The sequence below is a fragment of the Actinomadura syzygii genome (assembly GCF_008085905.1).
GTDB classification, from domain to species: domain Bacteria; phylum Actinomycetota; class Actinomycetes; order Streptosporangiales; family Streptosporangiaceae; genus Spirillospora; species Spirillospora syzygii.
Window position 1 is genome coordinate 505,145 of the sequence record NZ_VSFF01000005.1, and the last position, 89,706, is coordinate 594,850.

Genomic DNA, 89,706 nt, shown 5'->3' on the forward strand with positions numbered 1-89,706 from the left:
CGGCGGGCTCGGGAGTCCGGGCCGGGGGCTGCGAGGGGCCGTGGCGGACGGGGCGCCCGCCGTGCCGAGGAACGTCCAGGAGATCGGGGCGCACCCGATCGAGTACCTCCTGGCGTGGGGGCGCGACGCTTTCGACGCCAAGGACCGCGCCGTCCGCCACCTGCGCAGGCTGGTCGCGGCGGCGGGCCTCCCCGAGCTGGGAATCCTGGACGTCCGGCACGCGCCGATCGTGAACGGCCTCGCCGCCGGGGTCGCGAACCCGCACCCCGTCCTGGACGGGCGGCTCCTGCCCCCCGCCCACGAGCGGACGAACGGCGGCGACGACACGATCGACGCCGACGCCGTGACGCACGAGCACGCCGAGCGCGCGCGGGCCGGTGACACCGCCGCGCGGGCCGCGCACGGCGCCGCGACCGGAGCGCGGTCCGGCGCGCGGCCGGACCGCCGCGCGGGCGGCTGCGCGCGCCACCACGACTGCGGCGGCGGCGGGCACGCGCCCGTCCCGGCGCCCGGCCCCGAGGACCCGGGCAACGCCCCGTCCGGCGGCCACCCGCTCATCCCGGTCGCCGACCTGCGCAGCGCCCGATACCCGGCCGCGCCGCCCGCCGTCGACCCGAGCACGTTCCACCGCACGGCGCTGACCGACGTGTCCGCGCCGGGCGGTCCCTCCGTCGTCCCTGACTAGCACCCCTTCTCGCGGACGTTCCGCGCCCGTTCGGCCGCCCATGCCCGGCCGCGCCGCGCCCGCGCGTCCCCGGCCCTCCGTCCCAGTCCCTCCGTCCCGATCCAACGATCTTTCCTCGACGCGACGGCCGTGTCCGGCCGGCGCGGCTGCGCCCACCCGACGGGGTCCACCCGAACGGTCGCCGCGCAGCGATCACCACAGATTCACCGAAATCGCGCGACAAGACAGGAGCAACAATGCGCATGAGGACAAGCAACATCGGCCGCGCCGCACTCGTGGCCGCGGGCGCCGTCGCGGTCGGAGCCGCGTTCGGCTCCGGGCTGCCCGCGACGGCGGACACGACGTCCGGCGACTTCAGCGTCGCGGGCGGCAACCAGGTGCACGCCCCGATCTCCGTCCCCGTCGACGCCAGCGGGAACGCCGTCGGCGCGGTCGGCGCGGCCCAGGGCCAGTCGAAGGGCGGCGCCCACGTCTCCAACGCCCGGCACGGCGGCGGGGGCGGCGGCGGCCTGAAGACGTCCGGCAACTTCAGCGTGCTGGGCGGCAACCAGGTCGTGATCCCGATCAGCATCCCGATCGACGTCTGCGGCAACGCGGTCGCGATCATCGGGCTGGCGAAGGCGCACTGCAAGGGCGGGGCGAGCGTCACGTCCGGCAAGAAGAAGCACCACCGCGGCTGGCGGGAGGCGTCCGGCTACCGGACGGCCACCGGCGCCGACGACGCCGCCCGCTGGGGCGGCGGCAAGGGCGGCGGCAAGGGCCTGCAGACGTCCGGCAATTTCAGCGTGCTGGGCGGCAACCAGGTGTACGCGCCGATCAGCGTCCCGGTAAACGTGTGCGGCAACGCCGTCGCGGTCATCGCGCTGGCGCAGGCGAAGTGCAAGGGCGGCGCGTCCGTCCAGCGCCGGGCCGGCGACCCGAAGATGAAGACGTCGGGCAACTTCAGCGTGCTGGGCGGCAACCAGGTGTACGCGCCGATCAGCATTCCGGTGAACGTGTGCGGCAACGCCGTCGCGGTCATCGGCCTGGCGCTGGCGCAGTGCAAGGGCGGCGCGAGCGTCGGCGAGAAGCCCGGCAAGAAGCCGAAGCACCACCACAAGCCGCACAAGCCGAAGCCGTGGAAGCCGTCCAAGCACCGTCCCGCGGCCAAGCACAAGAAGCTGCCCTCGAACCTGCGCGGCGGGGCCGAGATGGAGAAGGGCAGGGCCGAGATGGAGCGGGGCAAGTCGATGCTCCAGCGCAGCAAGGCGAGCCTCGGGTCCGGCGACGACCGCGCGGCGACCATCGTGCCGTCGGCGAGCAACGCCCGGCCCGCGACCAACGCGCGGATGGCCACCACGCGGACCGCGACCCGTCCGCGGTCGGCCGACCAGCTCAGCGGGGTGCAGCGGTTCGTGAACTCGCTGAAGCGGGCCGTCCGGCTCCCGGGCGTGGACGTCAAGCCCGGCGAACTCGGCCCGAAGCTGCCCTCGAAGAACGCCGTGCCGGTGGAGCTCGGCACCCCGGTGACGCGCTGACCGGGAGACAGACCGGCGGCGGATGACGATCCGCCGCCGGTGCGACAGCGGAGAGGGGGCGGCAGACGTGCCGCCCCCTTCGCTTCGCGCCCTTCCCTTCGCGGGCGGACCCTGCCGACCCCCTGATCGATGGAGATGAAGCATGCTTGACCGGAAGTCCCTGCTCGCGGCGGGTGCCGCCGTGTGCTGCAGCGTGTCCCTGATGGCCGTCCCGCAGGCGCGGGCCGTATCCGCAACCGCGGCGAGGCCGGTCGCGGCGGGGCGTGCCGCGCAGCCGAAGCGGGGAGCGCTGATCGGGAAGATCTGGATCCCGCGGATGGGCCTCAAGACGGGCGTCTGGGAGGGCGTCAGCCAGCGGGTGCTGCAGCTCGGTCCCGGGCACTACCCCTGGACGGGCCTGCCCGGACGTGACGGCAACACCGTCCTGCTCGGCCACCGGACGACCTGGCGCCACCCGTTCAACCGGCTCGACCTGATGCGCGGCGGCGACCGGATCGTCCTGCGGTACGGCCGCACGACCTACACCTACCGGGCGCGGCTGAAGCGCGTCATCGACCCGATGGACCGGCGGGCGCTGGAGCCGGTGCCGTTCAAGGCGCGCAGCGCCCCGCGCGGCCAATGGATCACGCTGATCACCTGCACCCCGAAGGGGTCGGACCGGCACCGCCTCGTCGTCGTCGGCAAGCTCTACCGCACCTCGCCCAAGCGCTGACCCGCCATGTCGGGAAATGGACGCTGAGCGGCGGCGACGAGGGCGGCGGCGCTCAGCGTTCGCCGTACAGGGAGAGCAGCCCCTCGTAGTCGCCCCGTCCGAGCGTGGACATGGAGTCGTCGCAGGAACCGGTCGAGGGCGTCATCGTCAGCCTGGAGTGGTCCGGGCCGTCGACGTGGGCGAGGCCGAAAACGTGGCCCGACTCGTGCGTCACGACCGACTCGACCGAGTAGCTTCCGGGGGCGCAGAGCCCGCCCGTCCACCAGCGCTTGCCCTGTTCCTGGAGCGCCATGTCCGTCTCGACGGTGGACGGCCCGCTGTACCAGATGCACGTCGCCGCGAGGACGTCGCTTTCAGCGCCCCTCATGGACCGCCAGCCGAACGTGTTCACCCCGTCCCGGACGCCGCAGGTGGCGTCGGCGGTGATGTTCGGCCCGCTGGACGACTCCCCGGCATACCGCTGGCGGACGTCCGGCGGCGGCGCGAACCGGCGTCCGGCTGTGCAGTCGGTGTTCGCGCCCGCCATGTTGGCGACGCCCCGCGCGACGGCGTCCCGGCGCCGGCCGTTCGTCCCCGGGCGGTAGCGCCATTCGACGGTCGTCCCCTTCGGCCACCGGGCGGGCTCGGTGCGGTAGGTGGTGTCCTGGCACGGGTCGAGCGGGGCGCGGGACGCGCGGGGCCTGCCCTCCGGCACCCGTCCGCCCCGGCTGATGATCGTGATCTCGCGGGCCCGGTCGTCGACGGCGACGCGCAGCTCGGTGCCGCCGCCGGTGCGCAGCGAGTGCGCGATGAGCGAGGTCCCGTCGGCGGGGACGACGGCGGTGAGCCCGTTCGCGCCGCGGACCGTCCGGCCGCGCAGGTCGCAGTCGGCGATGCGGACCCGCTGCGGCATCGCGCGGGCGTTGAGCGTCCCGCCGGGCCTGCACCAGGCGGGCGCGCGGCCCGCCCCGGCGGCGGGCGCGGCGGCGGTCACCGAACCGGCGAGGGCGGCGGCGGCCGGCAGGGCCACCGCCAGGGCCGCGCGTGAGAGTGCGTGCATAGCAGTTCTCCGATGTGTGGGAACGTCCCTTCGGACTCTTCCGTCGCGCCGGGGAAAGGGAAACCGCCGCCGACTAAAATGATCACCATCTTGGGAATGGCGGGATTCGCATAAATGCGGCACCGGGAATGTGTCGCGGCGAATCGCCGCGCGGTCGCCCGGTGGACGCGCTGTAAGTCCTTGGCAAATCGTTCTCCATAATCTGGTAAACACGTTTATCTCCGGCAGGTCAGGAAAAGCAGGGAGTAATCCGGCAACTCGGGATCAACACGGCTACCGACCAGCGGGCGCCGCCTCCCCACCCCCCGCAGTCCGGCAGCGTTACGGAAGCAGAGGTGTTCAACGTGCAGACGCAGACACAGGTGCGGGAACTGATGGGCATGGGCGTGACCGACACCAACGGGACGAAGGTCGGCACGATCAAGCAGGTGTACCTGAACGACGACTCCGGTTCGCCGGAGTGGGTCACCGTGCACACCGGATGGTTCGGGATGCGGGAGAGCTTCGTACCGTTGTCCGGGTCGCGCAAGGCGAAGGACATGCTGCAGGTCCCCTACGACAAGGAGACCATCAAGGGCGCCCCGAACGTCGACGCGGACGAGCACCTTTCGCACGCCCAGATCGTCGACCTCTACCGGCACTACGGCGTCCGCCCGCCGGGCGGCGCGCGGTCCGGCGAGGCGGAGGGCGGCGGCACGGGGGAGCGGACCGGGGAGCGCCGGACGGCCGAGTCCGAGGGCCGGACGTCCCAGGGCCTCGCGCCCGAGGGCAAGGTGTCCGAGGGCCGCAAGTCCGAGGGCGCGGGCGGTACGGGGACGGGCACCGAGCGGACGTCCGGGACGGACGAGTTCGCCGGGACGCGCGGCTCCCCGCGGCCGGGCGCCGCCGGGATGGCCGTCCACCCCGAGCGGGACCGGGGCGGCCGGGGGATGCCCGCGCAGTCGCCGCGCACGGGCGCGGAGACCGACACCCCGATGACCGAGATCACCCGCTCGGAGGAGCGGCTGCGCGTCGGCACCGAGCGCCACGAGTCGGGGCACGTGCACGTCCGCAAGTGGATCGAGACCGAGACGGTCGAGCGGACCGTCCCCGTCTCGCACGACGAGCTGAAGGTCGACCGGGAGCCGATCAGGGACGGCAGGCCCGCCCCCGAGGTGTCCATCACCTCGGACGACCTGGACTTCATCCTCTACGAGGAGCGTCCGGTGATCGCGAAGGAGACGGTGCCGGTCGAGCGCGTCCGGCTGCACACCGAGCAGGTGCAGGACGAGCAGACGGTCCGCGGCGAGCTGCGCCGCGAGCGCATCGAGGTCACCCGCGACGACGCCTTCCCCGACCGGGAGCCCGGCCGGGACCGAGGCCCGGAGGGCGGGCGCGGCGGTCCGAACCGCTGATCCCGTCCGATCCAGGGCACCAGCGCCATCCTGGATGACGGAGCGCCCGGCCGGTCGTACTCACCCGCCGGCCCGCCGGGCGCCCGTCCTATTCGTCCCGCATGCGCGCGGCCCGGGCGGGGGAGGTTCCAAGTCGAGCGTGCTCGGAACCGCCGCCCAGGAGGGACGACTTGCGAGACCCCCGCACACGTGCCGTCGCCACCCGGACCCGGATCGGGCGATCGCTGGTCGCGCTGGCGGCCGTCGCCGTGCTCCCGCCGGTGGCCGCGGCGCGTCCCGCGTCGGCCGACCCGGCTCCGTACCTGGACGCGCGCCTGCCGGTGCCGAAGCGGGTTCAGGACCTCCTCGGCCGCATGACCCTGGAGGAGAAGGGCGGCCAGATGGCGCAGGCCGAGCGCTCCGCCGTCGACGGCGACCGCGACCGGATCACGACGCTCGGCCTCGGCTCGCTGCTGTCCGGCGGCGGGTCCGTGCCCGCCGAGAACACGGCGAAGGGCTGGGCGGACATGGTGGACGCCTACCAGTCCAAGGCCCTCGCGACCCGCCTCAAGATCCCGCTGCTCTACGGGGTGGACTCGGTGCACGGCCACAACAACCTGGTCGGCGCGACCGTCTTCCCGCACAATCTCGCGATGGGCGCCACCCGGAACCCCGACCTCGTCCGCCGGGAGGAGCGGATCACGGCGATCGAGACGAGGGCGACCGGGCCGCAGTGGGTGTTCGCGCCGTGCGTGTGCGTCGTCCGCGACCTGCGCTGGGGACGCGCCTACGAGAGCTTCGGCGAGGACCCGCGGCTCGTCGTCGACATGGAGACCAGAATCGAGGGCTTCCAAGGACGCAACAGGCGCGACATGGCGGGGCCGGAGCGCGTCCTCGCCACGGCGAAGCACTTCGCGGGTGACGGGGACACGAAGTTCGGGTCGTCCAGGACCGGGACGTACACGGTCGACCAAGGCGTCACGGTCACCGACCGCCGCACGTTCGACCGGATCGACCTGGCCCCGTACGTGACGGCGGTACGGAAATACCGGGTCGGCAGCATCATGCCGTCGTTCTCCAGCGTCGACTGGACGGAGGACGGCGTCGGCAACCCGGTGAAGATGAGCGCGCACAGGGAGCTGCTGACCGACGTCCTCAAGGGAAGGATCGGGTTCGACGGTTTCCTCATCAGCGACTGGGAGGCCGTCCACCAGCTCCCCGGCGACTACGCCACCCAGGTCCGGACGGCCGTCAACGCCGGCATGGACATGTTCATGGAGCCGTTCAGCGCCCCCCGGTTCGTGGAGGCGCTGCTGGGCGAGGTCAAGGCCGGACGGGTCGCCACGTCCCGCATCGACGACGCGGTCGCGCGCATTCTCACGGCGAAGTTCGAGCTGGGCCTGTTCGAGCACCCCTACACCGACCGCCGCCTCGCCGGGACGATCGGCTCGCCCGAGCACCGCGCGGTCGCCCGCCGGGCCGTCGCCGAGTCGCAGGTGCTGCTGAAGAACTCCGCGAACGCGCTGCCGCTGAAACGCAACGTGCGAATCTACGTCGCGGGCGTCAACGCCGACGACGTCGGCAACCAGGCGGGCGGCTGGACGGTCAGCTGGCAGGGGTCGTCCGGCCCGATCATTCCCGGCACGACGATCCTGGACGGCATCAGGCAGCACTCGTCCGACGTCACCTACAGCGCGGACGCGTCGGCGCCCACGTCCGGCAGTGACGCAGGCGTCGTCGTGGTCGGCGAGAAGCCGTACGCGGAGGGCGTCGGCGACGTCGGCAACGGCCACACCCTGAACCTGTCGGACGCGGACAAGGCGAACATCGACACGGTCTGCGGCGCGATCGGGACGTGCGTCGTGCTGGACGTGGCGGGACGTCCGCAGATCGTCACCGACCGGCTCGCGAAGGCCGACGCGTTCGTCATGTCCTGGCTGCCGGGCAGCGAGGGCGCGGGCGTCGCGGACGTCCTGTTCGGCGATCGCCCGTTCACCGGCCGCCTGCCGGTGTCGTGGCCGCGCACCGAGGCCCAAGAGCCGATCAACGTCGGCGACCGGGACTACCGCCCCCTCTTCCGCTACGGCTACGGCCTGACGACCGACCCCCGCCGCTGACCCCGCCGAAGCCAGCCGAGGACCGGTCGTCACCGACCCGGGGCCGCCGACCGGGCCGAAGCCCGTCGGCGGTCGCTGGTCACCGGACAGAACCACCGACCGAGCCGAAGTCGTCCGGGTTCGGTTGTCACCGGCCGGTGCCATCATGGGACGCATGGGCGACGAGGGGTCGGTGCGGGTCGATCTGTGGATCTGGTCCGTCCGCCTGCTGAAGACCCGCTCGATGGCGACGACCGCGTGCCGCGCGGGCCATGTGCGGGTGAACGACGAGCGCGCGAAGCCGTCCACGACGGTGAAGCCGGGCGACGAGGTCAGGCTCCGGCACGGCGGGCGCGAGCGGATCGTCGTCGTGCAGAAGATCGTCCGGAAGCGGGTCGGCGCGCCCGTCGCGCAGGAATGCCTGATCGACAAGAGCCCGCCCCCGCCGCCGCCGGAGGCGCTCGTCCCGGTCGGCCGCCGGGACCGCGGCGCGGGCCGTCCCACCAAGCGCGACCGGCGCGAGCTGGAACGCATCCTCGACCGGTACCGCACCCTGAACGAGCCCGCCCCGCCGGGCGACGACGACCTTTAGGAGGCCGGCCGCGCACTCGCCGGGTAGCGGCGTTCGGACTCCAGCGCGGACGCCACGTCGCGCGGGTAGTCGCGCCGCGCCCGCGTCAGCAGCAGGCCGTTCGCGAGCAGCGGCAGCAGGGCCAGCAGGAACACGCGGTTCAGGCCGACCGCCGTCCCGCCGCCGGTGTCGAGCAGGCCGGACGCCCAGCCGAACAGGACCGGCGCGATCGCCTCGGCGGTCATCCTGGCGATCGTCCGGATGCTCTCCGCGCGCCCCCACAGCCGGAAGTGGACGACGTCCAGCCGCACCGCGTCGAGCGGCGGGTTCGCGGCGGCGAGCGCGGCCGCGGCCAGCGTGAACAGCGGCAGCGCGACCAGCGCGTCGCGGGTGAACAGGGCGGGCAGGAACAGCGCCGCCGACGCCGTGAACGCGACGCCGGGGACGGTCACCCGCGCGGTGACCCGGCCGCGCCGCACGAGCCGGTCCGCGAGCCGCCCGCCGACGAGCACGCCGCCCATCGCCGCCGCGCCGATCACCGGGAGGAACGCCGACAGCTCGCCCCGCCCGATCCCGTACCGCTCCTGGACGAACACCAGCGCGAACGTCCGGAGCCCGGCGAAGAAGAAGTACCCGAACGCGGACGCGACGATGATGATCACGTTCGTCCGGATCCGGAGGACGTGCACGGCGGCCTGGGCGAGCGTCATCCGCGCCGGGTCGACGCGCAGGACGTTCTCCGGCCGCGGCCGGACACGCCGCCGCGCCACCTGCCTCTGCGCGGGCTCCGCCGCTGGCCCGCGCCCGCCCCCGCCGCCCTGCGCGCCGCGCGCCGGCTCCGTCAGCCCCCACCACAGCGCCGCCGCCAGGGCGAGCCCGAGCAGCGCGACGAACCAGAACGAGACCCGCCAGCTCACCAGGGCGGCGATGTTGCCGCCGACGAGCAGCCCGAACCCGACCCCGACCAGCTCGCCCGCGAGGACGCGCCCGTACATCCCGGCCCGCTCCGCGGTCGGGAAGAAGTCGCCGATCAGCGACGCCACCGTCGGACCGGCGGTGGCGGTGACCGCGCCGAGCGCGATCCTGGAGCACAGCAGCCACTCGAACGAGGTGGCCACCCCGCCGACGATCATCGCGAGGCTCCACAGCAGCACGCTCCCGGCGAGCAGCGGCACCCGCGGCACCCGGTCCGTCAGGTACCCGACCGGGAGCGTCGCGACCGCGCCGACCGCCGCCGGAGCCGCGGTGAGCACCCCCACCTTCGTGTTGCCGATGTGCAGCGAGTGCCGCAGTTCGTGGACGATCGCGCCGATCACCCCGGTGTCGGCCGCGTTGAGCGCGAGCACGCAGGCGAGGAGCACGACGACGCGGGACCGGCCGTCCCCGCCGGACCGGCCGGTCAGCGCACGCCGCCAGGGCCTCGGGGCTCGCGCCGACGTCACCGATCACTTCTGCCCACCCCCTGACCAGGTATGTCACCGCCCGGGGGCACCCGTCAGCCCGGTCGGCGGCGATGCGACCAATCCCGGCGATCCGCCCACGAGCCGCCATCTCCCCGCAACTCGCGCCGGCGACGGGCCACAACGCCAGATGCGGCGGGACGCCCTTCCATGGTCGTCCCGACAGCGGAGACACCGAATCCCGTCACCCTCCGGAATCGGGCGCGGCATCGAGCAACAACGCGAGCGACGACCCGTAGACCGGGACGTCGGCCGCCGCGTCGCCAAGACGGAGACCGTCGTCCGAATGCACGACACGAAAGCGAATCCACACGATGGCTTCCTCGACGGCGTCGACGGCCATTCCGATGCTCGCGCCGTGGGAAAGGCAGGAGTGGACGCCCGAATATGTGCCCGATCCGAGCCCCCGTGTAAAGCCTGAAAGTGCGCTGCGGAATCGTCCGGCGGGTCCTTAGGTCGCTTCGTATTCGGCTGACCCTCCGGGATGTCTTTTTCGGTTGGGGTGGGAGTGTCGGGCGGGGGTAATTGTGGGCATCCTGGTATACTCCAGGAGCTAAGCGATCATGGGGGAGTTCCGCTCCGGCTCACGAAGTCGGCCGACCCCCTTGATACTTTCCAGTGAGCGGAGTGTACGCGGATGTCGGAAGCTGAATCGGCGCGCCGGTCGAGGCGGCGGCAGATGTCAAAGGACGAGCGGCGGGCGGAGATCATCCAGACCGCCGCCGACCTGTTCGAGAAATTGGGGTACTCCGGCGCCTCCATGGACGACATCGCCGCCGCGGTCGGAATCGGCAAGCCGACTCTGTACCACTACTTCCGCAGCAAGTCGGAACTGCTGTGGTACATGCACGAAGAGCTGATCGACGGTCTGATCGATTCGCATCGCGCCCGGCTCGCGCAGGGTGTGGCGCCGGAAGAGCTGCTGCGCGGCGTGATCCACGACTTTCTGCTCAACATCGCCACCCGGCGCGGGCAGTGCCGGGTCTTCTTCGAGAACCATCGCGAGCTGCCCGACGCCGATCTCGCCGTCGCGACCGAGAAGCGCGTCCGGTACGAGGCGATGATCCAGGAGGTCATCCGCGACGGCATCGCCACCGGCGTGTTCCGGCAGGTCGACACCAAGCTGTTCAGCCTCGCGATATTCGGCATGAGCAACTGGGCCTACCAGTGGTACCACTCGGACGGGCGATTCACCCACGACGAGATCGCCGACGCCTTCTGGGATTACGCCTACCGCGGCCTGATGCCCTGACGCGGGCGGAAGGGCACCAGGCCGCGGCCCGGTTCAGGCGGTGGGCACCGCGTCGCCCGTTCCGGGCGGCGGCGGTGTGTCCTTCTGGGCCGGCTCCAGCGCCGGTGACTCGGTGTCGTTCCGGTAGGTCTCCGGCAGGAGCAGCACCGACACGACGGTGATCAGGCACACCCCGGCCATGTAGGCGGCGATGGCCAGCCACGTTCCCGTCCAGGCGTACAGGGACGTCGCGATGAGCGGCGCGAGCGCCCCGCCGACCACCGACGCCACCTGGATGCTGAGCGACATCGCCGAGTAGCGCGTCGCGGTCGGGAACGTCTCGGCGAAGAACGCGCCCTGCGGCGCGTACATCGTGGTGTGCACCAGCCCCAGCCCGACGACGAACGCGAACGCGATGACGACGGGCGACTCGGTGTTCAGCAGCGGCCAGAACGCGAACGCCCACACGCCCAGCAGCAGCGAACCGGTGATCATCATCGTCCGGCGGCCGATGCGGTCCGACAGCGCGCCCGCGACGGGCAGCATCACGAGCTGGACGGCGGCCCCGACCAGCACGCCCAGCAGGATCCGGCTCTTCGGCATGTCGAGGATGTCGTCGTTCGTCCCGTAGGCGACGGCGAACGTCATGAAGAGGTAGTAGGTGACGTTGATGCCGACGTAGGCGCCGCCGATGAGGACGATCTTCCGCGGGTACCGGCTCAGCGCCTCCAGCACGGGCGAACGCTCCGGCTTCGGAGCGGCCTTCGCCGGCTGGTCCGCGGGCGCGGCGTCCGCCTGGAGGCGCTTGAACGCCTTCGTCTCCTCGATCCGCAACTGGATGTAGACGGTCAGCCCGAGGAGGGCGATGCTCGCGAGGAACGGCAGCCGCCAGCCCCACGAGTCGAACCCGTCCGACGTGGTGACGAGGTCGGTGAGCAGGAAGGCGAGGTTGCCGACGAGGATCCCGGCGGGCCCGCCCGCGAGCGCGAAGCTGGACATGAACCCGCGCCGGTGCGGCGGCGCGTTCTCCATCGCGAGCAGGATCACCCCGCCGGTCTGGCCGCCGAGCGCGATCCCCTGGACGAGCCGCAGCAGCACCAGCAGGAGCGGCGCGGCCGGGCCGATGTCGTCGTAGGTGGGCAGGACGCCGATGAGCGTCGTGCCGAGGCCCATCGTCAGCAGCACCATGACGAGGGAGCGCTTGCGCCCGTGGACGTCCCCGAGATGCCCGAAGATCACCGCGCCGAGCGGCCGCGCGACGAACCCGACCGCGAACGTCGAGAAGGACAGCAGCGCCCCGGCGAGCGGGCTCTGCCCGGGGAAGAACAGGTCGGGGAAGACCAGCGCGGCGGCCGTCCCGTAGATGAAGAAGTCGTAGTTCTCGATGCTGGACGCCGCCAGCGCTGCGGCGGCGATCTTCGCGGTGCCCTTGCTGAGCCCGCCCTTCGCGGCTGCCTTTTCGGAGACCATCCGCGTTTCCTTTCCCACGACGTGGCGGACCGTCGTTTCGACGGTCGTTCGACCACTTGCCGCATGGCGTGGAAAACGTCGTCTTCCGGGACTTGGAAAGGCCCGGCCGAATGATTTCCCGCCTCGGCTCAGGTCCGCGCTGACGCCCCCGGGCAGCGCTTTGAGGTTCGTCCGCGACGGCATCGGCGGCGGCGACCTCGACTTCGGCTCGCGTCCTTCGCGGGGACCGGTCCACCGGTGCCGTGAGCGCGGCCGCCGTTCCGGACGCGCGGTCGGCACCCGCCTTGTGAGCGGGGCGGACGTCCCCTCTTCTCTCTCACGACCGACCGGTCGGTCGTGAGAGTACGATCCCAGCTCAGCGGGGAGGTGTCAACCCTTCATCGCCCGATTCCCGGCCCTTTCCAATGTTGCCGCGCGAGGTTCGTCCGCCTAGGCTCACAGGAGCCGATCGGACGAAATCGGTGATCTCGCGCCGGAGCGAATCCGGTTCGGTTCCGGGGAATTCGGAGATGACGACGAGAAGGCCGGTGACCGCATGAAGTTCGGCATCTACACGCTATTGACCGCGACCAGCATCCGACCTGACGTATTGGCCCGAGCGGCCGAGGAACGCGGTTTCGACTCCCTCTTCATCGCCGAGCACTCGCATATTCCGGTGAAGCGCGAGACCCTCTGGCAGGGCCGCGCCGAACTGCCGGACGCCTATTACCGCACCCTCGCCCCGTTCCCCGCGCTCGCCGCGGCGGCCGTGGCGAGCTCCACCCTGCTGCTCGGCACGGCGGTCGCGCTGATCCCGCAGCGCGACGTGATCCACACCGCCAAGGAGGTCGCGACCCTCGACGTGATCTCCGGCGGGCGCGCCCTCCTCGGCGTCGGCGTCGGCTGGAACCGGGAGGAGATGCGCAACCACGGCATCGACCCACGAACGCGCGGCGCCCGCCTCAACGAGCAGCTCGCCGCGATCAAGGCCATCTGGACCGGGGACGAGCCGGAGTTCCACGGCGACCACGTCGACTTCGACCCGATCCACCTGTGGCCGAAGCCGGTGCGCGAGCCGCATCCGCCGATCTACATCGGCGGCGAGAGCCCCGCCGCGCTGGACCGTCTCGTCCGGTACGGGGACGGCTGGCTGCCGCGCGCCGCGACGCCGCCGGAGGAGATCCGCCGCGTGTCCGCGCTGCTCGCCGACCGGGGGCGCCCGGACGTCCCGATCACGCTCTGCGGCCTGGAGGCCGACGCCGGGGCGGTCGCGGCGCTGGCCGGCGCGGGCGTGGAGCGCATCGGGCTGGCGCTGCCGACCGTCCCGGAGCCGGACGCGCTCCGCGCCCTCGACGACCTCGCCGTCTTCATCGAGCCCCTGCGCTAGCGCCTCCGGTCACTGCGCCGCGGCGGTCGGCTTCGGCAGGACGGAGACCCGCGCCCCAGACGCACGGGTCCGCTCGACCGCGTGGGCCATGGACAGGACGAGCGGCTCGGAATGGCGCGGCCCCACGATCTGGAGGCCGATCGGCAGGCCGTCCGAGGTGAAGCCGACCGGGACGCTGATCGCCGGCTGGTGCGTCATGTTGAACGGGTACGTGAACGGCGTCCACTCGGCCCAGTCGGACAGGCCGCTGCCCGGCGGCACGTCGTGCCCCGCCTCGAACGCCGGGATCGGGACGGTCGGCGTGATCAGCACGTCGTGCCGGGTGTGGAACTCGCCCATCCGGACGCTCAGCGCGAGCCGTTCCGCCTCCGCCGCCAGGTAGTCGCCCGCCGAGAAGCCGAGGCCCCGCTCGATCACGGCGCGCAGGCCGGGATCGACGCCGTCGAGCGTGCCGAGCGCGTCCCGCCACTTCGCCGCGCCGGTGCACCACAGCACGTTGAACGCGGGCAGCGGGTCGGGGAAGCCGGGGTCGGCGGCCTCGACGCGCACGCCCTCGCCTTCCAAGGCGGCCACGGCGGATGCGACGGCGGCGGCGATCTCGGGGTGGACGTCCACGTACCCGAAGTCGGCGGAGAAGGCGGCGGTCACACCGCGAACGTCCAGGTCGAGCGCCTGCGCGTAGGGGCCGCCGTGCGGGGCGAGCGCGTACGGGTCGCGGTGGTCGGGCGGCGCGAGGGCGTCCAGCAGGAGCGCCACGTCCTGGACGGTCCGCGCCATCGGCCCCGCGTGCGCCAGCACCGCGAGCGCGCTGAGCGGGTACTGCGAGACGCGGCCGTGCGTCGGCTTGAACCCGACGACGCCGCAGAACGCGGCCGGGATGCGGATCGATCCGCCGCCGTCCGTGCCGACCGACAGCGGGCCCATGCCCGCCGCGACGGCGACCGCGCTGCCGCCGCTCGACCCGCCGGACGTGCGGGACGTGTCCCACGGGTTGCGCGTCACCCCGGTCAGCGGGTTGTCGCACACGCCCTTCCACCCCATCTCGGGCGTGCTCGTCTTCCCGACCGGCACGAGGCCGCCCTCGCGGAGCCGGGCGGCGACGGGGCTGTCGACGTCCCAGGGCTGCGCGGGGTCGACGCGGCCGGAGCCGCGCAGCGTCGGCCAGCCGCGGGTGAGGAACAGGTCCTTGATCGACATCGGCACGCCGTCGAGCGGGCCGGCGGGCGTCCCCGCGCGCCAGCGGCTCTCGGCCGCCCGCGCGTCGGCGAGGGCGCGCTCCGGATCGACCAGGACGAAGGCGTTGTAGTCCGCGTCGCGGTCCTGGATCGCGGCGAGTGCCGTGGCCGTCGCCTCCACCGGGGAAAGGGTCCCGGCGGCGTACGCGGTGCCGAGTTCGCCCGCCGTCGGCGCATTGTTGAGATCGCCGGACATCCGTCCTCCTGAGAATCAGCGGTGGGATATCTATTCCGTCATGGACGGCAGCGAGAAATGGTTCAACCAGGTTTCTCGCCGGACTCGGAGGGGCGTGTTTCGCGATCACGGACCGGATGAATGAGCTGCTCAGAGCTGGTGCGATCGACTCCCGACCGACCGGTCGGGAGCCTCAAAGTAACACCGCACCGCAGGACCGTCAACCCCGTCCCGGCGGGGATTGACAACCCTTCGCGCGCCGTTGTTCCATGCAAAAGAGCGAGCGGTCGAACTCATTTCAATACCGCCTTGGCATAACGCGCGGGGAGCGCTCCGCGCGCATTGATCGCGTAGGGGCCGCCCCTTGACGCTCGACCGGGAGCGTGCGAAAGTCGAAGCCGACCGACTGGTCGGTCGAATGAAGGGTGTGACGGCGAATGGACTTCAGCATCCCGGCCGAGCTGGAGATGTTCATCGACTCGGTACGCCGGTTCCGCGAGCGCGAGCTCATGCCGCTTGAGCAGCGGTTCCTCGCCGAGGGGAGGCTCTCCCCGCGGGAACGCCGCGATCTCCAGGAGAAGGCGAGGGACCAGGGGCTCTGGGCCCTGGACGTCCCCGAGGAGTACGGCGGGCAGGGCATGGGCACGCTCGCCGCCTGCCTGGTCGCCGAGGAGCTGTACAAGCATCCGGCGATGTTCGACTTCGGCGGCAGCCCTGAGCCCGTCCTCTACCGGGGGGACGACGAGCAGAAGAAGCGCTACCTGTACCCGGTGATCGCCGGCGAGCGGCGGAGCTGCTACGCCTTCACCGAGCCCGGCACCGGCTCCGACTTCGCGCGGATCACCACGACGGCGGTGCGCAGCGGCGCCGACTGGGTGATCAACGGCACGAAGATCTTCATCTCCGAGGTGGACCGGGCCGACTTCTGCATCCTGTTCGCCAGCACCGACCCCGGCGCGGGCGGACGCGGCATCACCTGCTTCCTCGTCGACATGGGCACGCCGGGGTTCGAGGCGTCCCGGCCGATCCCGACCATGGGGGACGACTGGGAGCCGTACGAGCTGTCGTTCACCGACTGCGTCGTCCCGGACTCCGCGCGGCTCGGCCCGGTCGGCGGCGGCTGGGAGCTGGCGTCCGACCAGCTCACGCACGGCCGGCTGCGGATCGCCGCCTACCAGCTCGGCATCGCCCAGCGCTGCCTGGACATGGCCGTCGAGTGGGCGAAGCAGCGCGTGACCTGGGGCAAGCCGATCGCGACGCGGCAGGCGGTGCAGTGGATGCTCGCGGACTCGGCGGTCGAGCTGGACGCGGCGCGCTTCCTCGTCTACCGGGCCGCGTGGATGGCGGACGAGGGGCGGCCGATCCGCAACGAGGCGTTCATGGCCAAGCTGTACGCGACGGAGATGGCGCAGCGCGTCACCGACCGCTGCCTCCAGATCTTCGGCGGCCTCGGGTACAGCAAGGAGCTGCCGATCCAGAGCTTCTTCCGGCAGGTGCGGGTGTGGCGGATCGGGCACGGGTCGTCCGAGATCCACCGCTGGATGATCGCCCGGAACATGCTCGGCCTGTCCTCGCGGGACTGAGCGCGGGGGAGCCGTCGTGGACCTGATCGGGAACCGCACCCTCGCCGACCTGCTGGTCGAGCGGAGCGAGAGGCATCCGGACCGGCCGTGCCTCGTCGTCGAGGACCGGACGGGCGCCGTCACCGAGTACAGCTACCGGGAGACGCTCGACGCCGTCCGCCGCACGGCCGGTGGCTTCGCCGCCCTCGGGATCGGCCGGGGCGACGCCGTCGTGTTCCAGCTCCGCAACTGCGCCGAATTCGTGTTCGCGTGGTTCGGGCTGGCCTGGCTCGGGGCGGTGATGGTGCCGTCCAACGTCGCGAATTCGGCGGCCGAGGTTCGTTACCTCATCGAGCATTCAGAGGCGGTGGGGGTTCTCACCGAGCCCGAGCATCTTCCATTGTTCGCGGACGTGTTGAAGGACGCCGGGAAGGTCGTCCACCGGATTCTGGCGCGGGGTGGCGACGAGGTCCTGGAAGGGTTCGTTTCTTTTGAAGACGTGGCGGGCGGGGCGTCGGCGGGGCCCGTCGACGTCCATTCCGAGGACGTCGTCGAAATGCTGTTCACCTCGGGCACCACGGCCCGCCCGAAGGCCGTGATGATCACGCATGCGAACTGCCTGTGGGGCGGTGAGCGGGTGTCGCGCGGCGCCGCGCTCGACGGCGGCGACCGGCTGCTGACCGCGCTGCCGCTGTTCCACATCAACGCTCAGGAGATCACCGTCCTCGCGGCGCTGACCGTGGGCGGCGCGGCCGTCCTGCTGGAGGAGTACCACGCGAGCGGGTTCTGGGCGCGGCTGCGGCACCACCGGGCGACCTCCGTCAGCCTGGTCGCCATGCAGGTCAGGACCCTGCTCGCGCAGCCGCCCTCGCCGGACGACACCGCCCACAACCTGCGCCGGGTCATCTACGCGATCAACGTCACCGACCGGGAGAAGGACGAGTTCGAGCGCCGGTTCGGCGTCGAGCTGATCAACGGCTACGGGCTGTCGGAGGGCGGGACGGTCGTCACGATGTCCCCGGTGTTCGGCGACCGCCGCTGGCCGTCGATCGGGCTGCCCAACTACGACCGCCGGATCCGGATCGTGGACGAGGACGGGCGCGACGTCCCGCAGGGCGAGGTCGGCGAGATCCTCGTGTCGGGCGTCCCCGGCCGGACGCTGATGAAGGGCTATTTCAAAGACCCGGATGCCACCGCCGCCGTCATGCGGGACGGCTGGCTCCACACCGGCGACAACGGCTACCTCGACGAAAAGGGCTACGTCTATTTCTTCGACCGGAAGAAGGACGTCATCAAGCGCGCGGGCGAGAACGTCTCCGCGAGCGAGGTGGAGTTCGCCCTGCTCGGGCATCCGGGAATCGCGGAGGCGGCGGTCGTCGCCGGACGCGATCCGGTGCGGGACGAGGAGGTCGTGGCGTTCGTCGTCCCGGTTCCGGGTTCGCCGCCGTCGCCCGACGACATCGCCGGGCATTGCCGGGCGCGGCTCGCGGGCTTCAAGGTTCCGACGCGCATCCACGTCGTCCCGGAACTGCCCAAGACGTCGATCGGGAAGGTGGAGAAGAAACTGCTCAGGCGGCGACTCTCTCAGGAGGACGCGGGATGAGCGCACTCGACGACGTGTGCGAGCGCGTCCGCGAAAGGGTCGGGACGGTCTCCCGCGAAAGCCTCGGCCGGATCTCGGCGACGGAGTTCCAGCGTTTCGCGGTCGCGGCCGGAGAGACCGACCCGGTGTACTTCGACGACGACGCGGCGCGGGCAGCCGGATATCCCGGGGCCATCGCGCCGCCATTGTTCCTGAGCAGCGTCCTCGGCTGGGGCGCCGGGGACTCCGACGCCGACCTGCGCCCGGACGGCGCCGCGACCGGCGACGCGGCCGGGCTCCCGCTGGGCGGGCTCCGGCTCATGGGCGCAGGTCAGGACATCGAGGTGCACGCTCCCGTCCACGACGGCGTCCGGCTCGTGCGCGAGACGTCGGTCGAGGACGTGACCCTCAAGGAGGGCCGTTCGGGGCCATTCCTCATCGTCACCATCCTGCGCGAATTCCGGGACGAGTCGGGAACGCCCCTCCTGACCAGCCGGGAGAACTTCATCGCACGGCCGGAGGCGGGCACATGAGGTTCTTCGAGGACGTGTCCCCGGGCACGAAACTGGAGCCGCTGACCGTCCGGCCCACGCCGACGCAGTTGTTCCGTTTCAGCGCGGCGACCTGGAACGCGCACCGCATCCATTACGACGTCCGCTATGCCGAGCACGAGGGATATCCAGACGTCCTCGTCCAGTCCCATTTGCACGGCTGCTTCCTGTTGCGGGCGGCGCTCGACTGGGCGGGGCCAGGGGCGCGGCTCCGCCGCTTCGGCTGGCGCAACCGCGGCATCGCCGTCCCCGGCGACACGCTGACCTGCACCGGCGTGGTGACCGACTGCCGCGTGGACGGCTCCGGCGCAGGAATCGTCGAATGCGCCCTGGAGGAACACAACGCGGACGGTGTGCTGTGCGCCCCGGGCACCGCCGTGCTGGAGCTCCCGAGACGGTCGCCCGAGAGCGACGGAGAGGACGGCCGACGATGACCGTGACCACACGGGCGCCGGACACGGCGCAGCGGCTCTACCGCACGATGGCGCGAATCCGGCAGTTCGAGATCGCCGCGTCCAAACTCATGGCGACCGGGAAACTGCCCGGCACACTCCACGTTTCCATTGGCCAGGAGGCGGTGGCGGCGGGCGTTTGCGACGTCCTCCGCCGTGCCGACCACATCACCACCACCCATCGCGGCCATGGCCATTGCCTCGCCAAAGGCGGCGAGCCGAAGGCGATGATGGCGGAACTGCTCGGCCGCGCGTCCGGATACTGCGGCGGACGGTCGGGCTCGATGCACATCGCCGACCCGTCCGCCGGAATCCTGGGCGCGAACGCGATCGTCGGGGCGGGCATTCCGATCGCGCTCGGCGGCGCGTTCGCCGCCGCCCGGCAGGGACGGAACGGCGTCGCCGTCGCGTTCTTCGGCGAGGGCGCGGTCGCCCAGGGCGTCTTCCACGAGTCGCTGAACCTGGCGGCTCTGTGGCAGCTGCCGATGGTCTTCGTCTGCGAGAACAACCGCTATGTCGAGTTGACTCCGGTGTCGATGCACCTTGCCGCGAAACACGTGGCCGACCATGCCGCCCCCTACGGAATTCCGAGCGCGCGGGTGGACGGCAATGATGTGTTCGCCGTCCGCGACGCCGCAGGTGAGGCCGTCGAGCGGGCACGTCAGGGCGGTGGGCCGACCCTGCTGGAATGCGAGACCTACCGCTGGCACGGCCATTTCGAGGGCGACCCGCAGCGCTACCGTGACGCCGCCGAGGTCGCCGAATGGAAGGCGGCCGACCCGCTGAAACGGCTCGCGGAATCCGTGGAGACGGCCACGGCCATTGACGGCGAGGCCCGTAAGGAGATGGCGGACGCCGTCGCCGCCGCCGAGGCGGAACCCCTCGCGGCGGCCGATTCGGTCACCGCGCACGTCTATCGGCGTCCGGTCCGCCCGGTGCGCGGAGGTGTCCCGGAATGAGCACGGTGAAGTACTGGCAGGCGGTCAATTCGGCGCTGCACGAGGAACTGGAGCGGGACGAGAACGTCCACCTCTTCGGCGAGGACGTCGGCGCCCCCGGCGGCCCGTTCGCCGCGACGCGCGGGTTGCGCGAACGGTTCGGGGAATGGCGCGTCCGCGACACCCCGATCAGCGAGTCGACGTTCACCGGAATGGCGGTCGGCGCCGCGATGGCCGGGCTGCGTCCCGTCGCGGAGGTCATGTACTTCGACTTCATCACCCTCGCCATGGACCAGCTCGTCAACCAGGCCGCCAAGATGTCCTACATGTCGGACGGCGCCTTCGCGGTGCCGCTCACGATCCGGACGCTCTGCGGCGGCCACCGCGGCTCGGGCCCGCAGCACTCGCAGAGCCTGGAGGGCTGGCTCGCCGCCGTCCCCGGCCTGAAGGTCGTGTGGGGCGGCACGCCGTCCGACGCGAAGGGCCTTCTCAAGGCCGCGATCAGGGACGACGACCCGGTCGTCGTGATCGAGAGCCTGAGCCTGTGGACGCGGCGCGGCGACGTCCCCGACGACGCCGACCACACGGTGCCGATCGGCGCCGGGCTGATCCGCCGTCCCGGCACGGACGTGACCCTCGTGTGCTGGGGCGACACCGTCCCCGCCGCCCTCGACGCCGCCGAGGCGCTCGCCGAACGGGGCGTCGACGCCGAGGTGCTCGACCTGCGAACGCTGAGCCCGCTCGACGAGGCGCTGATCCTGCGCTCGCTGCACAAGACGGGGCGGATCGTCGTCGTCCAGGACGCGCAGGGCCCGTGCAGCGTCGGCTCGGAGGTCGTCCGGATCGCGGCCACCGACGGCTTCGCCGACCTGCGCGCCCCGGCCGCGCAGGTCCGCCCGCCGTTCGCGCCCGTGCCGTTCGCGCCCGACCTGGAGCGCGCCTACTATCCGCAGGCCGCGGACGCGGTGGCGGCGGCGCTCGACACGATCGAAAGGACCCGTGCATGACGGACGTCGTGGTGCCGAAATGGGGCGCGACAATGGACGAGGCGACGATCGTCCAATGGCTGAAAGGCGTCGGCGACCGCGTCGCCGAGGACGAGCCGATAGCCGAGATGGAGACCGACAAGGCGACCGCCGAGATCGTCTCCCCGGTCGGCGGGACGGTCGTCGAGGTCCTCGTCCCGCAGGACGCCGACGTCGCCGTCGGCCAGGTCATCGCCCGGATCGATCCGGACGGCGGTGGCGCGTCGTGACGACCGCCGGAGTCGGCACGCTCACCGAGCGGGTCGCCGGGTTCACCGCCGGGCTCGACCTCGCCGCCGTCCCGCCCGACGTCGTGGAGAAGGCCAAGGTCACGCTGCTGCACGACCTCGGCGTCGGGCTCGCCGGGCACCGCCTCGCCGCGACCGGCTACGCCTTCGCGAAGGAGCACGGCGGCTGCGACCCGGCGCGCGGCGCCCGCCTCCTGATCGACGGGACGCCGGTGACGGTCGAGTCGTTCGCACTGGCCACGGGCGCGCTCGTCCACGCGCGGACGCAGGACGACACGCAGATCGCCGTGTCCACCCACCTGGGCGCGACGACGCTGCCCGCGCTGCTCGCCCTCGCCGACCGGGCGGACGCGTCCGGCCGCGACGTCCTCACCGCGATGATCGCCGGGTACGAGGCGGCGTCCGCGATCGCCGAGCGCCACGCGGCGCGCTCCACGGCGCGCGGATTCCGCGCGTCCAGCATTTATGGGCCGTTCGCCGCGGCCGCCGCCTCCGCCCGGCTACTCGGGCTGACGGCCGGGCAGACCGTGTCCGCGCTGGGCCTCGCCGCCGCGTTCGGCGGCGGCACCAATCAGACCTGGGTCGCGGGCACCCAGGAATGGCGTTACCAGGTGGGCGCGGCGAGCCGGAACGGAATGGTCGCCGCGCTGCTCGCGGCGCGCGGCGCGACCGGGGCGCCGAACGCGCTCGACGGCGCCGCCGGCCATTTCCGCGCCTTCGCCGGGGCCGAACCCGGCGGGGAACTCCCGGAAATGGACGGTGAATGGCGGATCCGCCGCGTCACCTACAAGCCGTATCCGGTCTGCGCGATCAACCAGATTCCGGTCACTGTCCTGACCGGAATGAAGGGCATCAGCGCGGACGATGTGGAGAGCATCACCGTGGAACTGCCGCCGGACGACGCCGCCTACCCTGGCATCGACGCCCACGGCCCGTTCCACGACGTCGGCGGGACGCTGATGAGCCTGCCGTACTGCCTCGCGGTCGCACTCCGGAAAGGCGGGATCGACCTGGACGACCTGTACGCCTTCGACGACCCCGCCCTGGCGGACCTCACCCGGCGCATCACGGTCGCCCCCGACGCGCGCCTGCCCGGCGCCTGCCGCATCACCGTCCGCACCCGCTCGAACGGGACGCTGACCAGCGAGTTCGCCCCCGACGCGCGCACCTTCAACTGGGACCGCGAGGAGGCCGCGGGCCGGCTGCGCGCCATGTCCGCCGAACTGCCGCTCCCGGCCGGACGGCTGGAGCGGTTCATCGCGGTCGTGCTCGACCTCGACCGCCGTCCGGTACGCGAACTGATCGACGCCACGATCGTCGGTCCGAAGGAGTGATCACCACATGCGAGCCACCCTCATCTACGGCCGGGGCGACGTCCGCGTGGAGGACGTCCCCGATCCCGCCATCGTGGAGCCGACGGACGCGGTCGTCCGGGTGACCCGCGCCTGCGTCTGCGGCAGCGACCTGCACCGATACCGCGGCATGGACCCGGTCGAGGAGGGCCTGCGCATCGGCCACGAGTTCATGGGCGTCGTCGAGGACACCGGCGCCGACGTCCGGGGGGTGAAGCGCGGCGACGTCGTGCTCGTCCCGTTCCTCTGGGCGGACAACACCTGCGAGTTCTGCCGGGACGGCCTGCACGGCTCCTGCCGCAACGGCGGCCGCTGGGCGGTGGGCGGCCTGGACGGCGGCCAGGGCGAGGCGGCCCGCGTCCCGCAGGCCGACGGCACCCTGATCAAGCTGCCGGTCGGCGCCGACGACGCGCTCGTCCCCTCCATCATGTCCCTGTCGGACGTGCTGCCGACCGGCCACCACGCCGCGTTCACCGCCGGGGTCGGCAAGGGCTCCACCGTGGCCGTGATCGGGGACGGCGCGGTCGGGCTGTGCGCGGTGCTGTCGGCGGCGCGGCTCGGCGCGGAGCGGATCGTGCTGCTCGGCCGCCACCGGGCCCGCACCGACCTCGGCCGCCGCTTCGGCGCGACCGACGTCGTGCCCGCCCGAGGCGCGGAGGCGGTCGCCGCCGTCCGCGAACTGACCGGCGGCGACGGAGCGCCCCACGTGCTGGAATGCGTCGGTAACAGTGAGGCGTTCGAGACGGCGCTCGGCGGCGTCCGCGACGGCGGGACGATCAGCCGCGTCGGCGTCCCGCAGTACGCGCAGGCGCGCCTCGACTTCGACGTCTTCATGCGCAACATCACCATTACCGGCGGCGTGGCACCGGCCCGCCAGTACATTCCGGAACTGCTGTCCGAAGTGCTGGACGGGACGATCACACCGGGCGACGTATTCGACCTGACCGTCCCCCTGGACGACATCTCGGAAGGTTTCCGCGCAATGAACGACCGCACCGCCCTCAAAGTCCTGGTACGCCCCTAACCAGCCAATACGCCTATTCGACCGGGCCTCCCTCTGAGGGGCGGCTCGTCCCGCGGATCTGCATTCCGGGGCGGCGGCGGTGGACGGTCAGATAGGACAGGCCCTTCGGCCCGGCGGTGATGCTTCGGGTCGAGCCGTACGGCAGCCAGAGAAGCGTCCCTTGGGTCAGGGGTTCGGGTTCGTCCGCGACTCCGAGACCGGCCGTGCCGTTTCCGGCGACGACCAGCAGCATGACGTCGAGATTGGCTTCGGCGTGCGGGTTGATGCGCTCGTCCGGCGGCAGTTGCACCAGATTCGCGTCGAGCTGGCGTCCGGCCTCCGCCAATTTCCACGACACCCGCGCGGGTTCGGGCGCCGACTCGATCAGCTCCCGGACGTCGCACAGGATGCGCGGGAGCACCGCCTCAGCCATCGGCGCGGTCCGGCCGTCCGATGCGGACCTGCCACTGCTCGGGCCCCGACTCCACGTAATCCCAGGTGAAGGCGTCGGGGTGGGTGGCCTGGAACTCGCGGCGCAGCGGCTTCGGGTCGTGGTTGTTGACCAGGACGAACGCCTCGCCGGGGGCGAGCCGGGAGAAGCGGGTGAAGATCCGCGGGTGCCGCCGGCCGTGCGGGATCTCGCGGACGTCGATGACGTCGGGCGCGTCCACCCGGCCGCCGCCGAGCAGCGTCTCGAAGTCGGCGACGAGGGTGGGCAGGTCGGCGCCGGGCAGCCCGCCGAGCGCGGGCAGCAGGACGGTCTGCTCCACCCCGACATGGGCGGCGAACAGCGCCTCGACGGCCGCCGTCGACGTGTCGTCGGCCGTGGTCAGCGCGTCGATGCGCGCGGTGATCGCGCTGGCGGTCTGCCGCAGCGCGCGGACGAGCAGCCGGGTCTCGGCCGCGCCCGACGCCGCCGCGTACAGGGTCTGGTAGGAGGCGGCCAGATAGCCGCGCACCTCCCCGGTGCAGAAGTCGATCAGCTCACCCCGCGCGTCGGGGCGGGGCGCGGCCAGTTCGGCCAGCCGGTCGAGCAGTCGCTGCTGGGTGCCCGCGAGCGCCGCCTGCGCCTGGACCGCCGGATCGGTGCCGGTCGAGGCGATGAAGATCTCCGAAGCCGCCATGGTGCTCTCCTCTCAGTGAAGCACGATTATTACATGTAGGATTGTGAGAAATTCGCCAGGGTGCCCTCCCACGCCGACCGGCCGCGGACGCTGGGACCCGCGACCGGCCGGTGGGCGTTCACGCGGCCGGGGCGGCGGGCGCGGGCGCGCCGGTCGCGCGGGCCCGGAGCAGGTCGGCCACGTCAGTGAGGCCCGTCTCGATGCGCCCGTAGACGCGGGGGTTGAGCAGCACGGAGCCGTCGAAGTCTCCGGCGGACGCGAACACCGCGACGGGCACGGTCAGCGCCTGGAAGAAACCGAAGAGCGGCCGCAGCGCGTGCTCCAGGACGAGCGCGTGATGGTCGCCCCCGCCCGTCGCGGCGAGCAGGACGGGCTTGTTCGCGAGCGCGTACTGGTCGATCAGGTCGAAGAAATGCTTGAACATTCCGGGATAGGAGCCGCGAAACACGGGAACCGCGGGGATCAGCAAATCGGCCTGCTCGGCTAGTCGCAGGGCGGCTTCGACTTCGGGCGGGACGCCGTCGCGTTCGATCGCCCCGGTGAATCCCGGCCCGAGCCGGTACACGTCTATCCGTGACGTTTCAATGGGCAGCATTTCTTTCAACGTGTCGAGCACGACGTCCACGAGCCCCATCGTCTTGGACGGCTGACTCGGGCTCCCATTGACGACCACGACCCGGAGAGCGGACGGAACGCTGGTCATGCCGCCCTCCCCTCAAGCGCGGTGACCTCGCGGCGCACGACCGGAGCCACCTCCGTGCCGAGCCGCTCGATCGCCTCAAGGTGCTCCTTCTGCGGCATCCCGCCGAATCCCATCTGGATGATGGCGCGGTTCAACCCGTACAACTCGTGGTAGGCGAGCAGCTTGTCGATGATCTCCTGCGAACTTCCCACCAGAAGTCCCGAACGCGGCGAAGACTGCGCGTTGAAAGCCGCCCGTGGCAGGAGAAGACCCTTTCCGCGCTGGTGGTTGTTCTCAGCCATGCCTTTCGCGAAATACGGATACATGACGTCTCTCGCCTCCTGGCTGGTGCGTCCGACGTACCCGTGCGTGTTGATGCTGATCGGCAGTGCGCCGACGTCGTGTCCGGCCGCCGCGGCGGACTGCCGGTAGAGCTCGACGGTCTGCTCGTGCGACGTCAACGGCCCGAGCAGCAGGGCGAGCGCCATGGGCAGCCCGAGCCGTCCGGTGCTGATGGCGGACGCGGGCGACCCGCCGACCCCGACCCAGATCGGAAGCGTTCCGCCATTCGGGCGGGGCGCGACATCGGCGTCGATCAGGGGCGCGCGGAAACGTCCCTGCCAGGTGACCGGGTTCCGCTCGCGGATTCTGAGCAGCAGGTCGAGCTTCTCGCGGAAAAGGTCGCCGTAGTCGCGCAGGTCGTAGCCGAAAAGCGGGAACGACTCGGTGTAGGAGCCGCGTCCCGCGATGATCTCGGCCCGGCCGCCCGACAGCAGGTCGATCGTCGCGAACTGCTCCCAGACGCGCACCGGGTCCTCCGAGCTGAGGACGGTGACGGAACTCGTCAGCCGAATGCGCTCGGTGTGCTCGGCCGCCGCCGCCAGCAGAATGGACGGCGCCGATCCGACGAAATCGCTGCGATGGTGCTCGCCGACGCCGAACACGTCGAGCCCCACTTCGTCCGCGGCCTTCGCCTGTTCGATGGTTTCGCGGACGCGCCGCCGCGGCGACGGCGTCGCTCCGCCGAGGGGATCCTCGGTGATCTCGCCGAACGTCATGACGCCGATCTCGAATGCCATTTCCGGTCCTCTCGGCCGTCGGTGGCGCCCGGTGTCCCCGGCCCGGCCGGTCGGGGGCGGCTGCCACCGTCACGGTCCGAACAACTTGCCTGCGCAGGCAGATATTCCGGGTTGTTCGGCGAGGTCGCGTCCGGATACCGTGCCGCCATGGCGAGCGACAGGCTGCGGGACCTCGAGCAGGACGCATGGGGCGGATTCCTGCTGGCGCACGATCGGCTGTGGCGCACGCTGGAGGCGGGGCTCGCGCCGCTGAACGTGAGCATGGCCGAGTACAGCGTGCTGTCCCTGCTCTACGAGGCGGGCCCGGACGGCATGCGCATGTCCGACCTCGCGCAGCGCCGCCTCATGTCGACCGGCGGGTTCACCCGCCTCGCCGACCGCCTCCAGAACCGCGGGCTGATCGAGCGGCGGCGGTCGGCCGTCGACGGCCGCGGCTTCGACGCGACCCTGACCGCCGACGGCCGGACGCTGATCCGCCGGGCCCGCCGCCGACACCACAACGATTTGCGGGAACTCTTCTTCGACCGGCTCGACGACGACCATCTCCGCTGCCTGGCCGAGATCTGGGCCCTCCTCGCCCCGTCCGACGAAAACGCCCCCGCTGACAAGAAGGCCCCCGCTGCCGAGAACAGCCCCGCCTCCGAGAAGGGCCACGGGGCGGGCGGGCCGGGTGCGGGCGGGAAGGGCGAAGGCCGGTAGGCGCGTTAACGCGCCGAACGACGTCAGCCGGTTCGGGACAGGGAGTCGATCGCGGCGACGTCCTCCTTCGCGAGGCTGAACCCTCCGAGGTCGAAATTGCTGGCGATGTGCTCCCGGCGCGACGACCGGGGCAGGATCACGATGTCGTGTTCGAGATGCCAACGAAGGACGACCTGCGCGGGAGAGACCCCGTACCGTTGGGCGACTCCGGCGATGGCCGGATCGCGCAGATCGGTGTTCTTCAGGCCGCTGTAGCCCTCAACGGCGATTCCCCGGCGGCGGTGCTCGTCCAGCAGCGCCGGATCGTGCTGCGCCGGGCTCCACGGGATCTGGTTGACCGCCGGTTGCCGTCCGGTCTCCTCGGTCAGCCGGTCGATGAGCGCGGGGCTGTAGTTGCTCACTCCCACGTTGCGGACCAGGCCCGCGTCCTTCGCCGCCAGCAGTTCCCGCCAGGTCGGGACGAGTTCGTCCTGCGCGGTCGGCCAGTGGATCAGCCAGAGGTCGACGTATTCGGTGTCGAGCAGGCGCAGGCTCGACTCCAGGGTGCGGCGGGCGTGCCGCGCGTCCTGCGGGCGCAGTTTCGTGGTGACGAAGACCTGCTCCCGGTCGAGGCCGCTGTCCTTCACGGCTTTGCCGACGTCCGCCTCGTTCTTGTAGAGCGTCGCCGTGTCGATATGCCGGTAGCCGATTTCCAGCGCCGCGCGCACCGATTCGTACGCCGCCTTGGAGCTCAGTTGCCACGTCCCGAAACCGATCGACGGCAGCGCGGTGCCGCCGGGCAGGTTCACAGTCAGATCCATGCGTGCCAGTCTGCCCGGCGACACCCCGCCCTCACCTCGATCGGGGCTTGTACGACTTCGGCAGCCGCATCCCGCGCTCGGCCATGATCTGGCGGACGCGGTCCGGGTAGTCGGTGATGATGCCGTCCACGCCGAGGTCCATGAGGGCCTTGACGGTGGCGGGGTCGTCGCACGTCCAGGGAATGACCTTCAAGCCCCTCCGGTGCGCCTCGGACACCATGGTCCGGTCGGGGTAGAAGCGGAATCCCGGGTCGCCGATCTTCCCGTTCTGCGGGAAGCCGTAATTGGGAGAGAGCGCCGTGACACCCGGAATCTCGGCGGCCGTCCGCACGAAGTCGCCGCCGAAGTCGTCGGCGTCGAGACCGCCGAGCCACGGCGAGGCGCCGGGCTTTCCGACCTGGAGGAAGTCGTAGTTCGTCAGCGCCACCAGCGGCCATCGCGGCGCGAGCCGGTGCATGTACTTCAACGCGCCCCAGTCGAACGACTGGATGGTGACCTGGCGTTCGATGCCGGACGCGCGGATCTCCTCGAACACCCGGCGGACGAACAGTTCGCGCGGCGCGGTCTGCTCGGGCGCGCCCGCCTCCACCTTGGTCTCGATATTGAGCTTGACCTGCTTCGCGTTGTAGCGCTTGACGAGGTTCAGGACGTCCTTGAGCTCGATCATCCGGAAACCGCGGACGACCTCCTGCTCGGGGAAACCGGGCAGTTGCTGGTAACCGCAGTCCATGGTCTTGATCTGCGCCAGCGTCAGATCCTTGATGTACTTCCCGACATACGGATACATCGGGTCACCAGGCGTGACCGGCCCGGTGTCGCGGCATTTCTGCGCGCTTATCTGGCGGTCGTGGTTGACGACCACCTTCCTGTCCTTGGTGACGTGCGTGTCCAACTCCAGGGTGGTGACGCCCAGGCGCATCGCCTTCCCGAAACCCTCCAGCGATTCCTCGGTGGTCAGCCCGAGCCCGCCACGGTGGGCTTGCAGGTCGAAATGGGTCTTCTGAGGCGGCACCCCGGAACCCCCGGGCCCCGCCGCCGCATAGGCGGCGACCGGCGCGGCCACCGTCGCCGCGAGGGCCAGAGCGGACACACAGGTCAGTCTCGTCAGCGCATGGCGCACGGACATCGGAACCTCCATATCTCCTGATCAGCCCCACGACGCTAGAACGATCACCGCGGCCCATAGTTGACGCTGCGTGATCCCACCGTGAATGTTCACAAAACCCGCGGACACCAGCGAAAACACCGCACCCACTGCTTTGATGCACATTGAGCGTCGCGGACCACGGGAAGGGCATCGATGGCGGGGATCTGGCAGGAGACGGACGACGGCCTGGTGGCCCTGCGGCCCGAGCCGTTCAAGCGGGAGCAGATCCTGCACGACAGCATCGAACGAGGCGCGGCGATGCTCCCGCTTCCCGGCCAGCCGACCCTCGTCATGCTGGGACGGGAAGTGCAATTGGGCACCGGCTACGCCGACCTCATCGCAGTGGAGGCCGAGACCGCGCGTCCCGTGGTCATCGAGGTGAAACTCGCGTCCAACACCGACCGTAGGCAGGTGTTCACGCAGACGCTCGGATATGCGTCCTATCTGTTCGGCCTGTCCGCCGCGGATTTCGACCAGCTCCTGCGCTCGCATCTAGCCGGACGCGGTTACGCCTCGGTGGCCGAGGCCGTCGCCGCCGAGGTCGGTGACGGGTCGATCGACACCGAGTCGTTCAATGCCCGTATGGGCCAGGCGTTGGACGACGGGCGGTTCCGTTGCGTGGTCGTCCTGGACGCCGCGCCCGCCGACCTCATCGAACTCACCGGCTATTTGCAGGCCGTCACCAATGACCGTCTCGACATCGACGTGGTGACCGTCGCCGCGTACACGATCCAGGGCGCTCGGGTATTGGTGCCGCAATTGGTCGAGCCGCAGCGTGTGACGGCGCTGCCGGAGGTGACGTCCGCCCGCAAGGAGGCCAAACCGGAACCGGGCGCGCAGGCGTTCGCCGAAAGCGTCGCCGAAGCCGATCCCGCGCACCGGGAACTGCTGCGGCGGCTGCTCGACTGGGCGAAACACCTTGAGAGCGAGGGCCTGGCCGTCCTTTACACCACGGTCGGCAAGGGACGCTGGGTGCTCAATCCGCGGCTTCCGGGCCAGAATCGCGGACTGGTCACCATCTGGAACGACGGTGGTGCCTATGTCAGCCCGCAGCGTTCGGTCATCGAGGCCGAAGCGCCGTTGACGCTGGCCCGCCTGGATCAACGCCTTCCCGGTGAGATCCGGCAGAACAACTACATCACCAGCGCGTTGACCCAGGACGTTCTTGCCCTGCTCACCGACGCTTACGTGGAAGCCCGCAAGCCCTAGACTCCGCCTAAAAGGGAGGGTCCATGGGAAAGCCGACGACCGCCGACCTGTCGAAGGACCTGGGCGGATTCGCTCTGTGGCCGGATAACGTTTTCTGGTCTTTCCAATTTCTGAGGCTGGTCGGCCAGGCGTACGCCGGTGGCGCGGATTTCACCGAGTGCTATCTCGCCGTCCGGGACGTCCAGGCCGGTGACGTGGACACCTGGCACGACCGCTTCACCACCCTGGCCGGCGATCTCGAGCGGCGGGCGGAGCGGGAGGCGGCCGGAGGCCACACGGTGTCGGCCAGGGACAGTTGGCTGCGGGCGAGCAACTACTACCGCGCGGGCGCGTTCTTCTACCCCGTCCCCGACCCGCGCCACGCGGCGGCGATCGAGGCCCGGCGGCGCTGTTTCCTTGCCTACGCCGAACACGCCGACCACGAGATCGAGCGGGTCGAGGTGCCCTACGGCGACGAGACCCTGCCGGGATACCGGTTCTCGCCGTCCGCCGACGTGCAGCGTCCGACCCCCGCGCTGGTCATCTTCGGCGGCGCGGACGCGGTGGCCGAGGAGATGTACATCTTCCTCGGCAGGGCGCTGACCGAGCGGGGGTTCACCGTCCTCGCGATCGACGGCCCCGGGCAGGGCGAGGCACTGCGGCGCGGCATGCTCGCCCGGCACGACACCGAGGTCCCGGTGGGCGCGGCCGTGGACTGGTTGCGGGCCCGTCCCGACGTGGATCCGGAGCGGATCGGCGTGGTCGGGCAGAGCCTCGGCGGCTACTACGCGCCGCGCGCCGCCGCCTTCGACCCCCGGCTGAAGGCGTGCGTGGTCTGGGGCGCCTGCTACGCCGTCCCGATGCCGGACGCGGTCCCGCCGGACGACCCGACCTTCACCCACCGCCTCGAACACGAAAAGGCCATCTTCGGCGGCGAGACCTTGGAAGAGGTCAAGGAACGGGTCGCGCCGTTCACGCTGGAGGGGGTGGCCGAACGCATCGCCTGCCCGATCCTCATCCTGCACGGCGAGTCCGACACGCTAATCCCGCTGGAAGACGCCCGCCGCCTACACCGCGAGGTCTCCCACGACTACAAGCAGCTAATCATCTACCCCGCAGGTCAACCCGGCTGCACGCATTGCCAGGTAGACGCGCTGTCAGTCGTCCACCACGACATAGGCGACTGGCTAGAGCGCGTCCTCTGACGGACGTAATGATCGCGTCGAATCGCTCGATCAGTCCGGACGGAGTTCACGGCGGCAGTGGGCGGCGAAGGCGTCGATGGCGCGATTCAGCGGCTCCTGTTCCGCCGCCGGGGCGGGGCTCATGGGGACACCCGCGAGGAACGTGTCCCGCAGTTGGTCGCTGATGCTCCGGCACAACTCGGAAACCTTGTTCGCGGCCAGAATGGCCTCCTCCGAGCCGACGATCTCAACCCGCGCGTGCGCCTGGTTGAACGCCGTGACCAGCTCGTCGGCCTCGTTGATCATCCTGGTCGCCTCGTCTCCCGCCGGAATGCCGCGCGAGAATCGGATGGCCGATAATGCTAGGAAGCGGGCGTCGGTATAGGCGATATCCAGGAAATGGGAGTAGGCGTCCGTGCGCTCTCGCATCCGGCTCAGATGACGCTCGTGAACGTGCCTCCGTCCATCCGCCCGGCTGGCCGTGAGCGCGGTGAGCGACGCACCCCCGAACGCGCCGAGAAGCGTCGACCCGGCCGTGATGAAGTTCGTCCAGGGGAACGACATGAACAGCACAATGCCATGCGCGGAACGGTACTTGGGGGTTCGCCTGGGGGTTGGCCCTAGGGACATGGCCAAGGGATCGCGCTGACGATGGGAGTCCTTCGAGCGAAAGGAATCCCATGAATACCGTGATGGGCAGGCGTTCCGACTTCTTCGTCGATCCGGGGATGAACTCGATGGCGCGGGCGATGCTCGGCCGCGTCTACACCGGTGCGGCCGACGCCGGTGAGGCGCTGGCGACGTTCGACCGCGTCATCGACGGCGACGCCGCCTCGTGGGCACGTGAATGGGAGGCGACGGCCGACCGCGTCGCCGCGATCGGCGCCGACTGCCTGCGCCGGGGCCACCCGGTCAGCGGGCGCGACGCCCTGCTCCGCGCCGCGACGTACTACACGGCGTGCGTGGTGATGGCCGACGGGTGCGCGGAGCCCGAGACCGTCAGGGCGCGGACGTTCGCCGCCTACCGCAGGTGCTGGGAGCGGTACCTCGACCTGCTGGACGACCCGCCCGAGCGCCTCGACGTCCCGTACGAGGGCACGACGATGCCCGGCTGGTTCCTCGCCGCGCCAGGCGACGGGCCGAAGCCGACGCTGGTGGCGGTCAACGGCGCGGACGGCGCGCTCAGCTTCCTGTGGCCCGGCCACGCCTCCCAGGCGGCGGCGCGCGGTTACAACGTGGTGCTGTTCGACGGTCCGGGACAGCAGCGCATGCTGTTCGAGCGGGGCATTCCGTTCCGGCCCGACTGGGAGCACGTCGTCCGGCCGGTCGTAGATGAGGTGCTAGGCCGGGATGACGTCGACCCAAACCGGCTCGTCCTCTACGCCGTCAGCCAGGGCGGCTACTGGGGCCCGCGCGCGCTGGCGTTCGAGCACCGGTTCGCGGCGGCGGTCATCGACGGCGGGGTGGTCGACGTGTCCGAGGCGTGGGGCGCCCTCCTGTCGCCCGAGCTGAAGGCGATGCTCGACGCCGGGGAGCGCGAAAAGTTCAACGCGGCGATCGACACCATCCCGGCCGACCTCAAGCGGGTCATCACCTGGCGCGCCAAGCCGTACGGCTGCCCGACCGTCTACGACACCTACCGCGAGGTCGAGCGCTACCGGATCACGCCGGAGCTCGCCGCGCGGATCACCACGCCGGTGCTGATCGCCGACCCCGACGACGAGCGGTACTTCACCGGTCAGCCCGAGCGCCTGTACGAGATGCTCCGCGGTGAGAAGACGCTCGTCCGCTTCACCGAGGCCGAGGGGGCGGCCGGGCACTGCGAGCCGATGGCGCGGGCCCTCGCCGCGCAGCGCTTCTTCGACTTCCTCGACGGGCAGGTCGGACTCACCGGCTCCTGACCTCCCGCCGGGCGGTGCCCCTCGTAGGATCGGCGGCAGCGCACGCGGTCGGGGGAGCGAGTCGGGGTGGACGCCGGGTTGGTCGGTCGGCGGCGCCAACTGGGCGCCGTCGCTGCGGCGTTCGCGGACGCGGCCGACGGCCGTCCACGGGTCGTGTCGATCGAGGGCGACGGCGGCGCGGGCAAGACGGCCCTGGCCAGGCGGTCGATCGCCGATCTCGCCGTGGAACACCGCGCCGTCGTCGTGACCGGGGACGAGCTGACCGCTTCGGTTCCGTTCGCCGCGCTCGGGCCGCTGGTCGACGTCCCGTCCGGGACGACGGTGGTCGAGGCGGCCCGGCTGGTGATCGGCCGCCTGGCGGAACTGGCCGACGCCGCCGGGCTCTTGGTCGTGCTCGTCGACGACCTTCACTGGGTTGACCTGGCGTCTCGCCAGTCGCTGGCCATCGCCGCCGGACGTCTCGAACACGAGCCGGTGGCGATCGTCGTCACGGCGCGTCCGGAACACGGCGGCGCCGACGACGGCTGGGCCAGGCTGCGCAACGACGCGGGCCGCTGCGTCCGGGTCCGCGTCGGCGGGCTCGGCGCGGACGACGTCGCCGCGCTCGCCGCCCAGCGCGGCATGCCGCTGACCTCGGCGGCGGCGCGGCGGCTCACCGACCACACCGGCGGAAACGCCCTGTACGTCACGACGCTGCTGGACGACGTCCCACCGGAGGTGCTCAACCGCACGGGCGAGGCGCTGCCGGTCCCGGCGGACCTGTCGGCGCTGGTCGCCGCGAGGTTCGCGGGGCTGGACGCCGGTCCGGCGGCGCTGCTGGGCGCGCTCGCCGTGCTCGCCCGTCCGGCACCGTTGCCGCAGGTCGCGGAGGTGGCCGACAGCGCGGACCCGGCAGCGGACTGCGACGGCCTGCTCTCGACGCGCTGGGTGGAGCGGCGCCCCGGCGGGGCGGGCCTAGCCCGGCTCGCCTTCGTCCACCCGCTGATGCGGCAGGCCGTCTACGACACGCTGCCGCTGGACGACCGCCGCCGCCTGCACCTCGCCGCGGCGCGCGTCGGCGACCGGCGCGGCGCACTCGCCCACCGCGTCGCCGCGGCCGACCGGGTCGACGAGGCGCTGGCCGCCGAACTCGAAGCGGAGGCCCGGTCGGCGTCCGCGCCCGACGACGCCGGAACCGCCGCGCGGATGCTGCGCTGGGCCGCCGACCTCACACCGGAGCGCGCGGCCCGCGAGCGGCGGCTCCTCGGCGCCGCCCGGCTCGCCGTCGACGCCGCCGACCCGGCGCTGGACGAGCTGGTCCCGGCCGTCGCCGCCTGCGCGGACGGCCCGGAGCGCGACCTCGTCCTCGGCACGGCCGCCTGGCGGGCGGGCGACTCGGGCGAGGCGATCCACCGGCTGCGGCGTGCCGCGTCCGGCGCCGACGTGGCGGTCGAGGCGCTGGTCCGGTTGGCGGACGTGTTCGTCGTCCTCGGCCACGGGCAGGCGGCGATCGACGCGGCGGCCGAAGCGCTGGACCGCGAGCCGTCCGACGAGCGGACCCGGCTGGCGGCATGGGCGAGCCGCGCCCTCGGCGTCGCCTCGCGCGACGGAGCGATCGCCGGACTGGCGGTGCTGCGCGACCTTCTGCCGTCCCGCCCGGACGAATGCGCCCCGGCGGAGAACGGACTCCTCGCACTCCGCGGACTCCTCGGCTGGTTCGCCCTCCGTCCCACGGCCGCCCTCGACGACCTCACCGCCGTCCTGGCGCGGCCCGCGGTCACGCTGGAACGGCGCCGCCGCGCGCAGCTCGACGTGGCGCAGTGCCAGTACGTGATCGGCCGCTGGGACGAGGCGACGGTGCACGCCCGGCTCGTCCTGGAGCTGTCCGACGGCGAGCGCGAGCGGGACGCGGGGATCGCCCACCAGGTGCTGGCCGGGATCGCCGGGGGACGGGGCGACTGGCACGCGGCGGTCGTCCACTTCGACGCGGCACGGCGGCTCGCCGCGACGTTCGGCACCCCCGAACTCGCCCTCGCCGCCCGCCTCGCCGGCTTCGCCGTCGCCCAGGCCCGCGGAGCGCACGCCGAGATCGCGGGGCTGGTCTCGACGGCCGACGCCGCGACGCCGCCCGTCCTGTCGACGCTGTCGGTGTACCACCCGGGCGCGTCCGCGCACATCGAGGCGGGCGACCTCGACATCGCCGTCCGGCTCGCCGACCGCCTCGCCGCCGACGCCGAGCGCCGCCGCGTCGACGTGTCCGCGCAGGTGGCCGACCTGCGCGGCCGCGCCGCCGCCAGGCGCGGCGACCCGGCGGCCGCCGACCGGCACCTCGCCGAAGCCGCCGCCGCGATCACCGCCGACACGCCCGTCCTCATCGCCGCGGGCATCCACCTGGCCCGCGGGCGGCTGCTGCGGGCACGGGCCCGCCGCCACGACGCGATCGCCGCGCTGGCCGAGGCCCGCACGATCTACGAGAGCCTCGGCGCCCGCCCCTACCTCGACCGCGTCGACGCCGAACTGACCGACGCGGGCCTGTCCCGCCCGACCCGCCGCCGCTCGCCGCTGGACCTCACCCCTCGCGAACAGGACGTCGTCACACTCGCCGTCCGCGGCCGCTCCAACAAGGAGATCGCCGCCGAACTCTTCGTCAGCGAAAAGGCCGTCGAATACCACCTGCGCAACACCTACGCCAAGCTCGGAATCACCTCAAAACGCGACCTACGCACCCACCTCTGAACCCTGCCCTCGGTCGGCGGCGGACTGTTCACCACGCCGCTGACCGGCATCGTCACCTCCGGTGTCGCCCCGGCCGACGCGGGGGCCGCGTCCGGGCTCGTGAACACGGCGAAGTAGATCGGCGGCGCGCTCGGGCTGGCCGTCCTGATCGTCCTCACTGGGGAGTACGCCTACACCCGGCAGGGCCTCGCCGACGGGTACGGCCGGGCGTTCGCGCTCACCGCGCTGGCCCTCGCGGCGGTCGCCGTCCTCGCGTCCCGTCGTGATACCTGACGCGACTGCCAGGGCCTTTTCGCGGAGGGGGTTGCATCCGGTACCGGGGTACAGGCTTACCTTCGAGACATGGAACCACGGCAAGTACCGGACGATCACGGGTGGGCGCCGCGGGCGTGCACGCTGCCGACCGTGGAGCGGCCGCTGCGGGTGGCCGAGTTCGACGCGCTGTTCGCCGAGGCGGTGACCGCCGTCGAGCCCGCCGGGCCGGGCCGGGTGCGGCTGGTGCTGCGTCCCGACCCGGAGGTGGCCGGACGGGCCGCCGAGCTGGCGGCCCGCGAGACCGGATGCTGCTCGTTCTTCACCTTCACCCTGACCGCCACCGGAGGCGCGCTGGCCCTCCAGGCCGGTGTCGACGAGCGACACACCGAGGTGCTGGACGCGCTGGCCGCCCGCGCGAGCGAGTTGAGCGCGTCCGGCGGAGCCTCCGGGACGCGGCCGTGACCACCGTCGACGGCGGCGCGGACGGCCGGTTGCGCAGCGGCCAGGTCGCCGCCGCCGCCGGGGTGAACCAGCAGACGCTCCGCTACTACGAGCGGCGCGGCCTACTGCACGAGCCGGAGCGGACACCGGGCGGCCACCGCCTGTACCCGGCCGAGGCCGTGACGCTGCTGCGCGTGATCAAGACCGCGCAGCGCCTGGGCTTCACCTTGGAGGAGGTCGCCGACCTGCTGGAGGCCGGAACCCACCGCCACAGGCACCGGCGTGCGGACGCCGGGCTGCGGGAGAGCGCCCGTGCCAAGCTCGCCGAGGTGGAAGCCAAGATCACCGACCTCCAGGTCATCGCGGACACACTCCGCCAGGCACTGGACGCCGGATGCGACGACCTGGTCGCCTGCGCCGCCGAGGAGAGTTGCCCCCTGCCCTTCGCCGATCTGGCGACCACCAACGCGGGACCGGGATGCCGATGCTGACCGTGAAGGGGGCGCGCTCATGACGGACGTCGCCAGGTCCATCGCCCTGTTCGTTCTGGCCGCGTTCGCTGAGATCGGGGGCGCCTGGCTGGTGTGGCAGGGCGTCCGCGAGCATCGCGGGTGGATCTGGATCGGGGCGGGCATCATCGCGCTCGGGCTCTACGGGTTCGTGGCCACCCTTCAGCCCGACGCCAACTTCGGGCGGATCCTGGCCGCCTACGGCGGCGTCTTCGTCGCGGGTTCGCTGGCCTGGGGCATGGTCGCGGACGGGTTCCGTCCCGACCGCTGGGACGTCACGGGCGCCCTGATCTGCCTCGTCGGCGTCGCGGTCATCATGTACACCCCGCGCGGCTGAACCAGCCCTGACGGCCCGGTGAAACCCGGGCGCCTATCTCAATGGGGGAGGCGTTGACGTCCTCCCATTTCATTGGACGGTCGGGCTGACGGCCGTGATCAAGAGGTGGGCTGATGACTCGCAAGACGTTCAGGTCCCGGGCGGTCGCCATTGCCGGAACGGCCGCGCTCGGCATTGCCGGGACGGGCCTGGCGGCCCCCGCGCGTGCGGCGGCGCCGCATTACACGCTGACGGTCGGCCCGGCGGCGGCGCAGCGCTACACCGACATCAACGACCGGGGCGACATCATCGGCATCGGGCAGCAGCCGGGCGCGCAGAACGGGCAGGCGTTCATCATCAAGGCCGGGACGAGCACGCCGCAATTCCTGTCCACGCCGAGCGACCCGGGAAACACCCAGCAATACACCGAACCACTCGCGGTCAACAACAATGGCGTCACCGTCGGGGACACCTACCTGACCCCGACCACCGGGCCGGTCTTGAACGTCCACCGCCCGACCCGGTGGGACGGGCCCGGCGCGACCGGCGTGGACCTCGGCGTCGATCCGAACAAGTCGTTCTTCGACGTCAGGGCCACCGGCATCAACGACAGCGGCCTGATCGTCGGCAAGACCCTCCAGGCGGACGACCACACCCACGCCTGGACGGTGAACGGAACGACGATCACCCAGCTTCCGCCATTGCCCGGCGGTACGGAGGCCCGCGCGAACGGGGTCAACAACGACGGCGTGATCGTGGGGTCGGCCATCGCCGCCGACAAGGCCACCGTTCCCGCCGTCGAGTGGGTGGGCGGCAAGATCCGGAGCCTGGGAATCCTGCCCGGCGGCACCTATGCCGAGGCCAGGGCCGTCAATTCCTCCGGTGTGGCGGTCGGCCAGTCCACCGTCACGACCGGCAAGGAACTCGGCCTTTCCCATGCCGTCGTATTCAGCGGCGGTAACGTGACCGACCTCAACGTCCCCGGCACCGGACGCGGGGACACCGTGGCCCACGCCGTCAACGACGACGGCACGATAGTCGGCCAAGCCGTCGCCACCGGATTCGTCTACCAGAACGGCGTCGCCACCGACCTCAGCACGCTCATCCCGGCGGGCTCCGGCTTCCATATCCTCACGGCCACCGGAATCAACAACCACGGCGACATCGTCGGTCTGGCCACCAAGACCGCGAACGGCACGGGCACGCGCTACCCCGTCCTGCTCACTCCCACCGAATAGCTACGAGAGTGGCCGCCCAGCACGGGACGCGGCCTATCCCGTGCTGGGCGGTTTTCCGTGGCGGGCGTAATGGCGCGCGGCGCGGGCGCGGTTGCCGCAGGCCGTCGAGCACCATTCCCGGCGCGGATGGTTCTTGATGAAGTACAGCACGCAACCCGGGGCGAGGCAGGCGCGCAGTTCGAGGTCCCGCCACCGGCCGAAGAAATGGACGGCTTCGGCGGCCATCGCGCTGACGAACAGCTCGCCCGGCGGGCCGGTCACCCGGAACTCCTCGATGACGTCGCCGCCCTCGGTCAGTTCGAGGATCGGCGTGGCCCGCGCCGAGCCCGCGTGCTCGTTGACCGTCCGGACGGCCGCCTCCAGTTCCGCGATCGCGGACGCGGCCGACTCGCGGGGGTCGCCCGTCAGCTCCGCCGCGAGTCGGCGCAGCGCGTCGCGCAGGCCGCGGAGGCGGGCCAGCCCGTCCTCGGTCAGCCGGTCGGCGCTGCCGGCCAGGGGCGCGTCCAGCCGCGGGGCCACCGCGCCGAGCCAGCGGCGGGCGCTCTCCGCGCTGGTCAGCGCGTCGTGGACGCCGTGCCGGTCGGCGAAGACCGTGTTCATCAGCTCGACCGGCAGCGCCTGTCCCAGCAGCGGGGGCGAGGTGGGCATCCCGCCAGTCTACGGCGTTCTAACGGATACTTCGTGATTTATCCGTTTGACAGCAGGCGGGCCGCACACCTACCGTTCTAACGGATGTAGCGCATCTCGTCCGTTAGAAGGGTCCGTCCATGACCGAGTCACGTCCGCCGTTCCCGCCGTTCGACGAGGAGTCGGCCCCGCAGAAGGTGCAGGCCGCCGAGGACGCCTGGAACACGCGCGACCCGCACCGGGTCAGCCTCGCCTACACCCCCGACTCCGTTTGGCGGAACCGCGACACCTTCGTCACGGGACGGGACGAGATCGTGGAATTCCTCACGGCGAAATGGGAGCGCGAGCAGGACTACGTCCTACGCAAGAGCCTGTGGGGTTTCCGCGGCCACCGAATGGCCGTCCGCTTCCAGTACGAGTGGCACGACTCGGACGGCCAGTGGTGGCGCAGCTACGGCAATGAATTGTGGCAGTTCGCCGACAACGGGCTCATGAGCCGCCGCGAAGCCAGCATCAACGACGTGCGGATATCCGAGGCCGACCGCCGCTGGTTCGGGCCGCGCCCCGACGACGAGCGCGGCCCCGGCCACGACATTCCTCTTCAGTGATTCCCGGCGAGCGTCAGCGGACGTCCACGTAGTCGTCGGCGCCGGTGACGGGCATGTAGGTGGCGCTGCCCGCGTAGACGGCGCGCCAGGTGCCGTCCTGCTTGGCGGTGAAGGACTTGCGGAACACCCCGTCGGACGCGCTGCGCGTCGTCCCGGCGAGCGTCCACGACGACGCCCCGGCCCGCCGGAAGTAGATCTTCACCGTCGCGCCCGACCCGGGCTTCCACCCGCCCACGTTCCGGCTCAGCTTGCCCTGCACCGTCAGCGCCTTGCCCTTGCGGACGGGCTCCGGAGCGGCGTTGAACGAGCTGATGGCGGTCGCGTACCGGGCGTCGACGAAGTCGGTCCCGCTCACGACCGGGCGGTACGCGGACGACCCCGCGTAGCGCACCCGCCAGTACCCGTCGCGCGCGGCGGGCGCACCGACCGAGAACGCCCCGGCGGAGTCGGTCGTCCCCCGGCCGACGCGCGTCCACCCGGACGTGCCGTTCGCGGAGAACTCGACGTCCACGGTGGCGTCCTTCACGGCCGCGCCGTTCGACAGGAGCCGTCCCGACGTCGTGACCGTCCCGTTGAGGGCGACGGGCTCCGGCCCGGCGTTCGCCCCGCTGAACGCGGTGACGGCCCGCGCCGTCCCGACCTCCAGCGGCTGCCGGACCTCGCTCTGCGTGAAGAAGCCGGTCGAGTTGGGCGTGTAGTGGACGACCAGCTCGCCCGGGGTCGCCGCGAACGAGAACTCGAACGATCCGCCCGCGCCGAGCTTCTCGACCCTCCCGATGTACCGGGAGTCGCCGCCGTCGAACGGGAGGATCCACGCCTGGACCTCCTCGCCGATGCCGAGGAACACCGGCCCGCCGGTCCCGGCGCGCACCAGCTCTCCCCGGACGGTGACCGTGCTGCCCGCCGGGACGGGGTCGGGCGCGCTGAGCCGCGCCGAGATCGCCGTGGCGGTCTGCTTGAACGTGACCGGAACCGTCTCCCGGCCCTCGCACACCACGCCCTTCGCGGCGTTGGCGAGCACGGGCCGCCGGTCGGCGTCGCCCCCCACCGTGAACCGTCCGTCGGCGCCGGTCTCGGTGGTCCCCGGCGTCCCGAGGAGGCTGACGGGCAGGCCGCTCGCCGGCCTGGGGGCGGCGCCCTTGGACGTCCGGTAGGAGATGGCGCCGGACGCGGTCACCGTCCGGTGGTCGGCGTCGGCCACCGCCGGTGCCGCTTTGACGCCGGAGTACACCGGCAGGTAGCACGCCTGGAAGGTGTTGGAGTTCTGGGCGAGCAGGCGGCCGTTCGCGTCCTCCGCGTAGGCGACGGCCCAGTGCTCGCCCGGGTGCTCCTCGACGGAGACCGGCACGGAGCCCTGCCAGGTGCCGTCCTGCGCGGTCCCCTTGATCAGCCGGAGGTCTCCCAGCGCCGCCCAGCTCCCGCCGAACTGCGAGTCGGCGAGCCACGCCCGCACCCGCGCGACGCCCTCGCCCTTGACGTCCACCGTGACGGTCACGGGGTGCGCGGGGTTGTCGCGGTCCAAGGTCGGACTCACGAACACGTAGGGGGCCGCGTACGCGGACGCGGCGGGCGCGGCGACCACGACAAGAGGCGCCGCCAACACGGCGGCGGAGAACAGAGCACGAAAACGGCGATGCACGGAATGCCTCCTAGGGCTGCTCTTCACCCAGGAGGACGCCGCACCCAGCCGCCAAGATCACAAATTTAAGATCACGAATCGGTCACTGGTCGTTTCGAGGTGACTGGCGCGGGAAACCCGGAGCCGGAGCCAGGCGGGTGATCACGTCTGCGTAGGGCCACACGCCGTCGACCGGGATCGGGTACACGACGGGCATGTCGACCCCGGCCTTCCGGTACTCCTCGATCCGGGCGCGGCAGGCGGCCGGGTCGCCGTGGGCGACGAACGAGTCCGCGACCTGCTGCGGGACGTGCCGCACCGCCCCGGCCAGGTCGCCCGCGCCGACCAGCTCGCGGACGGCGTCGAGCGGATCCCCGAACAGGCTCGGCGCGGCGGGATGCAGCGCGTAGCGCGGGACGACGGCCCGCGCCCCGCGTGCCGCGGCCTCCGCGTCGTCCGACAGGCTGGTGTGCACGACGCAGGAGATCTCGACGTCCGCCGGGTCGCGTCCCGCCTCCATGGCGGACTCTCGGACGATCGCCACAGCCTCGGCGGCCCGGTCCGGTGACATGAGGTTGAGGATCACGCCGTCCGCCACGCGGCCCGCCAGCCGCAGCATGCGGGGGCCGAGCGCGGCCAGGTGGACGGGCAGGTCGGCGCGGTGCGGCGGACGGTCGAACAGCACCCGCCCGGTCCGGAAGACGGCGCCGTCGAAGCCCGGCCCGCCGGCCAGCGCCGCGCGGAGCACCGCCACGTACTCCTCGATCATCTGGAGCGGCGGCAGCGGCGGCAGGCCGAGCTGGGCGTTCCGGGCCGCGTTCGCGAGGCCGAGGCCGAGCCGGAAACGGCCGCCGGACATGTCGTCCAGGTGGACGGCGGTCCTGGCCATGAGCACGGGCGGGCGCAGCGCGGCGTTGGCGATCGCGGTGCCCACGGTCACCGTCCGGGTCGCCGCGATCAGCGGCTGGCAGAGCGCCAGGGCGTCGCCGTTCACCTCGGCGACGAACACGGCGTCGTATCCGGCGTCCTCGGCGGCGCGGGCCAGCCCGCTCAGCTCCGCGTGCGGCAGCGCGCTGTTGGACGCGATGGACAGGCCGAGGCTCATCCGGCCGCCCCTCTCGGTCTAGATGATCAGTTCGTCGATCTCCCGCACCGCGTCCGCGAGGGCGGCGACGATCTTGCGGCGGGTGGGGACGTTCATACGGCTGGCGGGAACGGAGATGTTGAGCGCAAGCGGGGAGTGGTTGGAGCGCGGCAGGGCCACGGCCACCGACATCACGCCCTCCTCGCTCTCCTCCTTGCTGGTCGCGTAGCCCTTGCGGCGGACGTCCCTGAGCGCGTCGAGGAGGGCGTCGCGGGAGTCGATCGACGCGGCGGTCGTCTGTTCGAGCTTGGCCTCGGGGTACAGCGCGACCAGGTCGTCGTCCGACAGCTGGGCGAGCATGGCCTTCCCGGTCGACGTGCAGTGCGCGAGCATCGACCGGCCGAGACGGGACCCCACGCGGACGGCCCGCGGGCTCTCGATCGAGTCGATGAAGCGGACCATCTGCCCTTCGAGGGTCCCGAGGTGGACGGTCTCCTGGAGTTCGGCGTTGAGCCGCTCCAGCACCGGACGCGCGCGTTCGCGCACGTCGAGGCGGCCCAGCAGGGAGAAGGCGATCTTGTCGAGGGTCGGCCCCGGCTCGTACATCCGGGACTGGCGGTTCTGCCGGACGAAGCCGCGGTACTGGAGCATCGCGAGGAGCCGGTGCGCGGTGGACGAGGCGACGCCGAGGTAGTCCCCGGCGTCGGTCAGGCGCAGGGAGCCGCGCTCGCCGATCAGCCAGAGCAGCCGGAGGGCGTTGTCGACCGACTCGATCGGGTACTGCGGGGGAGCGGAGTGCTCCGGCTCGGCGGGCGGATCCGCGTCCGGACCGGCGGCGTGATCGGGCATTGGTGCCTTTCTGGCGGTTGTCTTGGGGCGCGGGTCGTGTGCGCGTCGGGCGACGTCCGACGGTCCCGATCGGGACTCTCCATTATCGCTCCGACATGGGCGACGCGGAGTGCCGCGACCACCGCGCGAATACCGCGCCGGGCGGGTCAGGTCGCGGCGGTCAGCGCGTAGAGCTCGTAGACGAGCGTGCTGCCGGTCCGGCGGCCGAGGCCCACCGCTTGGACCCTGTTCAGCCACCCGTACCGCTCGTCGTCGGTCTCGAAGGTCGGCGCGGTGAAGATGACGCCGCCGTCCGCGGGCGGCTTGTCGGCCTTCCCCTGGTAGGTCATGGCGATGACGGCGCCGTCGTCGGTGCGCAGCAGGATCCGGGCGTCCACGCTGACCGAGTCGTCCGCGTGGACGCGCACCCAGTCGCTGGCGCTGCGTCCGAGCTGGCTCGCCCGGACCCGGTCCCCCTCCCACCGGCAGTCGGCGGCCTCGCCGATCAGCCGCCCGCCCGCCGGGGTCGACGGGAGCTTCGTGTGCCGCTCGATCGTGATCGTCAGCGTGCCCAGCGGGTCCAGCTCGATGCCCACGCGGTCTCCTTCTGGCAGGTCGGGGGTTGACATCCGATGACCAGAAAAGCATTCTGCATTGAAGAAATCAACCGATACCCTCGCTGATCAGAGAGGCCAGCCATGACTGGATTCGACCGACCTCGGGGCCTCAACCACGTCGCGTACGTGACCCGTGACACCGCGGCGACCAAGCGCTTCTACACCGAGCTGCTCGGCTTCCGGCTGGTCGGCTACGCCATGGACGACAGCGTGGGCAGCACCGGCGAGCCGATGACCTTCCTGCACACGTTCTTCGAGATGGGCGACGGCTCGTGCATCGCGTTCTTCGAGATCGAGGGGCTCGACGCCGACCACCACGACTCCCCGCTGCCGCGCTGGGCGCCGCACATCGCGCTCTCGCTGGACAGCCTGGAGGAGGTGGAGGCCGCCCGCGACCGCCTGGTCGAGGCCGGTATCGAGGTCAAGGGCGTCGTCGACCACGAGGGCATCTGGTCGTCGATCTACTTCTTCGACCCCAACGGCGTGCGCCTGGAGCTGACGTACCAGAACCGTCCGCTGAACGACGACGACGCGGCGGCCGCGGAGAAGGCCGTGCGCGCCTGGCAGGACGAGCACGGCGCGGCCCGCGCATGACGCTCGCGTCCACCCGGCACGCGGTGGCCGACGCCGACGCGGCGCAGGACCTGTTCATCCGGAACGGCTGGGGCGACGGGCTGCCCGTCGTCCCGCCGACGCCGGAGCGGGTCGAGCGCTTCGTCGAGGCGTCCGGCATCCCGGCCGACCGGGTGATCGGACGGCTGCCCGAGCAGGGCGCCGCGCTCACCCTGGAGAAGATCGCGGTCAACGCGGTCGCCGCGGGCTGCCGCGAGGAGTCCATGTCGGTGCTGGTCGCGACCGTCCGCGCCCTCACCCGCGAGCCGTTCAACCTGCACAGCACCACGGTCAGCGGCGCCACCGCGCCGCTCCTGATCATCAGCGGGCCGGTGGTGGACCAGCTGAACGTCAACACCTCGTTCAGCCTGTTCGGGCCCGGCCACCACGCGAACGCCACGATCGGCCGGGCGGTCCGGCTCATCCTGCAGAACCTGTGCGGCGGCGTGCCGGGCGTCCTGGACAAGTCCACCTTCGGGCATCCGGGCAAGTACGCCTACTGCATCGGCGAGAGCACGACGTTCCCGCACGCGGCCGGATGGCCGCCGCTGCACGCCGACCGGGGCGTGCCCGCCGACCAGAGCGCCGTGACGGTGTTCGCCGGTGAGGCGCCGGTCAACGCGCGCAACGACTGGGCGAGCGAGCCCGGCCCCATCCTCGCGACGATCGCCGACGCGATGCTGCCGTGCCACTACACCGGCGGGAGCTTCGTCGTGGTGATCGGCCCCCGGCACGCCGAGATCATCCAACGAGCCGGGATGACGAAGGCGGACGTGCGCGAAGAGCTGTTCCGACTGGCGAGGCGCAGCGTCGGAGCGCTCCGCCGCGCGGGCCGCCTGCCGGACACCGCGACGCCCGAGGACGAGGGCGAGGAGCGCACCGTCGTCCGCCGCCCCGAGGACATCCTGATCACCGTCGCCGGGGGCGACGCCTACGGATACTCGGCGGTCGTCCCGTACTGGGTCGGCGGCCACGAGTCCGCACCCGTCACCGAAGGGCTTTCCCCGCAGGAGGCGGAGCGTTGCCAAATACCCCGGAGGGAGACGTCATGACAGAGGGGCTCGTCGTCCTTGATCCGACCGCTGACGTTCCGCGTGAGACGTCCGGGGCGTTGCCCCGTCCGGCGACGCTGGCCGGGCTCGCGGTCGGGTACCTCGACAACGGCAAGCCGAACAGCGACCGCTTCCTCACCCTGCTGTCCGCGCGGCTGCGCGAGGACGGCGCCCTCGACGCGGCGTGGGCGCGCAAGCCCAGCATCGGGCGCGTCGCGTCCGACGAGATGCTCGACGACCTCGCCGCGCAGTGCGACGTCGTGGTGACGGGGGTCGGCGACTGCGCCGGTTGCTGCTCGTGCACGGTGCGGGACGCGATCGCGCTCGAACGCCGAGGCGTCCCGACCTACGTCGTGTGCACCACGGAGATGGTCACCACGGCGAAGATCGCGGCGCGGGCGGCGGGCGTCCCCGAGCTGCCGCTGACCGTCATCGACCATCCGCTCGGCTCGCTGACCGACGACCTGCTCGCCGTGCGTGCGGACGTCGCGCTCGGCCAGATCCGCGGGCGGGCGGACCGGTGACGGCGGCCGAGCGGGTCGCGATCGTCACCGGCGGCGGGCAGGGACTCGGCCGCGCGTACGCGGCCCGGCTGGCGCTGGCGGGGAACCGCGTCGCCGTCGTGGACGTAGCGGGCGACGCGGCCCGCGCCGCCGCCGAGGCCATCGCCGCCGACGCCGGCGCGGACCGGGTGAGCGCGCACGAGGCCGACGTCACCGACGAGGACCAGGTAGGCGCGTTCGTCGCCGCGGTGGTCGAACGCTGGGGACGGATAGACGCCCTGGTCAACAACGCGGGCGGCGCGCTGCTGCCGTCCGCGCCGTTCGACTCGTTCGCCCGCGCCGACTGGACGCGCGTCCTCGACGTGAACCTGACCGGGCAGTGGCTGTGCGCGCGGGCGGTCGTCCCGCACATGCGCGCCGCCGGGCACGGCAAGATCGTGAACGTCAGCTCGACCATGGTGTCGAAGGGCCTGCCGGTCGGGCTCGCGCCCTACGTCGCGGCGAAAGCAGGGGTGGTCGGCCTGACGCGGGCGCTCGCGCGCGAGCTGGGCCCGGACGGGATCCGCGTGAACGCCATCGCGCCCGGCTACATCCCCGTCGAGACGAGGAAGACGGTGCACACCCCGCAGGCGGCGACGGCACTGCTGGAGCGCATGAAGAGCGAGCAGTGCCTGCCCGTGGTCGGCGTCCCGGACGACCTCTGCGGCGCGGTGGAGTTCCTGTGCTCCCCGGCCTCGGACTTCATCACCGGGCAGGTCGTGAACGTCGACGGCGGCTGGGCCCACGGCTGACGGCGGCCCCGCCCGCCCCCGCTCCCTCTCGCGGCGTCCGCGCGGCGCCGCGGCCCCGGCGCGCCCGCATGCCGTCCACATGTGGTCCGACCAGCGCGAACATCCGCCAGGAAGGCCCCGCGAAGGTCTTTACGGACGCACCCGCAATCGCTATTCTCCAGAAACTAATTCTGGAGAAAAGAGAATCTGGTCGCCGAGACCGTGCTCAGCAGGCGCTTCGCACGCTCGCCAGATGAAGGGATCCACGATGATCACAACCGGCACCGCCGGTCGCGTCGCGGTCGGGCTGACCGTCGCCGCGCTGGCCCTGGCGGCCTGCGGCGGCGAGGGCTCCGACTCGGGCGGCGGGTCCAAGACCCTCAAGATCGGCCTCGTCACCAGTTCCGCCGGACCGTTCGCCAGCAACGCGAAGACGATGGTGGCGGGCGCCGAGTACGCCGTGAAGCTGCTGAACGACGCGGGCGGCGTCGGCGGCGTCAAGCTGGAGCTGGTCAAGGTCGACAGCCAGAACAAGCCGACCGCAACCGCGACGCTCATCCCCGAGCTGGCCGCGAAGCAGAAGGTCCTCGCGATCGTCGGCCCGGTCGACAGCGCGGGCTGCGAGGTCGCCTGCTCGGCCGCCAACAAGCTCAAGGTGCCGATCGTGAGCCCCGGCGCGGCGCGTCCCGGCGTGCTGCAGAACTCCCGCCCGTACGGCTTCACCATCGCCCAGCCGGACGCCGACAACAGCACCCCCGTGCTCGCCAAGATCATTCAGAGCAGGAAGCTGAAGCGCGCCGCGATCATCAGCGACGAGGCCAACGCCACCACGAAGGCCCAGGCGGACCTGTTCCGCAAGGTCTTCGGCAGCAACGGCGTCGAGATCGTCAAGAGCGTGACGTTCAAGAGCGGCGACTCCAGCTTCGCCTCGCAGGTGACCTCGATCGCCGCCGCGAAGCCGGACGTGCTGGCCCTCGCCGCCGGTCCGGACGACGCGGGCCGCATCGCCCGGGAGGCGCGCAGCCAGCGCCAGGACTTCACGCTGCTCGGCACCGGCTCGCTCCAGTCCGGCGGCGCGGCCTACGTCGCGGCGGGCGGGAAGGACACCGAGGGCACGCTCGCCGCCGCGCAGTTCGACCCGCACAGCGAGACGCCCGCGGCGAAGCCGCTGCTGGAGGCGGCGCAGACGGCCACCGGCCAGGCCGACATCCCGCTCAACTTCGCCTACGCCTTCGACGCCGTCCACATGATCGCCAAGGCGATCGAGGAGAAGGGCGTGAAGGCCGGCGACACCGAGAAGGGCCGGGTCGCGATCCAGGAGGCGCTCAACGCCATGCAGAACTACCAGGGCATGGCCGACGCCACCACGTTCAAGGACGGCATCGCGCAGCGCCCGCAGCTCCAGGCGGTCGTCAAGGACGGCAAGTTCGTGATCGACAAGAGCGCCGGCTGACCGCATGCTCGCACAGCAGCTGTTCAACGGTCTGTTGCTCGGGGCGACCTTCTGCCTGGTCGCCCTGGGCTTCAACCTCGTCGTCGGCGCGATGGACCGGCTGAACTTCGCCCTCGGCGAGACGGCGATGCTGAGCGCCGTCCTCGGCGCGCTCATCATGACCGAGACGCCGGTTCCCTTCCTGGTGAGCTTCGCCGCCGCCACCCTGGTCGGCGGGGGCGTGGCGGTGGCGGTCTACTACCTGTCGTTCCGGTTCGTGTCCGCCGACTTCCCGACGGCGTCGATCCTCAGCAGCCTCGGCTGCGGGCTGGTGCTGACCGCCGTCGTCACCAAGGCGTTCGGCAGCCACCAGCGGACGGTCCCGGACGTGCTGTCCGGCGTCCGGCTCGACCTCGGCGCCTTCACGGTGTCCGGCGCGCAGCTCGTGATCCTGCTGCTCGCCACGCTGCTGACGGTCGGGCTCTACGTGTTCCTCGAACGCACCCCGTGGGGGACGGCGATCCGCGCGGTGTCGGACGACGCGACCGCCGCGGGCCTGCTCGGCGTCCCCGTGCAGCGGGTCATCCTGCTGACGTTCGCGCTGTCCGGCGTCCTCGCCGGGGCGGCGGGCCTGCTCACCGGGCTCGCCTACCACTCGGTCAGCCCGTTCGACGGGTTCACCACCACGCTCACCGCACTGATGATCATCGTGGTGGGCGGGCTCGGCAGCGTCTCGGGCGGCGTGCTCGCGGCCCTGCTCATCGGGCTGATCCAGACGCTGACCGTCGCCTACCTGTCGGCGACGCTCCGCGACCTGATCGTGTTCGTCCTCGTCGGCATCGTGCTGCTGGTCCGGCCGCAGGGGCTGTTCGGACGCAACGCCGGCGTGTTGGAGAGGGTCTGATGTCCAGCTTCAACGAGGCGGTCATCCTCACGGTCGGCATCAACGTCCTGCTGGCCCTCGGCTACTGGATCGCGGTCTCGACCGGCAAGTACTCGTTCGGCCACACGGCCTTCATGGCGATCGGCGCGTACACCGCGTCGATCCTGACGGTGAACTTCTCCTGGCCGCTCCCGGTCGCGATGGTCGCGGCGGGCGTCACGGCGGCCGTCGCGGGCGGGCTGATCGGCTGGATGGCGCTGCGGCTCTCGCTGCTCTACCTCGCCATCATCACGTTCGTGTTCTCCCAGCTGGTCAACCTGCTGATCTCGCAGTGGGACTACGTCGGCGGCGCCAGCGGCATGCTCGGCATGACCGGGACGACGGTGCCGCTCGTGGTCGGCTGCGTGCTGCTCGCGGTCGGCTACCTCGTGCTGCTGAGCCGGTCCCGGCTCGGCCTCGCGCACAAGGCGATCCGGGAGGACGAGCGGGCCGCGATGGCGTCCGGGCTGCGCATCACGCGCATCGCGGTGGGCGCGTTCGCCACGTCCGCCGCGGTGACGGGCGTCGCCGGGGCGCTGTCCGCGCACCAGCTCATGGTCATCACCCCGGAGCTGTTCGGCCCGCACCAGGCGCTGCTGATCATCCTCTACTGCGTGCTCGGCGGGGTCGAGTACTTCTGGGGCGCGGCCATCGGCGCCATCGCGCTGAGCCTGCTGCCGATCTACTTCGACTGGCTGAACGAGTGGTACGAGATCGTCTACGGCCTGCTGTTCGTGGCGCTGATGATCGTGCGCCCGCAGGGTCTGATCGGCCGCGGCGGCGCCGGCGGGGTCCGGCTGCCGCGGCTCATCCCGCGACGGGAGCGTGAGTCCGTTGGCTGAGCCGCTGCTGCGGGTGTCCGCGGTGACCAAGCACTTCCAGGGCGTCGAGGCGCTCGGCGCGGTCGACCTGGAGGTGGCCGGAGGGTCCGTGCACGGCGTCGTCGGACCGAACGGCGCGGGCAAGACGACCCTGCTCAACGTCGTCTCCGGCTACGTGCCGCCGGACGAGGGACGGGTCGTGCTCGGCGGGCGGGACGTCACCCGCCTCACCCCGCAGCGGCGGGTGCCGCTTGGGATCGTCCGGACGTTCCAGAACATCCGGCTGTTCGGCGGGCTGACCGTCCTGGAGAACGTGCTGCTCGGGCAGCACAGCCGGGCCGTCACCGGGGCGCGGTCGCTGTGGCCGCTGCGGACCGGCGGGGACCGGCGGCTGCGCGCCGAGGCCGAACGGTCCCTGGAGCTGTTCGGGCTGACCGACTACCGGGGCCGCCGGGCCGCCGAGTTGCCCTACGGCCTGCAGAAACAACTCGAAATGGCGCGGGCCCTCGCGGCCCGGCCGAAGGTGCTGCTGCTCGACGAGCCCGCGAGCGGCATGACCGCCGAGGACCGGCGGTCCCTCGTCCCGCGTATCCGGGAGCTGCGGGACGAGGGGCTGACCGTCGTCGTGGTCGAGCACGACATGGACGTGATCTCCAACATCTGCGACCACGTCACCGTGCTCAACTTCGGCCGCAGGCTGACCGACGGACCGCCCGGACAGGTCCTGGCCAGCGATGAGGTAAGGACGGCCTACCTTGGCACCTGAAACGGCACCTGAACCGGAAGAGCTGCTCAAGATCACCGGGTTGCGGGCCGGGTACGGCCGCGTCACCGGGGTCGCGGACGTGAGCGTCGAGGTGCGGCGCGGCGAGCTGGTCGCGGTGCTCGGGCCGAACGGCGCGGGCAAGAGCACGGTGCTGCGCGCCGTCTCCGGGATGATCCGGCCGTGGTCCGGCAGCGTCGTCCTCGACGGGCGGGACGTCACCGGCCTGCGGAGCGACCTGCTGGTGCGGGCGGGCATGGCGCACGTCCCCGAGGGGCGGCGCGCCCTGCCCCGCCTGACCGTGGAGGAGAACCTCCGGGTCGGCGCGTTCACCCGCCGCGACCGCGCGGAGGTCCGGGCGTCGCTGGACGAGGTCTTCGACCGCTTCCCCCGCCTGAAGGACCGCCGCGCGCAGAAGGCGGGCACCCTCTCCGGCGGCGAGCAGCAGATGCTCGTGATCGGCCGGGCGCTGATGGCGAAGCCGAAGCTCCTCCTGCTGGACGAGCCGTCCCTCGGCCTGTCGCCGCTGCTCGTCCGGGAGGTGTTCGCGATGATCCGCGCGCTCGCCGCCGACGGCCAGACCGTGCTGCTGGTCGAGCAGAACGTCGCCCAAGGGCTCGCCGTGGCCGACCGCGGCTACGTGCTCACCGCCGGGCGCGTCACCGCGTCCGGCCCGGCCGCCGACCTCGCCGAGGACCCGTCGCTGCTCCGGGGCTACCTCGGCTCCGCCGAATAGAAAGGGAGAACCACCGTGGCGTCTCGCCGTCGTTTCGAGGAGAGGTCCGTCATCGTCACCGGGGCCGCGTCCGGCATCGGCCGGGAGACGGCCGTCCGGTTCGCGCGCGAGGGCGCGCTGGTGACCGTCGCCGACATCGACGAGGAGGGCGCGCGGCAGACCGTCGAGGCGATCACGGCGGACGGCGGCGTCGCCCGCGCCTGCCGGACCGACGTGACGGACCCGGACGCCGTCCAGGCCATGGTGGACGGCGCCGCCGAGGCGTACGGCGGATTGCACGTCCTGCACAACAACGCCTACTGGGCGCCGCTCGGCCGCACGGTCGCCGACACGACCCTCCCCGAGTGGGACCGGACGATCGACACCACGTTGAAGAGCGTCTTCCTCGGCTGCAAGTACGCGATCCCGCACATGGTCGCCGCGGGCGGCGGCGTGATCGTCAACACGGCGTCGACGGCCGGTCTCGTGGCCACCCCGAGCTTCGCCGCCTACATGGCGGCCAAGGGCGGCGTCATCGCGCTGACCAGGTCGATCGCGTTCGACTACGGCAAGGAGGGCATCCGATGCAACGCGGTGGCCCCCGGGCTGACCAGGACGCCCGCCACCGACCCGGTCTTCCGCGACCAGGAACGGCTCGACTTCCTCACCGACAGGCTGCTCCTCGGTTACGCGGGCGAGCCGAAGGACATCGCGGAGGCCGCCCTCTACCTGGCCGGGGACGAGTCCCGCTTCATGACCGGCCAGACGATCGTGGTCGACGGCGGCCGCCTCATCGCATGACGGCTTACATGACACGAAAGGTGCGTGAGCGGTGATCGAGCTGCTCGGGATCCCGATGGCGGCGGGCGCCGGCATCGACATCTACTCCGGGGTGGCCCGGATGGCCGGGAAGGTGTGGGGGTCGCTGCACCGCGCGGCGGAGCCGTCCCGGACGGCCGTCGTCGTGGTGCACCCCAGCTCGAACTTCCTCGGCCACTACCTGCTGGGCCCGCTGGCCGAGCGCGGCGTGGACGCGGTCGGCCTGAACACCCGCTACATCGGCAACGACAGCGCGCTCATCATGGAGAACTGCGTGCTCGACGTCGGGGCCGCGATCGGGTTCCTGCGCGAGCGCGGCTACGAGAAGGTCGTCCTGATCGGGAACTCCGGCGGCGGCGGGCTCACCGCCTTCTACCAGAGCCAGGCCGAGTCCCCGACCGTGCGCGCGACGCCCGCCGGGGACCCGCCCGACCTGACGAAGGCCGCGCTGCCGCCGGTGGACGGCCTCGTCTCGCTGATGGCCCACCCGGGCCGCGCCATCGTCTACACCGAATGGCTGGACCCGGCGATCGTCGACGAGCACGACCCGCTCAGGCGCGACGCCGAACTGGACATGTTCGATCCGCGCAACGGCCCTCCGTACAGCCCGGAGTTCGTGGAGCGGTACCGGGCCGCGCAGCTCGCCCGGAGCCGGCGGATCACGGCCTGGGTGCGCGAGCAGCTCGCCGCGCTGGACAAGCGCGACGACGGCCTGCGCGACCTGCCGTTCCTGGTGCACGGCACCGTCGCCGACCCTCGGTTCCTGGACACGGCGCTCGACGCGTCCGACCGCACGCCGGGCACGCTGTGGGGTCCGGCGGTGACGTCCAACCTGCTGCCCGCGACGCTCGGCCACCACACGAGCCTCCGCTCGTGGCTCAGCCAGTGGAGCGTGGACGACTCCAACTGCGACGGCCCCCGGCACATCGCGCGGACGAACGTCCCGACGCTCGTCATGTACGGCACCGCCGACCAGGTGTGCTTCCCGAGCCACGCCCGGTCGATGTACGACGCGATCCCGCACGACGACCGGAAGCTCGTGCCGGTGGAGGGCGGCAACCACTACCTGCAAGGACAGCCGGACCTGATCGCGCACGTCGCCGACACGCTCGTCGGGTGGATTGAAGCTAAGGGGCTACGCGCATGACCGAACTGCACCCGGATTTCGCCGACCTCAAGGTCGAGCCCGGCGAGTCGCACATAAGCGGCAGGCACGAGCTGTTCGACATCGTCAACGTGTTGACGTTCGGCGGGGCGGCGGACCGTCCGACGCATGTGCCCGCCGAGCTGGGCGCGATGGGGCCCGTCCGGATCTGGGAGTCGACCGGGGCCGCCGACTTCCTGCCGTTCTGGAACACCAACCTCGACGGCGCGCAGTACCTCTACATCGCGTACGGCAGCGTCCGGGTCGAGTTCAAGGACACCGAGGGCTACCAGCGGTACGGCCACTACGTGGGCAGGGCCGGTGACCTGCTGCGGCTGCCCCAGGAGGTCGCGCACCGGACGTACTCCGGCGACGGCAAGCGCCGCATCACCCTGGAGCTCATGCCGCACAACCCGTTCTGGGACGACCTGGGCAAGAACCCGGTCACGCCGGACACGAGCCGGAAGGCCGGCGGCTTCGCCTTCGAGATCCACGACACGGAGGTCGAGATCTCCTGGCCCGGCGGCGGCTCGCTGCGCACTCCGCGCGACTCGTTCATGCGCGGGGTGCGTGCCCTGTGCGCCTACGAGATGCACCTCGGGCACAACGAGTTCGACGGCGGGTTCATCGTCCACGACCTCGGCGAGCAGGTGCGGCTGAAGGCGTCCGGGCATGAGGAGACGCTGGACGGCCGGGAGGTGCTCGCGGTCTTCCACGGCCTCCGCGACGCGCTCACCGAAGGCGGCTGAGCTCGTGCCGCCAGGCCGTGGCCTCGTTGAACGCCCCGCCGAGGTCGGGCAGTTCGGCGAGGTCGCGGTCCGGCAGGTCGCGCAGCGTCCCGCCCGCGCTCGCGACCGTGAGCGACATCCGCGCGATGGTGTCGACCGAGATCGCGCGCAGCACGGCCTCGGGCACCGTCGCGCCGGTGCTGGTGATCCCGTGCCCGCGCAGCAGGACCACGGGCCTGTCGCCGAGCGCGTCGACCATCTCCCCGGCGAGCCGCCGGTCGCGGACCAGCACGCCGCGCGGATACACGGGCACCCCGGCCCGCGCGAGCCGCGCGCCGGGAATGTCGAACGCGCCGACGATGGGACGGATCGCGAGCCCGGCCAGGTCGGCGGCCACGACGGCGGGCGGGTGCGCGTGGACGACCGCCTGGACGTCCGGTCGCTGTCGCAGCACCTCGGTGTGGAGGGGCAGTTCGTTCGGCGGGGCCCAGCCTCCGTCGAGTTCGCCTTCCGCACCTGGCGCGCCGTCGAGGTCAACCAGGCGGATGTCGGCGGGGGTGGTGTGCGCGAGGCCGCGCTCGTGCGGCCCGCGGCAGCGGACGAGGAGCCGGTCGGGGCCGGTGCGCAGGCTGATGTGGCCGAGGATCCCGTCGGACAGGCCCCGGACGGCCAGCACCCGGCAGGCGTCCGCGATCTGGCGGCGGAGTTCGGCGAAGGGGTCTTCGGTCATGGTCGCCTTCCTGCGGGTCGGGCGCGGGCCGGTCGGTCCAGTTCGGCGAGCGCCTCGGTGAAGCCGGCTTCGGCGGCCAGGAGGCGCCGGCACGTGACCAGCGCTCGCGGCCAGTTGAGGGTGACGGCGGCGGCGAGGCGCCCGGCGGCGTCGGTGTAGGCGACGGCGGCGCGCGGCCTGTCGCCCGTGAGGTCCCCGATCACGGTGTGGTCGGTCGCCCGCGCCGGGCTCCCGGCGATCTGGATCTTCCAGTCGTACTGGTCGCTCCACACGTACTCCACCGGCCGGTAGGGGACCGGCTCGTCGGGTCGGACGATGTTGCGGGCCACGCACGCGGCCTGCTCGACGGCGTTCGTCCAGTGCTCCACGCGGACGTGGTCGCCGTGGCGCGGGTGCGGCCAGCGGGCCACGTCACCGGCGGCGAACACGTCCTGCGTTCCTTGCGCGCGGCAGTATTCGTCGCAGAGCACGCCGTTCGCGACGTCCAGTCCGGACGAGCGCAGCCAGCCGTCGTTGGGGACGGCGCCGATGCCGACCACGACGGTCGCGGCGGGCAGAACGGCGCCGTCGTCGAGGCACACGCGGAGATCGCCGCTCGTCCCCTCGATCGCGACGACTCCGGTGCCGAAGCGGGTCCGCACGCCGTGGCGTTCGTGGATGCCGGTCAGCAGCGGCCCGACCGCCGGGCCGAGGACCCGCGCCATCGGATCGAGGAGCGGATCGACGATCGTGACCCGGCAAGCGAGACCGCGTGCGGCGGCGGCCACCTCGGCGCCGACGAACCCGCCGCCGACCACGACGACCTCGCCGCCGCGCAGCAGGTCCCGGCGCAGCGCCGCGCCGTCCCCGAGGGTCCGCAGCACATGGACGCCGTCGCGCGCCGCCCACGGCGAGGGCCGGGCGGACGCCCCGGTCGCGATCACGCACACGTCGTAGGGGATGCGGGTGCCGTCGGCGAGCCTGACCTGCTTGTCCGCGACGTCGAGGTGTTCGGCGGCGGCTCCGAGACGCAGTTCGATCCGCTCGTCCGAGGGCCCGCCGTTCAGGAGGGACAGCCTCCCGGCCGCCCATGCGCCGGTGAGGAAGTGCTTCGAGAGCGGCGGCTTGTCGTAGGGCTCGGCGTCCTCGGCGCCGATGACGAGGACGCGGCCCTCGAACCCGCCCGCTGTCAGCGCTTGGGCGGTGCGGACGCCCGCCACCGACGAGCCGACCACGACGGCGGTGCGGCTCATTCGTCCTCGACGGCGAGTGCTGAGACCGGGCAGCTCCGGGCGGCCTCTTCGACCCGCTGACGGTCTTCCTCGGGGACGCTTTCCTTCAGCAGGACGACGACGCCGTCGTCGTCGATGTCGTAGACGTCCGGGGCGGCCACGACGCAGTTCGCGTAACCCTGGCAGGCGCCCTTGTCAGCCCGCAGGATGGGCATGGCGACTCCTCTTCGTGATTGCGTTTGGGCGGCATCAGGACTTGGCGTCATCAGGACTTGGCGGCATCAGGATTTGGCGGCGATGCCGCCGTCCGGATGCACGACGTCGCCGGTGATCCCCCGGGACCGGGACGACGCGAGGAACACGTAGCTCCAGGCATGGTCCTCGCCCCTCAGCGCGACGCCCAGCGGGGTGCGCGCGGCCAGCTCCGCCGCCCGGCCCGGGGTGTCGTCGAGCCGCCGGGCCTGCTGCCCGAGGCTGGGGATTCCCCGCAGGTCGGTGTTGAGGGTGCCGCCGGGCGCGACGCCGTTGACGCGGACGTCCGGCGCCAGCTCGTGCGCCAGCGCCGTCACCAGCCCGCGCACCGCGAACTTGGACGACACGTAGAGCACGCCGCCCCGTCCCGGGTAGTACGCGGACGTCGACTCGGTGAGCACGATCGAGCCGCGCGACCGGCGGAGCGCGGGCAGCGCCGCCTTCACCGAGTGCAGGTGGCTCTTGACGTTGGTCGAGAACATCTCCGCGAACGCCTCGTCGAGCACGTCGGCGTCCAGTTCCTCAAGGCCGCGGTAGAAGTCGAACACGCCGACGCAGTTGACCAGCACGTCCAGGCCGCCGAACGCGGCGACCGCCGTCGCGACGGCCTCGTCGTTCGCCGCCCGCGTCGTCGCGTCGCCGACCGTGACCGGCACGCCGGGGAGCGCCTCGGCGATCGCCTCGGCCTTGGCCGCGTCCCGTTCCAGGACGGCGACGGACGCGCCCTCCGCGCGGAACGCGTCGAGCACCGCGCGCCCGATGCCCGAGCCCGCCCCGACGATGAGCGCCCGCCGCCCGTCCAGCCACCCGGTCATGCGTCCTCCGCGGGGGATTCGTCTTGGACGAGCGAACCGAACGGGTGGCCGATCATCTCGGAGAACGTCGCGGTCTGCTGCCAGGTCAGCGCCTCCAGCTCCAGCGGGCACAGCGCGATCCACTGGCCCGAGCGCGGGGACTCCACCAGCAGCCGGGCGCCGTTCCGCGTCTCGACCTTGGTGATCCTGATCTCGGAGAACTCGTTGCCGAGGACGAGCGTCTCGCCCCGGGCGTGCTCCAGGAACCGCAGCCGCTCCCGCTCGGCCCGTGCGGCGCCGTCGGCGTCCTCCCGCTCGCCCTCCCAGCCGATCGTCATAGGAAGATCGCAAGGTTCTGCATGCGGATCACCGACTCGTCCACCAGGATGGTGCGCCGCGCGAGCCGCCAGCCGCCCGCCTCGCGGCGCAGCAGGTCCTCGCGCCCGGCCGAGACCAGGGCCGGTTCGCGGACGTCGCCGCGGCTGCGGAACAGCAGCACGCCGGAGTCGACGACGAGGTGGTCGTCGTCGCCGGTCGCGAACGTGCGCACGTTGGTGACGTGGTGGCGCAGCCTGGACGGCGGGTCCTCGGTCCAGGCGTGCTCGGTCAGGAAACGGGCGACGCGCCGCGAAAGGGAGTACTTGTTCTCATCGAAATGGGCGGCGCCGGGCGCGGTGTCGAATCCCGTTCCCACGGCGGTCGTGACCCTTACGGGCATCAGATAGTGGATGTCCTCGGTGAGCAATTCGAGCCATTGCGTGTACGCCTGCTCGTCCAGCAGGTACGCCTCGTCGACAAGCCATTGGTGCGCGAGGAGATGCCGTTCGTCGCCGAATGGCAGGGTGGAGCCGACGCGCTGTTCCCGTGGAGCGTGGCCGCCGAGGATCGACCGTGATGAATGGGTGCTCTGGTCGCCGGTCACTTCCCGGCCTCCGCCCGCTGCCCGTTGACGCCGACCTCGACACCGGCCGCCTTCGGCATGGGGCGTTCCATGTGGTCCGCCCAGCGGAGGAGCAGTTCCCGCTGATTGTGCTCGCTGTATCCCGTACGCGCGATGCCGGGCCCGCTGAACCGCTCGGGAGGCAGGGACGGGGAGACCTCGGTGCCGTCCTCCAGCAGGCCCATCCGGCTGTTCAGCATCAGTCGCCGGGCCATTGATCCGGCGGCCGTGTTGGTCAGGGAGACCCAGTTCTCGACGTCGTCCTGCTCGAACATGCCCGTGCTGCCGAAGCACATCAGGTATGCCTTGTAGGAGAGGCGCTTGAACTCCTCGGGCGCTTCGGCGTCCACGGCGAACCAGGACAGGATCTCGGTCTCGTCGTGGCTGATCGGCTGCCACTGCCGGACGGAGATGAACGGGACGACGTCCTCGGAGTCCTCGACCCGCGGCCAGTTGTGCACGAAGCTCAGGTTCGGGAACACCGTGGCCGCCGAGATCATGAACCCGTCTCGGCCGATGACGTCGCACTGCTCCCGCGACCATTCCCGCTTCATCCGCGTGATCATCTCGTCGGGATAGCCGACGTACCGGAGCCGCTCGTCCAGGTCGCCGGGCGGCAGTTTGTACGTCGTGCCGCCGCCGTTCCCGGCCCAGTAGGTGGCGCCGTCCCTGCGCTTCTCCGCCTTCGGCTCCCGGAAAAGGCCGATCTCCACCACGCTCGTGTGGGTCTGCGGCGTGTGGTACATGTCGCCCGCGAAGTTCTCCGCGCCGATCTTCCAGTTCGCCTTGACCCGCCAGCGCTGCGGACCGCGCATCTCGATGCCGCTCGGACTCTGCTTGGTGTAGTAGTCGAGGTAGAACGCGAAATCGCCGAGATAATCGCGCAGCGGCGGCGCGTCGTCGGCCAGGCTGATGAAGATCATGCCGTTGTGGGAGCCGATGTTCGGGGCGCGCAGCAGCCGCTGGCTCTTGCGCTTGAACCCCGCCTCGCCGCCGTAGGCGTCCTGGTGGAACGGCAGGCCGACGATCCGCCCGTCGTTCCGGTAGGACCATCCGTGGTACGGGCAGCGGAAATGCGAGGCGTTGCCCATCTCGGCCCGGCAGACCTGCATGCCCCGGTGCAGGCACATGTTGAAGTGCGCGTGGATCTCGCCCTTCTCGTCCCGGACGACGATGAACGAGTCGTCCAGGACGCGGCGGACGACGTAGTCCCCGGCGCTCGGGATCTCCGACTCGTGGGCGACGAACGTCCACGCCCTGCCGAACACGCGTTCCTTCTCCAGCGCGAAGACGTGCTCATCGTTGTAGATGTGCGCCGGGATCATGCCCCGCCGCACGCTACCCAGGACACCCGCTTGATCGATCATCCGCGACGTCTCCCCACGAGCCTCGTCTCCCACCCGGCCAGCCAACCCAGTTTCTCTGTACTACAGAGCCATCCTCTGGATAGTAGAACAGCGCCCCAATGTGGCTGTCAACCAGGGTCAGCCCGTACCCGGCACGGTCCGTGCCGGGTACGGGCCCGGGTTCATGGAATCGGCGCCGCGCGGCTAACGGACGGTGGTCCGTGCGGCCAGCTCGATTCCTCGCGTGACGGTCCCGGGGTCCGAGATGAGCCCGAGGTGGCCGCCGTTGTATTCGATGACCGTGGAGTGGGCCCTCTTCGCCATGGCGCGTTCGGCGCTGGGCGGGATGATCGCGTCCTTCTTCCCGATGAGGTACCAGGACGGGATCGTCCGCCAGGCCGGGGCCCCGGACGGCTCGCTCAGCGCGCCGAGCGTCGCCGCCCGCTGGGAGGCCGCCACGATCGCCTTGTCCCGCGCGCTCAACCCGGTCGCGAACGACGCGAAGACGGTCGACTTCTTGAGGTAGAGGTCGGTCGTCGGGGTGGGCGGAAGGGTGGCCGGGACGAAGTCGAAGACGGTGGTCGGGTCGACCGAGAGCGCCGAGTCGGGGCCCGCGAGCTGCGTGCCGCTCTCGCCCTCGTCCGGCGCGAAGGCGTTGACGTAGACGAGCGCCTTGATGTTCGGGTTCCCGGTCGCCGCGTTGGTGATCACGGCTCCGCCGTAGGAGTGGCCGACGAGGACGACGGGCCCTCGGACCGTCTCCAGGTACGCCCGCACGGACGCGGCGTCGCCGGACAGCGACCGCAGCGGATTGGCGATCGCGGCGACCTGGTAACCGTCGTCCTGGAGCCTGGCGACGACACCGCTCCAGTTCGAGGCGTCGGCCCAGGCGCCGTGCACCAACACGATCGTCGGCTTCGTCGTCTTCGATGGCTTCTCCTGGGAGAAGGCGCTCGACGTCTGGCTGAGGCTCGCCAGGATGAGGGCGACCGCGGAGAGGACGATCGCCGCCGCCGTCGGCCGCCTCCGGGCTCGTCCGGCCGCGCGAATCGAGGGTCTTTTCATGATTCTTTCCTTTTCCGTGAGATGGGCCTGTGCGAAGTCTGATTCGGAGCCGAACGCGCGTTCCGCCCGACTCATATATAAAGACCGGGTGCTGGTCCGCCCTGTGACACTTTCCGCACAGAAAAAGGGTGCTGCGGAATTGTCACAGAGCCACTCCTTAGTGGAGGGCTTGCAGGGCGGTTTCGACGGCCCGGTGGAAGGTCGGGTAGGTGTAGATCATGTGCTTGAGGCGGCCGGTCGGCGTCTCGGTGTGGACGGCGATGTTCAGCCCGTACAGCACCTCGCCGCCCGCGGGACCGGCCGAGGTCGCGCCGACCAGGACGCCGCGGTCGGCGTCCTCGACGAGCTTGACGAACCCCTCGTTGCCGGGGCCGTGGATCCGGCCGCGCGTGGACTCCGGGATCGGCACCACGCTCGTGCGGACCCGTATGCCCTGGTCGCGGGCCTGCTGCTCGGTCATCCCCACGGCCCCGATCTCCGGGTCGGTGAAGGTGACGCGGGGCAGCGCCCGGTAGTCGGCGTCGGGTCCGGGCTCTCCGAGGATGTCGCGGACGGCGATCCGCGCCTGGTAGAGCGAGACGTGGGTGAAGGCGCCGTGGCCGGTGATGTCGCCGACCGCCCAGAGCCCGTCCCCGGCCCGCATCTGCCCGTCCGTGCGCAGCGCCGGCGCGGCCGGGTCGAGGCCCGCGGTGTCGACCGCGAGCGAGGCCAGGTCCGTGGCCCGGCCGGTGGCGACGAGGACGCGCTCGGCGCGCAGCGGTTCCAGGCCGCCTTCGAGGAGGGCCTCGAAGGTCTCGCCGTCGTACTCGATGTCGACGGCCCGCGCGCCGGTGCGGACGGTGACGCCGTCCGCCCGCAGCGCCTTCGCGGCGAGGTCCCCGGATTCGGGTTCCTCCTGGGCGATCAGCCGGTCCCGTCCCTCCAGGACGGTGACCGCGGTGCCGAAGCGGGCGAAGACCTGGGCCAGCTCGACGCCGATCGCGCCGCCGCCGAGCACCAGCAGGGACGCGGGCGCCTCCCCGGCCGCGATGGCGTCCCGGTTGGTCCAGTACGGCGTCCCCTCCAGGCCCGGGATCGGAGGGATCCGGGGACGCGAGCCGGTGGCGAGGACGACGCCGCGTGCCGCCTCGATCGTGTGGTCGCCCGCGACGACCCGGCGCGGGCCCGCGAGGCGTCCCCGTTCCCGGAACAGCCGCACGCCCTTGGCCGTCAGCCGGTCGGCGGCGGCCTCGTCGTTCCACCCGCCGGTGGCCTCCGACCGGACGCGCTCGGCGACCCGGTCCCAGTCGGCGGCCACCTTCGCCTCACCGGCCAGGGACGGGACGCGGCCCGCCTCCGCGAGCACGTTCCCGGCGCGGATCATCATCTTGCTCGGGACGCACCCCCAGTACGGGCACTCGCCGCCGACGAGCTCGGCCTCGATCCCGATCACGTCCAGTCCGGCGTCGGCGAGGGCGCCGGCGGCGTACTCGCCGCCCGGCCCCAACCCGACCACCACGACGTCGACTCGGATACTCATGCGATCTCTCCTTCTTTCCGCAGGGCAGGTGTGCTTTCAGGCGAGGGGCCGTAGAGCTCGGCCTCGTCCACGGCCTCGTCGGTCTCTGCCTCCACCGTCCGGGGGTAGCGGGCCGAGGCGGATCGTGCGGGCCCCGGCGTCGGAGAGTCCGGACACGGCGGCCCGCACGTCCGTGTCGAGCGCCCCGGTCCGGACGGTCACCAGCCAGAGGAGCGCGTGCGAGGACAGCCGCGCCGGGAGGGTGCGCAGCGCCGTGAGCGTCCCGGCGTCGCACCAGTGGAGGTCGTCGAGGACGAGGAGCAGCGGCCGGTCGAGCGCCGCCTGCTCCAACTGGCAGCGCATCGTCCGGAACAGCCAGAACCTCTGCTCGGCGGAGTCGGACAGCGTCCGGAGCAGGCCCTCGTCGACGACCGGCCGCCCGTCGGAGAGCAGCACTTCCAGCAGTGCGCCGAACGGGACGACCTGCTGGTCCGGCCTGCCCGTCCCGCTGAGGACGCGGACCGGGAGGCTTTCCGCGACGGCCCGCGCCTCCCGCACGAGGCGGGTCCTGCCGCTCCCGGGGTCGCCTTCGACGAGGCGGATCCCGCCGCGTCCATCGCGCAGCCGCGCGATCGCTCCGGTCAGGTCGGCCACCTCGGCGTCGCGCCCGCGCAGCGGGGGATCGCCGACCGTGCCGGGCGGCGGCTCCGGAGCGTGTCCCGCGCCGCGGCGCCGCCTCCGTATCGTTCTGTCGACCGTCATGGCCCCTCCGTCCGACTCGCAGGCGGACGCCCGCCGCCGATACGGCAACGGTCGCCGGGCAGGTGCCGCGATCGCATCAGGGAGCCCCCTGGCCCCGGTCCCTAGGCGGGGCCCCAGGGACACGGGCCGACCGCACCGCCTCCCGGGGGCGGGCCCCTTTCACCGTTCTTCTGCACTGCGGAATGTCTTGGACGCTCGCCGGACGGCCATATGAGGGTGGTCACGTTCGTACCGAACGATCGGTACATTCCCGCGACCGTCGCCGGGCCGGTGCCGCTCCAGAAGGAGAACCCATGTGCGAGCTTCTCAACCAGGCCGTCGCGTCGAGCGCACCGGCGGCCGGGCCGTCGCGGCGAGGTGTGCTCGGCGGAATCGGGACCGCCCTGCTCGGCGGCGGGCTCGCGATGGCGGCGGGCATGCCCAGCGCGGAGGCGGCGCCACGTCCCAAGCCACGAAACCGAACGCGCCTGGTCCTCCTCGGCACCGGCGGCGGACCGATCGTGCTCAGCGGTGACCGGATGGGCATCTCCACCGCCGTCGTCTACGGGGACGACATCTACGTCGTCGACCTCGGCCACGGAGCGGCCGTCCAGCTCTACCGCTCCGGCCTGCTCGACGGCCCCGCGGGACGCGCCAACGTGCGCGGGATCTTCTTCACCCACATGCACTCCGACCATACGGTCGAGTGGCCGGCGCTGTACGCCACCGCCCACGTCAACCTCCGGCAGGGACGCCCAGGCGATCCGTTCCGCGTCTTCGGACCGGGCGACCGGCCCGTCCCGCCCCGGACGTTCCCGCCCGAGCGCCCCGCTCCGGGACCGGTGAACCCGGGCGGCCCGATCTCCGGAATCTCGGCCATGACGGGCTACCTCCGGCAGGCGTACGCCGCGGACTTCGAGGACCGCATCCGCGACGCGAACATGACCGACCCCAACAAGCTCTTCGAGACCCACGACATCGACATCTCGAAGTACTGGACCGTGGACGCGGCCGGAATCCCGCCGCGGCTTCCCGCCGGGACCCGCATCCCCGTCTGGCGGGACGGCGACGTCACGGTGACCGCGACGCTCGTCGACCACCGTCCGACCGCCCCGGCGTTCGCGTACCGGTTCGACACCCCGGACGGATCGGTCGTCATCTCCGGTGACACCGCCCCCTCGGAGAACCTGATCGACCTGGCCCAGGGCGCCGACTACCTGGTGCACGAAGTGATCGACCCGAAGTACGTCGACGAACTGGCGGCCACCCTCCCGCCCGAGATCCGGGAACCCGCACGCCAGCACCTGCTCGCCTCGCACACCACCATCGAGCAGGTAGGACGGGACGTGGCCCAGAAGGCCAGAGCGCGTAACCTCGTCCTGACCCACCTCGTCCCGATGAACAACCCCGTGAACCGCTGGCGCGCCGCACAACGCGGCTACTCGGGCAAACTCATCGTCGGCCAGGACCTCATGCAACTGGGAGTAGGCACCCACCCGGGCCGATAGAACGGCTGCTACTCCCCGAAGGAACCGGGGACACTCTCGTGAGCATCCGTGCGACGCATCGCGCTCTGCTGAGCCGTCTGCTGCCCGACGACGAACCGGACGACCTCGCGGTGCGCGAGGGGCAGTTCCACATCGTGGTCATCGGCTCAGACCGCGTCGTGTGCTTGCCTCGCACCAAGGCGGCGGCCGCCCGCCTTCCCCAGCGGGCGGCTGCACTGCACGCACTCGCCGGTCTCGGCCTCGACTTCCGCACACCCGAGCTACTGCTCCAGGGCACCGATGAGGAACCGTTCCTGGTACTCACCCGCATTCCCGGGGAACCACTGGAGAGCGACGCTCTCAACAATGCCCGAGTATTCGACACCGTCGCGGAGCAGTACGCCACGCTGCTGTCCGGCCTGGCCCGGGCTGGCACCGACGAAAGGGCACGGGCCGTTCTCCCTTGGGAAGCAGAGGACCGGTGGCACCTGTTCGCGAAGGACGTGCGCGCGGACTTGTTCCAACTCATGTCCGACAGCGGGCGACTACGGGCCGAACGGGAACTCACGGCACTCGACGGCCTTTCCCACGTCAATCGAGCAGTGGTGCATGGCGACCTCGGCGCCGAAAACGTCCTTTGGGAATGGACGAACGGGCTGCCGCGCCTTTCTGGAGTGCTCGACTGGGACGATGTCACAATCGGCGACCCGGCCGAAGACCTAGCAGCGATCGGTGCCGGTCACGGCCCCGAACTCCTGGAGAGGGTGCTCGCCCTGGGCGACTGGCCAAACGACGGACTCCTTAACCGCATCGCCGCGATCCGCGGCACATTCGCCTTGCAGCAAGCCGTCTACGCGCTCCGCGACGACGACGAAGAAGAACTCGCGGACGGCCTGGCCGACTACGAGTGAGGTGCACCGGGCCAGATCCGGCGAAAAATCGGATCGCTTCGTCGTTATCGGTGTGCGACGGTTGCCGCGTGCCACAACCGATCTTGCGCACCGACCGCCTGCTCCTGGTCCCGCTCGCCGACCGGCATCTCGACCTGGAGGTTCGCCTCGACTCCGATCCCGAGGTGCTTCGCTACCTCTCCAGCCAGGCGTCGACCAGGGACGAGGTGATCGCCGCCCACGCGCGGCGGATGGCTCTAGCGGGCAAGGTGGACGGCCTAGGCCTCTGGATGGCCTTCGCCTCCGGTGGCGGCGAGCCAGGCGCACCGCCACCGGAACGCGAGGAGGACGGTGAGTTCATCGGGCTCATGATGCTGCCTCCGGCGCATGGCCCCGATCAGCCCGACGACCCCACCGTCTCAGATCTGGGATACCGCATCCTTCGCCAATACTGGCGGCAGGGCTTCGCGAGCGAGGCGTCCCGCGTCCTCCTGCGGCACGCCTTCGACACGGTCGGCCAGAGCCGCGTGATCGCCCAGACCATGACCGCCAACACCGGATCCATTGGCGTGATGCGCGCCATCGGCATGCGCTACGTGCGCACGTATCACCCGGAGTTCGACGAGCCGCTGCCAGATGCGCACCTGGGCGAAGTCGAATACGAAATGACCCGCACCATGTGGGAGCAAATGCGCTGACTTCAGTGCCATGCTCCGCCGGACAAATCGGCAGCGGCGAAACTGCTCTCGGCGACACGGCGGACGACCTCGCCCCATTCGCGGATCACGCGGCGCCGACCGGCCGGGATGTCGGGCCAGTCCTGTCGGGTGACCCGCCTGCCGGAGTAGACGGGATCCCACCCGATCGCGTGGAGCGGCCCGGTCGCCGGGACGACGGTCTTCATGACGTGGATCGCCCGGCGGTGGTACCACTTGCACACGGCCGTGACCGCCAGGCCGGACGCGAGGACCTCGCGCAGGAACGGCAGCGCCAGCTCCACGTTCTGCCAGGTGTTGGCCGACCGGTCCTCGACACGGATGACGTCGGCGGGCACGCCCCGCTCGATCAGAAGCTCACGGAACATCCGGCCCTCGACGATCCCGTTGTGCCGGTTGACGCCGCCGGTCGCGATGATCAGCGGCGCGAGCCCCCGGTGATACCGATCGGCGGCGATGTCCACCGGCGGGAGTTGGTTGGTCCCGAACAGGAAACACGCGCTCGGCTCCCCGTCCGGCGGCGGCGCATGGACGTCCACGAACCGGGTGATCTCGGGAAGCTGCTCGGCTGTGACGGTGTCGATCATCCAGGAGTCCCGTCGGTGGCGAACGGTCGCGGGCCGCCCTCGGCAGAGAGCCTCGACGTCTCCACGTGGCGGGCGTGGTAGTCCTCAGCTTGGCGGGCGCCTGCGAAATTCTGGGCCAGGACCCTGTCGAGCCTCCCGGCCAGCACCATTGTCGGCCAGGCCGGACGGCTGCCGCTCAGCGCGTCGTGCCCGGCGGCGACGGCCTCGTCCAACTGCTGAACCTCGGCGTCCAGAACGCGGTGCACATCTTCGGTAAAGACGGCCCGCCGCGTCTATCGGCCGACGGGCGGTTCGCTGTAGCCCTGACCCTAAAAGGGCCCCGCACCGTAGCCTGAAGGTGTCGATGCTCCAGGAAAGGTGCAGCGCCGTGTCCAACAGCAACGATACCGAAGAGACCGTAGGTGTCCGGCTCGCCCGGGAGCGGAAGCGGCGCGGGCTGACGCAGACCGGTCTCGCGCAGCGCATCAGCTACTCGCGCAGCTTCCTCGCAGGAGTGGAGGCCGGACACCGCATGCCGTCACCGTCCTTTGTGTCGGCAGTCGCCCGCGCACTCGGAGTCGACCCGGCGGCGCTCTACGGCCAGCCGTACGACGTCCACGACGACTACAGCCTGCACGCCGCTATCCCGGCACTGCGCCGCGCGCTCGTCGCCGCAGAGATCGGCCCCGACCTGGACGCGCCGCCCCGCCCCCTGGACACCCTGGCCGCGGAGGTCGCGACCGTGCGGCGGCTGCTGAACGAAGCGCAGATGACCAAGGCGGGAAACTCCCTCCCGCCCGCGCTCGACGAGCTGGCCGCGCACGCGCATCAGACCGACGACCCGCGCGCATGGGCCCTGCTGTCACGCGGCCTGTACCTCGGTGCGTCGTTCGCGCGTCGACTCGGCTGCACGGGCGACGCGCTCGCGCTTCTCCAGGCTGAGACGGCGACGGCGGCCCGCGCCGACGACCCGAACCTCCCCCTGCTGATCCCGCTGCTCAAGGCGCTCGTCCTGATGGGCATGGATGACACCCGGCAGGGTCTCAAGCTCCTGAATCGGGCGATCGGCCGTGTTGACCTGTCCCGGCCGGACGGCCCCGAGGTGGCGGGCGCACTGGAACTGCGCGCCGCGATCCTGGCCGCGCGGCTCGGTGAGGAGGGCGCTGCCGCCGCGTGGGATCACCACGGCCGCGCCGTCGAGCGGATCCGGTCCGCAGGCACGGTCGCGGAGATCCACGGCCAGCAGACCAACACGGCGAACGCCGCCATCCATGGCGCCGCGGTTGCCGTCGAGTTGGGCGACGTCGACGAGGCCATCCGCCGTGACGCCGAGATCGGAGACCGCACCCTTGATGCCTTGTCCGAGGAGCGCGTCGCGCATCATGCGATCGACATGTCCCGTGCGCTGACGGAGGCGGGCGCCTACGATCGGGCGCTCGATCGGCTCACCAGCGCGGACCATATCGCGCCCCAGTTCACCCGGGCGCACCCCTCGGCGCATGTCGTCGTCGCCCATCTGGTCGACGTGCGGCGGGCGCTGCCGGAGCCGCTGCGCAGGCTGGATCGGCGTATCCGCACATAACGGTCGGTCTCGCAAAACACAACGCCCCGATGTTTCTGATTGAAACACTACGGGGGGTTGTCGTCACCAGCCTTTGTGTCACACACGAAGGCGGCCCCGGCTGGCGCTCGAACGCCAGGTGTTCCGGGGCCTGACCGGAATCGAGGTCCGGCTGACGATGACGATATCCGAGAGGGCGACCCGGCTCCGCGAGGAGAATCCGGGCTGGCAGATCGAGTACGACGGGACCCGGCCGGTCCCGTGGCTGGGCGTCCGCGAGCCGTCGAAGAAGTGGACGGGCGGGCACTCGATGGTCGAGGCCAAGCTCCCCGGGTACCTGGGCCGCCTCATGGCCCAGGCCATCGACCTGGCGGCGCTCGCGCCGACCAAGCACGCGCTGCCCTACGCCGAGCGCCTGGAGCAGTTGACCAACCTGCGCAGGTGGTTCCCCGAGTGGGCGTTCGAGGTGCGCGAGAGCCGGCCGGTCTGGCACGGGCAGCGCAGCTACGTCGACTACGCCGAGCGGGCCGCCGTGTTCACCGAGGCGTACGGCAACGACCCGAACGAGCTGGCGCTGCTGCTCTTACGCCTCCCGCGCGCCGAGGCCGGGGTCGGGGAGGACCGGGAGGACGAGCGGTGACCGGCCCGCGCCACGCTCGCGAGGCCGAGCGCGCGATCGCCGGGTTCGCGGTGTACGAGCTGCCGGACGGCTCGTGGCGCGCCGTCTCCCAGCAGGACGACGGCCGGGTGGTCGAGCACGAGCGGTGGGGCGAGCTGGCCTGGGCGTGCATAAGCACCCGGATCGCCGAAGACCTGCGCGTCGCGGGCGCGGAGCTGGTCGCGCGCATGGCCGAGCCCGGCCGCGCCTGGCGCAACGACCCCGGCATGAAGGCCGACACCCAACCGCACGACACCGCGCGGCAACCGCGCCGCTGAGCCAGGGCGGCGCCGTCGGCCGACAACGCCCCCCTGTCCCGGCCGCGCCGCCCTTCCCACCCCTCCCGACAGCCGGACGAGACAAGGACGACCGATGACCCAGCCCTACGGGCGGTTGGACCCGCTGTACGACGCCGTCCGCGCCCGCGCGCCGAAGGTGGACGCCGCCTGCGTCCACCCCACCCCGCAGACGCAGCCGGAGATGAAGGGCGAACCGGAGGACGCCGTGCCGACGCCGTACATGCGCGTCGGCTTCGGGCCTATCGCTCCCCGCCGCGTCATCTGGGACGACGACCTCGGCGCGTACCTGTGGGCTACCGGCCCGGACGCCGGAGCCCGGCTCGGCAGCGACCCCGAACAGGCCGCCGACCGCATCGCCCGGACGCTCGGCGCGCCGGTCGATCCGGCTCCGGCCGCGGAGTGAACCGGGGCGGTACCGCCCCACCCCAACCCCCGAGAGAAAGGACGCCTCACCCATGGCCGGGTGCTGCGACTCGACCCCGAGCTACCCCGAGTGCTTATGCGCGGCGGGCTGCAAGTGCACCTGCGACGCCTGCTGCTGCGACGGTGAACACGTCGCCCGGCTCGCCCTCGCTGGAGGTGTGAGCATGGTGTTCGGCCCTGCCGAGCGGCTCGACGCGGCCGTCCGGCGCATCGCCCCGCAGGTCTCGGTCTCCCTCGTCCGCGACGAGGACGCCGGGCTGACCCGTGTGCAGATCACCTACCGCAACCGGGGGCCGCTGATCCTCGGCTGGGACGGGCAGACCTACCGGCGCTGGACGCCCGACGACGGCTACGGCGCGCTCCTCCCGTCCGACCCCGAGGACGCCGCCCGCCGCGCCGCCGAGATGCTCGGCGCCCGGATCCGGATCGCCACCCAGTAATCCCCCAGGAACTCCGCGGCCTGGGTCAACTGGCGCGCACCTGGGCTGCGGGCACGGACCGCCCCGCTCGCTTTCGAGGCGAGCGAGGCGGCTCCATGCCGGAGGTCCGCAGACGGGCCGGGGGCGGGCTCCTCCTCGTCGACGCCGCTCGGCGATCGCGCCGATCGTGATGGCCACGGCAGCGGCGATCTGCGCGAGGTGATCGAGGGGACGAGCCAGGGCGTTAGGTCCATGCCTCGACCGTAGGGAGAGGCGAGGCGGCGCGGAAGCAGTGCCGGACAATGTGGATAACCTCCGCGCCGACCATGTTTCCGCAGGTCATAGCATCTGCCCGTGTTTCAACCCCCTCAAGATCTGCGGCAGGAGGAGCGGCAGGTCAAGGGGCTTGGTTGACCGCGATGGCCTTGAAGAAGGCGTAGTGGAAGGTGCCGTCTTCGGCGGCGGCGCGGCGGAGGTCGGCGACGCCGCGGTCGAAGTCGGCGGGTGTGGACAGGCCCGCGGCGACGGCGTCGCCGCGGACGGCCTCGACCATCGCGGTGAAGGTGTCCAGGGTGAAGGCCCGCGCGAGCGCCGGACGGGAGCCGTCGGCGTACACCGTGCGCGGCGCGGCGCGCACCCCGTCGTATCCGGCGGCGACCAGCAGCGGCCGCAGCCGCCGTCCGATCAGCGAGTCCCCGCCCGCCGCCGCCTGCAACGTGACCAGGTGGCCGATCGCGGCGCGGGCGTGGGCGCTGTCGGGATGCAGGAACGCCGACCCGTGATCGCCCTCGATCACGGTGAGGGTCCCGCCGGGGCGCAGCACGCGCCGCAGCCCGGCGAGCGCCGCCCGCGGGTCGGGCAGGTGTTCCAGGACGAAACACACGAACAGGTGGTCGAACGTCTCGTCGGCGAAAGGCAGGTCGTGGAGGTCGGCGCGGACGAAGTCCACGGACGCGCCCGGGTGGGTCTCGGCGACGCGGGCGCGGGCCTGGTCGAGCGACGCGGCGGACACGTCCACGGAGGTCAGCCGCGCGCCGGGGGAGCGGGACACCAGGTGCACCGTCTGCGCGCCCACCCCGCATCCGACCTCCAGCACCCGGCTTCCCGCCGGGAAGGACGTGCCGTCGTGCAGCAGCGCGGCCAGCGCGTCGGCCTGGTCGCCGAGCCGTCGCGCCTCTCGTCCGGAGTATCCGTGCACGTATCCGCTCTCGGGAGCGGCGGGTGAGGTCGTCGTGTCCATGGACGCCACCTTGCCCGCCGCAATGGCCCGTCCAACAGGTCCAAACCAGTCGGTCCAGGATGGTCCATTAACCGGCTGGCTTCATGTCCGCCGGGACGGGCTGCGCGGCCGGGTCGGTCGCCGGGCGGGGGACGCGGCGCAGGGTGACGGCGCCCAGGGCGGCGTGCAGCAGGGCGGCGACGATGGCGGTGACGTGCAGGCCGGTGGTGAAGGCGCGCTTCGCGTCGGCCTCGGCCGTCGGGCTGAGGCCGGGCAGGTGCAGGGTCTCCGGGAGGGTGGCGGCCAGGTCCGGGCCCTGGAGGCGGAAGACGAGCGTGGCCAGCGAGCCGAGCAGCGCGATGCCCAGGGCGTTGCCGATCTCGTTGCTGGTCTCGGCGATCGCCCCGGCGGCCCCGGCCCGTTCCGGCGGCGCGGCGGCGACGGCCGTGTCGGCGACGACGGCGAAGGAGATCCCGTAGCCCACGCCCGCGACGGCGGTGGACGCCGCATACCAGCCGATCCCGCCGGAGACGCCCGTGGGCAGCAGCAGGAGCAGCCCACCGGCGATCGTGAAGTGGCTGGTCAGCAGCGCCGTCCGGGTGCCGGTCCTGGCGACCGCCGCCGGGGTCGCGATGGACGTGACGGTCAGCATGACCGCGCCCGGGACGGCGGTCAACGCCGCCTCGAACGCGCTGAGCCCGAGCACGGACTGCAGGTAGAGCCCGCCGAGGTACGCCGTCGCCGACCACGCCGCCAGCGGCAGCAGCCCGGTGACGACCGCGATCGAGAACACCCGGTCGTGGAAGAGCTGGACGTCGACCAGCGGCCGCGGCAGCCGAAACTGCCGCCGCACGAACGCCGTCACCAGGACGACCCCGGCGGGACCGGTCAGCACCACGGCCAGATCCGGGCCCTCCGCCGCCAGACGCTTGACCGCGTAGACGCCGAGCATGATCCCGGCGGCCGACAGCAGCACGCTCGGCACGTCGACGCGGCCCGTCCCGCCGGAGCGCACCTCGCCGAGCAGCACCGGAGCCACCACCAGGAAGAAGACCACGACGGGAAGGTTGATCAGGAAGACCGAGCCCCACCAGAAGTGGCTGAGCAACTGCCCGCCGACGATCGGCCCGATGGCGAACCCGGCGGCGAAGGCGGCCGCGAAGATACCGATCGCACGCGCCCGCCGCCGAGGGTCGGTGAACAGCTCGCTGAGCACGGCCAGCGCGGACGGCAGCAGCGTCGCACCCGCGATGCCCATCAGCGCGCGAAAGGCGATCAGCAGCTCGGGGCCGGGCGCGAACGCGGCGCCCAGCGAGCCGATCCCGAACGCGGCCGTGCCGATCAGCAGCAGCCGCAACCTGCCGTACCGGTCGCCGAGGTTGCCGAAGGCGATGAGCAGCGACCCGACCGCGAAGCCGTACACGTCCAAGATCCACAGGGACTGGTCGGCGGACGGCGAGAGCGCCTCGGAGATCCGCGGCATGGCCAGGAACAGCACCGAGCCGTCCATGGCCACCAGCAGCACGGGGCCGAGGATCACCAGCAGGCCGAGCCAGGCCCGCCTTCCGGGAGTGTGTGTTCCGTCCATGGCCACGACCCTCCGCCGAAGCCCGCCGACCAGCCAGATCTCCGCCGGGGGTACACCTGGCAGGGATACCTTCGGCCTGCTCGCGCGAGGTCCACGCCGCTTACGCTCGATGTCATGCAGCTCGAAAGCCTCGGCGCCTATCTCAGGTCCCGCCGCGACCGCGTCACCCCGTCCGACGTCGGCCTGCGCACCTACGGCGCCACCCGCCGCGTGCCGGGCCTGCGCCGCGAGGAGCTGGCGCACCTCGCCGGGGTGAGCGCCGGGTACTACACGCGGCTGGAGCAGGACCAGGCCGGGCTCGCCTCGGACCAGGTCCTCGACGCGCTGGCGGGCGTCCTGCGCCTGAGCCCGGCCGAGAACGCCCACCTGCGCAACCTCGCCCGCCGGACGTCCGCGCCGCGCCTCGTCCGCCCCGAGCCCGAGCACCCGCACCCGCGCGTCCTGGCGCTGCTGTCGTCACTGGGCGAGTCGATGCCCGCCGTCGTCCTCGGCCGCCGCGGCGACGTGCTGGCCTGGAACCGCACCGGCCACGCCCTGCACGCCGCCCACGTCGACTTCGACGCGCCCGACAATCCGGACCGGCGGCCGTCGATCCCCCGGATGTTCTTCCTGGACCCGCTCTCCCGCGACTCGCTGCGCAACTGGGACGAGCTGGCCCGCATCCACGTCGGCTACCTCCGCCTCACCGCGGGCCGCTACCCCGACGACGCCGCCCTGGCCGAGCTGATCGGCGAACTGGCCATGGGCAGCCGCGACTTCTCCCGCCTGTGGGCGCAGGGCGACGTCGCCGACTGCACCACTGGCCCGATGCTGCTGAGCCACCCCACCGTCGGCCGGGTAGACGTCGACTACCAGGTGTGGCTCCAGCCCGACAGCCCCGACCACCGCCTGGAGGTCTACACCCCGGCCGACGCCGCCTCCTCCGACGCCCTGCACCTACTGGCGAGCGCCGCCGTCTCGTAGCGCCCCGCCGTCAGGCGGCGAGCGTGGCGACCGGGCCCAGGCCGTAGGTGCGGGCGTATCGGGTGTGGTCTTGACCAGTATGAACGCGGTGACGGGCGTGCGGTCAGCGGGCATCGGCCACCTCCGGCGCGGTAAGGACGGCGGGCTTGAGGGTCCGCGCGCACCACTGCGCGAACCCGGTGGCCGGACCCGCCTGCGGCGAGCGGACGGCACCCGAGTCCAGGCCCTCGTCCTTGGCGCGCTTCATCGCGACGACGCCCTCGACGAACGCCTCGTCGAGGCCGTGGCCGAGCAGCGCGGACCGCAGCTCGCCGAGCGGCAGCCGCCGGTACCGGACGGGACGGCCCAGCACCTCGGTCATGATGCGGGCCAGGTCGTTGGGCGACAGGTCCCGCGGGCCGAGCACCGGGACGCCGCCGACGCCGGTCCACGACCGGTCCAGCAGCAGCCCGGCCGCCGCCGCGGCGACGTCGGCGGCGGCCACCATCGGGGCCGGGCGGTCCGCGGCGGCGGTGTCGGTGAAGACGCCGTCCGCGCGGATCGAGTCGGCCTCCTCCAGCAGGTTCTCGAAGAAGGACGGGCAGGCCAGGGCGCGGTAGGCGACGCCGGAACCGGCGATCAGGTCGTCCATCGCCAGGGACGCGGTGACCAGCCCGGCCCGCGCGGCCAGAGGGGTGCCGCGCCCGAGCGCCGAGACGCCGACGACATGGCCGACGCCGTGGGCCGCGAACGCCCGCGCGGCCGGCCGGGTGAACCCGCCGAACGCCTCGTCGGGCGGGGCCGAGGCGTCCGGCGGCACCAGCCAGAAGACGGCGTCGGCCCCGGCGAAGGCGCGGTCGGCGGTCGCGGCGTCGCCGTGCGAGCCGGTGACCACCTCGACCCGTCCGCGAACGGCGGCGGGGAGCCGGGCGGGATCGCGGACGACGACCCGCACCTCCTCCCCGTGCGCGGGCGCGGCCTCGACCAGCAGGGACAGCAGCCGCCCGCCGATGTTCCCGGTGGGCGCGGTAATGACGATCATGAAAACCTCGCGGTCTCGTGTCGGATCGGTACGACCAGCGTGCGGACCCGGACCGCGTTGCCACAATGGGAACATCAGCAAGCAATCATTGCTCGGATCGGAATGATGCCGGTGAGCAGCCCGTTCCCGAACCTCGACGCCAACCTCGCGGTGGCCCTCGACGCCCTGCTGGCCGAGCGGAGCGTCACCCGCGCCGCCGCGCGGCTGCACACCTCCCCGGCGGCGATGAGCCGCACCCTGGCCCGGCTGCGCCGCGTCCTGCAGGACCCGCTGCTGGTCCGGGCGGGGCAGGCGATGGTGCCGACGCCCCGCGCCGAGGCGCTGCGCGGCGAGGCCGCCGCGGTGGTGCGCCGGCTGGAGGCGCTGCTCACCCCGAGCGGCGAGAGCGACCCCGCCGCGCTGCGGCGCACCTTCACCGTCCAGGCGTCGGACGTGGTCGGCGCGGCGCTGGCGCCGGGCCTGCTCGAACAGGCCCGGCGCCGGGCGCCCGGCGTCTCGCTGCGGGTGCTGGCCGAGGACGCGGAGGCGGGCCCCGCGCTGCGCGAGGGCCGGGTCGACCTGGAGATCGGGGCCATCGACCACGTCGACCCGGAGACCCGCGTCGAGGAGCTGGCCGCGCTGCGGATGGCGGCCGGCGTCCGGGCCGGGCACCCGCTCGCCGAGGGAGCCCTGACGCCCGCCCGGCTCGCCGCGGCCGAGCACGTCTCGGTCAGCCGCCGGGGCCGCTTCACCGGCCCGCTGGACGCGGCCCTCGCCGAGCGGGGGCTCAGCCGCCGGGTCGGCGCCGTCCTGCCGGGACACCTGGCGGCGATGGCGCTGGCCGCGACCAGCGACGTGGTCTGCCTGGTGCCGGCCGCGCCCGCGGGCGAGGCCCCGTCCCCCCTCAGCGCCACGGCGGACGCGCTGGGACTGCGCCTGCTGGAGATCCCGCTGCCGCTGCCCCCGCTGACGATCGCGATGGCCTGGCATCCGCGCCACACCGCCGACGTTCCTCACCGGTGGCTGCGCGACACCGTGCGCCGCGTCTTCCGTCCGGACACCGAGAATCCGAACAGCGAGAGATAGCCCCTCCGGAAGCCGGAACCGTGGTTTAGAGGTGCTCGGTGAACCAGTCGGCTGCCACCTTGGCCGTCTCGCGGCGGACCTCGACGTTCTCGTAGAGGGTCAGGTGGGTGGAGCGGGGGACGACGTGGAACTTCTTGCGCGGGCCGGGGATCGCGTCGAACGCCTCGGCCGCGAGGTCCCAGTGCGTGTGGTCGTCGCCCTCGGCGACGCACATGAGGGTGGGCGTGGCGACGAGGCGCGAGAGGAACGGGCGGACGCTGTAGGCGAGCAGCATCTCGGTCGACTGGGCCGTGGCGTTGCCCACGTAGCCGGGCGCCTCCGTCCCCTTGATGCGGGCGAAGGTGTCGCGGCTCGCCGGGAAGGGGAACGTTCCGACGGCTCCGAGCTCGACGGGCTGGTGGTCGATGTAGGTGTGCTCGCCCGTCTCGAACAGCCGGGCGCGCGCCTCCTCCAGGGCGGCCCGCAGGGCGCGGAAGCTCACCGTGCCGTGCGAGAGGCGGAGGTTGTCCCAGCCGTCGATGACGGGGACGACCGAGCAGACGGCGCGGACGCGCGGGTCCACGGCGCCGAGGATGAGGACGTGCCCGCCGCTGTAGGAGATGCCCCAGGCCCCGATCCGGGCGCCGTCGATCTCGTCGAGCGCCTGTAGGTAGGAGACCGCGTTCCGGTAGTCCTCGATCTGCCGCCAGGGGTCGATGTGCCGCCGCGGTTCTCCCGTGCTCTCGCCGAAGTGGCGGTAGTCGACGAGGAGCGCGGCGATGCCGGCCTCCGCGAAGACCTCCGCGAACAGCGGCTGGGCCACCTCCTTGACGTAGCACCACCCTCCGGCGAGCACGACGGCGGGATGGGGCCCGGGTCCGTCCGGCACGTAGAGCAGTCCGCTCAGCTCGTCGCCATCGCTGGGCACGGTCACAGCGCGTGGTTCTGCCATTCCGGCTCCCTGGTCATCTCATGGGTCCCAACATCTAGCCATATGCGGTCAGATGCACGGATGATGAACATAGCTTAGAGGTAGGCCCGGGTCACCGGGCAGCCCATCGTCGGCAGGCAACGGTGGAGGTAGTAGCTCTTCTCAACAGGAGAGACGCCGCCTTCACCCTCTTGACACCTTCGTCAGGGCGCTCATAATACGTACTCATGTTCGCTAATCGTGCATTCGAGGAGACGTGATGACCCCTCGTCCGATCCGGATCGGCCTGTGCGGCCTCGGCAGCATCGGCAGCGCGGCCGCCCGTCTCCTGCTGGACCACCGGACGGGGTTCGACATCGTCGGCGCGGCGACCAAGGAACCCGACGCGGTGGGCCGTCCCCTGCACGAGGTGGTGGGCGCGGCCACGCCGGGCGGACCCGTCGTCGTGGACGGGCTGGAAGAGGTCCTGGCGGCCGACCCGCAGATCATGGTCTACGCGACGGGCTCGTTCCTGCGCGACACCGAGGACGACGTCGTCGCCTGCGCCCAGGCCGGCGTGGACGTCGTCTCGCCCTGCGAGGAGCTGGCCTTCCCGTTCACCCGGCACGCCCCGGCGGCGGCGCGGATCGACGCGGCGGCGCGGGCGGGCGGCGCGACCGTCCTCGGCACCGGCGTCAACCCCGGCTTCCTCTTCGACGCGCTCCTCGTCGCCGCGACGGGCGTGTCCTGGGACGTCCGCACGATCCGCGGCCAGCGCGCCGTGGACGTGTCCGGCTTCGGGGAGAACATCCACCGCCGCCTGGGAATCGGGTACACGCCCGAGGAGTTCGAGAAGGGCCACGAGGCCGGCGCCATCGCCGGGCACGTCGGGTTCCCCGAGTCGATCGAGCTCGTCTGCGAGCGGCTCGGACTGCTCCTCGACGGCCCGGTCACCGAGCGGTTCGTCCCGTTCATCGCCGAGACCCCCGCCCCGACCCGGTACGGGCACGTGCCCGCCGGGCACACCGAGGGCTTCGTGCAGAAGGCCACCGGATCCGTCGGCGGAGTCCCGTTCGTCGAGATGGAGCTGGTCCTGCACCTGCGCCCGGAGAGCGCCGGGTTCAAGACCGAAGACTCGATCACCGTCGAGGGCCTGCATCCGGTCAACCTCACGCTGTCGCCCGGAATGGACGCGATCCCGGCGACGTCGGCGCAGCTCGTGAACAGCATCCCGGGAGTCCTCCAGGCGGCGCCCGGCCTCAGGACCGTGAAGGACCTGCCCGCCGCCGGCGCCTGGCACGACCTGCAGTCCCATTCCTTCCGGTGAAGTGAGCCCCCCATGACCCAGACAGCAGCAAACCCGCACACGCCGGCGGGCGCGTTCACCGGCATCCCGGTCAGTGCGGCCGGCCTGGACGAGGCGCACGAGCTCTACCGCGGCATGACCGTCGTGCGCGCCGTCGAGCTGGAGATCGAGAAGATGCACCGGCTCGGACGCATGTCCGGGTCGTTCCACTCCTCGCTCGGCCAGGAGGCCGCGGCGGTCGGCGTCTGCGCGGCGCTGCGCGGCGGCGACATGGTCACCAGCACCCATCGCGGGCACGGGCACGCGCTCGCCAAGGGCGTGCCGATGGAAGGCGTCTTCGCCGAGCTGTTCGGCCGGACGTCCGGCGTCAGCGGCGGGCGCGGCGGCTCGATGCACCTGCACGACAGGCGGAGCGGGTTCCTCGGTGAGAACGCCATCGTCGCGGGCGGCCTGCCCTGGGCGGCCGGCGCGGCGTGGGCGCGCAGGCGCCGGAGCGGCGGCGACGACATCGCGGTGGCCTTCATCGGCGACGGCGGGTTCGCGCAGGGCGTCACCCACGAGACCCTGCTGCTCTCGCGGTTCTGGGGCAGCCCGTGCCTGATCGTCTGCGAGAACAACGGCCTAGCGCACTCGATGCCGTCCGACCGCCTCTTCGGGGCGCCGGGCAGCATCGCGCGCATCGTCGAGGGCACCGGCATGCACGCCCGCTACGTGGACGGACGGGACGTGGTCGCCGTCGCGGAGACCGCCAAGGAGATGGTCGCGCGGGTGCGCGCGGGAACTCCGGCCTTCCTCGAATGCGGCGTGTTCCGCGTCCGGCCGCACAGCCTCTCCGACCCCGACTACCGGTACCGGCCGAAGTCGGCCGGGCGCGACTGGATGGCGCTCAACGACCCGATCGCCAACCTCCGCACCCGACTGGAGGTGCACCCCGCCAACTGGGTCGCCCGGATCGACGCCGAGGTGGCCGCCGAGATCGAGGCCGCGCGCGACCGCGCCGAGGCCGCAGAGCGGCCGCCGACGGCCGCGGCGAAATCATTCGTCTACACCTCCCCGGAGCTGCAGAACCATGCGTGAGGTCAAATACGCCGAGGCGGTGCGCGCCGCCCTGGAGGCCGAGATGGCGGCCGACGAGAGCGTCGTCGTCATGGGCGAGGAGGTCGCGGCGCTCGGCGGGGTCTTCACCGTCACGCAGGGCCTGGCCGACAGGTTCGGCGAGGACCGCGTGCTGGACTCGCCGATCGCCGAGGCGGGCGTGGTGGGGTTCGCGATCGGCGCCGCCGCCGAGGGCATGCGCCCGGTCGTCGAGATCATGTTCTCGGACTTCGTCCTGCTGGCCCTCGACCAGATCATCAACCTCGGGGCGAAGATCCGCTACATGAGCAACGGCCAGTTCAGCGTGCCGCTGACCATCCGGATGCCGGGCGGCGGGGGCACCAACCACGGCCCGCAGCACTCGCAGAGCCTGGAAACGCTGTTCGCGCACGTCCCGGGGCTGGTCGTCGCGATGCCCGGCAACGTCTCGGACGCCTACTGGATGCTCCGGCACGCTATACGTTCCGACGATCCCGTGATTTTCTTGGAGAGCAAGAACCTGTATTTCCGCACTTCAGGGGACATCGATGCGCGCACCGGACCGGACGGTTTCGGCGCCCGGGTCGCGCGCGCCGGGGAGGACCTCACCGTCGTGTCGGCCGGGCGGATGGTCGAGCGCTGCGAGCTGGCGGCCGAGGAGCTCGCCGCCGAGGGCGTCGCGTGCGAGGTTATCGACCTCCGCTACCTGTGGCCCCTGGACACCGCCTCGATCGAGGCGTCGCTGAGGCGGACGGGCAAGCTCGCCGTCGTGTCCGAGGCCGTCGAGTTCTGCGGGTGGGGCGGCGAGGTCGCCGCGTGGGCGAGCGAGCACTGCTTCGAAAGCCTTGACGGGCCGGTCGTGCGCGTCGGCTCCGAACGCGTCCCCATCCCGTACGGGCACGCCCTTGAGGACGAGATCGTGCCCACCACCGAACGCATCGCCGGCGAACTGCGCAAGCTCGCGATCTACTGACCGTCGCCGCGGCGACCTGAGAGCAGGAACGTCTCCATGAGGTTTGCAGTAGACACCGGTGGCACTTTCACCGACCTGGTCATCGAGGACGAGGGCCGACTGAGCGTCCACAAGAGCTCCACCGTGCCCTCGGACCCGATCCAGGGCATTCTCAACGCCTTCGAGGTCGCCGCCGCCGACCGGGGTTGCACGCGGCAAGAGCTGCTGGAGCGGGGCTCCATGCTCGTCCACGGCACCACGCGCGGGCTGAACGCCGTCCTGACGAAGAAGGTGGCGCGGACGGCGTTCCTCACGACCGAGGGCCATCCGGACATCCTCCTGCTCCGCGAGGGCGGCAGGCGCGACATCTTCAACCAGCGGCAGCCGTACCCGGAGCCGTACGTCCCGCGTTCGCTCACCTTCGAGATCCCCGAGCGCGTCGGCGCCCAGGGCGAGGTCGTCAGGGAGCTGGACGAGGCGGCCGTGGCCGACCTGGCGGGCAGGCTGCGCCGGGAGCGGGTCGAGGCCGTCGCCGTCTGCCTGCTGTGGTCCATCGCCAACCCCGTCCACGAGCTGCGGGTGGGCGAGCTGCTGCGGGAGCTGCTGCCGGACGTCCCGGTGACGCTGTCGCACCAGCTCAACCCCTGCGTCCGGGAGTACCGCCGCGCCTCGGCGACCGCGATCGACGCCTCGCTCAAGCCGCTGATGACCGCGTACATCAGCGGACTCCAGGGGCGGCTGCGGGACGCGGGCTTCGCCGGCCGGGTGCTCATGGTCACCTCCGCGGGCGGGGCGCTCGACGCCGAGGACGTGGCGGCGTCCCCGATCCACTCGCTGAACTCCGGCCCCGCGATGGCCCCCGTCGCCGGACGGTTCTTCGCCGACCTGGACACGACCGCGTCCATGGCGATCGTCGCCGACACCGGCGGGACCAGCTACGACGTCAGCGTCGTCAGGAACGGCCGGATCCCGTGGACGCGCGAGTCCTGGATCGGCGAGCCGTTCCGCGGCCACATGACCGGGTTCCCGTCCGTCGACGTGCGCAGCGTCGGCGCGGGCGGCGGCAGCATCGCGTGGGTGGACGCGGGCGGGCTCCTGCACGTCGGGCCGCAGAGCGCGGGCGCCGACCCCGGCCCGGTCTGCTACGGGCGGGGCGGCACCAGCCCCACGATGACCGACGCGTGCCTCGTCCTCGGCTACCTGGACCCCGCCTACTTCCTCGGCGGGCGCTCGGCGCTCGACCTGGACGCCGCCCGCGAGGCGATCAGGACCCAGATCGCGGAGCCCCTCGGACTGGACGTGATGGAGGCGGCGGGCGCCGTCTACCGGCTCGCGACCGAGCGCATGGTCGGCGCCATCGAGGAGATCAGCGGGCAGAAGGGCATCGACGTCGCGCAGGCCGTCCTCGTCGGGGGCGGCGGCGCGGCCGGGTTCAACACCGTGGCCATCGCGCGGCGGCTCGGCTGCCGGGAGGTCATCGTCCCGATCATGGGCCCGGCGCTGAGCGCGGCGGGCGCGCTGATCTCCGACCTGTCGCGCGGCTTCGAGACGACGTTCCGGACCACCAGCGAGGCGTTCGACTTCGCGGGCGTCAACGCGGTTCTCTCCGACCTCGCGGTCCGGGCCCGGGACTTCATCGCCGGGCCGGGCGCGGGCGCCGTCGAGACGTCCGTCGAGTTCTCCGTCGAGGCGCGCTATCCGAGCCAGGTCTGGGAGCTGGAAGTGCAGCTCGGCTCGGAGGGGTCGCTGGACGCCGAAGGGCTCGAACGGCTGAAGAAGGCGTTCCACGAGGTGCACCGCGACGCCTTCGCCGTCGACGACCCCGGCTCGCCCATCGAGTTCGAGAGCTGGCACGTCAGGGCGCGGTGCCGCATCACCGACCCCGTCCTGCCCGAGGCCGGGACCGGCGACGGCGCCCGCCTGGAACGTGACATCTACCTGCCGGGCGTCGGCCCGGTGAGCGCGGAGGTCTGGCGGCTGGAGTCGGTGCCGGTCGGCGCCGAGCTGCGCGGACCGGCGATCGTCGAGTCGGCGACCACGACGATCGTCGTCGACGACGGCGCGACGTTCAGCCGCCGCGCCAGCGGCACCATCCACGTCGTCCCCGGGACGGGGGCGGCCGCCGCCCCGGCAGACGTCTCGAACATGGACGCGGGCACCAGCGGACGAGGGGGCAAGTGACGATGGACGGCGTGCGCATGGCGGTGATCAGCAACCGCCTGAACGTGGTCGTGGAAGCCATGATGAACACGGTCTTCCGGTCCAGCCGGTCGGGGGTCCTCAACAGCGCCCACGACTTCTCCTGCTGCATCGTCAGCGCCGACCACGAGCTGGTGATGGGGGCGGAGAGCCTGCCCATCCACATGATGAGCGGGCCCGACCTGATCTCGAAGGCGGTGCTGCGCTTCCATCCCGAGATGCGGCGCGGCGACGCGTACCTGCACAACTCGCCGTACAACGGCAACTCGCACGCCGCCGACCACGCGATGCTGGTGCCGGTCGTCGACGACGAGGGCGTGCACCGCTTCTCGGTCCTCGCGAAGGCCCACCAGGCCGACTGCGGCAACTCCAAGCCGACGACCTACATGACGGACGCCCGCGACGTCTACGAGGAGGGCACCCTCCTGTTCGACGCCTGCCGCGTCCAGGCCGACTACCAGGACAACGACGACATCCTCCGCATGCTGCGGCTCCGCGTCCGGGTGCCGGACCAGTGGTGGGGCGACTACCTCGCGCTGATCGGCGCGGTCCGCCTCGGGGAGCGCCGCATCCTCGAACTGGGCAACGAGCTCGGCTGGGACGTGCTCCAGGAGTTCGTCGACGAGTGGCTCTCCTACAGCGAGGGCCGGATGCGCGACGCCATCGCCGGACTCCCCGCCGGACGGCTGGACCTGCACACCAGGCACGACCCGTTCCCGGGCATCCCCGAGGGCCTGGACATCAAGATCGGCATCGACATCCGGTCGGCGGACGAGGAGATCCACGTCGATCTCACCGACAACGTCGACTGCCTGCCGAACGGCCTGAACCTCACCGAGTCGACGGCCGCGACGGCGGCCCTGATCGGCGTCTTCAACTCCATCGGCGAGGGCGTGCCGCCGAACGCCGGGAGCCTGCGCCGGGTGAAGGTCCGGTTGCGGGACGGCAGCGCCGTGGGCGTCCCCGTCCACCCGCACAGCTGCTCGGCGGCGACCACCAATCTGGCCGACCGGGTGACCAACGCCGTCCAGCGCGGCATGGCGGAACTGGCCGAGGGCATCGGGCTGGCCGAGTGCGGCGCCGTCATCCCGGCGGCGGCGGCGGTCGTGTCGGGCGTCGACCCGAGGTCGGGCGGGCGGCCGTTCGTCAACCAGATCTTCCTCGCGGTGACCGGCGGGGCCGCCACCCCGTGGTCGGACGCCTGGCTGACGATCTTCCACGTGGGCTGCGCGGGCATGCTCCGCCGCGACAGCGTCGAGATCGCGGAGATGACGCACCCCATCCGGGTGAGCAGGCAGCGGCTCGTCCAGGACACCGAGGGCGCGGGACGGTTCCGCGGCGCCCCGTCGGCGGAGGTCGAGTACGGGCCGGTGGGCACGTCCATGACCGTGGTCTACGGATCGGACGGCGCGGTCTTCCCGGCGCTCGGCGTGCGCGGCGGAGGCGCGGGCGGCCTCACCCGGCACCTGCGCCGCGACCGCGCGGGCGAGCTCACCGAACTGTCCTCGCAGGGCCTGGTCGAACTCGCGGACGGCGAGCGCATCGTGTCCATCACCGCTGGTGGAGGCGGGTACGGGCCCGCGGCGGACCGCGACCCCGAACACGTCCGGGCGGACGTGCGCGAGGGCTGGATCAGCCCAGAGCGCGCGCGGGACGTCTACCGCGTCTCCCTGAGCGCGGACCTGTCGATCGATGAAGCTGCCACAGCGCGGTTGCGCGCGGAGCAAGCGTCCAGTTGACCGCCTTCCAAGGCTTTCTTTGAAAGAGGGCTCCGCGCATGGACGTCCCCGTCACCATGCCGCAACTCGGTGAAAGCGTCACCGAGGGCACCGTCACCCGCTGGCTGAAAGGCGTGGGCGAGTCCGTCGAGGCCGACGAACCCCTCCTGGAGGTGTCGACCGACAAGGTGGACACGGAGATCCCCTCGCCCGCCTCGGGAATCCTCCAGTCGATCCTGGTCCAGGAGGACGAGACGGTCGACACGGGCACCCAGCTCGCAACCATCACCGAATCCGCCCCGGCGGCCGCACCACCCGCCGCACCGCCTCCGCTCGCTCCGGTCGCACAACCGATCGCGGCGACTCCGCAACCCGTGGCGTCCGTTCCGCACCCGGTGGCACCCGCTCGGACCCACGCGGGCGTCGCGCATCGGGGGCGGACGGGCTCCGGGGGGTACGTGACGCCCTTCGTCCGCACGCTCGCACGTGAGCACGGAGTCGACCTGGCGTCACTGCGCCCGTCCAGAACCGGTGACCGCATCCGCCGGAACGACGTCCTCGCAGCCGCACGGCCCGCCCCGCAGGCACCGCTCGCACCCGTCCCGCAGACGGCGGCCACCCCGCCCGTCCCGCAGACGGCGGTCGGCTCGCCCGTCCCGCAGGTGGCGGTCGCCCCGCCCATCCCGCAGGTGGCGGTCACCCAGCCCGTTTCGCAGGGGGCGCGGGCAGGGGCGGTTGCGGAGATGGGGGCGGCGCGGCGGGCCTTCGCCGCGGGCGCGCTGGAGTCGCTGCGCACCAGCGCGCACCTGACCACCGTCGTGGAGGTCGACGTCACCGAGACCGTGCGGGCGTGCGAGGCGGCCGCGGCGTCCTTCCGGGCGCGCGAGGGCGTCGAGCTGACCCTGCGGCCCTTCCTCGCCCTCGCCGCGCTGAGCGCGCTCAAGGCGCACCCGCTCCTCGGAGCGCGCGTCGACCTGGACCGAAAGGTGATCGTCCACCCGGACGGGACGCACCTCGCGGTCACGGTCGACATGCCGGGAGGGCCGGTGGCGCCGGTCGTCCGGGACGCCGGGCACCTCAACCTGGCCGGGCTGGCCCGCGCGCTGGACGATCTCGGCGAACGGGCGCGAACCGGCCGCCTCGTCCCCGATGACCTGGGCGGCGCCACGTTCACGCTTGACGACCGGAGCGCGGAGGGGGCCCTGTTCGGCACGGCGGTCATCGCGCAGCCCCAGGTCGCGGTGCTCGGCGCGGGCGCGGTCACGAGGCGGCCCGTGGCGGTGGCGCACCCGGAGCTGGGCGAGGTCGTCGCGGTGCGGTCGATGCTCTACCTCGCGCTCACCTACGACCACCGGTTGATCGACGGCGCCGACGCGGCGCGCTTCCTGACGGCGGTGGCGGAGCGCCTGGCGGACGGCGGGCCCACCACCGGCCCCGGCATCTGAACGGCGGCCTCCCGGGCGGCCCCGGGAGGCCGCGCCACACACGCGCCGCACACCGCGCCGCACACCGCCCCGCCGGGCGCACCCACCGCACCCGGCGGCGGCCCCGCTCACATCACGCATCCATGCTCGCATGGCGCACCACAGGCGCCCTGCGACCACTGGACGACCCTTCCACCAGGAGTTTCCCGATGAAGTTCGGTCTCGCCGTCTTCGCGACGGATCAGGGCCTGACGCCCGCGGATCTCGCCCGGCTCGCCGAGGACGGCGGGTTCGAGTCGCTGTTCTTTCCGGAGCACACGCACATGCCCGTCGAGCGCACGGCGCATTTCAAGCCGGAGGGCGGTGACGTGCCCCCCGAGTACGCGCGGACCCTCGACCCGTTCGTCGCGCTCACGGCCGCGGCGTGCGCGACCACCACGCTGCGGGTCGGCACCGGCATCTGCCTGGTCTCCCAGCGGGACCCGATCACCACGGCGAAGGAGGTCGCGACGCTGGACCTGCTGTCCGGCGGGCGGTTCCTGTTCGGCGTCGCGGCGGGCTGGAACCGCGAGGAGTTGGAGAACCACGGCACCGACCCCAAACGCCGCCTGTCGGTGATGGCCGACCGCATCAAGGCGATGCGGACGATCTGGTCCGAGGACGTCGCCACCTACGAGGGCCCGTACGTGTCGTTCGACCGCATCCAGGCGTGGCCCAAGCCCGTCCAGTCCCCGGTGCCGATCCTCATCGGCGGCAACGGCCCGACCGTTCTGGACCGCGTCCTGTCCTACGGGACCGAGTGGCTGCCCGAACCGGCCCCCGACCTGCCCGATCGCATCGCGGAGTACCGCGAGCGGGCGCGCGAGGCGGGGTGGGCCGGCGCGCCGGTGACCGTCTACGGCTGCGACCCCGCCGACGTCGACCGCTACGCGGAGGCGGGAGCGCACCGGTGCGTCTTCTGGCTGCCTCCCGGGGACGCCGACGGCGCCCGGCGGCGGGTGGCCGAACTCCGCGCCGCCCTGCACCTCGACGGGCAATGAAAATGAATAGGCGATCGTATGGTGAATCCTCTGCCGCCCCAAGGCGACTACGGATCACCCGTATTGACGCCTCTTCCTGCACTGATGTCAGAGACTCGACAACCTTGACCGCGGAAAACCCGCGCGTTAGCGTGATTTCACTTCGCGAACATGCGCACGCATGTCGATCGAACCTGGAGGAGACATGGCGCATCCACACCTCATGAGGCGCCGGTGGCCGGCAGTGGTCGCCGCCGGAGCGACGCTGGTCGGGGCGGTGGCGTGCTCGACCGCGTCCGACCGCAAGGAGGGCGGCGCGGGCTCCCTCGCCTGCAAGGACGGGAAGATCCTGGTCGGCGTCGCCAAGGCCGACAGCGGGTTCGCCTCGTTCTTCGACGTCGCCGGGAAGCGCGGGCTCCAGGTCGCCATCCAGGAGATCAACGCCCGCGGCGGCATCAAGGGCTGCAAGATCGAGACCGTCAGCGGCGACACCAAGTCCGACCCCGCGGTCGCCGCGCAGGTCGCGCGGTCGCTCATCGCCAAGGGCGCGCAGATCCTGGTCGTCGCCGACGACTTCGACACTGGTGTCGCCGCCGCCCGCATCGGTCAGCGGGAGGGACTGCTGACCCTGTCGCTCGCGGCCTCGTCCACCGTCTTCGGCAAGGCCGTCGGCGACCGGTTCTTCACCGGCGGGATCACCACCACCGAACTCGGCCTCGCGCAGGCCAAGTTCTCCCAGGACCGCAAGTGGCGGACCACCTTCCAGGTGCTCGACCCCGGCCTCGCCTACTTCACCGAGCAGGACACCGCCTACCGGAAGCTGTACGAGGGCGGCGGCGGCAAGGTGAGCGGGGTCGACCGGGTCGACTCGCTCGGCGGGCAGTCCGACTTCAGCTCCACGATCTCCAAGATCAAGGCCGCGAAGCCCGACGTCGTCCAGGCCCTGGCGGTCTTCCCGGCGGTCGGCACCTTCGTCAAGCAGCTCCGGGCCGCCGGAGTGGACACGCCGGTGCTCGGCAACATCACCCTCCAGACCCGGGAGCTGCCGAAGCTCGTCGGGACCGGCCGGGCCGACAAGATCTACTACGCCGCCCAGGTCTACTTCGACGGGGCGGGCGTCGACCCGAAGACCGACCCGGCCATCACCAGGTTCGCCGAGGCGTACCAGAAGATGTTCGGGCACTTCCCCGAGCAGGCCAACGCCCCGGGCGCCTACCAGACCTTCCTGGCCGTCGACACCGCGCTCCAGCGCAAGGACGTCACCGACGCCGCGTCGGCCGCCAAGGCGATCCGCGAGCAGCGCGGCCTCAAGGTCCCCGGCGGCACCCTCGACCACTGGAAGGACGGCTACGCCGTCTGGAGCCCGACGATCGTCGGCCTCGAAGGCGGCAAGCTCAAGTCCGTCACCGGCTACAACGCGACGGCGATGAGAAACGAGGCGGCGTGAGTTCGGCGCCCGCGCCCGCCTCGCGGACCCGGAGTTCGGGGCGCGAGGCGGGGGCGCCGCTCCTGCGGGTGACCGGTGCGGTCAAGCGGTTCTCCGGGCTCACCGCGCTGGACGGCGTCGACCTGGCGCTGGCGGCGGGCGAGGTGCTGGGCCTGATCGGGCCGAACGGCTCGGGCAAGACCACGCTCGTCAACTGCGTCTCGGGCGCGCTCCGCATCGACCAGGGCGAGATCCGGCTGGACGGACGCGACATCACCCGCGCGTCCCGGGCCAGCCGCGCCAAGAGCGGCGTCGCCAGGACGTTCCAGAACCTCAAGCTGTTCGGCGAACTGTCCGTGCGGGAGAACGTGCTCGTGGGCCTCAACGCCTCCTCGGGGGCGACGTCCCTGAAGGACGTGGAGGGCCTGCTGCGGAGCCTGCGCCTGGAAGAGGTCGCCCGCGAGGTCGTCTCCAACCTTTCGTACGGCACGCAGCGCCGGGTGGAGATCGCGCGGGCGCTCGCCGGGAACCCGCGGGTGCTGCTGCTCGACGAGCCCGCCGCCGGGCTGAACGACGGCGAGACCGCCGAGCTGCGGGAGCTGATCGACGAGATCCGGAGCGAGCGGGGGTGCGGCGTCCTGGTCATCGACCACGACATGAACCTCGTCCTCGGCATCAGCGACCGGGTCCAGGTCCTCGACGAGGGCACCGTCATCTACGAAGGCGAGCCGCAGGGGGCGTTCAAGCAGCAGCGCGTCGTGACGGCGTACCTGGGGGCCGAATGAGCACGCGACCACTGCTCGAGGTCTCGGACGTCGTGGTCGGCTACGGCGCCACCAAGGTGCTCAAGGGCGTCTCCCTCACCGTCGCCCCGGGCGAGGCCGTCGCCGTGCTCGGCGCGAACGGCGCGGGCAAGTCGACGCTGATGAAGGTGATCTCCGGCCTGCTCGCCCCGTGGGAGGGCACCGTCCGGTTCGGCGGCGAGGACGTGACGGGCCTGCCCGCCGAGGAGCGCGCCGCCCTCGGGATCGCGCTCGCCCCCGAGGGACGCGGCATCTTCGCGACCCTGTCGATCGAGGAGAACCTTCTGATCGGCGCCACCTGCCTGCGGCGGCGGATGTCGACCGCCGAGCGGCGCGGCCACGAGCGCGAGGTGCTCGACCGGGTGTACACGACGTTCCCCGTCCTCGCCAAGCGGCGGACGTCCAGGGGATGCGACCTGTCCGGCGGCCAGCAGCAGATGCTGGCGATCGGGCGGGCGCTGATGGCCGCGCCGAAGCTGCTCGTCCTGGACGAGCCCTGCCTGGGCCTCGCGCCGAAGATGGGAAACGAGGTGTACACCGTGCTCCGAAGCCTCCGCGAGGCGGGGCAGAGCCTGATCGTGGTGGAGGAGTCGTCCAGGCGGGCCCTCGACTTCGTCGACCGCGCCTGCTGCCTGAAGCTCGGCGAGAAGGTCCTCGACGGCGACGCCGCGGAGATGAAGGCCGACGAGCTGCTCATCGAGGCGTACTTCGGACTCAAGGGGGCCGAGCGCCGATGACACCCCCTGTGTCAACCTCAAGCGGCAGATGGAGTGATCGCTTGCTTGGTTCGGGCCGCTGCGGCGCCGTGTCTGGTGGGGTCGTAGGGGACGCCGTCGAGCCAGCAGCGGTAGATCACTCGG

Annotated in this window: 91 protein-coding genes and 1 pseudogene; 59 read left to right on the forward strand and 33 right to left on the reverse strand. The window is 72.0% G+C overall.

The features are described 5' to 3' along the window. Positions 1 to 40: 40 nt before the first annotated feature. The 3 genes from FXF65_RS14970 to FXF65_RS14980 all read left to right on the forward strand — a co-directional run bounded on the left by FXF65_RS14970 (position 41) and on the right by FXF65_RS14980 (position 2,914). A complete protein-coding gene (locus FXF65_RS14970) occupies positions 41 to 685 on the forward strand; it encodes a hypothetical protein (RefSeq protein WP_148350503.1) in 645 nt (214 codons plus the stop codon). Positions 686 to 927: 242 nt separating this feature from the next. Beyond that, a complete protein-coding gene (locus FXF65_RS14975) occupies positions 928 to 2,202 on the forward strand; it encodes a chaplin (RefSeq protein WP_148350504.1) in 1,275 nt (424 codons plus the stop codon). Positions 2,203 to 2,344: 142 nt separating this feature from the next. Next, positions 2,345 to 2,914 carry a class E sortase gene (locus FXF65_RS14980; RefSeq protein WP_148350505.1) on the forward strand — a complete coding sequence of 190 codons (570 nt, stop codon included), beginning with the start codon at positions 2,345 to 2,347 and terminating at the stop codon, positions 2,912 to 2,914. 52 nt (positions 2,915 to 2,966) lie between these two features. Here the strand turns inward: FXF65_RS14980 and FXF65_RS14985 are convergent, their stop codons facing one another. Further along, positions 2,967 to 3,953, reverse strand: a complete 987-nt coding sequence (locus FXF65_RS14985; RefSeq protein ID WP_148350506.1) for a matrixin family metalloprotease — start codon at positions 3,951 to 3,953, stop codon at positions 2,967 to 2,969. A 344-nt stretch (positions 3,954 to 4,297) separates the two neighbouring features. Between FXF65_RS14985 and FXF65_RS14990 the strand changes: the two genes are divergently transcribed. The 3 genes from FXF65_RS14990 to FXF65_RS15000 all read left to right on the forward strand — a co-directional run bounded on the left by FXF65_RS14990 (position 4,298) and on the right by FXF65_RS15000 (position 8,014). After that, the gene (locus FXF65_RS14990; RefSeq protein ID WP_148350507.1) at positions 4,298 to 5,347 is read left to right on the forward strand and encodes a PRC and DUF2382 domain-containing protein; all 1,050 of its coding nucleotides are present in this window, start codon (positions 4,298 to 4,300) and stop codon (positions 5,345 to 5,347) included. A gap of 170 nt (positions 5,348 to 5,517) precedes the next feature. Beyond that, positions 5,518 to 7,443, forward strand: a complete 1,926-nt coding sequence (locus tag FXF65_RS14995) for a glycoside hydrolase family 3 protein (RefSeq protein ID WP_246198644.1) — start codon at positions 5,518 to 5,520, stop codon at positions 7,441 to 7,443. A 154-nt stretch (positions 7,444 to 7,597) separates the two neighbouring features. Beyond that, positions 7,598 to 8,014: an RNA-binding S4 domain-containing protein gene (locus FXF65_RS15000; protein WP_148350509.1), complete on the forward strand. Its 417-nt coding sequence runs from the start codon at positions 7,598 to 7,600 to the stop codon at positions 8,012 to 8,014. Here the strand turns inward: FXF65_RS15000 and FXF65_RS15005 are convergent. After that, positions 8,011 to 9,435 (reverse strand): MFS transporter, encoded by a 1,425-nt coding sequence (locus tag FXF65_RS15005; protein WP_148350510.1) that lies wholly within the window; start codon positions 9,433 to 9,435, stop codon positions 8,011 to 8,013. The genes FXF65_RS15000 and FXF65_RS15005 overlap by 4 nt on opposite strands. Before the next feature lie 202 nt (positions 9,436 to 9,637). Then, positions 9,638 to 9,796 carry a hypothetical protein gene (locus FXF65_RS43745; protein WP_187412298.1) on the reverse strand — a complete coding sequence of 53 codons (159 nt, stop codon included), beginning with the start codon at positions 9,794 to 9,796 and terminating at the stop codon, positions 9,638 to 9,640. A gap of 336 nt (positions 9,797 to 10,132) precedes the next feature. Here FXF65_RS43745 and FXF65_RS15010 point away from each other — a divergent pair, with 336 nt between their 5' ends. Beyond that, positions 10,133 to 10,705 carry a TetR/AcrR family transcriptional regulator gene (locus FXF65_RS15010; protein WP_222868559.1) on the forward strand — a complete coding sequence of 191 codons (573 nt, stop codon included), beginning with the start codon at positions 10,133 to 10,135 and terminating at the stop codon, positions 10,703 to 10,705. A gap of 33 nt (positions 10,706 to 10,738) precedes the next feature. Here the strand turns inward: FXF65_RS15010 and FXF65_RS15015 are convergent, their stop codons facing one another. Further along, positions 10,739 to 12,154: an MFS transporter gene (locus FXF65_RS15015; protein ID WP_148350512.1), complete on the reverse strand. Its 1,416-nt coding sequence runs from the start codon at positions 12,152 to 12,154 to the stop codon at positions 10,739 to 10,741. 535 nt (positions 12,155 to 12,689) lie between these two features. Between FXF65_RS15015 and FXF65_RS15020 the strand changes: the two genes are divergently transcribed. Continuing rightward, positions 12,690 to 13,520, forward strand: a complete 831-nt coding sequence (locus tag FXF65_RS15020; protein WP_148350513.1) for an LLM class F420-dependent oxidoreductase — start codon at positions 12,690 to 12,692, stop codon at positions 13,518 to 13,520. Between the two features lie 9 nt (positions 13,521 to 13,529). Here the strand turns inward: FXF65_RS15020 and FXF65_RS15025 are convergent, their stop codons facing one another. Next, positions 13,530 to 14,951: an amidase gene (locus FXF65_RS15025; RefSeq protein ID WP_148350514.1), complete on the reverse strand. Its 1,422-nt coding sequence runs from the start codon at positions 14,949 to 14,951 to the stop codon at positions 13,530 to 13,532. A 416-nt stretch (positions 14,952 to 15,367) separates the two neighbouring features. Between FXF65_RS15025 and FXF65_RS15030 the strand changes: the two genes are divergently transcribed. From FXF65_RS15030 to FXF65_RS15070, 9 genes are read left to right on the forward strand one after another with little or no spacing between them, the layout of a single operon-like run. Next, positions 15,368 to 16,513, forward strand: coding sequence for an acyl-CoA dehydrogenase family protein (locus FXF65_RS15030; RefSeq protein WP_148350515.1), 1,146 nt, complete (start codon positions 15,368 to 15,370; stop codon positions 16,511 to 16,513). A 16-nt stretch (positions 16,514 to 16,529) separates the two neighbouring features. Beyond that, the gene (locus FXF65_RS15035) at positions 16,530 to 18,095 is read left to right on the forward strand and encodes an AMP-binding protein (RefSeq protein WP_148350516.1); all 1,566 of its coding nucleotides are present in this window, start codon (positions 16,530 to 16,532) and stop codon (positions 18,093 to 18,095) included. Then, entirely contained in the window at positions 18,092 to 18,607 is a 516-nt protein-coding gene (locus FXF65_RS15040) for an FAS1-like dehydratase domain-containing protein (protein ID WP_148350517.1), read from the forward strand. Before FXF65_RS15035 ends, FXF65_RS15040 begins: the two co-directional genes overlap by 4 nt. Next, entirely contained in the window at positions 18,604 to 19,059 is a 456-nt protein-coding gene (locus tag FXF65_RS15045; RefSeq protein ID WP_148350518.1) for an FAS1-like dehydratase domain-containing protein, read from the forward strand. The genes FXF65_RS15040 and FXF65_RS15045 overlap by 4 nt, the downstream gene beginning before the upstream one ends. Next, entirely contained in the window at positions 19,056 to 20,036 is a 981-nt protein-coding gene (locus FXF65_RS15050) for a thiamine pyrophosphate-dependent dehydrogenase E1 component subunit alpha (protein WP_148350519.1), read from the forward strand. The genes FXF65_RS15045 and FXF65_RS15050 overlap by 4 nt, the downstream gene beginning before the upstream one ends. After that, the gene (locus tag FXF65_RS15055; protein WP_148350520.1) at positions 20,033 to 21,022 is read left to right on the forward strand and encodes an alpha-ketoacid dehydrogenase subunit beta; all 990 of its coding nucleotides are present in this window, start codon (positions 20,033 to 20,035) and stop codon (positions 21,020 to 21,022) included. The genes FXF65_RS15050 and FXF65_RS15055 overlap by 4 nt, the downstream gene beginning before the upstream one ends. Then, positions 21,019 to 21,270, forward strand: coding sequence for a biotin/lipoyl-containing protein (locus FXF65_RS15060; RefSeq protein ID WP_148350521.1), 252 nt, complete (start codon positions 21,019 to 21,021; stop codon positions 21,268 to 21,270). Before FXF65_RS15055 ends, FXF65_RS15060 begins: the two co-directional genes overlap by 4 nt. Next, positions 21,267 to 22,622, forward strand: a complete 1,356-nt coding sequence (locus tag FXF65_RS15065) for an MmgE/PrpD family protein (RefSeq protein ID WP_148350522.1) — start codon at positions 21,267 to 21,269, stop codon at positions 22,620 to 22,622. The genes FXF65_RS15060 and FXF65_RS15065 overlap by 4 nt, the downstream gene beginning before the upstream one ends. A 7-nt stretch (positions 22,623 to 22,629) precedes the next feature. Then, positions 22,630 to 23,664, forward strand: a complete 1,035-nt coding sequence (locus FXF65_RS15070; protein ID WP_148350523.1) for a zinc-binding dehydrogenase — start codon at positions 22,630 to 22,632, stop codon at positions 23,662 to 23,664. A 13-nt stretch (positions 23,665 to 23,677) separates the two neighbouring features. On the opposite strand, the gene FXF65_RS15075 is transcribed toward FXF65_RS15070, so the two are convergent. From FXF65_RS15075 to FXF65_RS15090, 4 genes are all read right to left on the reverse strand, one after another. Beyond that, a complete protein-coding gene (locus FXF65_RS15075) occupies positions 23,678 to 24,076 on the reverse strand; it encodes a cupin domain-containing protein (RefSeq protein ID WP_148350524.1) in 399 nt (132 codons plus the stop codon). Further along, complete coding sequence (locus FXF65_RS15080; RefSeq protein ID WP_148350525.1) at positions 24,069 to 24,767, reverse strand: DUF2249 domain-containing protein; 699 nt, start codon at positions 24,765 to 24,767, stop codon at positions 24,069 to 24,071. Before FXF65_RS15080 ends, FXF65_RS15075 begins: the two co-directional genes overlap by 8 nt. 118 nt (positions 24,768 to 24,885) lie before the next feature. Beyond that, positions 24,886 to 25,470 carry an NAD(P)H-dependent oxidoreductase gene (locus FXF65_RS15085; protein WP_148350526.1) on the reverse strand — a complete coding sequence of 195 codons (585 nt, stop codon included), beginning with the start codon at positions 25,468 to 25,470 and terminating at the stop codon, positions 24,886 to 24,888. Next, a complete protein-coding gene (locus FXF65_RS15090) occupies positions 25,467 to 26,528 on the reverse strand; it encodes an LLM class flavin-dependent oxidoreductase (protein WP_148350527.1) in 1,062 nt (353 codons plus the stop codon). The genes FXF65_RS15085 and FXF65_RS15090 overlap by 4 nt, the downstream gene beginning before the upstream one ends. A gap of 147 nt (positions 26,529 to 26,675) precedes the next feature. Here FXF65_RS15090 and FXF65_RS15095 point away from each other — a divergent pair, with 147 nt between their 5' ends. Continuing rightward, positions 26,676 to 27,227 (forward strand): MarR family winged helix-turn-helix transcriptional regulator, encoded by a 552-nt coding sequence (locus FXF65_RS15095; RefSeq protein WP_148350528.1) that lies wholly within the window; start codon positions 26,676 to 26,678, stop codon positions 27,225 to 27,227. A 23-nt stretch (positions 27,228 to 27,250) separates the two neighbouring features. On the opposite strand, the gene FXF65_RS15100 is transcribed toward FXF65_RS15095, so the two are convergent. Together FXF65_RS15100 and FXF65_RS15105 are read right to left on the reverse strand one after the other, a co-directional pair. Then, positions 27,251 to 28,027, reverse strand: a complete 777-nt coding sequence (locus FXF65_RS15100; protein WP_148350529.1) for an aldo/keto reductase — start codon at positions 28,025 to 28,027, stop codon at positions 27,251 to 27,253. 31 nt (positions 28,028 to 28,058) lie between these two features. After that, on the reverse strand, positions 28,059 to 29,153 hold the full coding sequence (locus FXF65_RS15105; protein ID WP_148350530.1) for a glycerophosphodiester phosphodiesterase family protein: 1,095 nt from the start codon (positions 29,151 to 29,153) through the stop codon (positions 28,059 to 28,061). 210 nt (positions 29,154 to 29,363) lie between these two features. Here FXF65_RS15105 and FXF65_RS15110 point away from each other — a divergent pair, with 210 nt between their 5' ends. Both FXF65_RS15110 and FXF65_RS15115 read left to right on the forward strand, forming a co-directional pair. After that, positions 29,364 to 30,383 carry a PDDEXK family nuclease gene (locus FXF65_RS15110; RefSeq protein ID WP_148350531.1) on the forward strand — a complete coding sequence of 340 codons (1,020 nt, stop codon included), beginning with the start codon at positions 29,364 to 29,366 and terminating at the stop codon, positions 30,381 to 30,383. A 23-nt stretch (positions 30,384 to 30,406) separates the two neighbouring features. Next, complete coding sequence (locus FXF65_RS15115; protein ID WP_148350532.1) at positions 30,407 to 31,567, forward strand: alpha/beta hydrolase family protein; 1,161 nt, start codon at positions 30,407 to 30,409, stop codon at positions 31,565 to 31,567. Between the two features lie 30 nt (positions 31,568 to 31,597). Here the strand turns inward: FXF65_RS15115 and FXF65_RS15120 are convergent, their stop codons facing one another. Beyond that, the gene (locus FXF65_RS15120; RefSeq protein ID WP_148350533.1) at positions 31,598 to 32,110 is read right to left on the reverse strand and encodes a hypothetical protein; all 513 of its coding nucleotides are present in this window, start codon (positions 32,108 to 32,110) and stop codon (positions 31,598 to 31,600) included. 116 nt (positions 32,111 to 32,226) lie between these two features. Here FXF65_RS15120 and FXF65_RS15125 point away from each other — a divergent pair, with 116 nt between their 5' ends. The 6 genes from FXF65_RS15125 (at position 32,227) to FXF65_RS15150 (ending at position 38,921) form a co-directional block, all read left to right on the forward strand. Then, on the forward strand, positions 32,227 to 33,447 hold the full coding sequence (locus FXF65_RS15125) for an alpha/beta hydrolase family protein (protein ID WP_148350534.1): 1,221 nt from the start codon (positions 32,227 to 32,229) through the stop codon (positions 33,445 to 33,447). Between the two features lie 66 nt (positions 33,448 to 33,513). Further along, the gene (locus tag FXF65_RS15130) at positions 33,514 to 36,162 is read left to right on the forward strand and encodes a LuxR C-terminal-related transcriptional regulator (RefSeq protein ID WP_148350535.1); all 2,649 of its coding nucleotides are present in this window, start codon (positions 33,514 to 33,516) and stop codon (positions 36,160 to 36,162) included. A gap of 342 nt (positions 36,163 to 36,504) precedes the next feature. Then, on the forward strand, positions 36,505 to 36,879 hold the full coding sequence (locus FXF65_RS15135; protein WP_187412300.1) for a hypothetical protein: 375 nt from the start codon (positions 36,505 to 36,507) through the stop codon (positions 36,877 to 36,879). Continuing rightward, positions 36,876 to 37,349 (forward strand): MerR family transcriptional regulator, encoded by a 474-nt coding sequence (locus tag FXF65_RS15140; protein WP_246198645.1) that lies wholly within the window; start codon positions 36,876 to 36,878, stop codon positions 37,347 to 37,349. The genes FXF65_RS15135 and FXF65_RS15140 overlap by 4 nt, the downstream gene beginning before the upstream one ends. 19 nt (positions 37,350 to 37,368) lie before the next feature. Continuing rightward, positions 37,369 to 37,704 carry a YnfA family protein gene (locus FXF65_RS15145; RefSeq protein WP_148350537.1) on the forward strand — a complete coding sequence of 112 codons (336 nt, stop codon included), beginning with the start codon at positions 37,369 to 37,371 and terminating at the stop codon, positions 37,702 to 37,704. A 113-nt stretch (positions 37,705 to 37,817) separates the two neighbouring features. After that, positions 37,818 to 38,921, forward strand: a complete 1,104-nt coding sequence (locus FXF65_RS15150) for a hypothetical protein (RefSeq protein ID WP_148350538.1) — start codon at positions 37,818 to 37,820, stop codon at positions 38,919 to 38,921. A gap of 33 nt (positions 38,922 to 38,954) precedes the next feature. On the opposite strand, the gene FXF65_RS15155 is transcribed toward FXF65_RS15150, so the two are convergent. Beyond that, positions 38,955 to 39,569 carry a CGNR zinc finger domain-containing protein gene (locus tag FXF65_RS15155; protein WP_148350539.1) on the reverse strand — a complete coding sequence of 205 codons (615 nt, stop codon included), beginning with the start codon at positions 39,567 to 39,569 and terminating at the stop codon, positions 38,955 to 38,957. 119 nt (positions 39,570 to 39,688) lie between these two features. Between FXF65_RS15155 and FXF65_RS15160 the strand changes: the two genes are divergently transcribed. Further along, entirely contained in the window at positions 39,689 to 40,156 is a 468-nt protein-coding gene (locus FXF65_RS15160) for a nuclear transport factor 2 family protein (RefSeq protein WP_148350540.1), read from the forward strand. Positions 40,157 to 40,169: 13 nt separating this feature from the next. Here FXF65_RS15160 and FXF65_RS15165 read toward each other — a convergent pair whose 3' ends face one another. The 4 genes from FXF65_RS15165 to FXF65_RS15180 form a co-directional block, all read right to left on the reverse strand. Then, positions 40,170 to 41,795 carry a hypothetical protein gene (locus tag FXF65_RS15165; RefSeq protein WP_148350541.1) on the reverse strand — a complete coding sequence of 542 codons (1,626 nt, stop codon included), beginning with the start codon at positions 41,793 to 41,795 and terminating at the stop codon, positions 40,170 to 40,172. 82 nt (positions 41,796 to 41,877) lie between these two features. Beyond that, the gene (locus tag FXF65_RS15170) at positions 41,878 to 42,879 is read right to left on the reverse strand and encodes an LLM class flavin-dependent oxidoreductase (protein WP_148350542.1); all 1,002 of its coding nucleotides are present in this window, start codon (positions 42,877 to 42,879) and stop codon (positions 41,878 to 41,880) included. Positions 42,880 to 42,897: 18 nt separating this feature from the next. Next, entirely contained in the window at positions 42,898 to 43,707 is an 810-nt protein-coding gene (locus tag FXF65_RS15175) for an IclR family transcriptional regulator (protein ID WP_148350543.1), read from the reverse strand. A 146-nt stretch (positions 43,708 to 43,853) separates the two neighbouring features. Next, positions 43,854 to 44,282, reverse strand: a complete 429-nt coding sequence (locus FXF65_RS15180; RefSeq protein ID WP_187412301.1) for a DUF3237 domain-containing protein — start codon at positions 44,280 to 44,282, stop codon at positions 43,854 to 43,856. Between the two features lie 102 nt (positions 44,283 to 44,384). Between FXF65_RS15180 and FXF65_RS15185 the strand changes: the two genes are divergently transcribed. The 12 genes from FXF65_RS15185 to FXF65_RS15235 all read left to right on the forward strand — a co-directional run bounded on the left by FXF65_RS15185 (position 44,385) and on the right by FXF65_RS15235 (position 54,605). Continuing rightward, positions 44,385 to 44,897: a VOC family protein gene (locus FXF65_RS15185; protein WP_148350545.1), complete on the forward strand. Its 513-nt coding sequence runs from the start codon at positions 44,385 to 44,387 to the stop codon at positions 44,895 to 44,897. Continuing rightward, complete coding sequence (locus FXF65_RS15190; RefSeq protein ID WP_148350546.1) at positions 44,894 to 45,967, forward strand: hypothetical protein; 1,074 nt, start codon at positions 44,894 to 44,896, stop codon at positions 45,965 to 45,967. Before FXF65_RS15185 ends, FXF65_RS15190 begins: the two co-directional genes overlap by 4 nt. Continuing rightward, positions 45,964 to 46,491 carry a UGSC family (seleno)protein gene (locus FXF65_RS43750; RefSeq protein WP_187412302.1) on the forward strand — a complete coding sequence of 176 codons (528 nt, stop codon included), beginning with the start codon at positions 45,964 to 45,966 and terminating at the stop codon, positions 46,489 to 46,491. Before FXF65_RS15190 ends, FXF65_RS43750 begins: the two co-directional genes overlap by 4 nt. Next, the gene (locus FXF65_RS15195) at positions 46,488 to 47,261 is read left to right on the forward strand and encodes an SDR family NAD(P)-dependent oxidoreductase (RefSeq protein WP_187412303.1); all 774 of its coding nucleotides are present in this window, start codon (positions 46,488 to 46,490) and stop codon (positions 47,259 to 47,261) included. Before FXF65_RS43750 ends, FXF65_RS15195 begins: the two co-directional genes overlap by 4 nt. Positions 47,262 to 47,508: 247 nt before the next feature. Then, positions 47,509 to 48,693 (forward strand): ABC transporter substrate-binding protein, encoded by a 1,185-nt coding sequence (locus FXF65_RS15200; RefSeq protein WP_222868560.1) that lies wholly within the window; start codon positions 47,509 to 47,511, stop codon positions 48,691 to 48,693. A 4-nt stretch (positions 48,694 to 48,697) separates the two neighbouring features. Continuing rightward, positions 48,698 to 49,576, forward strand: a complete 879-nt coding sequence (locus tag FXF65_RS15205; protein ID WP_148350549.1) for a branched-chain amino acid ABC transporter permease — start codon at positions 48,698 to 48,700, stop codon at positions 49,574 to 49,576. After that, positions 49,576 to 50,436, forward strand: coding sequence for a branched-chain amino acid ABC transporter permease (locus tag FXF65_RS15210; RefSeq protein WP_148350550.1), 861 nt, complete (start codon positions 49,576 to 49,578; stop codon positions 50,434 to 50,436). The genes FXF65_RS15205 and FXF65_RS15210 overlap by 1 nt, the downstream gene beginning before the upstream one ends. After that, positions 50,429 to 51,181, forward strand: coding sequence for an ABC transporter ATP-binding protein (locus FXF65_RS15215; RefSeq protein ID WP_222868561.1), 753 nt, complete (start codon positions 50,429 to 50,431; stop codon positions 51,179 to 51,181). The genes FXF65_RS15210 and FXF65_RS15215 overlap by 8 nt, the downstream gene beginning before the upstream one ends. Then, complete coding sequence (locus FXF65_RS15220) at positions 51,171 to 51,914, forward strand: ABC transporter ATP-binding protein (protein WP_246198646.1); 744 nt, start codon at positions 51,171 to 51,173, stop codon at positions 51,912 to 51,914. The genes FXF65_RS15215 and FXF65_RS15220 overlap by 11 nt, the downstream gene beginning before the upstream one ends. Before the next feature lie 15 nt (positions 51,915 to 51,929). Beyond that, positions 51,930 to 52,694, forward strand: a complete 765-nt coding sequence (locus FXF65_RS15225; protein ID WP_148350552.1) for an SDR family NAD(P)-dependent oxidoreductase — start codon at positions 51,930 to 51,932, stop codon at positions 52,692 to 52,694. Positions 52,695 to 52,725: 31 nt separating this feature from the next. Continuing rightward, entirely contained in the window at positions 52,726 to 53,859 is a 1,134-nt protein-coding gene (locus FXF65_RS15230) for an alpha/beta hydrolase (RefSeq protein WP_222868562.1), read from the forward strand. Next, a complete protein-coding gene (locus tag FXF65_RS15235; protein ID WP_148350553.1) occupies positions 53,856 to 54,605 on the forward strand; it encodes a cupin domain-containing protein in 750 nt (249 codons plus the stop codon). Before FXF65_RS15230 ends, FXF65_RS15235 begins: the two co-directional genes overlap by 4 nt. Here the strand turns inward: FXF65_RS15235 and phtC are convergent. The 10 genes from phtC to FXF65_RS15285 form a co-directional block, all read right to left on the reverse strand. Next, entirely contained in the window at positions 54,589 to 55,314 is a 726-nt protein-coding gene (gene phtC, locus FXF65_RS15240; protein WP_148350554.1) for a 3,4-dihydroxyphthalate decarboxylase, read from the reverse strand. The two genes, FXF65_RS15235 and phtC, sit on opposite strands and share 17 nt — an antisense overlap. Next, positions 55,311 to 56,546 carry an NAD(P)/FAD-dependent oxidoreductase gene (locus tag FXF65_RS15245; protein ID WP_148350555.1) on the reverse strand — a complete coding sequence of 412 codons (1,236 nt, stop codon included), beginning with the start codon at positions 56,544 to 56,546 and terminating at the stop codon, positions 55,311 to 55,313. Before FXF65_RS15245 ends, phtC begins: the two co-directional genes overlap by 4 nt. Beyond that, on the reverse strand, positions 56,543 to 56,740 hold the full coding sequence (locus tag FXF65_RS15250; protein WP_148350556.1) for a ferredoxin: 198 nt from the start codon (positions 56,738 to 56,740) through the stop codon (positions 56,543 to 56,545). Before FXF65_RS15250 ends, FXF65_RS15245 begins: the two co-directional genes overlap by 4 nt. Before the next feature lie 66 nt (positions 56,741 to 56,806). Further along, on the reverse strand, positions 56,807 to 57,592 hold the full coding sequence (hcaB, locus tag FXF65_RS15255; protein WP_148350557.1) for a 3-(cis-5,6-dihydroxycyclohexa-1,3-dien-1-yl)propanoate dehydrogenase: 786 nt from the start codon (positions 57,590 to 57,592) through the stop codon (positions 56,807 to 56,809). Continuing rightward, entirely contained in the window at positions 57,589 to 57,909 is a 321-nt protein-coding gene (locus FXF65_RS15260) for a hypothetical protein (protein WP_148350558.1), read from the reverse strand. The genes hcaB and FXF65_RS15260 overlap by 4 nt, the downstream gene beginning before the upstream one ends. Continuing rightward, the gene (locus tag FXF65_RS15265) at positions 57,906 to 58,493 is read right to left on the reverse strand and encodes a 3-phenylpropionate/cinnamic acid dioxygenase subunit beta (RefSeq protein ID WP_148350559.1); all 588 of its coding nucleotides are present in this window, start codon (positions 58,491 to 58,493) and stop codon (positions 57,906 to 57,908) included. The genes FXF65_RS15260 and FXF65_RS15265 overlap by 4 nt, the downstream gene beginning before the upstream one ends. Next, a complete protein-coding gene (locus FXF65_RS15270) occupies positions 58,490 to 59,878 on the reverse strand; it encodes an aromatic ring-hydroxylating oxygenase subunit alpha (RefSeq protein ID WP_148350560.1) in 1,389 nt (462 codons plus the stop codon). Before FXF65_RS15270 ends, FXF65_RS15265 begins: the two co-directional genes overlap by 4 nt. 183 nt (positions 59,879 to 60,061) lie before the next feature. Next, on the reverse strand, positions 60,062 to 60,922 hold the full coding sequence (locus tag FXF65_RS15275) for an alpha/beta fold hydrolase (protein ID WP_148350561.1): 861 nt from the start codon (positions 60,920 to 60,922) through the stop codon (positions 60,062 to 60,064). A gap of 157 nt (positions 60,923 to 61,079) precedes the next feature. Continuing rightward, positions 61,080 to 62,441 (reverse strand): dihydrolipoyl dehydrogenase family protein, encoded by a 1,362-nt coding sequence (locus tag FXF65_RS15280; protein ID WP_148350562.1) that lies wholly within the window; start codon positions 62,439 to 62,441, stop codon positions 61,080 to 61,082. Between the two features lie 36 nt (positions 62,442 to 62,477). Further along, the gene (locus tag FXF65_RS15285) at positions 62,478 to 63,182 is read right to left on the reverse strand and encodes an ATP-binding protein (protein WP_148350563.1); all 705 of its coding nucleotides are present in this window, start codon (positions 63,180 to 63,182) and stop codon (positions 62,478 to 62,480) included. 293 nt (positions 63,183 to 63,475) lie between these two features. Here FXF65_RS15285 and FXF65_RS15290 point away from each other — a divergent pair, with 293 nt between their 5' ends. The 3 genes from FXF65_RS15290 (at position 63,476) to FXF65_RS15300 (ending at position 66,236) form a co-directional block, all read left to right on the forward strand. Next, positions 63,476 to 64,669, forward strand: a complete 1,194-nt coding sequence (locus tag FXF65_RS15290; protein WP_148350564.1) for an MBL fold metallo-hydrolase — start codon at positions 63,476 to 63,478, stop codon at positions 64,667 to 64,669. A 38-nt stretch (positions 64,670 to 64,707) separates the two neighbouring features. Continuing rightward, positions 64,708 to 65,559 carry a phosphotransferase family protein gene (locus tag FXF65_RS15295; RefSeq protein WP_148350565.1) on the forward strand — a complete coding sequence of 284 codons (852 nt, stop codon included), beginning with the start codon at positions 64,708 to 64,710 and terminating at the stop codon, positions 65,557 to 65,559. Between the two features lie 68 nt (positions 65,560 to 65,627). Next, positions 65,628 to 66,236: a GNAT family N-acetyltransferase gene (locus FXF65_RS15300; protein ID WP_148350566.1), complete on the forward strand. Its 609-nt coding sequence runs from the start codon at positions 65,628 to 65,630 to the stop codon at positions 66,234 to 66,236. 2 nt (positions 66,237 to 66,238) lie between these two features. Here the strand turns inward: FXF65_RS15300 and FXF65_RS15305 are convergent, their stop codons facing one another. Together FXF65_RS15305 and FXF65_RS15310 are read right to left on the reverse strand one after the other, a co-directional pair. Continuing rightward, on the reverse strand, positions 66,239 to 66,841 hold the full coding sequence (locus tag FXF65_RS15305) for a YdcF family protein (RefSeq protein ID WP_148350567.1): 603 nt from the start codon (positions 66,839 to 66,841) through the stop codon (positions 66,239 to 66,241). Next, positions 66,838 to 67,086, reverse strand: a complete 249-nt coding sequence (locus FXF65_RS15310) for a hypothetical protein (protein ID WP_148350568.1) — start codon at positions 67,084 to 67,086, stop codon at positions 66,838 to 66,840. Before FXF65_RS15310 ends, FXF65_RS15305 begins: the two co-directional genes overlap by 4 nt. A 122-nt stretch (positions 67,087 to 67,208) precedes the next feature. On the opposite strand from FXF65_RS15310, the gene FXF65_RS15315 reads away from it, so the two are divergent. From FXF65_RS15315 to FXF65_RS15335, 5 genes are all read left to right on the forward strand, one after another. Further along, the gene (locus FXF65_RS15315; RefSeq protein WP_246198647.1) at positions 67,209 to 68,402 is read left to right on the forward strand and encodes a helix-turn-helix domain-containing protein; all 1,194 of its coding nucleotides are present in this window, start codon (positions 67,209 to 67,211) and stop codon (positions 68,400 to 68,402) included. A gap of 157 nt (positions 68,403 to 68,559) precedes the next feature. Beyond that, the gene (locus tag FXF65_RS15320) at positions 68,560 to 69,021 is read left to right on the forward strand and encodes a hypothetical protein (protein WP_148350569.1); all 462 of its coding nucleotides are present in this window, start codon (positions 68,560 to 68,562) and stop codon (positions 69,019 to 69,021) included. Then, positions 69,018 to 69,317, forward strand: coding sequence for a hypothetical protein (locus FXF65_RS15325; protein WP_148350570.1), 300 nt, complete (start codon positions 69,018 to 69,020; stop codon positions 69,315 to 69,317). Before FXF65_RS15320 ends, FXF65_RS15325 begins: the two co-directional genes overlap by 4 nt. 94 nt (positions 69,318 to 69,411) lie before the next feature. Continuing rightward, complete coding sequence (locus tag FXF65_RS15330; protein ID WP_148350571.1) at positions 69,412 to 69,741, forward strand: hypothetical protein; 330 nt, start codon at positions 69,412 to 69,414, stop codon at positions 69,739 to 69,741. A 184-nt stretch (positions 69,742 to 69,925) separates the two neighbouring features. Continuing rightward, positions 69,926 to 70,201 carry a hypothetical protein gene (locus FXF65_RS15335; protein ID WP_148350572.1) on the forward strand — a complete coding sequence of 92 codons (276 nt, stop codon included), beginning with the start codon at positions 69,926 to 69,928 and terminating at the stop codon, positions 70,199 to 70,201. 376 nt (positions 70,202 to 70,577) lie between these two features. Here the strand turns inward: FXF65_RS15335 and FXF65_RS15340 are convergent, their stop codons facing one another. Together FXF65_RS15340 and FXF65_RS15345 are read right to left on the reverse strand one after the other, a co-directional pair. Then, complete coding sequence (locus FXF65_RS15340) at positions 70,578 to 71,420, reverse strand: methyltransferase domain-containing protein (protein ID WP_148350573.1); 843 nt, start codon at positions 71,418 to 71,420, stop codon at positions 70,578 to 70,580. A 67-nt stretch (positions 71,421 to 71,487) separates the two neighbouring features. Next, positions 71,488 to 72,987 (reverse strand): MFS transporter, encoded by a 1,500-nt coding sequence (locus tag FXF65_RS15345; RefSeq protein ID WP_148350574.1) that lies wholly within the window; start codon positions 72,985 to 72,987, stop codon positions 71,488 to 71,490. A gap of 114 nt (positions 72,988 to 73,101) precedes the next feature. On the opposite strand from FXF65_RS15345, the gene FXF65_RS15350 reads away from it, so the two are divergent. Continuing rightward, entirely contained in the window at positions 73,102 to 73,950 is an 849-nt protein-coding gene (locus FXF65_RS15350) for a helix-turn-helix transcriptional regulator (RefSeq protein WP_148350575.1), read from the forward strand. 103 nt (positions 73,951 to 74,053) lie between these two features. Here FXF65_RS15350 and FXF65_RS15355 read toward each other — a convergent pair whose 3' ends face one another. Beyond that, the gene (locus FXF65_RS15355; RefSeq protein ID WP_148350576.1) at positions 74,054 to 74,971 is read right to left on the reverse strand and encodes an NAD(P)H-binding protein; all 918 of its coding nucleotides are present in this window, start codon (positions 74,969 to 74,971) and stop codon (positions 74,054 to 74,056) included. 111 nt (positions 74,972 to 75,082) lie between these two features. Here FXF65_RS15355 and FXF65_RS15360 point away from each other — a divergent pair, with 111 nt between their 5' ends. Then, positions 75,083 to 76,036, forward strand: coding sequence for a LysR family transcriptional regulator (locus FXF65_RS15360; RefSeq protein ID WP_246198648.1), 954 nt, complete (start codon positions 75,083 to 75,085; stop codon positions 76,034 to 76,036). Between the two features lie 25 nt (positions 76,037 to 76,061). Here FXF65_RS15360 and FXF65_RS15365 read toward each other — a convergent pair whose 3' ends face one another. After that, on the reverse strand, positions 76,062 to 76,967 hold the full coding sequence (locus FXF65_RS15365; protein ID WP_148350578.1) for an alpha/beta hydrolase: 906 nt from the start codon (positions 76,965 to 76,967) through the stop codon (positions 76,062 to 76,064). Positions 76,968 to 77,205: 238 nt separating this feature from the next. Between FXF65_RS15365 and FXF65_RS15370 the strand changes: the two genes are divergently transcribed. From FXF65_RS15370 to FXF65_RS15415, 10 genes and pseudogenes are all read left to right on the forward strand, one after another. Further along, positions 77,206 to 78,252, forward strand: a complete 1,047-nt coding sequence (locus tag FXF65_RS15370; protein ID WP_148350579.1) for an NAD(P)H-dependent amine dehydrogenase family protein — start codon at positions 77,206 to 77,208, stop codon at positions 78,250 to 78,252. Positions 78,253 to 78,264: 12 nt separating this feature from the next. Continuing rightward, on the forward strand, positions 78,265 to 79,308 hold the full coding sequence (locus FXF65_RS15375; protein WP_148350580.1) for a thiamine pyrophosphate-dependent dehydrogenase E1 component subunit alpha: 1,044 nt from the start codon (positions 78,265 to 78,267) through the stop codon (positions 79,306 to 79,308). Continuing rightward, a complete protein-coding gene (locus tag FXF65_RS15380) occupies positions 79,301 to 80,278 on the forward strand; it encodes an alpha-ketoacid dehydrogenase subunit beta (RefSeq protein WP_148350581.1) in 978 nt (325 codons plus the stop codon). Before FXF65_RS15375 ends, FXF65_RS15380 begins: the two co-directional genes overlap by 8 nt. 36 nt (positions 80,279 to 80,314) lie before the next feature. Further along, positions 80,315 to 82,438: a hydantoinase/oxoprolinase family protein gene (locus FXF65_RS15385; protein WP_148350582.1), complete on the forward strand. Its 2,124-nt coding sequence runs from the start codon at positions 80,315 to 80,317 to the stop codon at positions 82,436 to 82,438. 2 nt (positions 82,439 to 82,440) lie between these two features. Continuing rightward, positions 82,441 to 84,195 (forward strand): hydantoinase B/oxoprolinase family protein, encoded by a 1,755-nt coding sequence (locus tag FXF65_RS15390; RefSeq protein WP_148350583.1) that lies wholly within the window; start codon positions 82,441 to 82,443, stop codon positions 84,193 to 84,195. A 38-nt stretch (positions 84,196 to 84,233) separates the two neighbouring features. Next, positions 84,234 to 85,619 (forward strand): 2-oxoglutarate dehydrogenase, E2 component, dihydrolipoamide succinyltransferase, encoded by a 1,386-nt coding sequence (gene sucB, locus FXF65_RS15395; RefSeq protein ID WP_148350584.1) that lies wholly within the window; start codon positions 84,234 to 84,236, stop codon positions 85,617 to 85,619. A gap of 188 nt (positions 85,620 to 85,807) precedes the next feature. Further along, positions 85,808 to 86,638, forward strand: coding sequence for an LLM class F420-dependent oxidoreductase (locus FXF65_RS15400; RefSeq protein WP_148350585.1), 831 nt, complete (start codon positions 85,808 to 85,810; stop codon positions 86,636 to 86,638). Between the two features lie 184 nt (positions 86,639 to 86,822). Further along, positions 86,823 to 88,064: an ABC transporter substrate-binding protein gene (locus FXF65_RS15405; RefSeq protein ID WP_148350586.1), complete on the forward strand. Its 1,242-nt coding sequence runs from the start codon at positions 86,823 to 86,825 to the stop codon at positions 88,062 to 88,064. Beyond that, the gene (locus FXF65_RS15410) at positions 88,061 to 88,828 is read left to right on the forward strand and encodes an ABC transporter ATP-binding protein (RefSeq protein WP_148350587.1); all 768 of its coding nucleotides are present in this window, start codon (positions 88,061 to 88,063) and stop codon (positions 88,826 to 88,828) included. Before FXF65_RS15405 ends, FXF65_RS15410 begins: the two co-directional genes overlap by 4 nt. 71 nt (positions 88,829 to 88,899) lie before the next feature. Continuing rightward, positions 88,900 to 89,583: pseudogene (locus FXF65_RS15415) on the forward strand (ABC transporter ATP-binding protein); the annotation flags it as partial. Positions 89,584 to 89,706 lie beyond the last annotated feature (123 nt).

Coding starts and splice junctions, on each gene's coding strand:
- FXF65_RS14975 (WP_148350504.1), top strand. CDS start 928: ATGAGGACAAGCAACATCGGCCGCGCCGCACTCGTGGCCGCGGGCGCC.
- FXF65_RS14980 (WP_148350505.1), top strand. CDS start 2,345: ATGCTTGACCGGAAGTCCCTGCTCGCGGCGGGTGCCGCCGTGTGCTGC.
- FXF65_RS14985 (WP_148350506.1), bottom strand. CDS start 3,953: ATGCACGCACTCTCACGCGCGGCCCTGGCGGTGGCCCTGCCGGCCGCC.
- FXF65_RS15000 (WP_148350509.1), top strand. CDS start 7,598: ATGGGCGACGAGGGGTCGGTGCGGGTCGATCTGTGGATCTGGTCCGTC.
- FXF65_RS43745 (WP_187412298.1), bottom strand. CDS start 9,796: ATGGCCGTCGACGCCGTCGAGGAAGCCATCGTGTGGATTCGCTTTCGT.
- FXF65_RS15010 (WP_222868559.1), top strand. CDS start 10,133: ATGTCAAAGGACGAGCGGCGGGCGGAGATCATCCAGACCGCCGCCGAC.
- FXF65_RS15015 (WP_148350512.1), bottom strand. CDS start 12,154: ATGGTCTCCGAAAAGGCAGCCGCGAAGGGCGGGCTCAGCAAGGGCACC.
- FXF65_RS15020 (WP_148350513.1), top strand. CDS start 12,690: ATGAAGTTCGGCATCTACACGCTATTGACCGCGACCAGCATCCGACCT.
- FXF65_RS15025 (WP_148350514.1), bottom strand. CDS start 14,951: ATGTCCGGCGATCTCAACAATGCGCCGACGGCGGGCGAACTCGGCACC.
- FXF65_RS15030 (WP_148350515.1), top strand. CDS start 15,368: ATGGACTTCAGCATCCCGGCCGAGCTGGAGATGTTCATCGACTCGGTA.
- FXF65_RS15040 (WP_148350517.1), top strand. CDS start 18,092: ATGAGCGCACTCGACGACGTGTGCGAGCGCGTCCGCGAAAGGGTCGGG.
- FXF65_RS15045 (WP_148350518.1), top strand. CDS start 18,604: ATGAGGTTCTTCGAGGACGTGTCCCCGGGCACGAAACTGGAGCCGCTG.
- FXF65_RS15050 (WP_148350519.1), top strand. CDS start 19,056: ATGACCGTGACCACACGGGCGCCGGACACGGCGCAGCGGCTCTACCGC.
- FXF65_RS15055 (WP_148350520.1), top strand. CDS start 20,033: ATGAGCACGGTGAAGTACTGGCAGGCGGTCAATTCGGCGCTGCACGAG.
- FXF65_RS15060 (WP_148350521.1), top strand. CDS start 21,019: ATGACGGACGTCGTGGTGCCGAAATGGGGCGCGACAATGGACGAGGCG.
- FXF65_RS15070 (WP_148350523.1), top strand. CDS start 22,630: ATGCGAGCCACCCTCATCTACGGCCGGGGCGACGTCCGCGTGGAGGAC.
- FXF65_RS15075 (WP_148350524.1), bottom strand. CDS start 24,076: ATGGCTGAGGCGGTGCTCCCGCGCATCCTGTGCGACGTCCGGGAGCTG.
- FXF65_RS15080 (WP_148350525.1), bottom strand. CDS start 24,767: ATGGCGGCTTCGGAGATCTTCATCGCCTCGACCGGCACCGATCCGGCG.
- FXF65_RS15085 (WP_148350526.1), bottom strand. CDS start 25,470: ATGACCAGCGTTCCGTCCGCTCTCCGGGTCGTGGTCGTCAATGGGAGC.
- FXF65_RS15090 (WP_148350527.1), bottom strand. CDS start 26,528: ATGGCATTCGAGATCGGCGTCATGACGTTCGGCGAGATCACCGAGGAT.
- FXF65_RS15095 (WP_148350528.1), top strand. CDS start 26,676: ATGGCGAGCGACAGGCTGCGGGACCTCGAGCAGGACGCATGGGGCGGA.
- FXF65_RS15100 (WP_148350529.1), bottom strand. CDS start 28,027: ATGGATCTGACTGTGAACCTGCCCGGCGGCACCGCGCTGCCGTCGATC.
- FXF65_RS15105 (WP_148350530.1), bottom strand. CDS start 29,153: ATGTCCGTGCGCCATGCGCTGACGAGACTGACCTGTGTGTCCGCTCTG.
- FXF65_RS15115 (WP_148350532.1), top strand. CDS start 30,407: ATGGGAAAGCCGACGACCGCCGACCTGTCGAAGGACCTGGGCGGATTC.
- FXF65_RS15120 (WP_148350533.1), bottom strand. CDS start 32,110: ATGTCGTTCCCCTGGACGAACTTCATCACGGCCGGGTCGACGCTTCTC.
- FXF65_RS15125 (WP_148350534.1), top strand. CDS start 32,227: ATGAATACCGTGATGGGCAGGCGTTCCGACTTCTTCGTCGATCCGGGG.
- FXF65_RS15135 (WP_187412300.1), top strand. CDS start 36,505: ATGGAACCACGGCAAGTACCGGACGATCACGGGTGGGCGCCGCGGGCG.
- FXF65_RS15145 (WP_148350537.1), top strand. CDS start 37,369: ATGACGGACGTCGCCAGGTCCATCGCCCTGTTCGTTCTGGCCGCGTTC.
- FXF65_RS15150 (WP_148350538.1), top strand. CDS start 37,818: ATGACTCGCAAGACGTTCAGGTCCCGGGCGGTCGCCATTGCCGGAACG.
- FXF65_RS15155 (WP_148350539.1), bottom strand. CDS start 39,569: ATGCCCACCTCGCCCCCGCTGCTGGGACAGGCGCTGCCGGTCGAGCTG.
- FXF65_RS15160 (WP_148350540.1), top strand. CDS start 39,689: ATGACCGAGTCACGTCCGCCGTTCCCGCCGTTCGACGAGGAGTCGGCC.
- FXF65_RS15170 (WP_148350542.1), bottom strand. CDS start 42,879: ATGAGCCTCGGCCTGTCCATCGCGTCCAACAGCGCGCTGCCGCACGCG.
- FXF65_RS15175 (WP_148350543.1), bottom strand. CDS start 43,707: ATGCCCGATCACGCCGCCGGTCCGGACGCGGATCCGCCCGCCGAGCCG.
- FXF65_RS15185 (WP_148350545.1), top strand. CDS start 44,385: ATGACTGGATTCGACCGACCTCGGGGCCTCAACCACGTCGCGTACGTG.
- FXF65_RS15190 (WP_148350546.1), top strand. CDS start 44,894: ATGACGCTCGCGTCCACCCGGCACGCGGTGGCCGACGCCGACGCGGCG.
- FXF65_RS43750 (WP_187412302.1), top strand. CDS start 45,964: ATGACAGAGGGGCTCGTCGTCCTTGATCCGACCGCTGACGTTCCGCGT.
- FXF65_RS15200 (WP_222868560.1), top strand. CDS start 47,509: ATGATCACAACCGGCACCGCCGGTCGCGTCGCGGTCGGGCTGACCGTC.
- FXF65_RS15205 (WP_148350549.1), top strand. CDS start 48,698: ATGCTCGCACAGCAGCTGTTCAACGGTCTGTTGCTCGGGGCGACCTTC.
- FXF65_RS15210 (WP_148350550.1), top strand. CDS start 49,576: ATGTCCAGCTTCAACGAGGCGGTCATCCTCACGGTCGGCATCAACGTC.
- FXF65_RS15235 (WP_148350553.1), top strand. CDS start 53,856: ATGACCGAACTGCACCCGGATTTCGCCGACCTCAAGGTCGAGCCCGGC.
- phtC (WP_148350554.1), bottom strand. CDS start 55,314: ATGACCGAAGACCCCTTCGCCGAACTCCGCCGCCAGATCGCGGACGCC.
- FXF65_RS15245 (WP_148350555.1), bottom strand. CDS start 56,546: ATGAGCCGCACCGCCGTCGTGGTCGGCTCGTCGGTGGCGGGCGTCCGC.
- FXF65_RS15250 (WP_148350556.1), bottom strand. CDS start 56,740: ATGCCCATCCTGCGGGCTGACAAGGGCGCCTGCCAGGGTTACGCGAAC.
- hcaB (WP_148350557.1), bottom strand. CDS start 57,592: ATGACCGGGTGGCTGGACGGGCGGCGGGCGCTCATCGTCGGGGCGGGC.
- FXF65_RS15260 (WP_148350558.1), bottom strand. CDS start 57,909: ATGACGATCGGCTGGGAGGGCGAGCGGGAGGACGCCGACGGCGCCGCA.
- FXF65_RS15270 (WP_148350560.1), bottom strand. CDS start 59,878: ATGATCGATCAAGCGGGTGTCCTGGGTAGCGTGCGGCGGGGCATGATC.
- FXF65_RS15275 (WP_148350561.1), bottom strand. CDS start 60,922: ATGAAAAGACCCTCGATTCGCGCGGCCGGACGAGCCCGGAGGCGGCCG.
- FXF65_RS15280 (WP_148350562.1), bottom strand. CDS start 62,441: ATGAGTATCCGAGTCGACGTCGTGGTGGTCGGGTTGGGGCCGGGCGGC.
- FXF65_RS15285 (WP_148350563.1), bottom strand. CDS start 63,182: ATGACGGTCGACAGAACGATACGGAGGCGGCGCCGCGGCGCGGGACAC.
- FXF65_RS15290 (WP_148350564.1), top strand. CDS start 63,476: ATGTGCGAGCTTCTCAACCAGGCCGTCGCGTCGAGCGCACCGGCGGCC.
- FXF65_RS15305 (WP_148350567.1), bottom strand. CDS start 66,841: ATGATCGACACCGTCACAGCCGAGCAGCTTCCCGAGATCACCCGGTTC.
- FXF65_RS15320 (WP_148350569.1), top strand. CDS start 68,560: ATGACGATATCCGAGAGGGCGACCCGGCTCCGCGAGGAGAATCCGGGC.
- FXF65_RS15330 (WP_148350571.1), top strand. CDS start 69,412: ATGACCCAGCCCTACGGGCGGTTGGACCCGCTGTACGACGCCGTCCGC.
- FXF65_RS15335 (WP_148350572.1), top strand. CDS start 69,926: ATGGTGTTCGGCCCTGCCGAGCGGCTCGACGCGGCCGTCCGGCGCATC.
- FXF65_RS15340 (WP_148350573.1), bottom strand. CDS start 71,420: ATGGACACGACGACCTCACCCGCCGCTCCCGAGAGCGGATACGTGCAC.
- FXF65_RS15345 (WP_148350574.1), bottom strand. CDS start 72,987: ATGGACGGAACACACACTCCCGGAAGGCGGGCCTGGCTCGGCCTGCTG.
- FXF65_RS15350 (WP_148350575.1), top strand. CDS start 73,102: ATGCAGCTCGAAAGCCTCGGCGCCTATCTCAGGTCCCGCCGCGACCGC.
- FXF65_RS15355 (WP_148350576.1), bottom strand. CDS start 74,971: ATGATCGTCATTACCGCGCCCACCGGGAACATCGGCGGGCGGCTGCTG.
- FXF65_RS15365 (WP_148350578.1), bottom strand. CDS start 76,967: ATGGCAGAACCACGCGCTGTGACCGTGCCCAGCGATGGCGACGAGCTG.
- FXF65_RS15370 (WP_148350579.1), top strand. CDS start 77,206: ATGACCCCTCGTCCGATCCGGATCGGCCTGTGCGGCCTCGGCAGCATC.
- FXF65_RS15375 (WP_148350580.1), top strand. CDS start 78,265: ATGACCCAGACAGCAGCAAACCCGCACACGCCGGCGGGCGCGTTCACC.
- FXF65_RS15380 (WP_148350581.1), top strand. CDS start 79,301: ATGCGTGAGGTCAAATACGCCGAGGCGGTGCGCGCCGCCCTGGAGGCC.
- FXF65_RS15385 (WP_148350582.1), top strand. CDS start 80,315: ATGAGGTTTGCAGTAGACACCGGTGGCACTTTCACCGACCTGGTCATC.
- FXF65_RS15390 (WP_148350583.1), top strand. CDS start 82,441: ATGGACGGCGTGCGCATGGCGGTGATCAGCAACCGCCTGAACGTGGTC.
- sucB (WP_148350584.1), top strand. CDS start 84,234: ATGGACGTCCCCGTCACCATGCCGCAACTCGGTGAAAGCGTCACCGAG.
- FXF65_RS15400 (WP_148350585.1), top strand. CDS start 85,808: ATGAAGTTCGGTCTCGCCGTCTTCGCGACGGATCAGGGCCTGACGCCC.
- FXF65_RS15405 (WP_148350586.1), top strand. CDS start 86,823: ATGGCGCATCCACACCTCATGAGGCGCCGGTGGCCGGCAGTGGTCGCC.